The following is a 114,083-nucleotide window of genomic DNA, read 5'->3' on the forward strand; positions in this document are numbered from 1 at the left end:
CGTTGCCGAACCCGCCGTGCCGCAGCGCCTCCGTCACCGACAGGTAGGCGTCGGGCAGGTCGATGTACTTGCCGACCAGCGCGATCGTGACCTCGCGCGCCGGCTTGTGGACGCGGCGGAGCAGCTCGTCCCAGGCGCCCCAGTCGACGTCGCGGAACGGCAGGCCGAGGCGGCGCACGACGTAGGCGTCCAGGCCCTCGGAGTGCAGCACCTTCGGGATGTCGTAGATGCTCGCGGCGTCGACCGCCGAGACGACGGCCTCGCGGTCGACGTCGCACATCAGGCTGATCTTGTGCTTGAGCCCGTCGGTGATCGGCCGGTCGGACCGGCACACGATCGCGTCGGGCTGGATGCCGATGGAGCGCAGCGCGGCGACCGAGTGCTGCGTCGGCTTCGTCTTCAGCTCCCCGGACGGGACGATGTACGGCAGCAGCGACACGTGCAGGAAGAAGCAGTTGTCGCGGCCGATCTCGTGCCGGATCTGGCGGACCGACTCCAGGAACGGGAGCGACTCGATGTCGCCGACCGTCCCGCCGACCTCGGTGATGACGACGTCGACCTCGGTGTCGTCCGCCATGCCGCGGATGCGGTCCTTGATCTCGTTGGTGATGTGCGGGATGACCTGCACGGTGTCGCCGAGGTACTCGCCGCGCCGCTCCTTGGCGATCACGTTGGAGTACACCTGGCCGGTCGTGACGTTCGCCGACCCGTGCAGCTCGGTGTCGAGGAAACGCTCGTAGTGCCCGATGTCCAGGTCGGTCTCGGCGCCGTCGTCGGTGACGAACACCTCGCCGTGCTGGAACGGGTTCATCGTCCCGGGGTCGACGTTCAGGTAGGGGTCGAGCTTCTGCATGGTGACCCGGAGGCCGCGGAGGGTGAGAAGCCGTCCCAGGCTCGACGCCGTCAGCCCCTTGCCGAGGCTGGACGCGACACCGCCGGTGACGAACAGATGCTTGGTAGGACGTGGTCTACCAGTGGCTGCCGAAGGCAAGAAGGCACTCCCGTGGTCGTTGCGAGGCGGACGAGGCTCACTGTCCACGGGCCACCAGGATAACAGCCGTGACCACCGGTTCGTTTACCGAGCGTCCCCCACCAGGGCCCCTACCGCCGGAGACGCGCGCCGCCCGGCGGTAGAGGGCCCTTTACGGCCCGAAGGAGGAGGGCAGCGCGTTCGACCCCGCGGGCATGATCGTGCGGAGTTGGCGCGTCAGCTCGTCGATCAGCGAGCGGGCCTGGTCGGCCGCGTTGCGGGCGGCGTCGCGCTCCTGGGACAGCTCGGCTATCTGCGCGCGCTGCTCGGTGACGGCCTGCGCCAGCTGGTCGACCCACTGGTCGCGCTCGGCGAGCTTCTCGGCGACGGCGTCGCGCTCGGCGGCCATCTGCCGCATCGCGGCGACGGTCTTGTCGCGTTCGCGGCCCGCCTGGTCGGCGCGGCCGCGGGCCAGGGTCAGCTCCGACTCGGCGCGCGCCTGGGCCTGGACGGCCGCCTCCCGCGCCCGCTCGGCCGCCTCCCGGGCCTTGGCGTTGCCGTCGCGCTCGCGCTCGGCCTTCTTCGCCGCCTCCAGCGCCTGCGACGCGGTGCCGAGGGACTGGTCGCGCTCCGCCTCGGCGGTCTCGGTGCGCTTGGCGGCGTCCTGGGCGCGGCGCTCGGCGTCCTGCGCGCGCCTGTCGGCGTCCTGGGCACGCCGGTCGGCGTCCTGGGCGCGGCGCTCGTTCTCCTGCGCGCGGCGCTCGGAGACCTCGGCGCGGCGGCGGGACTCGTCGGCCTCCTTGCCCGCCGCGACCACGGCGTGCTGGAGGTTCTGCGCGGTCATCTCGGCGTCGGTGACCTTGGCGCGCAGCGCGGACAGCTCGGCGTGCGCGGCCTCCAGGCCCCGGGACAGCTCCGCGGCCTGCTCGGCGACCCGGTCGCGCTCGGCCTCGGCGGACCGGCGGCCGGCGACGGCGTCCTCGACGGCGCGCAGGGCGTCGTCGCGGGCCTCGCTCATCGCGTCCCGCTGCTGGATCGCCTGCCGGACGGTCGCCTCCGCCTCGGCGACGCGCCGCTCGGCCGCCTCGACCTGGGCCTGGATCTGCTCGACCTGCGCGCGCGCCTGGTCGGCCTGGGCCCGCGCCTGGTCGGCCTGGACGCGGCCCTGCTGGGCCTGGTTCCACGCGGCGGCGGCGTCGCGCTGCGCGTTCTCCTTCTCGGTCTGGAGGGCGGCGATCTGGGCGACCGCCTCCTTCTGGACCTCGGCGGCGCGGCGGTCGGCGTCGGCGAACTGCCGCTCGGCCTCGACCGCGCGGCGCTCGGCCTGCTCGGCCTGGCCGCGGGCGCGCTGCACCTCGGCCCACGCGGCGGCGGCGTCGCGCTGCGCCGACTCCTTCTCCTGCTGGACGGCCGCGACCTGCGAGGCGGCCTCGTTCTGCGCCTCGCCGACGCGCCGCTCGGCCTCGACGACCCGGCGCTCGGCCTGCTCGGCCTGGCCGCGGGCGCGCTGCACCTCGCCCCAGGCGGCGGCGGCGTCGCGCTGCGCCGACTCCTTCTCCTGCTGGACGGCCGCGACCTGCGCCGCGACCTCGCTCTGCGCCTCGTTGACCTTGCGCTCGCCGGCGGCGAGGGCGTCGCCGATGAGGTCGGCCATCTGGCGGAGGCGCTCGACGATGTCCCACGGCTGGGCCTCGCCCTGCTCCAGCTCCGGCCGGGTGGACTGGGCCGGCTGACCGGGTTGACCCGGTTGCCCGTGCTGGCCCGGCTTGGCCATCTGGATCGGCAGCTGCGCCGCGGGCACCGGGGACTCGGGGGCGCGGCCCGGGTCGCGTCCCATGGCGGGCCAGGGCGCCGCGCCGTCGGGGACGCCGCGGGCGCCCGATCCGTTCAGCTCGCTCACTGCTCTGCCCGCCTCACGGCCCGGCGCCGCGCGGGCGGCACGGCTCCGCTCATCGCGGTCGCCCCGTCCATCGTCCGACGCGTCGCCCGACGGCTCGTCATCTCGCTCACGTGTCTCCTCGCCCGGCGGCGCCCGGCCGCCTCCGCGGGGGTCGGTGTGCTCGTCCCGTTCGCTCCGCCACCGGCCCGGGGCCTCGTCGCTTCGCTCACGAAGGCACTCTAGCCCCGACCAGCGGAGCGTTTGCCCAGTTTGGGGTTTGCCCTCTCTCCCCCGGCGCGGTATCGCCGCACGCAGACCGCCTGTTCAGGACACGGACCGCGGTCGGGACGGTGCCGCGGGTCACATCCCGCGCGCGCCCCGGACGGGTGCGACAATCGCGCCCCATGGAGCTTCGCACCCTGTATCCGCCGATCGAGCCGTACGACTCCGGGCTGCTCGACGTCGGCGACGGCGACCGGATCTACTGGGAGGTCTGCGGAAACCCCGACGGGAAGCCCGCGGTGATGCTGCACGGCGGGCCCGGCGCCGGATGCGCCCCGGCGCACCGGCGGCAGTTCGACCCCGAGGCGTACCGGATCGTCCTGTTCGACCAGCGCAACTGCGGGCGGAGCCTGCCGCACGCGAAGGACCCGGAGGTGTCGCTCGAGGCGAACACCACCTGGAACCTGGTCGGCGACATCGAGCGCCTGCGCGAGCACCTCGGCATCGAGCGGTGGCTGGTGTTCGGCGGGAGCTGGGGCAGCGCGCTGTCGCTGGCCTACGCGCAGACCCATCCGGAGCGGGTGACCGAGCTGGTGCTGCGGGGCATCTTCACGCTGCGCCCGTTCGAGCTGTACTGGTTCTACCAGGAGGGCGCGTCGCTACTGTTCCCTGACCTCTGGGAGAAGTACATCGAGCCGATCCCGGAGGACGAGCGCGAGGACCTCATCTCCGCGTTCCACGAGCGGCTGGAGTCGCCCGACCGGGACGTGCGGGTCGCCGCGGCCAAGGCGTGGGCGACGTGGGAGGGGTCGACGATCACGCTGCGGCCCGACCAGGAGCTCGCGGACGACTTCGGCGAGCCCGACTACGCGGTGGCGTTCGCCCGCATCGAGAACCACTACTTCGTCAACGAGGGGTTCTTCGAGGAGGAGCAGCTGATCCGGGACGTGGACCGGATCCGGCACATCCCGGCGGTGATCATCCAGGGCCGCTACGACGTCTGCACCCCGGTCGCGACGGCCTGGGACCTGCACCGCGCGTGGCCGGAGGCCGACTTCCACATCGTGGACGACGCGGGCCACGCCTACAGCGAGCCGGGCATCCTGCACCGGCTGATCGAGGCGACCGACCGGTTCGCCGGAAAGCCCTGACCCGTAATCCGACCGCGGTCGGACGCCGCGCCCGCACGGCTTTGGAGCGGTGTTGAATCGGATGCGTCGCAAGGCGGGCAACGGTCGCGCCGGAATCGGCCCGGGGTGCGGCTCGGCGCCGCGCCCCGGCCGGCCGGGGCGCCGGCCGAAACGCCGCGGTTCTTACCTCTCGGCAAGGCAAACCTTGCCTTGCCGTTACCGGTCCTGCCCCTTGACCGACAGTGGTTCCACCCCCTCAGGACCCACGTCGACGCCTTGCCCCACACGCGCCCCAGCACGCCCGCGAACGGACGACCTCGCGCGACGCGACGTGACGCCCGCCGCACCCGTGCAGTTGTCACGAATTCTTAGTGACTTACCTCACACAACCGATACACGAATCCCGTCCCCATGCCCTGACACGACATTAAGGTTGCGTTCAGGAAACTTCCCGACTGCACGCTCGGAGCATGCGGCAGTACCTCCTGCGTAGCATGGGGAAAGGCGCACGGCGGGCCGCTCGCCAAATCGCAGAATTGCACGGAATTCGGCGAAGCATTTAACCCTACCCAGCGGGTACCAGGCTAAACATCCCGCCCATAACATTCCGCTGCGATCACGTCGCGCGATTCGCTAAGTTGCCTGGACATGGCAGCGCAACCCCTGGAAACACCGACCCGACGCCACGATTCGAACGAGACGAACGCGGACGTGCGACTCCAGGAGCCGAGCCTCGCCGACGGCCCGGAGCTTTGGCGGCTCGCCCGGGACTCTTCCGTCCTGGACGTCAACTCGCCTTACAGCTACGCCCTTTGGTGCCGCGATTTCGCGGACACTTCCGTCGTGGCACGCGAAGGCGGCGTCCCGTGCGGATTCATCACCGGTTACGTCCGCCCGGCGCGGCCCGACACGTTCTTCGTATGGCAGGTCGCGGTCGACCGCGACCATCGCGGCCGCGGCCTCGCCCGCCGCATGCTCGACCGCCTCGCCGACCGGCTCGTCCCCCGCGGGCACCGGTTCATGGAGGCGACGGTCACGCCGGACAACACCGCCTCCACCGCGATGTTCGAATCGTTCGCCCGGGACCGCGGATGCGAGGTCGTCCGCAGCGCGCTGTTCGGCGCGGAGCACTTCCCCGACGGGGGACACGAGCCCGAGGTGCTCTTCAGGATCGGCCCGATCGCGACGCGAACCGACGGCGCGAACTGACAGGTCCACCCCCCCACCAAGCTCCCACTCCTACTGCCAGGAGGCAGCACATGGACGTTTTCGACCGCATGGAATCGGAAGTCCGCGGCTACTGCCGCGGCTGGCCCACGGTGTTCGCGACGGCGCACGGCAGCCACATGACCGACGAGCACGGGAAAACGTATCTGGACTTCTTCGCCGGCGCCGGGACGCTGAACTACGGGCACAACAACCCGCAACTGAAACGCCGGCTGCTGGACTATCTCGCCGCTGACTCGGTCGTGCACAGCCTCGACATGTACACGACCGCGAAACGCGACTTCCTGGAACGATTCAACGAGTACGTGCTGCGCCCCCGCGGGCTCGACTACAAGGTCCAGTTCCCAGGACCCGCGGGCAACCACTCGGTCGAGGCGGCGCTGAAACTCGCGCGCAAGTACACCGGCCGCGAGACGGTCGTCAGCTTCACCAACGCCTTTCACGGGATGACGCTCGGCGCGCTCGCGGTGACCGGCAACTCGATGAAGCGCACCGGCGCGGGCGTCCCGCTCGGGCACGGCGTCGCGATGCCCTACGACAACTACCTCGACGGCCGCACGCCCGACTTCCTGCTCTTCGAGACCATGCTGGACGACAGCGGCAGCGGCCTGGACAAGCCCGCCGCCGTGATCGTCGAGACCGTCCAGGGCGAGGGCGGCATCAACGTCGCCACCGCGGAGTGGCTGCGCGGCCTGCAGGACCTGTGCCGCCGCCACGAGATCCTGCTCATCGTCGACGACGTGCAGATGGGCTGCGGACGCACCGGGCCGTTCTTCAGCTTCGAGGAGGCCGGGATCGTCCCGGACATCGTCTGCCTGTCCAAGTCGCTCAGCGGCTACGGGCTGCCGTTCGCGGTCACGCTGATGAAGCGCGACCTGGACGTGTGGGAACCGGGCGAGCACAACGGCACCTTCCGCGGCTTCAACCCCGCGTTCGTCACCGCCGTCGCCGCCCTGGAGGACTACTGGTCCGGCGAGGGCCTGGAGAAGCAGACGATCGCCAAGGGCCAGCAGGTCGAGGCGGCGCTCGGCGAGATCGCGCTCGCACATGCGGGCGCCGTCGACTCCGTCCGCGGCCGGGGCCTCGCGTGGGGCCTCGTGATGAACGACGCCGAGATGGCGCCGAAGGTGTGCGCCGAGGCGTTCTCGCGCGGGCTGCTGATGGAGACGTCCGGTCCCGAGGGCGAGGTCGTCAAGCTGCTGCCGCCGCTCACCACGACCGAGTCGGAGCTGGCGCACGGCCTGGAGATCATCGCGGACTCGCTGGAGGCCGTCCGGCAGACCGTCGCGGTCTGACCCGGCCCCCGCCCGGCATCGGTCCGAGCGACCCCGACCACCGTCCGAGCCGCTCCCGGGCCCCGCGCGGGCCCGGCCTCGGGCATATCCGGAAAGAGGAGATTCATGATCGTTCGTTCCCTTGACGAGATCATCGGCACCGAGCGCGACGTGCAGGCGCCGACCTGGTGCAGCCGCCGGTTCGTGCTCGCCAAGGAGGGCGTCGGCTTCTCGCTGCACGAGACGATCCTGTACGCGGGGACCGAGACCAAGATGTGGTACGCGAACCACGTCGAGGCCGTCTACTGCATCGAGGGCAACGGAGAGTTGACCAACGACGAGACCGGCGAGAAGCACAAGATCGAGCCGGGCGTCATGTACCTGCTGGACGGCCACGAGCACCACACCCTGCGCGCTCACACGGACGTCCGGACCGTCTGCGTGTTCAACCCGCCCTGCACCGGCCGGGAGGTCCATGACGAGAACGGCGTTTACCCCCTGCTGACCGAGGAGGACGCATGAGCATCATCGAGTCGCATCCGACGATCGACGACGCCTACCCCACCCGGAAGGCTTCCGAGGCGGCGCTTTTGTACCGGCAGGACCCGGTGGTGTACGGCGGGCCGGGGGACGGCCCGATCGACGCCGCGACCCTCGACTCGTTCGACGCCAACGGATTCCTCACGGTCGACCGGTTGCTCGCCCCGGACGAGGTCGAGGACTACCGCGCCGAGCTGCGCAGGCTGTCCGCCGACCCGCGGGTGCTCGCGGACGAGCGGACGGTCACCGAGCGCGGCTCGGACGAGGTCCGGTCGATCTTCGAGATCCACAAGATCAGTGAGTTGTTCGCCGGACTCGTCCGCGATCCCCGAGTCGTCGGGCGTGCCCGGCAGATCCTGGGTTCTGAGGTTTACGTCCACCAGAGCCGGGTGAACTACAAGCCAGGCTTCAGTGGCAAGGACTTCTACTGGCACTCGGATTTCGAGACCTGGCACGCGGAGGACGGCATGCCTCGGATGCGCGCGGTGAGCATATCCATCGCGCTCACCGAGAATTTCGTGCACAATGGCGGGCTAATGATCATGCCTGGCTCGCACAAGACCTTCGTCGCCTGCGTCGGAGAGACCCCGGACGACCACTACAAGGAGTCCCTGCGCGGCCAGGAGATCGGCACGCCGGATCCGAACAGCCTGTCGATTCTGGCTGAGAAACACGGTATCGAGCTGTTCACAGGGGCGGCGGGCTCTGCCACCATGTTCGACTGCAACTGCATGCACGGCTCGAATGGGAACATCACCCCGTTCCCCCGCTCGAACGTGTTCATCGTGTTCAACAGCGTCGAGAACACATGCGTCGAGCCGTTCTCGGCGCCCGCGCCGCGTCCGGAGTTCATCGGCGCCCGCGACTTCACCCCCGTCGGCGCCGGAGCCGCTACGGGAGACGAGAGGGCCCGTCCCTCCTCGAATGGCGTCGCGGGCGGCTGAATGAACACAACGATTCGATAAACCCGACACCTCGACCCCGCGCCCGTGAAGGACCCGCAGCGGTCCTTCGCGGGCGCGCGGTCACACCATCCAGGAGTTCGATGATGACCTCTTCGAGACGCGACTTCCTCCGCACCGCCGTTCTGCTGTCCGCCGCGGTGCCGCTGGCCGCGGCGGGCTGCTCCACGACGGACCCGGAGGAGGAGAAGAAGGGCGGGGGCACGCTGCAGAAGGCCAAGGACGCCGGGTCGATCACGGTCGGCTTCGCCAACGAGGCGCCCTACGGCTACACCGACAAGTCCGGGAAGCTCACCGGCGAGGCCCCCGAGCTGGCCAGGGTCATCTTCAAACAGCTCGGAATCGACGACGTGAAGGGCGTCCAGGTCGACTTCGGCGGGCTGATCGCCGGGCTCAACGCCCGCCGCTTCGACACGATCGCCGCCGGGATGTTCATCACGCCGGAACGCTGCGCGTCGGCGGCGTTCGCCAATCCCGAATACGTCGCCAAGAGCGCCTTCATGGTGAAGCAGGGAAACCCGAAGGGCCTGAAGAACGCCGCGGACCCGGCGAAGACCGGAGCGCGGGTCGGCGTCATGACCGGCGCCGTCGAGGCCGGCTACGCCGAGAAGTCCGGGGTGAAGAAGGGCAACATCAAGACGTTCGCCGACCAGCCGAGCGCGTTCGAGGGGCTCAAGGCCGGGCGCATCGACTGCATCTGGCTGACCCGCATCTCGCTCGCCGACCTGCTGTCCAAACACGAGGGGCAGGGATTCGAGGTCACCGAGCCCTTCGTCCCGGTCGTCGACGGCAAGGAGCAGTTCGGCGCGGGCGCGTTCGCCTTCCGCAAGGCCGACGCCGACCTGCTGAACGCCTGGAACGGCGAACTCGACAAGCTCAAGCAGCAGAACAAACTGCTGCCGATCCTGCAGCCGTTCGGCTTCACCCAGGCGGAGATGCCCGCCGCCGGCGACACGGCCGCCAAGTTCTGCCAGGGCTGACCCGTGGGTGACGTCCTCGACAGCTACCACCAGTGGCTGGACGGCGCGTGGCTCACCTTCCGGCTCACCCTGCTCGGAGGCGCGCTGGCCCTGGCCCTCGCCCTGGTCTTCGGCCTGGCGGGCACCTCGCGCCGCGCCTGGGTGCGCGGACTGAACCGGGTGTACGTGGAGTTCTTCCGCGGCAACGCCACGCTCGTGCTGCTGTTCTGGTTCTTCTACGCGCTGCCCCTGATCGGGCTCCGGTTCAGCACCATGTTCGCGGCGGTCCTCGCGCTCGGCCTGAACATCGGCGCCTACGGCGCGGAGGTCGTCCGCGGGTCGATCAAGGCGGTCCCGAGAGCGCAGTACGAGGCGACCGTCGCGCTGAACTTCACGCCGTACCAGCGGATGCGCCGGGTCCTGCTGCCGCAGGGCTTCGCGCTGATGCTCCCCCCGTTCGGGAACCTGATCATCGAGCTGATGAAGGGCACGGCCATCGTGTCCCTGGTCGGCCTGGTCGACCTGACCCGCGTCTCGAAGAACATCCAGGGCAGCACGGGCCAGACCATCGCGGCGTTCACGATGGTGCTCGTCCTGTACTTCGTCATCGCGCAGGTGCTGCAGCTCGCCGTCCGGTACGCGGAGCGGCGGGTGGACCGGATGCTCGGCCGCCGGCTGCCGAGTGAGCCGTCGCTCGGCACGATCGCCGCGGGCGCGCCCGGCACGGGGGTGAGCGGCTGATGGACTGGGACTGGCAGTACTCCGGGGACATCCTCCCCGACCTGCTGGACGGCCTGCGCTACACCATCATCGCGACTCTGGCCGGGTATGTGATCGCCCTGGTGCTCGGACTGGTGTGGACGCTGCTGCGCCGCTCCCCGAGCCGGGTGTTCAACCAGGTGATCCGCTGGATCACCGAGTTCATCCGGTCGACGCCGCTGATCCCGCAGCTGTACTTCGTCTTCTTCGTCCTGCCCGCGTGGGGCATCACGATCGGGTCGCTGACGGCCGGGATCGTCACGCTCGGCGTCCACTACTCGACCTATACCGCCGAGGTATACCGGGCCGGGATCGCCGACGTCCCGAAGGGGCAGTGGGAGGCGTGCACCGCGCTGAACCTGCCGCGGTCGCGGGTGTGGCTGGACGTGGTCCTGCCGCAGGCGATCCGCCGGGTGATCCCGACGCTCGGCAACTACCTGATCGCGATGTTCAAGGACTCGCCGATGCTGCTGGCGATCAACGTCGCGGAGCTGCTGTTCTCCGCCTACCAGGTGGGATCGAAGTCCCTGCAGTTCCTGGAGCCGATCACCATGGTCGGGCTGTTGTTCGTCGTGGTCAGCGTCATATCCTCGATACTCGTCCGCCGCCTGGAGAGGCGTTATGCCACCAACTGATCCCGCCGAAGACGCATCGAAGCCCTCCGCGGACGCGGGAGGCGTCCCCACGGAGAAGGGGAAGGCGCCGGAGGCCCCGCTGCCGCGCGGCGAGGCGCCGGGGATCCGCTTCGAGAAGGTGGTCAAGCGGTTCGGCCACAACGTGGTGCTCCGCGAGCTCGACTTCTCCGTGGCGCCGGGCGAGCGCGTGACGCTCATCGGGCCGAGCGGGTCCGGCAAGACCACGATCCTGCGGCTGCTGATGACGCTGGAGAAGCTCGACGACGGCCTGATCTGGATCGGCGACGAGACTCTCTGGCACATGGAGCGGGGCGGCAAGCGCGTCCCGGCCGGGCAGAAGCACCTGCACGAGATGCGCAAGCAGGTCGGCATGGTGTTCCAGCAGTTCAACCTGTTCCCGAACATGAACGTGCTGCGCAACCTGACCGAGGGGCCGGTCCGCGTCCTCGGCCTGTCCAAGGACGAGGCCGTCGAGCGCGCCCGCGGCCTGCTGGACCTGGTCGGCCTCGCCGACAAGGAGAACGCCCACCCGACCCAGCTGTCGGGCGGCCAGCAGCAGCGGGTGGCGATCGCGCGGGCGCTCGCCATGCAGCCGAGGGTGCTCCTGCTGGACGAGGTCACCTCCGCGCTCGACCCGGAGCTCGTCGTCGGCGTCCAGGACCTGCTGCGCGACATCGCCCGGCAGAGCGACCTCACGCTGCTGTGCGTCACCCACGAGATGACCTTCGCCAAGGACATCTCGGACCGGGTCCTCATGTTCGACCAGGGGCAGATCGTCGAGGAGGGTCCCCCGGACCGGATCTTCGGCGAGCCGTCCGAGCAGCGCACCCGGGACTTCCTGCAGGCGGTCCTCGCGACCTGACCCGCCGCGCGTCCCTGTCGCGTCCCTGTCGCGTCCCTGTCGCGTCCCTGTCGCGTCCCTGTCGCGTCCCTGTCCGGCGCGTCCGCACCCGTCGCCCGCGTTCCCGTCGCCCCGGGGACGCGGGCGGCCTCGTCCCGGGACCCCTGGAACGTACCGAACCTCGTTCGGTACGGTGAGGGACGGGCGTGAGGAGAGCGAAGCGATGGACGGCGCTGCGATCGCCGGGCTCGGGATGACCGAGCTCGGCCGGGTGTACGGGCGGAGCCCGCGGCGGCTCGCCGCGGACGCGGTGCGGCTCGCCGCCGCCGACGCGGGCCTGTCCCCCGGCGACCTGGACGGCCTGCTCGTCAGCCACGGCACGGGCGGCTCCCCGGGCATCGAGCTGGCCGAGACGCTGGGCCTGCGCGACCTGCGGCTGCTGGCGCAGGTCAACGCGTTCGGCGCGACCGCCGGGGCGATGGTGTCCTACGCGGCGACGGCGGTGCTGAGCGGGTCCGCGACGGCGGTGGCGTGCGTGTTCGCGGACGCGCCGCTGAGCCCGGAGCGGTCCGCCGGGTCGGCCTACAACCGCGACGCCCGCGAGTGGTACGGGTTCGGCGGCATGACGGCGGCGCTCGGGCTGCGCAGCGTCAACTCGTTCTACGCGCTCGCGGCGCAGCGGCACATGTCCCGGTACGGCACCACCAGCGAGCAGCTCGGCGCGATCGCCGTGTCGACCCGCGCGTGGGCGGCCGGGAACCCGCGCGCGCAGATGCGGGACCCGATCACGGTCGAGGACCACCAGAACTCGCGCTGGGTGTCCGAGCCGCTTCACCTGCTGGACTGCTGCCTCGTGTCCAACGGCGCGATCGCCGTACTCGTGACGAGCGCGGACCGGGCCCGTGACCTGGCCCGCCCGCCCGTCCACGTGTGGGGCTGGGGGCAGGGCCATCCGGGGCACCGCAGGGAGCGCGGCAGCGGGTTCGGCCTGACGACGGGCGCGGCGGCGTCCGGCGCGGCGGCGCTGAAGATGGCCGGGATCACCGTCTCCGACGTGGACGTGTGCGAGCTGTACGACTGCTACACCTACACCGTCCTCGTGTCGCTGGAGGACTACGGGTTCTGCGGCAAGGGCGAGGGCGGCGCGTTCGCCGCGTCCGGCGCGCTCGGCCCCGGCGGGTCGCTTCCCACGAACACCGGCGGAGGCCAGCTCTCCGCGTACTACATGTGGGGGATGACGCCGCTGTCGGAAGCGGTGATCCAGGCGCGCGGGGACGGCGGCGACCGGCAGGCCCCGTCCAACGACGTGATCCTGGTCAGCGGGAACGGCGGGATCCTCGACCACCACTCGACACTGATCGTCAGCCCGCACCCGAAGGGGGCCTAGCCGTGGAGATCGGCATCCTGCGGCGCGACGGCCGCACCGACCCGTTCTTCGACGGCGCCGCCGCCGGGCGGCTCGTCGTCCGGCGGTGCGCGGCCTGCGACCGCTGGTTCGCGCCGGACGCGCCCGCCTGCCCCGGCTGCGGCGACGAGGACCTCGCCTGGGCCGAGGCGAGCGGCGACGCGACCCTCGTGACCTGGACGATCCTCCCCAGGGACCCGCCCGCCGTGCTGGCGCTGGTCGAGCTGGCGGAGGGACCGTGGCTGCACGCCCGCCTGTACGGCGTCGACCGCGCCGACCTGCGCGAGGGGCTCCCGCTGCGCGCGGCGTTCGTCCACCCGGACGAGGGCGAGTCGTACGTCCTGTTCCGCGCGGTGTGACGACTCCTGGCCCGAATGCCGTTCGGGCCGTTAGCGTCGGCGCATGGACACCGAGGTCTGCCGCCGGTTCGGCATCGAGTTCCCGCTGTTCGCCTTCAGCCACTGCCGGGACGTCGTCGCGGCCGTGACCAACGCGGGCGGGTTCGGCGTCCTCGGCGCCGTCGCCCACACCCCCGACCGGCTCGACGAGGAGCTGCGCTGGATCGACGACCACGTCGGCGGACGCCCCTACGGCGTGGACGTCCTCGTCCCCGGCAGGATCGACAAGTCGGCGGAGGGCGGCGGCGGGCTGGACGCGATGCTCGCCGCGATCCCCGACGAGCACTGGACGTTCCTCGCCGAGCTGTTCGCCCGGTACGGCGTCCCGCTCCCCGACTTCGAGCGGGCCCGGCGGGCCGAGGCGCGCGGCGGCGCGCGGGTCACCGCGGCGGGCGCGACCGAGCTGATCGAGGTGTCGCTCGCCCACCCGATCGGCCTCATCGCGAGCGCGCTCGGCACCCCTCCCCCGCTCATGGCCGAGATGGCGCGCGAGCGCGGCGTCCCCGTCGCGGCGCTGGTCGGGACGCCGGAGCACGCCCGCCGCCAGGTCGACGCGGGCGTGGACCTGATCGTCGCGCAGGGCGGCGAGGCGGGCGGCCACACCGGCGATATCTCCACGATGGTGCTCGCCCCCGAGGTCGTCGACACGGTCGCCCCGCTCCCCGTGCTGGCGGCGGGCGGGATCGCCACCGGGCGGCAGATGGCCGCCGCGCTGGCGCTCGGCGCGTCCGGCGTGTGGTGCGGGTCGGTGTGGCTCACCACCGAGGAGGCCGAGACGTCCCCGGCGGTGAAGGCGAAGATGCTGGCCGCGACGTCCCGGGACACGGTCAGGTCGCGGTCCCGCACCGGCAAGCCCGCCCGCCAGCTCCGCTCCGCCTGGACGGACGAGTGGGACGGCCCCGCGAGCCCCGGCCCGCTCGGCATGCCGCTCCAGATGATCGTCGCCGAGGGCGCGATGCGGCAGATCACGAAGGTCGCCGAGTCCGGGAACCTGGGCGCGCGGGAGCTCGCGAACTACTTCGTCGGGCAGTGCGTCGGCCTCATGAACACCGTCCGGCCCGCCCGCCAGGTCGTCTACGACATGGTGGACGACTTCGCCACCGCCGTCGAACGCCTCAACGCCATCACCAAGACCGGCTGACTCCTCGGCGGGCTCCTCTGCGGCCCGGCGGGTGTGATTTAATAAATGACCGTACATTTATTAATGGGAGGGATGCGATGGCGGGACGGCCGCGACTGGTCGGCGACACGGCGATCCTGCGGGCGGCGGTCGAGGTGATCGGACGTGTCGGACCCGCGAGGCTCACGCTCGCCGCGGTGGCGGAGGAGGCGGGGGTCGTGCCGGGGACGCTCGTCCAGCGGTTCGGGTCCAAGCGGGGGCTGCTGCTCGCGCTGGCGGATCGGTCCGTCCGGGAGACGCAGACGTCGCGGCAGGACCGGGAGGGCACGGCGCTGGCGGCGCTGCGCGCGTTCGCGGTCGAGTCGATGTCGGAGATGGCGACGCCGGAGCGGTACGCGAACCACCTGGCCTTCCTGTGCCTGGACCTCACCGACCCGGAGTTCCACGAGCGCGCGCTGGCCGTCCACCGGGCGAACGGGCGGCTGATCGAGGGGCTCCTCGGCGAGGCGGCCGACGCGGGCGAGCTCCGTCCGGGGACGGACGCGAAGGCACTCGCCGGGACCGTCCAGGCCGTTCTCGCCGGGGCCGGGCTGACCTGGGCCCTCGACCGGGAGGGCACGCTCGCCGAACGCCTCGGCCGCGAACTGGACGCCGCCCTGTCGCCGCACGTCCCGTGAAGGAGGAACCATGCCGGACCTGACCGGACACGTCGCCCTCGTCGCCGGGGGCGCCCGGGGCGGCGGGCGGGGCATCGCCGTCCAGCTCGGCGCCGCCGGGGCGACCGTCTACGTGACGGGTCGCAGCAGCGGCTCCGCGCGCTCCGGGCTCGACCGTCCGGAGACCATCGAGGAGACCGCGAGCAAGGCCACCGAGGCGGGCGGCGTCGGGATCGCCGTCCAGGTCGATCACAGCAGGCCGGAGGAGGTCCGTGCGCTCGCCGAGCGAATCGCCGCCGAGCAGGACGGGCGGCTCGACGCCCTGGTCGATTCGGTGTGGGGCGGCGACCCGCTGACCGACTGGGAGCACCCGCTGTGGGAGCAGGACCTCGACACCGGCCTGCGGCTACTGCGCCAGGCGGTGGAGACCCACGTGATCACCAGCAGGTTCGTCCTGCCGCTGCTGGTCGCCCGCGGGCGCGGCCTGGTCGTGGAGGTGACCGACGGCAACACGGCCCGCTACCGCGGCTCGTTCTTCTACGACCTGGCGAAGTCGACGGTGATCAGGCTGGCCTTCGCGCAGGCGGCGGAGCTGCGGCCGCACGGGGTCGCGGCCGTCGCGATCACGCCCGGGTTCCTGCGCTCGGAGGCCGTCCTGGACCATTTCGGGGTCACCGAGGCCACCTGGCGCGACGCCATCGCCCAGGACCCGCACTTCGCGTACTCCGAGACCCCCGCCTATCTCGGACGCGCCGTCGCGCACCTCGCCGCCGACCCGGACGTCATACGTAAAACAGGACGGGCCCTCGCCACCTGGAGCCTCTACAAGGAGTACGGGTTCACCGACGTCGACGGTACCCAGCCCGACTTCGCCGCCCACTGGGCGGACGCCCTGGTCGACGAGTACGGCCCCCTCGGCGACCCGCTCTGAGTCAGGCCGCGACGTCGATGACCAGCCGGTCGTCGCGGGTCTCGACGTCCGTGCCGAGCGCGGCGCAGGCGCGGGTGAACCGCTCGCCGATCCAGCGGCGCTCGGCGCCGCCGGCGAGGCGCGTGCTCGCGAAGTCGAGGCGCAGCGGCACCGCCTCGATCCGGGACGGCCGCGCGCCGTCCAGCGTGACGACGAACAGCAGGCCGAGGTCGTTGCGAAGCGTCTCGTCCACGGCGTAGTCGTCGATGAAGTCGCCCATGTCGAACAGGACGGGCACGTCCACGCCGTGGAAGACGTGCGCGGAACTGCCCGCGACGAGCGTCGCGCCCGCGTCCACGAACTTCTCGGCGGCCCGCCGGACGTAGCGCAGCGGCTCCCCCGTCATGTTCGGCCCCCAGTGCGGGAGCACGACCACGGCGTCGTTCTCCGCCCGCAGCCGCCGGATCCGCTCCAGCAGATCCCCTGGCACACCCTTCATCAGGTCGGCGTAGGCGACGCCCGGCCGCCCCTCACCGGCCGCGAAGTCGGACGGGTGGTCGGTGACGCCCAGCACCGCGATCTTCACTCCCCCGGCTTCGAGGACGGCGCGCTCCCTCGCCTCCGCGACGCTCCGACCAGCGCCGACCACCGAGACACCGGCCCGCCGGAGATGGTCGAGCGTGTCGGTGAGGGCGTCCGTCCCGTAGTCGAGGGCGTGGTTGTTGGCGAGGTTCACGCAGTCGACGCCGAGGTCCGCGAGCGCGTCGGCGGCGGCCGGAGGCGCGCGGAAATGGAACGGCTTGCCGGGCGCGTCCCAGCGCCGCCCGCGGTCGGACACGCAGCATTCCAGGTTCACGAGCGCGAGGTCAGCGCCCGCGAACGCCTCGCGCACGCCGTCGGAGAACAGCCCGTGCGGGCCGGACACGGCGATCCGATCCGCCACGCCGCGGCCGAGCATGGTGTCCCCGGCGAGCGCCATGGTGACGGTCATCGGGTCCCCCATCGGCGGGTGTACGTCCTCCAGCCTACGAAGCGCGCGTGAACCAGGTCACCTGGGCGCCGTTCCCGAACGATTCGCGCGCGGTCGGCGTGAACGGCGTCGGGTCGAACCCGCCCGCGAACGCGGGGATCCCGTCCCCGGCCACCACCGGATAGCTCTTGACGATCAGCTCGTCGATCTCGGGGAGGACGGCCCCCGCGAGCCTGCCGCCGCCGCAGAGCCAGACGTCCTTGCCGCCCTCCTCGGCCTTCAACTGCCGGACGGCGGCGAGCCCGTCCCTGACCAGCTCCACGGACGGGTCGGCGATCTCGTCCAGGGACGTGGACACGACGTACTGCCGGACGTGCGCGTAAGGGCTGTTCACGCCGATGTCGAGCGCGGGCCGGTAGGTGCCGAGCCCCATCACCAGGGTGTCGAACCGCTTGTTCGGGGCGTCCTCCAGGCCGACCTGCGCGCGGATGTGCGTGGGGAGGGTCTCCGGGTACCGCTCGTTGATCCAGGTGGCCATGTCCTCCCCGAGCGGATAGAAGTCGATCTCCCCGCCGGGACCGGCGATGTAGCCGTCGATGCTGACGCCGACGTAGTAGACGAGCTTTCGCATCTATGGATACTCCGTTCATAGTACTCTGCCTGAAGTGGTTTGAACTTAGTACTACGGATGGAGTGGTGTCAACATGCGCCGTAACACCGAGCGGCGGACCGCCCTCGTCGACGCCGCGATCGAGGTCCTCGCCCGGGAGGGCGCGCGCGGGCTGACGTTCCGCGCGGTCGACGCCGAGGCGGGTGTCCCGGTCGGCACCGCGTCCAACTACTTCGCCAACCGGGACGACCTGCTCACCCAGGCGGGCGGCCGGATCTACGAGCGCCTCCAGCCGGACGCCGGCACCCTCGCCGGGATGTCCGCCGGGCCCCGCGACCTCGCCAAGGTCATCGAGGTGCTGCGCGAGACGGTCGGCCGGATCTCCGAGTTCCGCACCGGCTACCTCGCGCTGCTCGAACTGCGCCTGGAGGCGACCCGGCGCCCCGGCCTGCGCGCCGTCCTGACCGAACGCGTCCGCGCGGACGTCGAGACGAACATCGCCCAGCACCTCGCCTCCGGCCTCCCCGGCGACGCCACCACGGTGCGCCTGCTCTACCTGGCGCTGAACTGGCTCATCGTCGAACACCTCACCCTGCCGGGCGTGTTCTCCGACGAGGACGTCCACGACCTGGTGGCGCTCGCCGTGGAACGCGCCCTCCCCCGCTGACCCGCGCCGCCCCGATCAGCGCGGCGGGCCGACGACGACCTGCCCGTAGGCGTCGGCCGCGGCGGCGACCGCCTCCGGCGCGATCTCGAAGTCGTCCGGACGCGGCGCCGACCGGTCGCGCCCGGCCTGCCGGAACATGCCCTCGATCCCGCCCGGCGTGGCGATCATGAGCAGGTCGGCGCGGTCGGACGTGATCCGGTAGCCGTGCGGGATGTTCCGGGGCAGGTACACGATGCCGCCCTCGGACAGCTCCCTTTCCTCGTCCCCCACCCACAGCAGGGCGCTCCCCTCGATCAAGAGGAAGATCTCGTCCTCCCGGGTGTGCATGTGGAACGGCGGGGCCTCACCCTTGGAGACGTCGAACCGGCCGACGGTCACCTGGCCGTCGGTCGCCGCCGCGTCCAGCAGGACCGCGAACGTGCCGCCGTCCAGCCATTCGAGCCTCTGCTGCTCATCGGCCTGGGCCAGGTACGGAATGCTCATGACGACTTCCCTTCGTTCAGGCGATGCTCTTCGGGGCATCCGAGCGCCGCGGGCACCTGCCGTTTATCCGGACGCGCCGCCCCCGGCGGGACGCCGAGGCCAATCGCGAACGGCTCCTCGCCGCCGCCGTCACCGCGATGCTCCGGGACGGCCGCAACGTCCCGCTCGCCGCCATCGCCGCCGAGGCGGGCGTCGGCGTCGGCACCCTCTACCGCAGGTACCCGGACCGCCAGGCCCTCCTGCACGACCTCGAACACCGCGCCTACGACCTGCTCGTCGGCATCCTGGAGGAGATCGACGCCGAGGACCGGACGGGACGCGACGCCGTCGCCGACTACCTCGCGCGCTGCCTCGCCGTCGCCGACCAGCTCGTCCTGCCGCTGCGCGGGGCGCCGCCGCTGACGAGCGCCGAGGCCGTCCGCGCCCGCCGGACGATCTACCGGTTCCTGGACGCCTTCCTCGCGCGCGGCCGGGCGGACGGAACCGTCCGCGCGGACGTCAACGCCACCGACGTCATCGTGTTCTCCGCCCTCGTCACCCAGGCCCTGGCGCACGGCCCGAACTGGCCGTGGACGGCCGAGCGGCAGATCGCGATCTTCGTGACGGCGCTCGCCGCGGGCGGCCCGCCCGGCGTCCCGCGCCCCGAGATCACGCTGGACGACGTCGAGGCGGCCTTCGCCGCGCACGCGGCCCCTAGTTCAGGGGACGGCCGGGGCCCTTCTTGATCTGCTCGATGAACAGTCCGGCGAGCGCGTGCTGCCCGGCGGCGGTCGGGTGGTAGCTGCGCGGCTCCGCTTCGAGGGCCGACAGGTTCAGCAGCAGGCCGTTCATGTACGGGGCGCCGCTGCCCACCTCGTGCCCGGCGAACGCGCTGTAGGCGTCGACGTACTCGACGCTGCCCTGGCCGTGGCGGGCGGCGATCCGCGCGTCCGCCTCCGCCGCCGACTGCTGGACGAGCCGTCCGAGGTCGTAGGCCCGCGCGTTCAGCCAGCGCTGGTCGGACACGCTGATGTTGTCCCCGCCCACCCCGTCGACCTCGGAGAACGCCTTCGGGTAGCCCATCACGATCACCCGCGCGCGGGGCGCCCTGGCACGGATGTCGTCCAGCAGGCCGGGCAGGGACTGGCGGAGCGCGGCCAGGCGGCCGGCGACGTCCTCGCCCTGCCCGGTGCAGCTCTCGCTCCACGGCAGCTTGATCACGCACCCGGCGAGGACCTTGGCGAACCCGACGTCGTTGCCGCCGATGCTCAGCGTGACCAGGCTCGTGTCGGCGCTGAGGCGGCCGAGCTGGGACGGCTCGCCTCCCCGCCCGTCGCGGAGGTCCTGGATCGTCGCGCCGGAGCAGGCCCAGAACCCGCTGCCCCGCGCGAACCGGAACGCCTGGGAGACCTCGTGGTAGTACGCCTTGGACGTCCGGTGGCACCGGTTGAGCGGGTTGCGGTCGGACAGGGTCGCCTCCGCGCCGATGCCCGCCGAGTACGAGTCGCCGAGGGCCGCGTACGCGCCGCTCGTGGCCGCCTCCAGCGGCGTCGGCGCCTGCTTCGCGGCGACCGGGTCGGCGATCACCTCGGGCTCCGGACGGGGACAGCCCGCGCCGAAGACCTTGCACCGCGTCGCGGGCAGCGCGACCAGCGGCACGACCGCCAGCGCGAGCAGGCCGACCAGCAGGAGGAGCGCGAGCCCCCGCTCGCCGAGGCGGTCCCGCGCCCATGCCCCCGGGTTGATCATCATCCTCCTCGTGGTGTCCATGGGCGAGACGTTCCGGGCGGCGTCCGGGTTCCCGCCTTTACATTGTAGATCACGAGCGGGCGGGGGTCGGCGCCCACATGACGAGCCTGGGTCCGAGCGCGTGGAGGCCCTCTTCGATCTCCGCCTCCCAGTACGCGCGGATGCCCGGGCCCCAGCGCTCCTCGGGCAGTTCCTCGAACCCGTGCGCGGCGTACCAGGGGGCGTTCCACGGGACGTCCCGGAACGTCAGGAGGCTCACGCCCGGTGATCCGCGTCCGGCGGCGCGGGCCTTGACCGCGTCCAGCAGCCGGACGCCGATGCCGCGCCCGGTCAGGTCGCCGCGCACCGAGATCTGCTCCAGGTGGACGGCGCCGTCCACCTCGCCGAGCGCCGCGAACCCGACCGGCGGGTCGCCCGTCACCAGGATCTCCCCGCCCTTGTCGATCACCAGCTCGGCCACGGTCGGACCGGGCGGGAACACGATGCCGATCTCGGCGAACATCGCGTCCCCGGAGTTCTCGATCGCCGCCAGGAGCGGCAGTTCGCCCGACCGGGCGTCCCGCACCTCATCGTCCACCCCATGATCGTAGGCCGCGTCCCGGAAGGCGTCCTCCCGATAAAGCCGCGGCTGGAAATCCGGGTGCGGGCGCGGGTGGGGCGGGGTCATGCTGGGGCATGGCTTGGACGATCACCCACGATGTGGACATCTTCCACGCGGCGGTGGACGGGTTCCTGCGCGGCGACCCGGTCCGCAACACCGTGACGCTCACCGTGGTCGAGGCACTGCGCGTGCAGGGACCCGGCGACGTGCTCTTCGGCTGGTGGACGGACGGCGGCCGGCCCGCGGGCACCGTCCTCGGGACCGCCGGGTTCCCGCCGATGCTGAGCCCCATGCCGGAGCGGGCGGCCCGCGACCTCGCGGACGCCCTGGCCGGACGCGACATGGAGCTTCCCGGCATCAACGGATCACCGGCCACCGCGGAGGCGTTCGCGAAGGCGTGGACGGACGCGACGGGAGCCGCGAGCAACGCCTCGATGGAGCAGCGGCTCTACCGGCTGGACCGGCTGATCGTCCCCGACCCGCCGCCCGACGGCGCGCCGCGCGTCGCCGTCGCGGCCGACCGCGAGGTGGCCCTGGACTGGTACGAGGCGTTCGCCCGCTCCGGCCCCGGCCACGGACCGGTCGACGCGGCGGCCCTGGACCGGCGGATCGCCGAGGGACGGCTCATCCTCTGGGAGGTCGGCGGGCGGCCGGTGGCGATGGCGGGCCGGACGCCGATCATCGCGGGAATGGCGCGGATCGCCCCGGTCTACACCCCGCCCGAGAACCGCCGCCGCGGCTACGCCGCCGCCGTCACCGCCGCCGTCACCCGATCGGCACAGGACGCGGGCGCCGCGCACGTAGTATTGTTCACCGATCTGGCCAACCCCACCAGCAACGGCGTCTACCACCGCCTCGGCTACCGCCAGGTCGAAGACCGCATCGTCCTGACCTTCACCTGAGGCCCCCGCCTTTCCCGATGCCTACCTGACGGCCGGGGAGCCCGGCGGCTATCGGCGCAGTGTTTCGCGGTCGGAAATCGGAGTGCGTGGGGCGCGGGCCGGGTCATGCTGGGGCATGGCTTGGACGCTGACTGACGACCTGGACGCGTTCCTCACCCGCACCGACGAATTCCTCCGAAGCGATCCCGTGGCGCACACCGTGCCGCTCACCGTGATCGACACCCTGCTCGGGAAGGGGCCCGACCTCCGGGGTGACGTGCTGTTCGGCTGGTGGACCCACGCCGGGACGGTCGCCGCCACGTTCCTGCGCACCGGCTCGTACCCGGCCATGCTGAGCGCGATGCCGGAACAGGCGGCATGGGAGCTGGCCGACGCCCTCGCCGGACACGCGGCCGCCGTCTCCGAGATCAACTGCCCGCAAGCCGTCGCGGGGCGGTTCGCCGAGGCGTGGACGAGCAGGTCCGGAGCCGCGAGCGAGGTGGCGATGCGGCAACGGCTCTACCGGCTGGACGAGTTGAACGCCCCGGACCCGGCGCCCTCGGGAGCCCCGCGCGTCGCGGGCATGGGCGACCGGGACCTGGTGCTGGCGTGGTTCGGCGCGTTCAGCTGGGACGGCGGCCACGCCACGATCGACCCGGCCGTGGTCGAGGGACGCGTCGCCAAGGGCTGCGTCACCCTGTGGGAGGAGGACGGACGTCCCGTCGCGATGGCCGGGCGCTCGCCGACCGTCGCGGGGATGACGCGGGTCGCGCACGTGTACACGCCGTCCGAGCACCGCCGCCGCGGCTACGGCGCCGCCGTCACCGCGGCCGTCACGCGCTCGGCCCGGGACGCGGGCGCCGTGCACGTCGTGCTGTTCACCGACCTCGCGAACCCGACCAGCAACGCCATCTACCAACGCCTCGGCTTCCGCCCGGTGGAGGATAGGGTCGTCCTGACCTTCACCTGGCCCCGCGCAGACGCGGCTACTTGACGCCTGCCTCCTTCATTTCTCTGAGTTCGCGTTTCAGTTCCTTCGTCTCGTCGCGGAGGCGGGCGGCCAGCTCGAACTGGAGGTCGGCGGCGGCCTGGTGCATCTGCGCGGTCATCTCCTCGATGAGGGCCTCCAGTTCCTCGCGCGGGCGCTCCCCGACCAGGTCGGCGGCGTGCCGTCCGACCTCCCTGGTGCGGGAAGCGAGCCCCGGGACGGGCGCCTTGCCGCGGCTCTGTTGGCGGCCCGCGCCGCCGATCAGCGTCTCGGTGTCGGCGTCCTCGCGGGCGAGCGAGTCGAGGATGTCGGCGATGCGCTTGCGCAGGGCCGTCGGCTTGATGCCGTGCTCCTCGTTGTAGGCGACCTGCTTGGCGCGGCGCCGGTTCGTCTCGTCGATCGCGCGCTCCATCGACGGGGTGACCGTGTCGGCGTACATGTGCACCTGGCCGGACACGTTGCGCGCCGCGCGGCCGATCGTCTGGATGAGGGACGTCTCGGAGCGCAGGAAGCCCTCCTTGTCGGCGTCCAGGATCGCGACGAGCGACACCTCGGGCAGGTCGAGGCCCTCGCGGAGCAGGTTGATGCCGACCAGCACGTCGTACTCGCCGGCCCGCAGCTCGCGCAGCAGCTCGACGCGGCGCAGCGTGTCGACCTCGCTGTGAAGGTAGCGGACCTGGATGCCGAGTTCGAGGAGGTAGTCGGTGAGGTCCTCGGCCATCTTCTTGGTGAGGGTGGTGACGAGGACGCGCTCGTCCCGCTCGGTGCGCTCGCGGATCTCGTGGATGAGGTCGTCGATCTGGCCCTTGGTCGGCTTGACGACGACCTCCGGGTCGACCAGGCCGGTGGGCCGGATGACCTGCTCGACGACGTCGCCCTTGACGCGGTTCATCTCGTACGTGCCGGGCGTCGCCGACAGGTACACGGTCTGGCCGATGCGGTCGAGGAACTCCTCCCACTTGAGGGGGCGGTTGTCCATCGCGGAGGGCAGCCGGAAGCCGTGCTCGACCAGCATCCGCTTGCGGGACGCGTCTCCCTCGTACATCGCGCCGATCTGCGGGACGGTCTGGTGCGACTCGTCGATAACGAGGAGGAAGTCCTCCGGGAAGTAGTCGAGGAGGGTGTTCGGGGCGGTGCCGGGGCCGCGGCCGTCGATGTGGCGGGAGTAGTTCTCGATGCCGGAGCAGGTGCCGACCTGCCGCATCATCTCGATGTCGTAGCTGGTGCGCATCCGCAGCCGCTGCGCCTCCAGCATCTTGCCCTGCCGCTCCATCACGGCGAGGACGTCCTCCAGCTCGGCCTCGATGTCGCGGATGGCCCGCTCCATGCGCTCCGGCCCGGCGACGTAGTGGGACGCGGGGAAGACGTAGAGCTCCTCGTCCTCGGTGATGAGCTCGCCGGTGAGCGGGTGCAGGGTGGCGAGCTTCTCGATCTCGTCGCCGAACATCTCGATGCGGACGGCGAGCTCCTCGTACTGCGGGATGATCTCGATCGTGTCGCCGCGGACGCGGAACGTGCCGCGGGTGAAGGCGAGGTCGTTCCGCGTGTACTGCATGCCGACGAGCTGGCGGAGCAGGGCGTCGCGCTCGATCTCCTGGCCGACGTTGAGCCGGACCATGCGGTCGACGTACTCCTGCGGGGTGCCGAGGCCGTAGATGCACGACACCGACGCGACGACCACGGTGTCGCGGCGGGTGAGCAGCGAGTTGGTCGCCGAGTGCCGCAGCCGGTCGACCTCGTCGTTGATCGAGGAGTCCTTCTCGATGTAGGTGTCGGTCTGCGGGATGTACGCCTCGGGCTGGTAGTAGTCGTAGTACGAGACGAAGTACTCGACGGCGTTGTTCGGCAGCATCTCGCGCAGCTCGTTGGCGAACTGCGCGGCGAGGGTCTTGTTCGGCTGCATGACCAGCAGGGGCCGCTGCACCTTCTCGACCAGCCACGCGATCGTGGCGGTCTTGCCGGTGCCGGTGGCGCCGAGGAGCACCGAGTCCTTCTCGCCGCCGCCGACGCGGGCGGCGAGCTCGGCGATCGCCTGCGGCTGGTCGCCCGACGGCGTCATCTCGGTGACGACCTCGAACGGCGCCACGCGGCGCCGAAGATCAGTGACCGGCCGCATCGTCGCCTCCCCTGGGTACGGCTCTCTCCCCTGACGTCACAACAGTACGCAAGGCCACCGACATTCCGCGTCCCCGCAGGTCGGAACCCGGTTTCCGGCCCGCCGTCAGGACGCGGGCAGCGGGATCCGGGCCCGCACGGCGTAGCCGCCCGCCCGGGGGCCCGCCTCGAAGCTGCCGCCGAGGGCCGTGACCCGCTCGCGCAGCCCGACCAGGCCGTTCCCGCCGCTCGGCAGCCGGTGCTCGGGCGGGGCGGTCGGCGGCTCGTTCGCCACCTCCACCTCGACGGCCTCGGGCAGCAGGGCCAGGCCGACGCGGGTGTCGGCGGCCCCGGCGTGCTTGTGCACGTTGGTGAGCGCCTCCTGGACGAGGCGGTAGACCGTCCGTCCGACGGCGGCGGGCATGGGCTGCTCCTCGCCGCGGATCGCCAGCTCGACCTTCAGCCCGGCCGCGCCGGACTGCCCGACCAGCTCGCGGACGTGCGCGAGCGTCACCGCCTCCTGCGGCAGTGCCTCCTCGCCCTGGCGCAGGACCCCGATGACGTGGCGCAGCTCCTCCAGCGCCTGCCGACCCATGTCGCCTATGACGGTGGCGGTCTCCGCCGCCCTGACCGGGTCGCGGACGGCGATGGCCTTGAGCGCCCCCGCGTGCACGACCATGACGCTGATCCTGTTGGCGACCACGTCGTGCATCTCCCGCGCGATGCGGGTGCGTTCCTCTCCCCGCGCGCGCTCTGCGAGGAGGTGCTGTTCACGTTCCAAACGCGCGGCGCGCTCTTGGAGCGAGATCACCAGCTGCTTGCGCGCCCTCATGTAGAGGCCGAGCAGGACGGGCACGGTCACGAACACGATGCCGAACATGGCCTGCGCGAGGAACGAGCCGTTCTCGGCCGTGGGCCCGGGGAACGCGAGCGAGGCGACGTAACCGGCCACCGCGATGGTCACCACCGTCGGGCGGGACGCGGTGTAGGCGGCGAGCGAGTACATGATGACCAGCACGGCGAAGACGCCCGCGCCGGTGACCGTCCCGAAGACGAGCATGAACAAGGCGAGGGCGACCGGGTGGACGCGCCGCACCACCACGGCGAGCCCGAGGAAGGCGCTGCACGCCGCCACGACGGGCGGCGGAAGCCAGAACTTCTGCTCGGTGAACCACATGAACGTGCCGTCGCCCGCGGCCAGCGACACGGCGATGACCACGTCGAGCGCACGCGAACGGCGCGTCGGCCATGCCGTCGCCCACCAGCCCCGCACGCGCATGCGGACGAGCCTATAGCGGGCCGCCGACACCCATGGTCGTCCGATTCGGGAAGACCGCGGGGCCCGGTCCGGGAAGGTCATGGGCCGCCCCCTCCGGGGGCACCCGAATCGCCCTGCCCATGGGGCTTCCCCGCTATCCAGGCACTGTGGTTACGATGACGGCGCCGATCGTGTGCTCCAAGGGGGACGACACCCCGCGCGCCCCTGGAACGCCCTCGGCGACGCCGACACAGGACGGGGTAGCCGCCGACCATGACCCGTTTCGCCAACTGGCTCGGGAAGAACGCCGACGCCGTGATCGCGTTGGTGCTGGCCGTCACCGTGGCGGTGATCGGCCTCGGGGTGAAACTGCCGAACGAGACCGAGATCACCAACAGCGCGATCCTCACGGTGATCGGCCTGCTCGCGACGGCCGTACTGCGCGACCGGGGGCGCCGCATCCCCGTCGAGGCCGAGGTGCGCGACACGCTCCGCGCGTCCTCGTCCACGCTGGACGACCTGAGCGGCAAGCTCACCCACATCGAGACCTTCGAGAGCGTGCTGGCCGAGACCAAGCGCGCGCTGGACGAGACCACGGTGGTCCGGGTCATCGGCGGCGCGCAGGTGGCGCACGTGCTCGAAGAGGCCCGCCGCGACACCGACCGGTGGTTCTTCAAGGGCGGCACCGGGACCTACATCCGCGCGCGCACGCTGCCCGAGTGCGTCGGGACGGCGCGCAGGGAGCGGCGCACGCTGCTGTTCCGCCTGGAGATCCTCGACCCCACCAACGTGGAGGTCTGCGAGGCGTACGCGCGTCACCGCCGCTCCGTGGCGGACGGCCCGGACGCCACCGGCGAGCCCTGGACGCTGGAGCGCACCCGCAAGGAGGCGTACGCCACGATCCTCGCGGCGTGCTGGCACAAGCAGCGGTTCGCCATGCTCGACATCGACATCGGCCTGTCCCGCACGATGACGACGCTGCGGTACGACCTGGCGTCGTCGCGGGTCGTGGTCACCCGGGACGACCCGCGCGGTGAGGCGCTGGTCATCGACAACAACAAGTTCTACTACAGCTGGGTCAGCGCGGAACTGCAGACCAGCCTCGACCAGGCCCGCCGCGTCCCCATGGAGCAGGCGCGCCTTGCCCCGCTGGACGACGAGCCCACGGTCGAGGAGGTCCGCAAGCTGTTCGAGGTGATCGGGATCGACCTCGCGCACGGCTACACCGACCGCGACGTCATCGAGATCATCCGCAAGGCGCTGCGCCCCAAAGACCCCTACGAGTGAGCGACCAGGCCGAGACCCGCTACCGAGACCATTCACGAAACCGCTCCCGCGAACTGGTGACCGAGTGAGGTACGAGGAGATCCGCCAGGAGATCACAGCCGGAACGGCGGCGCGGACGCTGCCCGCCTGGGCAGGAGGCGTCCTGGACGACGTCGCCGCGGGGCGCTCCCCCGTCCCGGTCATGCATCATCCGCTGGGTTTCGTGTGCCTTCCCGTGGAGCGAAGCGGTGATTTCGGGGTGTGCCTGCACATCTGGACGCCCGAGGTCGGCCCCGCCCCGTTCACCACGTCCGCCGTGCACTGCCATAGCTGGGATCTGCTCAGCTTCGTCCTGTACGGGACGGTCCGGAACGTGCGGATGGACGTCCAGGAGGGCTCCGACCCAGCGGGCGAGGACGTACAGCAGGTCTTCGAGGTGGTCAGCCAAGGCGAAGTGGACGAGTTAAGGGCCACCGGACGCGCCGTCCAGTACTCTCCCGGCCCATCCAGCACGCACCGGACCGGCGACTCCTACACGCTCCCCGCGGGCGTCTTCCACACCACGCTCATCGAGGACGGCCCGGACGCGGCGACCGTCGCACTGGGACGGCAGACCCCCGGCGGCGGCGACCTCTCCCTCGGTCCCCTGGACATACCCACGCACCACGTGCGACGTTCACGTTCCGACGACGCCGCCATGGTGGCGGCGCTGCGGCGCTCCGCCCGCCGCATCGCCGACGCGGCTCCCGCCCACGCGCGGGTCGCGACGACCGGAGAGGCCCGATGACCGCAGCGAAGCGAGGATCTTCGGGCCTCCCCCTCGGGGGTCTGGGGGTCGCCCCCCGGAGAGGCAGAGCGTGATGAGACCCATACCCCCGTCACCGGCTCCCACGGTCGATCTCGCCGCCGCCCGCAGGGTCGCGGTGGACGCCGCTGAGGCGGCGGGCGCGCTGCTCAGCGCCGGTATGGGCGGGCCCCTGGAAATACGTCCCAAAGGCACCGGCGGCGACGTCGTGACAGAGCTGGACACCGCCGCGGAGGAGCTGATCCTGGGGCGCATCCGCGCGGCGTATCCGGGTCACCGCATCATCGCGGAGGAGTCGGGGATCCTGGACGGCGCGCCCGGCGAGGAGATGGTCTGGCTCGTCGACCCGCTGGACGGCACGAACAACGTGGCGATCGGCATGCCCGTCTACGCGGTGGGCCTGGCGCTTTGCGCGCGCGCAGAGCCCGTCTTGGGCGTCGTCCACGACCCCGTGTCAGGACGGACGTGGTCCGCCGTTCGCGGCGAGGGCGCCCTGGGGCCGGAGGGAAACCCGGTGACCCTGGCCGAACGTCCACGACCAGGGCGCGAGAACAACCCGGTCCTGGCGTGGACCCAAGGGCACCAGGTCTCCGCGACCGACCAGGTGGCATGCGGCCTGCGCACCGCGCTGGAAAGCCGCTCCGCGCGGATGCTCCAGCTCTGGGCGCCGCTCGTGGCGTGGACGATGCTGGCCCGAGGCGACATCGACGGGATCGTCGGCTACCTGCCCGAGATCGTCGACCTGCCCGCGGGCGCGCTGCTGGCCGCCGAGGCGGGCGCGGAGCTGCGCCGCCTGGACGGGCGCCCCTACGAGCTCGGCATCGACCGGACGCCGTCCGAGCTGGGCTTCGTGGCCGCGCGCCCGGAACTGCTCGACCGCCTGCTGGAGACCACGGCGGAGTTCGCGGCCGCCGACCCGCGCCCCGCCGGGTCAGCCGGTCAGCAGGAGCGCCGGGACGGTGGCAGCGCAGCCCGCGACGGCCAGTACCGTCCCCGTGAGCACGAACTTGCGGATGGGGACGCGGACGTCCCACCGGCGGCACCATTCGAACCACAGCAGCGTGGCGAGGGACCCCCACGGCGTGATGACCGGGCCCACATTCGTCCCGACGAGCAGTGACAGGAGCTGCTCCTTGTTCGACACGGGCACGGCCGACTCCCCCGCCACGTAGGCGGGAAGGTTGTTGAGCACGTTCGACAGCCCGGCACCGGAGAACGCGGCCCGGTACGCCCCTGCAACACTGTCGTCTCCGCCCACCAGCGCGTGCATGGCGTCGTCCAGCCCGAACCGCTCCAGTGTGGGGACGACCAGGAACAGGCCCGTGACGAACACCATGAGCTGCCACGGGATCAGCGCAGGCCGCAGGGCCGCCCTGTCGCGGACGGCGAACACGCCCACCGCCACGACGGCCGGGATGGTCGCGGCGATGCCGAGCTGAATCCCGGTGTGCACGCCCGCCAGGATCGCCCCGATGAAGATCAGGCAGGCGAGCCCGGTGGCGGAGAACAGGACCCGGTCCCGGATGGGCGCGGGCTCCGGCGGGTCGTAGGCGTCCGCTCCGCGCATCCGCCGCCGCCAGTAGAACGCCCACAGCAACGCCATGGTGACGGCGAGGACGGCCAGTTGCGGCACCCACATACGGGCCGCGAACTCGCGTGTCTCCAGCGCCACCCGGTCGGCGGCCAGCAGGTTGGTCAGGTTCGACACCGGGAGAAGGAGGCTGGCGGTGTTGGCGAGCCAGACGGTCGTCATGGCCAGCGGAAGGGTCGCGATCCGCGCGCGCGCCGCCAGCGCGAGCATGACCGGAGTGAGCAGTACCGCGGTCGTGTCCAGGTTGAGGAAGACGGTGGTGACCGACGCGAACGCGACGCAGAGCAGGAACAGCGCGGCGTAGTTCCCCCGTCCGGCCCGCGCCATCCGCTGCGCGATCGCGTCGAAGACCCCCGCCTCCTTGGTCAGCTCGGCGAGGACGATGACGCTGAAAAGGAAGAGCAGCAGGGGCGCGATCCGTCCCACGCTGGACCGCGCCGTGTCGGCGGGCAGCAGGCCGGTGGCGACGAACACGAGGCCGAGGACGAGGACGCCGACGCGGATCCAGTCGAGGACGCCCAGGGAGCGTGCCGCTCGGCGCAGCGTCTCGGTCCGGGGTGGCACGCGCGACATGATCCCATAGGCGGCACGGCGTGCGGCCCTCCCGGCCGCGCCGCGCGATACTGGCGGCATGACACCCCCCGGCGGCCAGACCAGGCAGGAGCGTCCGACCGACTTCTTCATCAGCTATTCGCCCGCGGACGAGCGGTGGGCGTCGTGGATCGCCTGGCAGCTGGAGGCCGCGGGGCACCGCACCATGATGCAGGCGTGGGACTTCGTCCCCGGCACCAACTTCATCGACTTCATGGACCGCGGCCTGTCGGAGGCCAAGGCGGTGGTCGCGGTGCTGTCCCGCAACTACCTGCGCTCACGGTACGGGCGGCTGGAGTGGATGGCGGCGCTGCGCGCCGACCCGGACGACCCGTCCCGCAAGCTCGTCACGGTCCGCATCGAGGACTGCCCGATCGACGGCCTGCTGTCCACGATCACCTACGTCGACCTGGTGGGGATCGACGACCCGGACGAGGCGCGCGGCCTGCTGATGCGGCGGATCGGCGAGGCGCTCGCCGGGCACGCGCGCCCGCAGAACGGCCCTGGCTTCCCCGGAGCGGGCCGCGCCCTCCCAGGGTCCCGCGAGCCGCTGCGCGGCCGCCTGGAGGACGCTGAGGGGCCCGGAGAGGGCTCGCCGGGACGGCCGGAGCCGACCGGGGAGCGGCCCGCCCGCCGGGCGCCCGTGGCCGCGCCCGCCTACCCGGCCGCGGACGGCGCCGACGCGCCGCGCGGGCAGCTCAGCGTCCTGCACGTGTCCGGGCCCCGGTTCGGCCGGACGCTCGCCGAGCCGGGCGAGCCCACCACGGCCACCGAACTGCAGGACCGCATCTGGAGCGACGTCACGCGGCTCGCCGACTCCGGGGTGCCGCGTCCCGATCTGCTGGTCGTGTCGGGGAACCTCACCCATTCGGGCAGCCGCAAGGAGTTCGCCGAGGCGCTGTCGTTCCTCACGAGCCTGCGCGCCCTGCTCGGCCTGGAGGCGCAGCGGGTCGTCGTCGTCCCGGGCACGCACGACGTCACGCGCGCGGCATGCCAGGCGTACTTCTCTAGCTGCGAGGCAGACGACATCGAACCGCAGCCCCCGTACTGGCCGAAATGGCGCCACTACGCGGGGTTGTTCAAGGAGTTCTATCAGGGCATCGACGCCCTCATCTTCGACAGCGCCCAACCGTGGACGCTCTTTCCCATCCCAGACCTGCGCGTCGTCGTAGCCGGGCTGAACTCGACCCTCCCGCAGACCCACCGCGAGGCCGACCGGTACGGACGGGTCGGCAGCGCGCAGGCCGCATGGTTCAACGAACGGCTGCGCCATTTCGAGGAGGAGGGATGGCTGCGCCTGGCGGCGGTCGAACACGCCCCCATTCCCGGTGAGCCGAGGGCCCTGCGCGACCCGGAGACCGTGGAGATGCTGCTCGGCGGCCACGTCAACCTGTTCTTCCAGGGGACGGAGTCGGAATACGGCACGATCCCGCTCCTCGGCAACGGCGTCCCGTCGATTCCGACGCTCGGCCCCGGCCGCCACCAGACCGTCGTACTGCGGCGGGACGGTCTGGAGCGATGGATCCCCGAGGACGCCGAACGGCGCGGACCGGAGCGCCTCGAACGCGAATGGCCGAAGGCCCGGGGAACGTTCCCCGCGCTCCGCGCGGAGACCCCGCCCGCCGCGCCCTCGCCGGAGCTGGGCCCGCGGGCGGACGCCTCCGTCGACCCCGTCCCCGACCCGACCGGGCAACTGCTCGACCGCCTGACCGAGGCGTGCGAGACGCGGTTCGAGCGCGCGACCATCCGGCGGATCGTCCCGGCGCCGGGCGAGGACGGCCGGTCGGACCCGCCGCACCTGCTCCTCACCCACATGGAGGACGGTTTCGTCCGCCAGTACCGCATCGGCGCCCACGTGGGACGGGTGACCGAAGCCGACGTGGACGCGTTCGTCCGCCATGTCCACGCCGACGGGACCGACCACGGCTCCGAGCTGGTGTACCTGGGTCCCGCCCCAGCGCGGTCCGTCCGCGACGACGCCCTACGGCGCGGCATCCGGGTACGCAGCCTCACCGAGTTCCAGGGGCTGGTCGACCTGTCGGAGTACGTCACGTCCCAGACGGGGCGTCTCTCCGCCGGCGGCCTTTACCCGACGTCCCTGTACGTCCCGCAGCGATACCGGGAACTCGACCGTTTCCGTGCGGAGACCCCGTCCGGTGAGGAGAGCCGTTCGGCCACCGACGTCCACGAGGACGTCGTCGGCGAGATGCTGCGCCTGCTCGCCGCCGACCACGGACGGTTCCTGCTGCTGCTGGGCGACTTCGGACGCGGCAAGACGTTCGCCCTGCGCGAGCTGGCCCGCCGCATCCCCGAGGAGCTGCCGCACGTCATCCCGATCCTCATCGAGCTGCGCGCACTGGACAAGGCCCACTCGGTGGACGGCCTCGTCGCCGCGCACCTCGCCAACCACGGCGAGGAGCTGATCGACCTCAAGGCGTTCCACTACATGCTGCGGCAGGGGCGCATCGTCCTCCTGTTCGACGGCTTCGACGAGCTGGTCACGCGCGTCACCTACGACCAGGCCGCCGACCATCTCGACACGCTGCTCCAGGCCGCCCAGGACAAGGCGAAGATCGTGGTGGCGAGCCGGACGCAGCACTTCAAGTCGCAGGCGCAGGTGCTGACCGCGCTGGGCGAGAAGGTCGGCGTCCTGCCGCACAGGCGCGTCCTCGGGTTGGAGGAGTTCTCGCCCCTCCAGGTCCGCTCGTACCTGGTGAACCGGTACGGCGACGAGGAGCGGGCCGACGCGCGCCTCAGCCTCCTGACGGGGATCGAGGAGCTGCTGGCCCTGACGTCCAACCCGCGGATGCTGTCGTTCATCGCGGACCTGCCCGAGGACAGGCTCCGCGCGGTCGCGCAGGCCCGCCGCGCGGTCAGCCCCGCCGACCTCTACCACGAGATCCTGTGGTCCTGGCTGGCGTACGAGGCCGACCGGGTCGCCGGGGCGGGCGGGCCGTCCGGGCTTCGGGCGGACGACATGTGGCGCGCCGTGGGCACGCTCGCGCTGCGACTGTGGGAGAGCAACGAGCAGTTCCTGCGCCTCGCCGAACTGGCGGACGTCGCCGACACCCTCACCGGCCTCGCCGGAGGGCGCATGTCACCGCACCAGGTGACGCACGCGGTCGGCGCCGGAAGCCTGCTCGTCCGCACCGACGAGGGCCTCTTCGGGTTCATCCACACATCGGTGATGGAGTGGCTCGTCGCGCGCCACATCGCGGACGAGTTCGCCGACGGCGGGGCCCCGCCCGCGCTGGGCAGGCGCGCGCTCACCCAGCTCACCGTCGACTTCCTCTGCGACCTCGCCGACACCCGTACCTGCCAGGACTGGGCGGCACGGGTCCTCGCCGACCCCGACGCGGACGACATCGAGCGCGCGAACGCGATCCGCATCACGACACGGCTGCGCACCCCGGCGCACACCGACCTGCGCGGCGCGCGGCTCCAGGGCGAGGACCTCTCCTACCGCGACCTCCAGGAAGTGGACCTGACGGGAGCCGACCTCACCGACGCGCAACTCGTCGGCGCGAACCTGTCGCGGGCCGTGCTGCGCGACGCGTCCCTCGCCGGGGCCCGCCTGGACGAGGCCAGACTGACCGGCGCCGACCTCCGCGGCGCGGACCTGTCGCGGGCCCGGCTCGCCCGCGCCGACCTGCGCGACGTCACCGTCGACGGCAGCCACTGGACCCGCGCCGCCCTCGTCGACGCCGCCCTGCCCGCGCGCGTCGCCGAAGCGCCCGAACTGCGCGAGGCGGCGATCGTGCCGGGACGCCCCATCGACATCCAGGTCGCCCCCGCCGCGGTCGGCGTGCCCTACGGGTTCCACTTCCAGACCAGCCGCCTGCCCCAGCCGCTCGCCTACAGCCCGGGCGGATCCGTCCTCGCCGTGGGGAGCGAGGACGGCGGCGTCCTCATGTGCGACGCCATCACGGGCACTCCCCTGCGCACCCTCCAAGGCCACACCGACCGCGCCTACGCGGTCGCGTTCGACGCCCCCGGCAACATCCTGGCGAGCGGCTCGGCGGACGGGACCGTCCGGCTGTGGGACCTGGCCACGGGCCACACCTCGCATACGTTCACCGTCCACCCGGAAGGGGTCTGGCCAGTAGTCGTGGGCGGACGTTCCCCGTCCGGCGCGAACCTCGTCGCCGCGGGCGCGGCCGACGGCACCATCCGCGTCTGGGACATCGTGTCCGGCGAGCTGCTGCACGAACTCTCCGGGCACACCGCGCCCGTATTCACGGCGGTGTTCGACCCAGCGGGCTCGCTCATGGTGACGGGCGACGCGGGCGGCACCCTCCGCGTCTGGGACCTCGCCACCGGTTCCCTCATACGCGAACTCACCGGACACCGCGGCTCGGTGTTCCGCGCGGTGTTCCACCCGGACGGCTCGCTCCTCGCCGCGGGCGACCAAGCGGGCGTCGTCCGTCTCTGGGACATCCGCACAGGCGAGATCAGGCAGGAGCTCCTCGGGCACACCGGGCGCGTCTACGCCATCGCCTACCACAAAGACGGCGACGTCCTCGTGACAGGCGACACCGACGGTTCCATCCGCATCTGGGAGGACGGCCTCCACCGCCGCACCCTGTCCGGCCACGGAGGCGGCATCTACCAGGCCGCGTTCAGCCCGGACGGAAGCAGGCTCGCCACCGCCGACAGCGCCGGATCCGTCCGCCTGTGGGACCCGGAGACCGGGCGGCAGCGCCTCGAACTGTCCGGGCACCGCGGCGCGGTGTGGCCGTTCGCGTTCCGCCCGGACGGCGCCCAGCTCGCCACCAGCAGCAACGACGGGACGGCCCGGCTGTGGGACGCCGAGACCGGGCAGTGCCGCGTCGTCCTGCGCGGGCACGGCCGCCGCGTCACCGGCGTCACGTTCAGCCCGGACGGCGGCACCCTCGCCAGCAGCGGCAACGACGGCCTCGTCCGGCTGTGGGACCCGCGGACCGGCCGGATGGTCCGCGAACTGCGCGGCGTCGCCGACAACCTGACGTCCGCCGCGTTCAACACCCGCCACTCCCAGCTCGCCACCGCCACCAACGACGGCGGCGTCCACCTCTGGCAGGCCGGGACGGGCGAGTTCCAACGCGAGCTCAACGCCGAGACCGACCACGTGTGGGCGCAGGCGTTCGCGCCCGCCGGGGACGTCCTCGCCACCGCGAACGACGACGACTCCGTCCGGCTCTGGTACTGGACGACCGGACGCGAGATCGTCAACCTGGCCGACCACAAGGGCAGGGTCCGCTCCATCGACTTCCAGCCGGGCGGCGCCCTGGTCGCCACCGGGTGCGACGACGGCCTCGTCCGGCTGTGGCATCCGCGCACAGGGGAACTGGTGTCGGTCCTGCGCGGCCACAGCGACCGCGTGTACCGGGTGGCGTTCTCACCGTCCGGGGAGACACTCGCCAGTGCGAGCAACGACGGCACCGTCCGGCTCTGGAACCCGACGACCGGAGAGGCACTCCACACCCTCACCGGCCACACCGGACGCCTCTGGACCACCGCGTTCCACCCGTCCGGGGAGCTGCTCGCCAGCGCCGGCGACGACACGGTCGTCCGGCTCTGGGACCCGTCCAGCGGACGCCTCCTGCACACCCTCACCGGCGGCCACACGCGCCGCGTCTGGTCGGCCGCGTTCAGTCCTGACGGCGCCCTCCTCGCCACCGCCGGCGACGACGGCGCCATCATCCTCTGGGACGTCACCGACCGCGCCGCCCCCGTCCGCCGCGCGACCCTGCTGGGCCTCGCCGAGGGCTGGGCGGCGTTCGCGCCCGACGGCCGCTACAAGTGGGAGGGCAACGCGACCGCCGAGTTCTGGTACGCCGTCGCCATGTGCCGCTTCGAGCCGGGTGAACTCGACGTCTATCTGCGCGAGGTCCACCAGTTGCCCATGGACGCGCCCTTCTAGGGCCACCGCTCCCCGTCCGGAGGCGGTCAGGCGGAGCGGGTCAGGTACTCCCAGAGGGCGTCGACCTGCTTCTTCAGGTCGTCGAGGGTGCCGGAGTTGTCGATGACGCGGGTCGCGACGGCGCGCCGCTCCTCCGGGGACGCCTGGTTCGCCATCCGGGCGCGGGCGTCCTCCTCGGTCATGCCGCGCCGGGCCACCAGCCGGTCGAGCCGCGCCTCCTCGGGCGCGTCCACGACCACGACCTCGTCGTACATGGACGCCAGCCCGTTCTCCGCGAGCAGCGGCACGTCGTAGACCACGACGGCGTCGGCGGGAGCGGCGGCCATCAGCTCCTCCGTCCGCTCCCCCACCAGCGGATGGACGATCGCGTTCAGCGCCGCGAGCCGCTCCGGGTCGGCGAACACGATCCGGCCGACCTTCTCCCGGTCGAGCCCACCGGACGGCAGCAGCACGTCCTCGCCGAACTCCGCGACGACGGCGGCGAGGCCCGGCGTGCCCGGCTCCACCACCTCGCGGGCGATCCGGTCGGCGTCGACGACCACCGCCCCCCGCGCGCGCAGCAGGGCCGACACCTCGCTCTTGCCCGAGCCGATCCCGCCGGTCAGTCCCACTTTCAGCACGGGCTCACCCTAGCCGTCAGGCCGTCTCCGCCGGGACGAGGGGTTTGCGCATGTGGACGAGCGTCAGATGCGCCGCGACCCGCTCCCGGTGCGTCTCGGCGTAGCCGAGCTTGCGGTACAGGCCCAGGTTCGAGTCGCTCAGGTGGCCGGTGAACAGCACGCAGGCGTCGGCGCGGCCGGCGACCTCGTCCTCCAGCGCGACGAGGAGCCGCCTGCCGATCCCCCGGCGCTGCATGTCGGGGACGACGACCAGCCGCCCCACCAGGCACGTGTGGTCGCTGAACTGCGCGCGGACGGCCCCGACCATCCGCGTGCCCTGGACCGCCTTCAGCACCACCGCGTCCCCGGCGAGCACCTTCTGGAGCTGCTCGATCGACTCGACCAGCGGGGGGATGAACGGGTCGCCGTACAGTTGCGCCTCCGTGACGTAGGCGGCGCGCTGGACGGTCAGCAGCTCACCGGCGTCGTCCGGTCCGGCGCGCTCTATCGCGACCGTCGCTTCGCTCATGGCTCGACCCTAGCGGCGGAATCGGGGCGGGTCCGGTCAGCGGCCGATCCGGACCGTCACGGCCACCGGAAAGTGGTTGGACGCGTCCGAGCGCGGCACGTCGTAGTCGGTGACGAGCACGCCGTCCGAGCCGAAGATCCAGTCGACCCGCGCGCCGTCCGGCGTGGTGGGGGACGAGTCGTCGCCGATCGCGACGCTGCGCAGGTCGGTGCCGTCGGTCAGCGCGGCGATCTCCCGGCTGCCGGGCCCGGCGTTGAAGTCGCCGCCGATCAGCGTGCGCGGCGCGCCGCCCCAGGCGCGCAGCAGCGCCGCCACCTCGCGGCGGCGCTCGTCCGCCCGGTCGTCGCCGCCCTCAAGGTGCGTGGACCACACGTCCATCGTGGTCGCGCCGACCGCGAGCCGCGCCCACACGTAGCCGCGGATCTGCGACCAGTCGCCGCGCGGCATCCGGCCCGTCCCGGAGCTGCGCACCGGCAGCGACGTCAGGATCGCGTTGCCGAACTGGCCGTCGGCGGCCGGGCCCCAGATGAGCTTCATGCCGAGGCGCCGCGACAGCCACACGCCGACGTCGGTGGTGCCGGACAGCAGCGACCCGCGCCCGGCCTCCTGCAGCAGGACGACCTGCGCCCGCTGCCCCTCGATGACCCGCGCTATGCCCTCCGGGTCGAGCCGCCCGGACTGGTCGACCGCGTCGTGGATGTTGTAGCTGAGCACCCGCACCTGGCCCGGGACGGGCCCGGCCTGCGCCTTGCCGTCCGGCGCGGCCACGGTGAACACGACCGTCCCGCACAGCAGCAGGAGCGACGCGGCGCCTGCGCCGGCGGCGCGGACCGGCGCGCGGGCGGGCAGCGGACCGCCGCGGGCGGCCGCGATCGCGGCGAGCCCGCCGAGCAGGATCCCGGCGAGGCCGGGCAGCAGGTTGTTCGGGAACGGCAGCGGCGACACGGCGCTGACCTGGTACGGGACGAGCACCACGACGATCAGCAGGCCGCCGAGCGCGGCGCCCGCGTCGACCCGCCGGACGGGCCCGCCGGTCCCGGCGCGGCGCAGCGGCGCGCGGCACGCCACCGCGAGCAGCCACGCGGCCAGCACCTGCCCGACGATCACGATCGGGACGATCTCGATGCCGGAGACCGCGTACGTCCCGGCGACGGCGCCCGCGCCGACCCCGAGGAGCGTCCCGCCGAGCACGCACACCCCGCCCGGGACGGCCCGGACGGCGAGCCCGGACGCGAGGAACGCCAGCGCGAGCCCCTGCCCGACGACGATCGCGACGTGCGCCCCGGTCAGCGACTGCCAGCCGGACGACGCCACGAACGCCGGGCTCGACAGCACCAGCACCTGGAGGGCGAGGAACGGTCCGAACGCGGCGGCACCGAGCGCGTCCCGCCAGGAGATCCCGGGCGCGGCGACCGGCCCGGACGCGAGCTCGCGGTACAGCGCGGCGGCGCCGAGGCCGACGAACGCCAGGCACGCGAGCCACGCGCCGAGGCCGTCCCGCCAGACCGGGTCCCAGGTGGCGAAGCACATCCGCACCGCGGTGTCGATCGACAGCCCGGCGACGGTGGCCGTGGCGAACCCGACGCCGGACAGGCCGCGGGCGCCCTCGTACAGCGCCGCGATGGCGATCATGCCGACCGCGGTGCCCGCGAACGCCAGCCAGGTGCGCGGGTCGATCGCCTGCGCCAGCAGCCGGACGGCGAGCAGCCCGCCGATCCCGGCGGCGAGCAGCCCGCGCGGGCCCGCGGCGCGGCGGATCAGCGGCGCGGCGAACCCCACCAGGTACACGGCGAGGATGGCGGCGCCGGCGGCGCCGACCCCGGCGTCGTCGGCGAAGTGGTCGAACTGGGGCAGGGAGAACCGCAGGGTCTGCGCGAGGACCGCGACGGTGACCGCGATCAGCGCGAGCCGCGCCGGCCCCTGCGGGACGATGGACGGCCCGGCCGCGGCGGGGCCGCCGGTCCTCGTGCCGACGTCGGCGTCTGTGCTGGCCAATTGAACGAGAGCTCCGGGGGACGGGCGGACCTTCGGGGACGACGGCAAAGCTATCGGACCCGGCGCAGCCGAGCACGGCCGGAGCGCGATCCGGTCGGATCGTCCTCCGGCCGCGGCCGCTGGATCACCGGTGGAACGCCACCACCGCCGCGCGATGGAGCTGCGCGGCGGTGGTCGACGGTTCCGTCACTGGCCGCCGGAGAGCTTCTCCCGCAGCGCGGCGAGCGCCTCGTCGGTGGCGAGGGCGCCGCCCGACTCGCTCTCCCCGCCGCCGGAGTAGGAGGTCTCGCCCCCGCCGCCGCCGCCGGACGCGGGCTCGGCGCCCGCCTCGGCCTCGGCCTTGCGGGCCTCCTCGATCTGCCGCCGGTGGGCGTCGAAGCGGGACCGGGCCTCGGCGTACTGCCGCTCCCAGGTCTCGCGCTGCTCGTCGAAGCCGTCCAGCCATTCGCCGGTCTCGGCGTCGAAGCCCTCGGGGTACTTGTAGTTGCCCTGCTCGTCGTACTCGGCGGGCATGCCGTACAGGGTCGGGTCGAAGTCCTCTTCCTCGATCCCGGCGGCGCCCTCGTTGGCCTGCTTGAGCGACAGGCTGATCCGGCGCCGGTCGAGGTCGATGTCGATGATCTTCACGAAGATCTCGTCGCCGACCTGGACGACCTGCTCGGGGATCTCCACGTGGCGCTCGGCCAGCTCGGAGATGTGCACCAGGCCCTCGATGCCCTCCTCGACGCGGACGAACGCGCCGAACGGCACCAGCTTGGTGACGCGCCCCGGCACGACCTGCCCGATCTGGTGGGTGCGGGCGAACTGCTGCCACGGGTCTTCCTGCGTCGCCTTGAGCGACAGCGAGACCCGCTCGCGCTCCATGTCGACGTCCAGGACCTCGACCGTGACCTCCTGGCCGACCTCGACCACCTCGGACGGGTGGTCGATGTGCTTCCAGGACAGTTCGGAGACGTGCACGAGCCCGTCCACGCCGCCGAGGTCGACGAAGGCGCCGAAGTTGACGATCGAGGACACGACGCCCTTGCGGACCTGGCCCTTCTGCAGGGTGTTGAGGAAGGTCTGGCGGACCTCGCTCTGCGTCTGCTCCAGCCAGGCGCGGCGGGACAGGACCACGTTGTTGCGGTTCTTGTCCAGCTCGATGATCTTGGCTTCGAGCTCGCGGCCCACGTAGGGCTGCAGGTCGCGGACGCGGCGCATCTCGACCAGGGACGCCGGCAGGAAGCCGCGCAGCCCGATGTCGAGGATGAGGCCGCCCTTGACGACCTCGATGACCGTGCCCGTGACGATGCCGTCCTCGTCCTTGATCTTCTCGATCGTGCCCCAGGCGCGCTCGTACTGAGCGCGCTTCTTGGACAGGATCAGCCGCCCCTCCTTGTCCTCCTTCTGGAGGACGAGCGCCTCGACGTGGTCTCCCACGGAGACGACCTCGTTGGGGTCGACATCGTGCTTGATGGACAGCTCGCGCGAGGGGATGACGCCCTCGGTCTTGTAGCCGATGTCGAGGAGGACCTCGTCACGATCGACCTTGACGACAGTGCCTTCGACAATGTCGCCGTCGTTGAAGTACTTGATGGTCTCGTCGATCGCGGCGAGGAAGGCTTCCTCGGACCCGATGTCGTTGACCGCTACCTGCGGGGTGGTCGAGGTGGCCTCGGTGCTGCTCGTCATGTGTCGGCTGGCTCCGGTACGGACATGGAAGTCGTATGGGTTATGCGCGGAGGGCCGGTATCCGCCCTGCCGAAGACCGGAATGGGACGCGGTCGCTGCCGCGTCAGTGAACCGAACCGAGGTCGCCGACCTGACCGAGCGCGAGCCTGCTCCGTCCGAGGCGCGCAGGCCCACAGCGCAGCGATCAGGATATGGGACCAGCCGCGCGCGGTCAATCCGGTTCGGCGCGCGCCGGTTCAGTAGGCGCGCGCCCGGCCGCGGAATCCCTTGGCCAGCCGGTCCTCGGCGGTCCTCGGAAACGTCACGGTGTTCGGATCGCCGTCAGATGTGTACCGCTCATCCGGGTTCTTGTCCAGATATTCCAACCACGCGGTGGAGCAGTACCGGGTGCAGTCGTTCTCCTTGATCTTGCCCTCGGAGCGGACCCGGTCGATGTTCCACCGGTCGAAGTCCTCGTCGAACGGCGAGATGGACGGCCGCCACCCGGCGAGGAAGATCCCCTGGAAGGCGTACCGGCCGTTCTCCTTCTCCGCCCACGCCTTCTTCTTCGGGACGGCTCCGAACGGGTAGGCGAACGTCGTCATGTGCGCCCCCGTCAGCCGGACGATCCGGTCCTCCATGCCGCCGATCTCGTCCTGCACCCGCTTCTCGGGCATCCCGGCGAGGCTCGGGTGGGACACCGTGTGGTTGCCCAGCTCGAACCCATGCCGGCGCAGCCAGTTCAGCCCGGCCGGGGCTTGCGCGTCGTCCATCCCGAACAGCTCCTTGTTCAGGTAGAACGTCGCCGTCGGACGGAACCCGGGGTTCTCCTGCGCGACCCGCAGGATGACCGCGACCGCCGTGTCCGGCTTCGGGTTGCCGGCCGGGTCGAGCGCGAAGTGCCCGGGCGTGCTGTCGTCGAAGGTCAGCACCACAGGGTGCTTGCCCGCCGGGACGTTGAACACCCCGTTGACGAACTCCGCCGCCGTGACCGGCGCGTACCCGCCCTTGGCGAGCCGCGTCAGCTCGTCGTACAGCTCCTTCGTCGACCGGTCGAGCGACATCTCCGGCTTCGGGACGATCCGGTGGTACATCAGCACCGGGATCTGCCCCAGCTCGTTCGCCTTGACCGCCGCCGCCCCGGGGGCCGCCGCCGGAATCGGCGCGGTCGGCGTCACGGACGGCGAAGGACTCCCAGCCGCCCCTGAGGCACCCGGTACCGGTCTCCCCGTCGCCTTCGCCGCGTAGGCATCGGCAGGCGCCTTCACGGCCGCACCGGCCCGCTGAGCGCTCTGCTCCCTGTCCCGCCGGTGCCCGGGGAGAGTGAGCCCCAGGATCACCGCGCAGACGACCACGACTCCAGCGATCTTGTGAAGCAGAGGCACGCTACCCCCCGCCGAGCGACCTGACAGGACCCGGTGGACAGCGTACGACCCTCCGGACATCCACGGACACCCGCTCGCCTACCCCCAAGATGGTTGTTTATCCAGGGAGGTGAATACATCCGGGCGGGCACCCCGTTGCGCACGATGGGCCGTTCCCGGTCCGCGTTCGCGGCTCGGGAACGGCCCGTCTTTCGGCGGTCGTCTTGGGTTAGTGGGCTGCTTCCTGCCAGGTGCGGCCTGTGCCCATGGAGACGTTCAGGGGGGCCCGGAGTTCGTAGGCGCCTGCCATCTCCTTGCTCACCAAGGCTTTCAGGTCGTCCAGTTCGCCGGGGGCCACCTCGAAGACCAACTCGTCGTGGACCTGGAGGAGCATCCGGGACGTGAGGCCCGCCGCGGTCAGGGCGCGGTCGACGTTCAGGCTGGCGACCTTGATGATGTCGGCGGCCGAGCCCTGGATCGGCGCGTTGAGGGCCATCCGCTCGGCCATCTCGCGGCGCTGCCGGTTGTCGGAGTTCAGGTCGGGCAGGTAGCGGCGGCGGCCGAGGATGGTCTCGGTGTAGCCGTCGTGGCGGGCCTTGCCGACGACGTCGCGCAGGTAGTCGCGGACGCCGCCGAACTGCTCGAAGTACTCGGTCATCAGCTCGCGGGCCTCGGCGGGCGGGATGCGGAGCTGCTGCGACAGGCCGTACTCCGACAGGCCGTAGGCGAGGCCGTAGTTCATCGCCTTGATCCGGGCGCGCAGCTCGGAGTCGATCTGGTCGGGCGGCAGCCCGAACACCCGGGACGCGGTGATCGTGTGGAAGTCGGCGCCGGAGCCGAACGCCTCCAGGAGCGCGGCGTCCTCGGAGAGGTGCGCCATGATGCGCAGCTCGATCTGCGAGTAGTCGGCGGTGAGGAGCGACTCGTAGCCCTCGCCCACGACGAAGCCCTCGCGGATCTGGCGTCCTTCCGCCGTCCGGATCGGGATGTTCTGCAGATTCGGGTCGGTGGACGACAGCCGCCCCGTGGCGGCGATCATCTGGTTGAACGTGGTGTGGATGCGCCCGGCGTCGTCGGCCATCGGGATGAGCGAGTCGACGATGCTCTTGAGCTTGGCGACCTCGCGCCACCGCAGGATGCGCTCCAGGACGGGGTGCGGCTCCTTCTCCAGGAGGTTCGTCAGGGCCTCGGAGTCGGTGGTGTAGCCGGTCTTGGTCCGCTTGGTCTTCGGCAGGTTCAGCTCGTCGAACAGGACCTGCTGCACCTGCTTCGGCGACCCGAGGTTGAACTCGTGGCCGACCGCGGCGTGGGCTGCCTGCTCCTGCTCCTTGACCTCGCCGCCGAACGACGCGGACATGCCCGCGAGGTGGTCGTTGTCGACGGCGATCCCGGCGCGCTCCATGCCCGCGAGGACGCCGACGAGCGGCAGCTCCACCTCGTGCAGCAGCCGGGTCGCGCCGCGCTTGTCGAGGTCGCGGTCGAGGACGTCGGCCAGCTCGGCGACGGCGCGGGCGCGCACGGCGAGCGCCTCGGCGGCCTCCTCCTCGCCGGAGCCGTCGAGGGTGAGCTGCCCGTTGTCCTCGGTCTCGGTGCGCAGCTCGCGGTGCAGGTAGCGGAGGGCGAGGTCGGCGAGGTCGAACGTCCGCTGGCCGGGCAGGGCGAGGTAGGCGGCGAGCGCGGTGTCGCTGGTGAGGCCCGCGAGGGTGAGGCCGCGGGCGGCGAGCGCCAGCATCGGCCCCTTCGCCTCGTGGATCGCCTTCGGGCGCTTCGGGTCGGCGAGGTAGGCGGCGAGCGCGCGCTCGTCGTCCTCGATCAGCTCGGCCGGGTCGAGGTGGACGGCCGGGCCGTCCTTGGACGCGAGCGCCAGCGCGGTGATCTCGCCCGTGCCGCGCCCCCACGTGCCGGTGACGGCGACGCCGAGCCGGTCGCCGGAGTTGGCCTCCAGCCAGGCGCCGAGCGCGCCGGGCTCCAGCGCGTCGACCTGGACGTCGAAGCCCTCGTCGGCCTCCGGCTCCGCGGTGGACAGCGTCGCGTACAGCCGCTCGCGCAGGACGCGGAACTGCAGCGAGTCGAACAGGGTGTGGATCTCCTCGCGGTCCCACTGGCCCATGGCGAGCTGCGGCGGCGTCAATTCGAGGCCGACCTCGGTGTCGAGCTTGTTGATCTGGTGGTTGCGCAGCACGCCGGCGAGGTGCTCGCGCAGGCTGTCGCCCGCCTTGCCCTTGATCTCCTCGACGCGGGCGACGAGCGTGTCGAGGTCGCCGTACTTGGCGAGCCACTTCGCGGCGGTCTTCGGGCCGACGCCGGGGACGCCGGGCAGGTTGTCGCTGCTCTCCCCGACCAGCGCGGCCAGCTCGCGGTACCGCTCGGGCGGGACGCCGTAGCGGCCCTCGACGGCGGCCGGGTCCATCCGGGAGAGCTCGGAGACGCCGCGGACCGGGTACAGGACCGTGACGTCGTCGTTGACGAGCTGGAACGCGTCGCGGTCGCCGGTGACGATGAGCGTCCGCATGCCCGCGGCGACGGCCTGCACGGACAGCGTGGCGATGATGTCGTCGGCCTCGAACCCGGCGACCGACAGGCGCGGGACGCGCAGCGCGTCCAGCACCTCGAAGATCAGGCTGACCTGGCTGCGGAACTCGTCGGGCGCCTTCTGGCGGCCCGCCTTGTACTCGACGTACTGCTCGTGCCGGAACGTCGGCTCGGAGCGGTCGAAGGCCACCGCGATGTGCGTGGGCTGCTCGTCGCGCAGGACGTTGATGAGCATCGAGGTGAAGCCGTACACGGCGTTGGTCGGCTGCCCGTCGGTCGTGGAGAAGTTCTCCACGGGCAGCGCGAAGAACGCCCGGTAGGCCAGGGAGTGCCCGTCGAGCAGAAGGAGCCGGTCACGCTTGTCAGGGGTCGTCGCTGTCGTCGCCACACCAGGACTCTAGTCTGCGACCACGACAGTTTCGCTGAGGCCGGTGTCTCCCGGCCGCCGGGGCCGCCCCCCGGGAAAGGCAGGGCGCAAGTGACTGAGACGGACGGCGCGGACCCCCGGGACGGCGCCGCGACGAACGCCGGGGCCGACCGGTACGGCGACCTGGCGAAGAGCATGGGGGTCGAGGTCCTGGAGGCGTCTCCGGAGCGGGTCGTCGGGCGGATGCCGGTGAAGGGCAACACCCAGCCGTACGGGCTCCTGCACGGGGGCGCCTCGTGCGTCCTCGCGGAGTCGCTCGGGTCCCTCGGCGCGGCGCTGCACGCGGGTCCGGGGCGGATCGCGGTCGGCGTCGAGATCAACGCCACCCACCACCGGTCGGCGACCGAGGGGCACGTGACGGGCGTCGCGACGCGCACCCACGGCGGCCGGACGCTCGCCACCTACGAGATCGTCCTCACCGACGACCGGGACCGGCGGATCTGCACCGCCCGCCTGACCTGCATGCTCCGGGACGCCCCCGGCGGCTGACCGGACCGGTCCGGAGGACCGATCGGGTTGAAACGGCACTATCCGGACTTTCTTTGCGATGCGCCGCCCGAGGTCTGTAGCGTGGCACGGAACGGCCCGGGATCACCGAGTAGACAACGTACGCGCCCGGGGAAGGTTCGTACGGCCCCAAAGGTGATCCCGGGTCAACGCATGTCCGGGCCCGGCCGGGCCGCCGCCGGACGCACCGACACCAGTGTAAGGCCGACAGTGGTTGCGGTTGCGTTGCGAAACGCCCCGGCGCGTTCACCCGTGCCGCGTTCCGCCGTACGTTCCGGACATGCCCTCCCGTAGCACGCACGTCCTCGGGACACGGCCACGCGCCGGCCGCGCACCCGCCGCGCCCGCACTCCCGCTCGCACTGGCGCTCGGCCTCGCCGCGGTCCTGGCGGGCTGCTCGGGGTCCGGGCACGCCAAGGCGCCGCCCGCCTACAGGATCCCGGCCGAGACGGCCCGCGAGGGCGAGGCCGTCCCCCAGGGCAGGACGGGACGCAGCGCCGACATGAGCTTCACCGTCATCGGCTTCCGGCAGGGCATGACGGATGTGATGGGCACCCACGCCGCGATGGGCGCCAAGGGCGCCTTCACCCGCGTCCGCCTCCTCGCCGTCAACACCGGGCGCGACATCCAGGTCTTCGACACCTGGAAGCAGCGGCTCGTCGCCGCCGACGGCAGGGCCTACTCCCCGGACGTCAACGCGACGATGATCAAACGGCAGCCGGAGCGGCTGTCGGTCGGCGCGTCCATGCGCGTCGAGTTCGACCTGTGGTTCGACGTCCCGCGCGGCGTGAAGGCGACGGCCGTCCGGCTCTACGGGTCGCCGCCGGTCGGCGCGGTCAGCCAGCCCGCGCCCGCCGAGATCAAGCTGCCCTGACCCACCGCGCGAGGAAAAGGCGCGCGCCCGCCGGATCGACGTGATCCGGCGGGCGCGCGTCGAACGGCCGGCTACCCGGCGTCCTCCGGCGGAGCGTCCTTGGCGGGCGCACCTCCGCCCGCGCCGCCGCCCGTACCGCCGCCTGCGTCGTCACCCAGGTCGCCGCCCAGGTAGGCGGCGCGGACCTGCGGGTCGTCGAGCAGTTCGGCGGCGGGCGCCGACTTCACCACCCGGCCGGTCTCCAGCACGTACGCGCGGTGCGCGATCTGGAGCGCCTGCTGGGCGTTCTGCTCCACCAGCAGCACCGTCGTGCCGCGCCGGTTGATCTCCTGGATGATCGTGAAGATCTGCTGGACGAGCATGGGCGCGAGCCCCATGGACGGCTCGTCCAGCAGGAGCACCTTGGGCTTGGCCATCAGCGCCCGGCCGATGGCGAGCATCTGCTGCTCGCCCCCGGACATGGTGCCGCCCGCCTGCCTGCGGCGCTCCGCGAGCCGCGGGAACAGCTCGTACGCCTCCTCCAGTTCCTTGGACGGGTCGTCCTTGCGGGCGTAGGCGCCCATGAGGAGGTTCTCCTCGACGGTCATGCCGGGGAAGACGCCGCGCCCCTCGGGCGCCTGCCCGATGCCGACGCGCACGCGCTTGTGCCCCTGCATGCCGCTGATGTCGCGCCCGTCGAAGTGGATCGACCCGCGCGACAGCGAGCGCAGCCCGGAGATCGTCTTCAGCGTCGTCGTCTTCCCGGCGCCGTTGGCGCCGATCAGCGTGACGATCTCGCCCTCGTCGACCGCCGCGGTGATGCCCTTGATCGCCGCGATCTTTCCGTAGTGGACGTGGATGTCCTTGATCTCAAGAAGCATCGGCGGGAGCCCCCAGGTACGCCTCGATGACGCGCGGGTCGTTCTGCACCTCGGCGGGCAGCCCGTCCGCGATCTTCTGGCCGAAGTCCAGGACCGCGACCCGGTCGCTGATCCCCATCACGAGGCTCATGTCGTGCTCGATCAGCAGGACCGTCACGCCCGTGTCGCGGATCTCGCGGATGAGCTGCTGCAGGGCGACCTTCTCCGCCGGGTTCATGCCGGCGGCGGGCTCGTCCAGCAGCAGCAGCTTCGGATCGGTGGCGAGCGCCCGCGCGATCTCCAGCCGCCGCTGGTCGCCGTACGGGAGGTTCTTCGCCGCCTCCTCGCCGCGGTGCGGGATGCCCACGAGCTCCAGCAGCTCGCGGGCCTTCTCCCGGCCCTGGCGCTCCTCGCGGCGGTGCCAGGGCAGGCCGAGGGACGCGCCGACGAAACCCGTCCGGTGGTGGGCGTCCGCGCCCACGAGGACGTTCTCGACCGCCGTCATGTTGTGGAACAGCCGGACGTTCTGGAACGTCCGCGCCACGCCGAGCTTCGTGACGACGTACCGCTTCTTGCCGTCGATGCGCTTCCCGCGGAAGACGACCTCGCCCTCGGTGGGCTTGTACACGCCGGTGGTGACGTTGAACACCGTCGTCTTCCCGGCCCCGTTCGGGCCGATCAGCGCGAAGATGTCGCCCTCGCCGATCGTGAGGTTCACCTTGTTGAGCGCGACGACGCCGCCGAACCGCATGACGACGTCCCGCAGTTCCAGCACGGGCGCGGCGGCCTTCCCGGCGCCCTGCCCGGCGCCCGTCGCGGCGCCCTTGTCCAGGCTCACTTGCCCTCCTCCGCCGTGACGGGACCGGCCGACTGCCCGGGCCCGGCCACCTCGGCTCCCATACTGCCCATGCCGCCGGTGCCCTCGGCCAGTTCGGCCTTGCGCTGCCGGGACGGCCACAGGCCCTCCGGACGGAAGATCATCATGACCACCAGCGCGGCGCCGAAGATCAGCATCCGGTAGTCGGACAGGAACCGGAACCGCTCGGGGAGCCAGGCGAGCACCGCGGCGCCGAGCATGACGCCGGGGATGTTGCCCGAGCCGCCGAGGACCACGCCGGCGAGGATCAGCGCCGACACGAGGAACTCGAAGTTCTGCGGGTTGATCGACGTCTGCTGCGAGGCGAACACGACGCCGCCGCTGCCGCCGATCGCCGCGCCGATCGCGAACGCGGCCAGCTTGAACTTGAACGTCGGGACGCCCATCAGCTCGGCCGCGTCCTCGTCCTCGCGGATGGAGGCCCACGCGCGGCCCACCCTGGACCGGTCGAGCCGCTTCACGAAGATGATCGCGATGATGATGAACAGCAGGAGCAGGTAGTAGTACGGCCGCGAGTCCAGCAGCCCGTACTTGAGCGGCTGGACGCCGAAGATCTCGAACTCCGACAGGGTCGGCGGGTGCGGGATGCCCTGCACGCCGCGCGGGCCGTTCACGTAGGAGCTGTTGTTCGCCGTCCGCTTGACGATCTCACCGAAGCCGAGCGTGACGATCGCCAGGTAGTCGCCGCGCAGCCGCAGCGTCGGAGCGCCGAGGATCAGCCCGGACAGCCCCGCGAACGCGATCGCGAGGAAGAGCGACTCCCAGAACGACCAGCCGTACTTCGTGGCGAAGATCGCCATCGTGTAGCCGCCGACCGCGTAGAACGCCACGTACCCGAGGTCGAGGAGGCCGGCCATGCCGACCACCACGTTCAGGCCGAGGGCGAGGAGCACGTAGATCGCGATCTGGTTGCTGAGCATGGACGGCCAGTCGCTGCCGCTCGGCGCCATGAACTCGCCGATCGACTGGCTCGGCAGGAGCAGCCCGCCGATGACGAGCAGGAGGTACACGGCCCAGCGGACCGGGCCGGGAGCGGTCGCCCAGGCGTTGCGGAGCGGGTCGAGGGACAGCCTGTCGCGGTACGCCTGGAGGCCGCCCGGGCCGTCGTTTCCGTTTCCGTTCTTCGTGAGGTTCATGCGCGCGCCTGCTGGAGGGACTCACCGAGGATGCCGGTGGGACGGAACATCAGGACGAGGATCAGCAAGGAGAAGGCCACGACGTCGCGCCACTGCGACCCGAACAGGCTGGACCCGTACATCTCCAGGAGCCCGAGCGTGAAGCCGCCTGCCAGGGCGCCGCGGATGTTGCCGATGCCGCCGAGCACTGCGGCCGTGAACGCCTTGATGCCGAGCAGGAACCCGACGAAGTAGTTGGTGCTCTCGAAGCGCAGGAAGTACAGCGCCGCGGCGACGCCCGCCATGACGCCGCCGACGAGGAACGTCGTGGACACGACGCGGTCGATGTTGACGCCCATGAGGACCGCGGTCTCCGGGTCCTGGGCGGTGGAGCGGATGCCGCGGCCGAGCTTCGTCCGGTTCACGAACTGGTCCAGCGCGACCATCATCAGCACCGCGCCGACGAAGACGATGAGCTGGTCGTTGCGGATGAGGATCGGGCCGACGTCCACCACGTCGGAGAGCTTCTTGAAATGCTCGTTGACGTCGAGCTTCCCGCCCTCCTTCGAGGTGCCGAACACCCGATGGATCACGACCGCGCCCATCAGCTGCTGGATGAAGATGGACGCGCCGATGGCGGAGATCAGCGCCGCCAGTCGCGACGCCCCCCGTTTGCGGAGCGGCCGGTAGGCCGTCACCTCCAGGAGCATCGCGCCGCCGCCGGCGACGCCGCCGGCCACGACCGCCATGAGCACCACCACGCCGATCAGGGTGATGCCGCCCACGTCGGAGACGCCGAGGGTCCGGACGGACCAGAGCGCCGCGAACGTCCCGACCATGAAGACGTCGGCATGTGCGAAGTTGATCAGCCGGAGGACGCCGTAGACCATCGTGTAGCCCAGGGCAAGCAGGGCGTAGATCGCGCCCAGCGCAAGCCCGTCGATGGTCGACGGCCAGAATTGATTGATGAAGTCGTCGAGCACCTTCGGTCGCCTTTGTGAAAAGGAGCGGGAGCGCTGTAGCGCTCCCGCTCCCGCGCCATCAGGGGCCCCCGGAACGGGGACGGTTCGTCGTGGGCGTCGTGACGCCTACGCGGTCGGCTTGGCCTCGTTGCTGTTGCCGAGCAGCGGCAGGAGGTTGCCCTTCACCTCGTAGATGAAGATGTCCTGCGCGGCGAGCTCGCCGTTGGCGTCGAACTTGATCTGCTTCCCGACGCCCTGGAAGTCCACGGTCTTCAGGAAGGCGTTGATGTCCTCGGGCTCGGTCTTGCCGGCCTTCAGCGCCTCGATGAACGTGGTGGCCGCGTCGAAGCCCTCGGTCGAGTAGATCGCGACGTCGGAGCCGAACTTCGCCTTGTAGTCGGTGGCGAACTTCTTGGCCTTCTCGTTGGTCTTGCCCTCGGCGTCGATGAGGCAGCCGCAGCTCAGCAGCGCGCCCTGCGCGTTCTTCTCGCCCGCGCCCTCGATCAGGCCGGTGGCGAGCGAGCCGTCGCCGGACATCATCTTGCCCTTGTAGCCCGCCTCGCGGAGCTGCTTGAACAGGCGTCCCGCGACCGCGTAGTAGCCGCCGAAGTAGACCGCGTCCGGCTTGAACTGGTTGATCTTGTTGACGGTGGAGGAGTAGTCCGTCGCCTTGTCGTCGACCGCGTCGGACTGGGTCTGCGCGCCCGCGCCGCCGGCCGCCTTCGCGATGGCGTCGGCGAGGCCCTTGCCGTAGTCCTGGTTGTCGGAGACGGTGAAGATCTTCTTCGCCGCGGCCGCCTTGGTCAGGAAGTTCGCGGCGCCGGCGCTCTGCACGGCGTCGTCGGCGACCACGCGGTGCCAGTACTTCCAGCCCTTCTCCGCCAGCGTCACGTTCGTCGCGGACGGGGTGACGCTCGGGATCTTCGCCTCTTCGAGGATCGGCGCGACGCTCTGCGACTCGCCCGAGAACGCCGGTCCGATCAGGCCCACGATCTTGTCGTTCTTGACCGCGCCCTGCGCCAGCGTCGTCGCCTGCTCCGGCTTGCCCTGGCTGTCGTACTTCTTGAGCTTGATCTTGACCTTGGGGTTCGTCGCGTTGTACTGCTCGACGGCCAGCTGCGCGCCCTGCCAGGGCGGGATCACGAGGCCCGAGTTCTCACCGGTCAGGTCGCCCATGAACCCGATGGTGACCTCGTCGCCACCGCCGCCGCCGGAGTCCTTGTCGTCTCCGCCACAAGCCACGGCGCTCAGCGCGAGAACCGCGCTCACCGCCAGCGCGCCGGTGATCCTCATCTTGTTGCGCCGCAAGGTGCCCAACCTTTCCATCCGGATCCGGGAGAGGATCGGGTACGAGTCATGCCCCGACGCCGACGCCCTCGGATGGAGAAATCGGTCACTCGGGGATCAGCTATGTCGTACACCGTTGACCCGCCTCAGAGCAGGCCCCCCGGATAGAAGGGTTACTCGTTCGTTACTCCCCCGTGCTCATGTCATTCCCGGCGTTGCCAGGCATGATTACCCACAGTGAGCATTCTGGGCCGGTCCGGGATGTCGGGAATGGGCCTTGACAACGGGACGGATAACAGCGATAGGGAGTCAACCCGCGGTCAGCCCGCCGCGGGCTCGTCCCGTCCCGGGGAGGAGCCCCCGGTCGCGCCCGCGACGACCGCCTCCGCGACGGCCCGCATCGTGAGCCGGCGGTCCATGGAGGTCTTCTGGATCCACCGGAACGCCTCCGGCTCGGACCAGCCGTGCGCCTGCTGGAGCAGCCCCTTCGCGCGATCGACGAGCTTGCGCGTCTCCAGCCGCTCCTGGAGGCCCGCGACCTCGGCCTCCAGGGCACGCAGCTCGGTGTACCGGCTGACCGCCATCTCGATGGCGGGCGCGAGGTCGGCCTTGGAGAACGGCTTGACGAGGTAGGCCATCGCGCCCGCGTCCGTCGCCCGCTGGACGAGCTCGCGCTGCGAGAACGCGGTGAGGATCACCACCGGGGCGATCCGGTCGGCGGAGATCCGCTCGGCCGCCGAGATCCCGTCCAGGACGGGCATCTTGACGTCGAGGATCACGAGGTCGGGACGGCGCTCGGCGGCGAGCCGCACGGCCGTCTCGCCGTCCCCCGCCTCGCCGACGACGTCGTAGCCGTCCTCCTGAAGCATCTCCTTCAGGTCGAGCCGGATCAGGGCCTCGTCTTCCGCGATGACAACTCGCCGAGCGCTCTCCACGCGCATGAGCCTATCGAAACCCGCTACCCTGGTCCGGAGCCGCCCCTGCCACGGCACCGCACGGCCGACGCAACCCAGGTGTCCGGTTTATCCGGACCTGAGCCCCGATATCCCAACGGCAGAGGAAATGGTCTCAAACACCATCAAGTGTGGGTTCGAATCCCACTCGGGGCACTTTTCTCCGCGTCCGCCGCTTCGCGGCCCGGCTCATCCGTCCCATGGACGCCTCCATGGTCGTGGACGCCCCGCACCGCGCCCCGTTCGTGAGTTCGCTCGGGCGGGTCGGCGTCGCTCGCTTTTCCGGAGCGAAAGGGAATTGAGACCGGCCGGTGATCCCTGCGCGGTGCGCAATTTTCGCCGGGCGGACCCGGGAAAGCCGGGAGAAAGGGCCGGGCGCCGCGCGGGGTGCGGTCGCGCGGCGCCCGGCCGGGGCGGGCGGCGTCAGCGCCGCCGATGGTCGGAGCCGGTGCCGGCCGTCGGTGTCGGCCGTCGGCGCCGGCCGTCAGTGCTGGATGCCGATCGCGTCGCCGATGGCGTGGACGCGCAGCGCGTTGGTCGAGCCCGGCGTGCCGGGCGGCGAGCCCGCCACGACGACGACCTTGTCGCCCTTCTGGCACCGGCCGAGTTCGAGGAGCGCCTGCTCGACCTGCCCGAACATGGCGTCGGTGTGGTGGGCGTGCGGGACGACGAACGTCTCCACCCCCCACACGTGCGCGAGCCGCCCCCGGACGGCGGGCACCGACGTGAACGCCAGCAGCGGGATCGGCGACCGGTAGCGCGACAGCCGGCGCGCCGTCTCGCCGGACATCGTGAACGCCGCGAGGGCCTCCGCGCCGACGATCGCGCCGACCTCGGCGGCGGCCCGAGCGATGGCGCCGCCGACCGTCTCCGGCATCCGCTGCAGCGTGTGGGTGGCCTGCAGCGAGGCCTGCTCGGCGGTCTGCACGATCCGGCTCATCGTCAGGACGGACTCGATCGGGTACTGCCCGACGCTCGTCTCGCCGGAGAGCATCACGGCGTCGGCGCCCTCGAACACGGCGTTCGCGACGTCGGACGTCTCGGCGCGGGTGGGCCGCGGCGAGGAGATCATCGACTCCAGCATCTGGGTGGCGACGATCACCGGCCGGGCCTTCTCGCGGCACAGCTCGATCGCGCGCTTCTGCACGATCGGGACCTGTTCGAGCGGCAGCTCGACGCCGAGGTCGCCGCGGGCGACCATGATCCCGTCGAAGGCGGCGACGATCTCGGGCAGCCGCTCCACCGCCTGCGGCTTCTCGATCTTGCCGATGAGGGGGACGCGGACGCCCTCCTCCTCCATGATCTGGTAGCAGATGTCGGCGTCGGCCGGGGTGCGGACGAACGACAGCGCGACGAGGTCGACGCCGAGCCGCAGGGCCCAGCGCAGGTCGCGCTCGTCCTTCTCGGTGAGGGCGGGGACGCTGACCGGCACGCCGGGGAGGTTCAGCCCCTTGTTGTCGGACACCATGCCGCCGACGGTCACCGTGGTGTGCACGCGGGTGCCCTCGACGGACGTGACCTTCAGGGCGACCCGGCCGTCGTCGATGAGGATCGTGTCACCGGGCCCGACGTCGCCGGGCAGCCCCTGGTAGGTGGTGGACACCTCGCGGCGGGTGCCGGGGACGTCCTCGGTCGTGACGGTGAACTCGTCGCCGAGCGTGAGCCGTACGGGGCCGTCCGGGAAGCGGCCGATGCGGATCTTGGGGCCCTGCAGGTCGGCGAGGACGCCGACGCCGCGCCCGGTCGCCTCGGCGGCGGCCCGGACCCGGTGGTAGACCTCCTCGTGGACGGCGTAGTCGCCGTGGCTCATGTTGAGCCGGGCGACGTCGATGCCCGCCTCGACGAGAGCGGTGATCTGCTCCGCGCTGGAGCAGGCGGGACCGATGGTGCTGACAATCTTGGCTCGACGCGTCACGGCAACAACGGTACTTAGTTACCCGCCGGTACCGATATTCGTGCAGGATATGGTCGTCCCCGGTTCACCGATTGGTCTAGCTCAGAGGTCTAGACCACATCTGGCCGCCGCGCCGTTGAACCACGTCGAGCCCTGCCGAGCCCCTGTCGCCGGACCGCCGGTCAGGGCTTGAAGGCGTCGACGGCGGCCTGCGAGAACGCCTTGAGGTCGTCCGGCTTGCGGCTGCTGACGAGGATGTTCGGCCCCTCGTCGCAGATGTGTACCTCCTCGTCCACCCATGTCGCACCCGCGTTGCGCAGATCGGTCTGGAGGCTCGGCCAGGACGTGAGGGTGCGGCCGCGGACGACGTCCGCCTCGATCAGCGTCCAGGGGCCGTGGCAGATGACCGCGACCGGCTTGCCCGCGTCGAAGAACGACCTGGCGAACGCGACGGCCTTCGGCTGCGTCCGCAGGAAGTCGGGGTTGGCGACGCCGCCGGGGAGGAGGAGGCCGTCGAACTCGGTGTGGTCCGAGACGTCCACGGTGGTGTCGACGGGGAAGGTGTCGGCCTTGTCGAGGTGGTCGAACGCCTGGAGCCGTCCGGACTCGGTGGACACGAGCCGCGGCGTGCCCCCGGCCTTCTCGACGGCCTTCCAGGGCTCGGTCAGCTCGACCTGCTCGGTGCCCTCCGGGGCGCAGAGGAAGGCGATGGTCCGGCCTTGAAGATCATTGTTCGGCATATTGCCCTCCGTGTGTTGATGGCTTACCGATTGCCCTGCCCGGGAGGACGGGTGGTATGCAGGAAGCGTGAATCCCACCGGATACCGCGAGCTCCCGGCGCCGGGGCTGGCCTGCGCCTGGACGGCGGCCCTCCCGCCGGACGTGGAGCCGTTCACACAGCGCGTCGTCCCGGACGGCTGCGTGGACGTCATGTGGTCCCCGGCCGGGATCCTCGTGGCGGGTCCGGACACGGGGCCCATTCCGGCGGTCATGCCGCCGGGTCACACGGTCGCGGCGGTGCGGTTCGGGCCGGGGACGGCCCCGCCCGCGCTCGGCGTCCCGGCCGACGCGATCCGGGACGCCCGGGTCCCGCTGCGCGACCTGTGGGGCGGCGAGGCCGACCGGCTGGCCGACGCGGTCGCGGCGGCGGACGACCCGCTCGGCACGCTCGTCGCGGCCGTCAGCGCGCGGATCCGGCCGGCGGACCCGATCGTCCCGGGCGTGCTGGCGGGGCTCGCCGGAGGGTCGGTGCGGGACGTGGCCGACGGCCTCGGCCTCAGCGAGCGGCAGCTCCGGCGGCGGTCGCTGGCGGCGTTCGGGTACGGGCCGAAGACGCTGCAGCGGGTGCTGCGCTTCCAGCGGGCGCTGGCGCTGGCCCGCGCGGGCGAGCCGCTCGCGGGCGCGGCGTTCGCGGCGGGCTACGCCGACCAGGCGCATTTCGCGCACGAGGTGCGGGACCTCGCGGGCGAGCCCGTCCGGAACCTGCTCGCCGCCTAGGCGCGACCGCCCGTCAGGGCTTGAGCCTGCCGTAGGCGCGGAGCGTCCGGAGGCACTCGACGGTGACGTGGCCGCGCCATTCGGGACGGGTGATCGGCGTCCAGACGAGGAAGTCGATGTCCCAGCCGCCGTCGTCGTCCTGCGCGTCGATCAGCGCGTCCAGGTGGGCGTCGATGACGTCGTCCGCGAACAGCCGCTGCCCGAACCCGCCGGGGAACGGCGCGAAGTCGAGCGGGAGATGCCGGGCCCCGGCCGCGTGCGGGTCGAGGGAGACGGGCGCGGCGAGCGCGTCGCGGACGCGGGCGAAGACCGCCTCGGCCCGCTCGCGGTCGGGGACGTGGTCGAGGAAGGTCAGGATGGACAGGGCGTCGTAGGGCCCCGGCTCGATGCCGCCGTCCTCCAGGTAGCGCCAGCAGAAGTCCGTCGCGGGGCCGATCCAGGGGTGCGATGAGCCCGCCCGGTGGAGCCTCCCGGCGAGGCTGCCGGTCGGGTTGATGGCGCCGGTCGGCTCGTCCGCCGCCTGCCACCAGGGCGCGTGCGGCGCGTCCCGGACGGACGGCAGCACGAACGGCACTCCCCCGTCCGCGCCGGTGATCGACGCCAGGTAGCCGCCGATCCGGTTCACCGCCGGGTCGTCGTCGGCCCCGGCCTGGTGGAGGACGTCGAGGGCGTGCTGCGCGGGGACGGGCTGGCTCGCCTCGCCGCGCAGGTCGGGTTCGAGGGCGTGGCCGTAGCCGCCGTCCGTGTTCTCGTAGCCGCGCAGGGCCGCGACGACCGGTCCGGGAAGCCCGCCGCGGAAGTGGAGGGCGAACCGGCGGCGGTCGATGAGGCGGCCGTTGAGGCGCATGAACTCGGCGGCGCGGTCGAGGCCGGTGCCGTGCAGGACTCTCATGCCGTCCACGCTAGGACGGCCGCTTCCGGCCGGTCTTGCAGGAAACGGACACGCAGGAAACGGACACGCGGGAACGGGGAACGCGGTGGGCCCGACCACCCCAGCGGTGAGTGGCCGGGCCCTCGGTGTCCCGCGTGCGGGGTGCGGGAGCGGGCGGTCCGCCGCCGCTCGGACGGGCTCGGGCCGTACCGCGGCCGCGTCGCGGACCTTGGCGGGACGGTAGCCGACGGGCCCGAAGTCCACAAGTGGCACGCGGTACGCGAAGCGTGACGACGATCGGTTCGTCCGCCCCCTGCCCGGACGGCCGTTTCCGGACGGACCGCGTTTGTGGTCTGCTGTCCGGCATGAGTGATCCACTGGACGAACGTGACGTCGCGGGCGACCCGCTCGCGGTGGTGGCGGGGGCGGCGGAGCCGTACCTCGGCGGGCTGGGCGGGCGTCCGGTCCACGATCCGTCGCGGGACGCGCTGCTCGACGAGCTGGACGGCCCCCTCCCCGCCGAGGGCGACGGGTCCGTCGCCGCGGTGGAGCGGCTGCTGCGCGTCGGGACGGCCGCGGCGACGCACTCGTCCGGGCCGCGCTGCTTCCACTTCGTGGTGGGCGGGTCGACGCCGGCGGCGATGGCGGGCGACTGGACGACGTCCCTGCTCGACCAGGGCGCGGGCCTGTGGGTGCTCTCACCGTTCGCGGCCCGCGCGGAGACGGTCGCGCTGCGCTGGCTGAAGGAGCTGTTCGGGCTGCCCGCCGAGTTCGGCGGCGTGCTCACGCCGAGCGCGACGCTCGCGCACGTGACGGGCCTCGCGTGCGCCCGGTACCGGTGGGCGGACGGCTACGGCGTGGACGTCACGTCCCGCGGCCTCGCGGGCCTGCCGCAGATGCCGGTGTTCAGCAGCGGGCTGGTGCACGTCAGCACCCGGAAGGCGCTGCAGATCCTCGGCTGCGGACGCGACACGCTCCGCACGTTCGCGCGGGACGACGCGGGCCGCGTCGACCTCGACGCGATGGACGCGGCCCTCTCCCGCGTGAACGGCCACGCGGTGATCGTGGCGAACCTCGGCGACGTGAACACCGGCGACTCCGACCCGATCGGCGACCTCGCCGACCTCGCGGAGCGGCACGGCGCCTGGCTGCACGTGGACGGCGCGTTCGGGATGTTCGCCGCGCTGTCGCCGCGCACCGAGCATCTGGCGCGCGGCGTGGAACGTGCCGATTCGGTGACGGCGGACGGGCACAAGTGGCTGAACGTCCCGTACGAGAGCGGGTTCTCGTTCGTCCGCGACCGGTCGCTGCTGAGCCGCTCGTTCGGCGCGTGGGGCGCGGCGTACCTGCCGGACGAGGACGACGAGCGGATCAACTACAACATGCTGGGCCCGGAGTCGTCCCGGCGGGCGCGGGCGCTGCCGATCTGGGCGACGCTCCGCGCCTACGGGCGGGACGGCTACCGCGAGATGGTCGAGCGGCACCTCGACGTCGCCCGGCACCTCGGCGAGCTGGTCGAGGCGTCCCCGGACCTGGAGCTGCTCGCGCCGGTCCAGCTCTGCATCGTCTGCTTCCGGTACCGGCCGGAGGGCGTGGCGGAGAGCCGCCTCGACGACCTGAACGCGCGCCTCGGCGAGGCGCTGATCGCGGACGGCCGCGTGTTCGCGGGCACCAGCACCTACCGGGGCATGACGGTGTTCCGTCCCGCCCTGGTGAACTGGCGGACGACGAAGGCCGACGTGGAACTCCTCGTGGACGTCCTGCACGAACTGGCCCCCGCCGTCCGGGGCTGACCGGGCGCGCGTCAGGTCGCGCAGGGGCCCCAGCCCGCGCTCTCGTCCAGCTCCTCGAACGGCTGGGTGAGGCTGTACCAGCAGCCCGAGTCGTCACGGAACAGGGCCTCGATGCCGTAGGGCCGCTTCTCCGGCTTCTGGACGAACTCGACGCCCGCGGCGGAGAACCGCTCGTAGTCGCCCTGGCAGTCGTCGGTGTTGAACGCCCCGGCGCCGAGGACGCCCTTCGCGATGAGCGCCCTCATGTGCCCGGCGGACTCGGGGTCCATGGTGGGCGGGCCGGGGACCATGAGCGCGAGGCTCAGCTCGGGCTGGTCCTTCGCGCCGACGGTGACCCAGCGCATGCCGCCCTCGCCGAGCGTCATGTCGTCGCGCAGCTCCAAGCCGAGCTTCCCGGTGAAGAACTCGATGGCGGAGTCCTGGTCGAGGACCCAGGCCGTGGCCAGCCCCAGTCTCGTGATCATTTCCGTGCCTCCTCGGCGGACGTTCCGGACGTGGTGCGTCCACGCTAGAAAGCGTCCGGGCCTGCGGACTTCTCGATAATTGCGAACCCTCGCGCGATCAGTCCCCGCTGAAGCCGCCCGCCCAGAACAGCACGAAGCAGCCGGGGACGGCGGCCGCCCCGCCGCCGGCGCGGGCCCGCCTGCGGAACTCGGTCGGCGTCATGCCCACCTGCCGCTTGAACCGCGTGCAGAACGTGCCGAGGCTCGTGAAGCCGACCAGCATGCAGATCTCGGTGACGGTGAGGTTCGCGGTGCGGAGCAGGTCCTGGGCGCGCTCGATGCGCCGCCGCGCCAGGTACCGCCCGGGGGTCTCCCCGTACACCTCCCCGAACAGCCGGACGAAGTGGTACGGCGAGTAGCCCGCGCGGGCGGCGACGGCGGCCACGTCCAGCGGCTCGCTCCAGTCGCGGTCCATGGCGTCCCGCGCCATCCGCATCCGCCGCAGCACCTCGGTGTCGTGCACCGACACCCCGCTTCCCATCCTCCGATGCTGACACATCGCACCGACAGAGATGGGAAAGGCCCTGGAGACCAACGTCTCCAGGGCCTTTCCCTTGCGATCAGGTAAGCGGGCGAGCTGTAGGCGGAATGGGATAGGGCAGGTTCGTCCGGCCGTTGAGGTAGGCGTCCACGCCGTGGGCGGCGGCGCGGCCCTCGGCGATGGCCCAGACGATCAGGGACTGGCCGCGGCCCATGTCGCCCGCGGCGAAGACGCCGTCCACCGACGTCTTGTAGTCGCGGTCGCGGGACACGTTGCCGCGCTGGTCGAGGTCCACGCCGAGCTGGTCGAGGAGGCCCTCGCGCTGCGGGCCGAGGAAGCCCATCGCGAGGGTGACGAGCTCGGCGGGGATCTCCCGCTCGGTGCCCTCGACCGGCTGGAACCGGGTCTCGGGGCCGCCGACCTCCACGAGCCGCAGGGCCCGGACGTTGCCGTCCGCGTCCCCGGCGAACTCGGTGGTGGACACGGCGTAGACGCGGTCGCCGCCGAGGTCCGCGAGCTCCTCGTGGGCGCTCTCCACCTTGAACAGCATCGGGTAGGTCGGCCACGGCTGGGCGTCCGGACGCGACTCCGGCGGCCGCGGCATGATCTCCAACTGGGTGACGGACGCGGCGCCCTGCCGGATCGCCGTGCCGATGCAGTCGGCGCCGGTGTCGCCGCCGCCGATGACGACGACGTGCTTGCCCTTCGCCGAGATCGGCGACTCCGCGAAGTCGCCCTCCTGCGCCCGGTTGGACGGCGGCAGGTACTCCATCGCCTGGTAGACGCCCTTGAGCTCGCGTCCGGGGACGGGCAGGTCGCGCCACACGGTCGCGCCGCCCGCGAGGATGACGGCGTCATGCCCGGCCCGCAGCTCGTCGGCGGTGACGTCCACGCCCACGTCCACCGAGGTCCTGAAGACGGTGCCCTCGGCGCGCATCTGGTCGAGGCGCCGGTCGAGGTGCCGCTTCTCCATCTTGAACTCGGGGATGCCGTAGCGGAGCAGGCCGCCGATCCGGTCGGCGCGCTCGTAGACGGTGACGTCGTGCCCGGCGCGGGTGAGCTGCTGCGCGGCGGCGAGGCCCGCGGGCCCGGAGCCGACGACCGCGACCTTCCTGCCGGTCTTCACGGCGGGCGGGCGCGGTACCACCCAGCCCTCCGCGAACGCCCGGTCGATGATCTCGACCTCGACCCGCTTGATGGTCACCGGGTCCTGGTTGATGCCGAGGACGCAGGCGCTCTCGCACGGGGCGGGGCACAGCCTCCCGGTAAACTCCGGGAAGTTGTTCGTGGCGTGCAGCCGCTCGATCGCCTCCCGCCAGTCGTGCCGGTAGACGAGGTCGTTCCACTCGGGGATGAGGTTGCCGAGCGGGCAGCCCTGGTGGCAGAACGGGATGCCGCAGTCCATGCAGCGGCTCGCCTGCTTCTCCAGCCGGTCGCCGCCGAAGTCCTCGTAGACCTCGGACCAGCTCCGGATGCGGACGTCGACCGGGCGGCGCTTCGGGAGCTCCCGCCGGACGGTGAGGAAACCCTTCGGGTCGGCCATGTTCGGGAAGCCCCCCTCTCAGCTCTGCGCGGCGGCCATGACGGCCTCGTCGACGTCGCGTCCCTCGGCCTCGGCCCGCGCCATGGCGTCGAGGACGCGCCGGTAGTCCCGCGGCATGATCTTGGTGAAGCGGGCCGCGGCGGCGTCCCAGTCGTCCAGCAGGCGGCGGGCGACCGCCGAGCCGGTCTCGGCGAGGTGCCGGCCGACGAGCGTCCGGACGAACTCCAGGTCGGCGTCGTCGAGCGGCTCCAGGTCCACCATCTCGCCGTTGACCCGCTCGGGCACCAGGTCGAGGACGTAGGCGATGCCGCCGGACATCCCGGCCGCGAGGTTGCGCCCCGTCCGGCCGAGGATGACGGCGCGGCCGCCGGTCATGTACTCGCAGGCGTGGTCGCCGGCGCCCTCCACGACGGCGGTCGCGCCGGAGTTGCGGACGCAGAACCGCTCGCCCACGACGCCCCGCGCGAACAGCTCGCCGGACGTGGCCCCGTACAGGATCACGTTGCCGCCGATGATCTGCTCCTCGGCGGCGAACCCGGCGTCCGCCGGAGGCCGCAGCGTCAGCCGCCCGCCGGACAGGCCCTTGCCGACGTAGTCGTTGGCGTCGCCGACCAGCCGCAGCGTGATGCCGCGCGGGACGAACGCGCCGAACGAGTTCCCCGCCGAGCCGGTGAAGGTCACGTCGATGGTGTCGTCCGGCAGGCCGTTGCCGCCGTGCCGCTTGGTGACCTCGTGGCCGAGCATGGTGCCGACCGTCCGGTTGACGTTGCGGATCGGCAGCTCCAGCGTGACCGCGTCGCCGAAGGAGACCGCGCCCTCGGAGAGCTGGATCAGCGTGTTGTCGAGGGCCTTCTCCAGCCCGTGGTCCTGGACGGTGGTGCGGCGCAGCGCCGCGCCGTCCGGGACGTCCGGCCGGTGCAGGACCGGCGTGAGGTCGAGCCCGGCGGCCTTCCAGTGCTCCACGGCCCGGCGCGCGTCGATCATCTCGACGTGGCCGATCGCCTCGTCCAGCGACCGGAACCCGAGGGCCGCGAGGTGCTCGCGGACCTCCTGCGCGACGAACTCGAAGAAGTTCACGACGAACTCGGGCTTCCCGGCGAACCGCTGCCGCAGCACCGGGTTCTGGGTGGCGACGCCGACCGGGCAGGTGTCGAGGTGGCAGACCCGCATCATCACGCAGCCCGACACGACGAGCGGCGCGGTCGCGAAGCCGTACTCCTCCGCGCCGAGCAGCGCGGCGACGACGACGTCCCGGCCGGTCTTCATCTGCCCGTCGGTCTGCACGACGATCCGGTCGCGGAGCCCGTTGAGCAGCAGCGTCTGCTGCGTCTCGGCGAGCCCGAGCTCCCACGGCGCGCCCGCGTGCTTGAGCGACGTCAGCGGGGACGCGCCGGTGCCGCCGTCGTGGCCGGAGATCAGCACGACGTCGGCGTGCGCCTTGGACACGCCGGCCGCGACCGTCCCGACGCCGACCTCGGCGACGAGCTTGACGTGCACCCGCGCCGCCGGGTTGGCGTTCTTCAGGTCGTGGATGAGCTGCGCGAGGTCCTCGATCGAGTAGATGTCGTGGTGCGGCGGCGGCGAGATGAGGCCGACGCCGGGCGTGGAGTGCCGGGTCTTGGCGATCCACGGGTACACCTTGTGGCCGGGCAGCTGGCCGCCCTCGCCGGGCTTCGCGCCCTGCGCCATCTTGATCTGGATGTCGTCGGAGTTCGTGAGGTACTCCGACGTCACGCCGAACCGCCCGGACGCCACCTGCTTGATCGCGCTGCGCCGCAGGTCGCCGTTCGGGTCCGGGGCGAAGCGGATCGGGTCCTCGCCGCCCTCGCCGGTGTTGGACTTGCCGCCGAGCCGGTTCATCGCGATCGCGAGGGTCTCGTGCGCCTCGGCGGAGATGGAGCCGTAGGACATCGCGCCGGTGGAGAACCGCTTGACGATCTCCGACACCGGCTCGACCTCGTCGATCGGGACGGGCTCCCGCTCCCCGTCGCGGAGCCGGAACAGGCCGCGCAGGGTCATCAGCCGCTCGGCCTGCGAGTCGACCCGCGCCGTGTACTCCTTGAAGATCTCGTAGCGGCGGGTGCGGGTGGCGTGCTGGAGCTTGAACACCGTCTCCGGGTCGAACAGGTGCGGCTCGCCCTCGCGGCGCCACTGGTACTCGCCGCCGACCTGGAGGGTGCGGTGCGCGAGGTCGTTGCCGCCGGGCGGGTAGGCGTGCGCGTGCCGGCCGGCGACCTCGCGGGCCAGCACGTCGAAGCCGACGCCGCCGAGCCGGGACGTGGTGCCGGTGAAGCAGCGGTCCACGACGTCCGCGCCGAGCCCGATCGCCTCGAAGATCTGCGCGCCGGTGTAGGACGCGACCGTCGACACGCCCATCTTCGACATGACCTTCAGGACGCCCTTGCCGTACGCCTTCACGAGGTTCCGCACGGCCGTCGGCGCGTCCACGCCCTCGATCACGCCGCCGCGGACGAGGTCCTCGACGGTCTCGATCGCGAGGTAGGGGTTGATCGCGGACGCGCCGTACCCGATGAGCAGCGCCATGTGGTGGCACTCGCGGGCCTCGCCGGTCTCGATCACGAGCCCGACCCGCGTCCGGGTCTTCTCCCGGATCAGGTGGTGGTGGACGGACCCGGTGAGCAGCAGCGACGGGATCGCGGCCCGCGCCGCGTCCGCGCCCCGGTCCGACAGGACGATGATGCGCGCCCCGCCGTCGATGGCCCGGCTCACCTCGGCGTTGATCTCCGCGAGCCGCGCCTCCAGCGCCGCTCCCCCGCCCGCGACCTCGTACAGGCCGTGGACGACGTGCGCGTGCAGGTGCGGCAGCGACCCCTCGTCGTCGATGTGGATGATCTTGGAGAGCTCGTCGTTGTCCAGGATCGGGGTGGGCAGCACGAGCCGCCGGCACGAGTCGGGACCCGGCTCCAGGAGGTTGCCCTCGGGCCCGAGCGTGGACTGCAGCGAGGTGACGAGCTCCTCGCGGATCGCGTCCAGCGGCGGGTTCGTGACCTGCGCGAACAGTTGCTTGAAGTAGTCGAACAGCAGCCGCGGCCGCTCCGACAGGACGGCGATCGGGGTGTCGGTGCCCATCGACCCGATCGGCTCGGCCCCGGTCCTCGCCATCGGCGACAGGATGATCCGCTGCTCTTCGAGCGTGTACCCGAACGTCTGCTGCCGCCGCACCAGCGTCTCGTGGGTCGGGATCTCCCGCTCGCGGTGCGGCAGCTCCTCGAACCGGACGAGGCCCTCGTGCAGCCACTCCCCGTACGGGTGCTCGGCGGCCAGCTCGGCCTTGACCTCGTCGTCCTCGACGATCCGCCCGGCGGCCGTGTCCACCAGGAAGATCTTGCCGGGCTGCAGCCGCCCCTTCCGGACGACGTCCGCGGCCGGGATGTCGAGCACGCCCGCCTCGCTGGCGAGCACCACCAGGCCGTCGGCGGTCACCCAGTACCGGCCGGGGCGCAGCCCGTTCCGGTCGAGGACGGCGCCGACGACGGTCCCGTCGGTGAAGCTGACGCTGGCGGGGCCGTCCCACGCCTCCATGAGCGTGGAGTGGAACTCGTAGAACGCGCGGCGCTCGGCGTCCATCTCGGCGTGGTTCTCCCACGCCTCCGGGATCATCATCAGCACGGCGTGCGGCAGCGACCGCCCGCCGAGGTGCAGCAGCTCCAGGCACTCGTCGAACGAGGCGGTGTCGCTGGCCTCGATGTCGATCACCGGGTAGATCCGGGACAGGTCGCCCGGGATCAGGTCGGACTTCAGCAGCGCCTCGCGGGCCCGCATCCAGTTCCGGTTGCCCTTCACCGTGTTGATCTCGCCGTTGTGCGCGATGAACCGGTACGGGTGGGCCAGCTCCCAGGCCGGGAACGTGTTGGTCGAGAACCGCGAGTGGACGAGCGCGATCGCGCTGCTGAACCGGCGGTCGGACAGGTCGGGGAAGAACGGCTCAAGCTGCGGGGTGGTCAGCATCCCCTTGTAGACGATCGTCCGGCTGGACAGGCTCGGGAAGTAGACCGCGACGTCCTGCTCGGCGCGCTCGCGCATGCAGAACACGGCACGGTCCAGTTCCAGGCCCGTCTTGCCCTCGTGCGGGCCGCCCGCCGCCGGGGCGACGAACAGCTGCGCGAAGTGGGGCATGACGCGGCGCGCGGCGGGGCCGGTGAAGGCGGGGTCGTGCGGCAGCTCGCGCCACCCGAGGACGGTGAGGCCCTCGTCCGCGCAGAGCGCCTCGACGTGCGCGGTCACGGCGGCGCGCGCGTCGCCGTCGGACGGAAGGAACGCGATGCCCGCGGCGTACGCGCCGGGCTCGGGGAGTGGGAAGTCGCAGACCTCGCGGAAGAAGGCGTCCGGGATCTGGACGAGGATGCCGACGCCGTCGCCGTCGTCGGGCTCGGCGCCGACCGCCCCGCGGTGGTCGAGGTTCTTCAGGACCGTCAGGGCCTTCTGCACGATGTCGTGGCTCTTGCGCCCGCGCATGTCGGCGACCATGCCGACACCGCAGGCGTCGTGCTCGTTGGCGGGGTCGTACAGGCCCTGGGGGCGCGCGCGGCCCACCGCGTCCGGAGTGCGGGCAGCAGGTGTGAGGGCAGCAGCAGCCATCAACCCTCCCGTCGTCGTCGTGTCACTGCTTCTGTGTCAGTGCAGGCTCGGGACGACGTTGGCCCTGCTGCGGTGAGATGACATTACATCACTGTCGGGAACATGCCCGACCCGACCGGATCGCGAAACTTCTCCGCGCAGATCGACCCGGGTCATCTCACAATGGTTTAGACCAGACTAGCCGTCCGATCATGGGAGGAAGTGCCCTGACCTCGGTGAAAATCATCACCCGGGGCCCGAGGTTTATGGCCCTCTTTACGTTACTTGCCGGAAACCTTAAGGATCACCGGGAAGGTCGCTACTGAGCGGTGCGGGCGGCGCGGCCGAGCACCGCCGGGGCCTTGCCCCCCTCGATGAGCAGGGACAGCAGCGTCGCGTCCTTCTCGTCGCCCGTGCCGTCCAGCCGCTGCGCCCACGTGACCACGGCGAAGTGGCCCATGGCGAGGCCGCGGGCCATGCCGAACCCGTGCCCGAAGCCGTCCAGCGGCGCGGGCGCCTCCAGCGGCCGGACGAACCCCGCGCCGATCGTGTGCTCCAGCGTCGCGACGAACCGGTCCGCGTCCGCCGACCCGGCCAGGTTGAACACCGCGACGGCGAGACCGTAGCCGCCCTTCGGGCCCGCGTAGATCCCGCGCGCCGCCTGCGTGCAGCCGCCCTTGCCGAGCGTCTCGACCACGGTCGCGCCCCACGCGGCGGCGGCGCAGTCGGCGTCCAGGCGCTTGGCCCGCAGCTTCACCTCGACGTCGCCGTCCGGGACCGACAGCGCCGCGGCCGAGGCGGGGAACGCCTCCTCGATCGTCAGCGGCTTCGGATCGGCGCTCCGCGACACGATCCCCGCGTACGCCCCGGACGACGGCGAGCTGGAGTAGGAGTCGGGCGACAGGCCGTTCCCGGCGGGCTTCCCGATCTTCGCGGCGGCGGTGTCGCGGGTGTCGGCGCCGCCGCCGTCCAGGACCGTGACGGCGGCCAGGCCGAGCAGCACGAGCACGGCCAGCGCCGCCGCCGCGCCGAAGTACAGCTTCGGGCCGAACCCGCCCTTGCCGCCCTTCGCGGACGGTCGCCGTGCGGCGGCCGGTTTCGCGCCGCGCCGCGCGCGCCCCTTCGGCTTCCGGCCGGGGCCGGGAGGCGGGGCCATGGCGTCGCCGTGCGGCGGTTCCCCGTAGTGCTGCTCGCCGTAGTGCGGCTCGTTGTACTGCTGCTCGTTGTAGTGCTGCTCGTTGTAGTGCGGCTCGGCGTACTGCGGCTCGTGGTGCTGCGGCTCGTCCTCGTACGGCGGGCGCGGCGGCGGGACGGGGCGGCCGGCACGCGGCGCCGGGCGGCGGCCCGCGGCGCTCCGGCGCGGGCCGCCCGCGCTCGTCCGGCGGGCGGCGGGGCGGCCGCGGCCCGCGCGGCTCACCGGCGGCGTCCGCCGGGGGCCGCCGCCGCGGCGGGATTCGTCGGGGTCCACGACCGGGGAGACTACTGCCCGGCGAGAGGTGACACGCCCGCGCGCCCCCTCATCACTGTCTCATCCGTCACTGGCCGGGCCTTCCGGTGGAGGCGAGGTCCATCCGCCCGTACAGGAAGTCGGCCGCGTTCTCGATGACCAGGCTCACGTCGATCATCTCGTTCAGCGAGTCGGGGCGCTTCCCGCCGGTCCGCTCCACCGCCGTGATCACGGCGTAGTGGCCGTAGGTCTTGGCGTAGGCGGCGCTGAACCCGGCCCCGAACGCGGGGACGTCCGGCATCTTCAGCGGCAGCACCCAGCCCGCGTCGGTCTGCGGGTCGAGGTCGCGCAGGACCTGCTCGACGCCCTCCTGGCCCGCCATGTTGATCACGATGAACTGGCCGGTGTACTTCTTGTCGGCGCTCACGTACGCGGCCCGGACGACCTGCGTGCAGCCGAGCTTCGCGAGGTCGCCCTGCAGGCGGGCGCCCCAGGTCGCGGTCTTGCAGTCGGACGCGAGGTCCTTCGCGGCGAGCTTGAAGACGTACGAGCCGGACTTCAGGTCCTTCGCGGCGAACGCCTCGCCCTCGGTGATCGCGCGGGCGTCCGCGGTCCGGTTCGCGATCGCCTTGAACCCCTCGCCGTTGTAGTCCGGCGTGTAGGCGACCGGGGTCACCTTCCGCGGGGCGGCCTCGTCGTCGCCGCCGCCGGTCAGCACGACGGCCGCCGCCACGGCGGCGATCACCACGACCAGCGCGGCGGCCGCGCCGTACAGGAGCTTCGGGGCGGGGCGGCGGCGGCCGGGCTTCTCGTCCGGCCAGAAGTCCTTTCCGCGGCCCTCGGGCCCGGCTTCGGGGGAGCCTGTGTCACGAGCCTCGATCACGTCCCGGAGCTTAGCGGCCCCGGTGCCGCCGCGTGGCCAAAAGGGCGTTTCATCCAGTTTCCACAGGCCCCCGGCCCGAAGGATCAGCCGGTTCCGATGAGGGCGCCCACGCCGTAGGTGATCGCGGCGGCGGCCGCGCCGAACAGGAGCTGCCGCGTCCCGCCGAACCACCAGGCGCGGGTCGTCACCTTCGACACCAGCGCGCCCGCCGCGAACAGGCCGAGCCCGGCGATGCCCGCCGCGGGCCACAGGCTGGACGCGCCGAGCAGGTACGGCAGCACCGGCAGCAGCGCCCCGACCGCGAACGACAGGAACGACGAACCCGCCGCGAGCAGCGGGGACGGCAGGTCGCCCGGCGTCACGCCGAGCTCCTCCCGCGTGTGGACCTGGAGGGCCTCGTCCGGGTCGCGGGAGAGCTGCCGCGCGACCTCCGCCGCCGTCTCCGGGTCGACGCCGCGCGCCTCGAACACCCCGGCCAGCTCCCGCTCCTCGGCCGCCGGATGCCGGGCGAGCTCGCGCCGCTCGACCTCGATCTCCGCCTCCGCCAGCTCCGACTGGGACGCGACCGAGATGTACTCCCCCGCCGCCATCGAGAACGCCCCGGCGGCGAGGCCCGCCAGCCCCGCCAGCAGGACGACCTTCGCCGACGCCTGCCCACCCGCGATGCCCGCGATCAGCGCGAAGTTGGAGACGAGGCCGTCCATCGCGCCGAACACGGCCGGACGCAGCCAGCCGCCGGTGACGTCGCGGTGCTGGTGATGGCGCTCCGGCGGCCCGCCCGTCCTCCCGCTGGTCATCTTCTCCGCACCGGTGCTCCCGGGCCTACTTCCCGTCCTTGACGGGCTCGGCCTTCTCGGCCTTCTCGACCTTTTCGGGCTCCTCGGCCGCCTCGGCCTCCGGGTCCGCCGCCGCGGTCGCGGCGCCGGCCGCGGGCGGCTCGTCCTCGTCCTCGTCGGACGCGGCGGCGGTCTCGTCGCCCGGGTCCTCGGTCTCGGGGGCGGCGTCCTCGGCGGGCCGGTCGTCCCCGCCTTCGGCCTCGCCTTCGTCCCCGCCCCCGTCGTTGGGCTCGGGCTCCTTCGTGAGGTCGACCGCGTCTTCGGACGCGCCCGGCTCGGCGTCGGCGGGAGCGTCCCCGGCCGGGCCGCCGGAGGCGTCCTCCGCCGTCGCGACGACGACGTTCAGCGGCTCGTTCCTGTCGCGCGCCCAGTAGATGTAGCCGATCGCGCCGAGCAGCAGGATGAGCGACGTCCAGTCGTTGAGCCGCAGGCCGAGGACGTGGTGGGCCTCGTCGATGCGGAGGGCCTCGATCCAGCCGCGTCCGACCGTGTAGGCGGCGACGTACAGCGCGAACGCGCGGCCGTGCGTGAGCTTGTAGCGGCGCTCGGCCCAGATCACCAGGGCCGCGACGCCGAGGCACCACAGGAACTCGTACAGGAACGTCGGGTGGTAGGTCGCGACGTCGGCGTACTTCGGGTCGAGCGCGGGCCCGCCGTCCAGCACCGGGCGGTGGTTCTCGTCGATCTTGATGGCCCAGAAGGTGTCGAGCGGGCGGCCGTACAGCTCCTGGTTCCAGTAGTTGCCCCAGCGGCCGATGCCCTGCGCGAGGACGATCCCCGGCGCGACCGCGTCGGCGAGCGCCAGGGTGGAGATCCCGCGCCGCCGGCAGCCGATGATCGCGCCGACCGCGCCGAGCCCGATCGCGCCCCAGACGCCGAGGCCGCCCCGCCAGATCTCCAGCGCCCTGACCGGGTCCCCGTCGGACCCGAAGTAGCGCTGGTAGTCGGTGAGGACGTGGTAGAGGCGCCCGCCGACGAGGCCGAACGGCACCGCCCACACGGCGACGTCGATGACCACGCCCGGCGTGCCGCCCCGCGCGGCCCAGCGCTTTTCGCCCAGCCAGACCGCGACGACGATGCCAAGGATGATCATGACGGCGTAGGCGCGGATCGGGATGGGCCCGAGGTGCCAGACGCCCTGCGAAGGACTCGGGATGTATGCCAGCGGGTGCATGACCGATGAGGGTACCCCCACGCGGCGCGGCGCGCCGCGATCTCTACGGGCGCGCCTGGTGGCGGCCCGCCGCCACGCCCGTGGCGCGGCCGCCGCCGGGTGCTCGGCGCTCCCCGCCCACCGCAGCGACGGCCTTGCGGAGCTCGTCCGGCGAGCCGAGGACGTCGTCGTCGACCCGCTTCCCGTTCAGCGCGAGGAACGGCGTGGCGTCGACGCCCGCCCTCCCGGCCTGGGCGCTCGCCTTCTCCACCTGGTCGATCTGCTGGGAGCGGTTGACGCAGTCGGCGAACTCGGGGCCGGTGGCGCCGAGCCGCCTCCCCCAGTCGATCAGATCCTGGTTGCGGAAGCCGACGTCGCCCTCCGGCGGCTGCTCGCCGTAGAGCTTGTCGTGGTACCGCACCCACGCGCCGGCCGGGAAGCAGGCCGCGGCGTTCGCCGCCCGCCGCGAGTTCGACATCAGCGGCTCCTGCTGGAAGAGCTGGAACGGCCGGTAGACGACCCTGGCCCGGCCCTCGGCGGCGAGCTGCTTGAGCGTCCCGCCGATCCGCCTCTCCAGCGCCCGGCAGGCGGGGCACTGGAAGTCCTCGTACAGGTCGAGGACGGGCGTCGTCACGCCGGGCCGCCCCATCGCGACGGCGCCGTACTGCTCCCGCGCCGTCGGCGCCAGCGGGCCGTCGTAGCCGCTCTCCAGCGTTCCGTCCCCGCCGTGGCGGGCGGCGGCCACGACGACCACCGCGACCGCGACCGCCGCCGCGGCGACCCCGCCGAGGACGACCACCAGCAGGCGCCGCCGCCGCTCCCCCGCCTCGGTGCGCGTCCGCCCGTCCGCGGGAGTCCGCGGCCCCCTGCCCTGCTCGCTCATCGATCCCCCGATCGGCACGGTACGTGATTGCGTGCGTCCACGAGCGTAGCGGGGACGGGTCGCCCCGGCCGGGGAAAAGCGCCGCGCCGCGCCGTCCCGGGCGGGACGGCGCGGCGCGGCGGCGGGCGGGTCGCCCGCGAAGACTCAGCTCGGCGGAGCGGTCACTTCCCGGCGGCCTTGGCGGCGTCGACCGTCGCGCGCAGCGCGCCCGGGTTCATGAACTGCGACTGGTCGAGCTTCTTGCCGTCCAGGAACACGGTGGGCGTGCCGTCGACGCCGCGGTCCTGGAGCGCGTACTTGGTCATCGAGTCGACCGTGGACTTCTTCTGCCCGTCCCGGACGCACTTCTCGAAGTTCGGGTCGGAGATGCCGATGTCCTTGCCCCACTTGACGAGGTCGTCGGGCGAGAAGCCCTTCTCGCCCTCGACCGGCTGGAACTTGAAGAGCGCGTCGTGGTAGGAGATCCACTTGTCGGCGGGCACGCAGAGCGCCGCCTCGGCCGACCGCAGCGAGTTGATCTTGACCGGGTCCTTCTGCTGGCCGAACAGGTGGAACGGCCGGTAGACGACCTTCACCTTGCCCTGCTGGGCCAGTTCGATGACGGTCTTGCCGCTGCTCTGCTCGAACTGCTTGCAGATCGGGCACTGGAAGTCCTCGAAGATCTCCAACTCGGGCTTGGACACCCCGTTCTGCGCCATCACGATGGAGCCGTCGCCCTGGCGGCTGAGCGGGGCGAGCGCGCCCTGGTGGACCTGGGCCTTGCCGTTCTTGCTCTGGTGATCGGCGATCAGGACGGCCCCGACCACGATCACCGCCACCGCCACCACCGATCCGATGACGATGGCGAGCAGCCGCCGCTGCTTCGCACGCGCCGCCTGCTTCTTCCGGTCGGCGGCCAGGCGCTCCCTCGCGGAGCGCTCTCGTGCGGCCTTGCTCATTGGTTCTCCTATTGCGTGGGGGCCGCACCGCCACCGTGCGGCGCGGTCACGGCGAGACTAGTCGACCTGACCGATCCGCCGGAATTCGTCGATCAAGACGAGCAGGAACAGCAGGACGGTGACCACGTGGACCCCGCTGCACCACAGGCAGATCTTGTGCAGGATGGCGAACTCCACGGTCACGAGGTAGACGACGAACAGCACGCCCACCGAGACGCTCGCGATCCGTCCCCAGCGGATGGGCGGCCATGTCGAGCGCAGCGCCCACGGCGTGATCAGCGCGGCGAACGCCACGAAGAACGCCAGCCCCAGCAGGGGCATGGGGATCCCGAGCAGCGTGGAGTACTCGCTCGTCGTGACCGCGTGGCAGTCGACGGTCTTGGACGCCGAGCACACCAGCGCGCCGTCGTCGTAGTGCGTGATCGTCAAATAGACCGATATCCCGAACCCGGCGAGCGTCAGTATCCAGGCCACCGCCTGAAACCAGGCGGGGGGCAGCGGCGAAGCGGCCGTCTTGGCCCGGCCCTTCGCCGTCATCTCTTGCGTCATCGTGATCGTGATCCTTCCAGGACCGCCACACCCGGCGAACACACCTTACGGGAGACCGGCGATACCACAAGCATCAACTCGGAGGCACCGTCCGGGAGTTCCCGGGCGCCTCCCGGCACGTCCGGCGGCGGGTCGGACCCCGCCGCCGGACGGCCGCGGACGTGATCAGCGGCGACGTCCCCGCGGTGGGCGGACGCCCGCGAACGGTCGCCGCCCGTGACGGTCAGCGACCGCCGCGGACTCCCGCCGCGAGCTCCTCGGTGAGCGCGCGGAGCCCGGCCAGCCCGGACGCGAGGTCGGGCGCCTCCAGCAGCCGCCGGACGAACGCCGACCCGACGATCACCCCGTCGGCGAACCCGGCGACCTCGGCGGCCTGCGCGCCGGTCCCGACGCCGAGCCCGAGCCCGACCGGCAGTGGCGCGCCGCCCTTCTCGATGAACGCGCGGGTGCGCTCCACCAGCCGGGGCGCGCCCGTGTCGACGGCGGTGCGGGCGCCGGTCACGCCCATCAGGGACGCCGCGTAGACGAACCCGCGGGACGCCCCGGTGATCTTCTCGAGCCGCTCGTCGGTGGAGCTGAGCGCGACGAGGAACACCCGGTCGAGGCCGTGCTCGTCGGACGCCGCGAGCCACGCGCCGCCCTCCTCCGGCGTGAGGTCGGGCGTGATCAGCCCGGCGCCGCCGGCGGACGCGAGGTCGCGGGCGAACCGGTCGACGCCGTAGTGGTCGACCGGGTTCCAGTACGTCATGACGAGGGTGGGGACGCCGGTGGCGGCGACGGCCTCGACCGTCCGGAACACGTCGGCGACGCGGGCGCCGCCGACCAGCGCCTGGTGGACGGCGTCCTGGATGACGGGGCCGTCCATCATCGGGTCGGTGTAGGGCAGGCCGATCTCGATGACGTCGCAGCCCGCGTCGACCATCGTCTTCAGCGCGTCGATCGAGCCCTCGCGGGTGGGGAACCCGGCGGGCAGGTAGCCGACGAGCGCGGCGCGGCCCTCCGCCTTGGCCTTGTCGTAGGCGGTCTGGGCGGTCATTCGCCGTCTCCCTCGGGCATCAGGCCGAAGAATCCGGCGGCCGTGTGCATGTCCTTGTCGCCGCGGCCGGAGAGGCACACCACGAGCGTGGCGTCCGGGCCGAGCTCGGGGCCGACCTTGAGCGCGCCGGCGAGCGCGTGCGCGGACTCGATGGCCGGGATGATCCCCTCGGTGCGGCAGAGCAGGGAAAAGGCGTCCATCGCCTCGGCGTCGGTGATCGCGCGGTACTCGGCGCGGCCGGAGTCGCGCAGCCAGGAGTGCTCGGGGCCGACGCCGGGGTAGTCGAGGCCCGCGGAGATCGAGTGGGTCTCCAGGGTCTGGCCGTCGTCGTCCTGGAGCAGGTAGGTGCGCATGCCGTGGATGACGCCGAGCGAGCCGCCGACCAGCGTCGCGGCGTGCCGCCCGGAGCCGACGCCGTCGCCGCCCGCCTCGAACCCGTACAGCTTGACGGACTCGTCCGGGACGAAGGCGTGGAACGCGCCGATCGCGTTGGAGCCGCCGCCGACGCAGGCGACGACGGCGTCCGGCAGGGACCCGGTGAGCTCCAGGCACTGCCGCCTGGCCTCGACCCCGATGATCCGCTGGAAGTCGCGGACCATCATCGGGAACGGGTGCGGGCCCATCGTGGACCCGATGCAGTAGTGGGTGTCGTCGACGGTGGCGACCCAGTCGCGGAACGCCTCGTTGCAGGCGTCCTTGAGGGTGCGGCTGCCGTTCTTCACCGGGACGACCTCAGCGCCGAGCATCCGCATCCGCGCGACGTTCAGCGCCTGCCGCTCGGTGTCGACCTCGCCCATGTAGACGACGCAGTCGAGGCCGAGCAGGGCGGCGGCCGTGGCGGTGGCGACGCCGTGCTGGCCCGCGCCCGTCTCGGCGATCACCCGGGACTTGCCCATCCGGCGGGTGAGCAGCGCCTGGCCCAGCACGTTGTTGATCTTGTGGGAGCCGGTGTGGTTGAGGTCCTCGCGCTTCAGCAGCACGCGGGCGCCCGCGCGCTCGGAGAAGCGCCTGGCCTCCGTCAGCAGGCTGGGGCGCCCCGCGTAGCTCGCGAGGAGGTCGTTCAGTTCCCCGGTGAACGCGGGGTCGTTCCTGGCGGTCTCGAACTCGCGGGTCAGCTCGTCGAGCGCCGCCATCAGCGCCTCGGGGGCGAAGCGCCCGCCGAACGATCCGAAGTGGCCCGTGGCGTCGGGCAGCGCACCGCGCGCGGTGTCGATGGTCATGGGTAAACGCGTCCTGTCATGCGAAGAGCGGCTGATCGGTCTCGGGGGTACGGATCAGCCCCGCCATCGCTCCCGGAGCGGCTCGGCCTGCATGTCTGAACCCTATCTAGTCCTCGTGGGGGACGGCCCCCACGGCCCGGAACGGTCAGCCGCCCTGCCGCAGCGCCGGGTGCGCTCCGGCGGCGACGAGGTCGGCGACGGCGGACCGCGGGTCGCGGCCGATCACGAGGCTCTCGCCGACCAGCACGGCGTCGGCGCCGTTGGAGGCGTAGGCGAGCAGGTCGTGCGGGCCGCGCACGCCGGACTCGGCGATCTTCACGACGTTCTTCGGGATGAGCGGCGCGACCCGGGCGAACACCTCGCGGTCGACCTTCAGCGTCCGCAGGTCGCGGGCGTTCACGCCGATGACCTTGGCGCCGGCGTCGACGGCGCGGGCGACCTCGTCCTCGGTGTGGACCTCGACGAGCGGGACGAGCCCGATCGACTCGGCGCGCTCGACCAGCGAGACGAGGGCGTCCTGCTCCAGGGCGGCGACGATCAGCAGGGCCATGTCGGCGCCGTGCGCGCGGGCCTCCCACAGCTGGTAGGAGGTGACGATGAAGTCCTTGCGGAGGACGCAGACGCCGACGTTGGCACGGACGGCGGCGAGGTCGTCCAGGCTGCCGCCGAACCGGCGCCGCTCGGTCAGCACGCTGATCACCTTCGCGCCGCCGGACTCGTAGTCGCGGGCGAGCGCGGCGGGGTCGGCGATGGCGGCGAGCGCGCCCTTGGACGGGCTGCTCCGCTTGACCTCGGCGATCACGGTGACGCCGGGGCCGCGCAGCGCGGCGAGCGCGTCCCGCGGGGCCTCGGCCGCCGCGGCCTTCTCCTTCAGGGCGCCGAGCGGGACGTCCCGCTGCCTTTCGGCGAGATCGGCCCGGACGCCCTCCACGATCTCGTCCAAAACGCTCAAGGTCGCAGGCCCCCTATTTCAGGTCGTTCCGTGCACCGATCGTAGCCGCCCCCTCGGACGGCGCCCGCAACCGGGCGGCCCGTCGCGGGCGCCTCGCGCGCCCTAGGGCGCCAGGGCCTGCCCGAACGGCAGGTTGCGGACGACCCAGTAGACGATGAGAAGGCCGAGGAACGCATACGCGACCGCCGGCCTGAACAGAGCGGACCGCATCGGCAGCCCACGCGCGGCGAGCACCGTCCACCGTACGTACAGGTAGCCGAACACCGGCAGCAGGAGGAACAGCAGCGGATTGAAGCCGAACGCCGTCCCCACGTCCCCGTGAGTAAGAGCGTGAACGAGCCGCATCATCCCGCACCCCGGGCAGTAGTACCCGGTGAGGAGCAGGAACGGGCACGTCGGGTAGTGCCCGGCCTCGTTCGGGTCCCGGAACGCCACGACCAGCGATCCCACGGCGACCCCGCCGAGCACGGCCCCCGGCCCCACCAGACTCCGCCAGGCGAACCCACGCCTCTGCGAGTCGACGGATGCCTCGGTCACACGTCCAACCATAGAACGCCCTCCACGGGGCCGCCTGCCAGACGTGCAGGACTATCCGTCCAGGACGTAGCCCACTCCCCGGACCGTCCTGATGGGGTTGCCCTGGCCGAGTTTGGCCCGGAGCTGGGCCACGTGGACGTCGACGGTGCGGCTCCCCGCGCCCGCGCCGGGCCCCCAGGCGGCGTCGAGGAGCTGCTCGCGGGTGAAGACGCGGCCGGGGTTGCCCATCAGGAATTCGAGGAGGTCGAACTCGGTGACGGTGAGCGTGACGCGGCGGTCCCCGATGACGGCGGTGCGCTCCGCCGGGTCGAGGGCGACGGCCCCGGCCCGCAGCGGGCCCGGGGCCTCGGCGGGCGCGCCCCGGCGGAGCGCGTCCGCGACGGCGCCGACGAGGACGCGGGGGCTGAACGGCCGGTCCACCCGGCGGTCGCCGACCGCGTGGGCGACGAGCGGGTCGAGGGGCCCGGTGACGGCGATGACGGGGGCGGGGCGGGCGGCCTCGGCGACCCGCCGGTACAGGTCGGCTGGCAGCGCGGAGACCGACAGGTCGAGGACGACGGCGGCGGGGCGGCTGCGCCCGGCGGCGGCGGGCCCCTTCGCGGGATCGGCCTCGATCTCGACGTCGAAGCCCTCGCGGGCGAGGTAGCGGCGCTGGAGCTCGGCGACCGCGGGGTCGTGCTCGACCACGAGGACGAGCCCGCCGCCCTCGCCGCTCACGGACGTCCGTTCCGGTGGGCGGTCGGGTCCTCGCCGCGGTCGAGGGACTTCCACATGGACGACGGGTCGGCCGGGTCGGCAGGGGCGGCCGGGCCGGCGGTCGCCTTCGGCGCGGCGGCGGCGCGCTCGTAGCGGGCCGACATCCGGGGCCATCGCGCGCCGCGCAGCACGGTGACGAGCCCGGCCGCGGCGAGCAGGACGCCTCCGGCGAGCGAGACCGTCCACCACAGGTTCACGTCCACGGAGGGGTCGGCGCCGAGTCTCAGCAGCGCGCTCTTGTCCCCGGCGGCGGACAGCACGTTCGAGCGCCGGACGGCGGTCGCGGAGGCGTAGGCGATCCCCACGCCGAACAGGGCGACGAGGACGCCGACGCCCGCGCGCACACGGCCGCTGGTGGCGAAGAGGGCGGCGAGCCCGGCGAGCCCGGCCCACCCGAGCGCGCCCGGCGCGCCGCCGAGGTCGCCGCCGCTGAGGTTCTGCGCGAACGGCGTGATGGCGTGCTCGGCCTCGACGGAGGCCCAGGCGCGTCCGGCGGCGAGGAGGGCGAGCCCGGCCCCGGCGGCGCAGAGCAGCGCCGCCAGCCCGCGCTCACGCCCGGGGGTCACGAGGCGCGGTTCGGTCGGACGGTCGGACGGACATGCCGTCCATTGTGCAGGCTCCCCGCCGGGGCCCCGCACCGCCCCCGCCCGACACCGTTCCGTCGAGGACTACTCCAACGCGGAAAAACGTCGGAAAGAAGGGAGAAACGCGATAAGAAACACGAAAGGACCCGTTCCCCCGAGGCGGAGGGACGGGCCCTGACGTACGACTACTGGCGTTACAGGGGGACGACCTGGTCTGCCTGGGGACCCCGGTTACCCTGCGTCACCTCGAACTGAACGCGCTGGTTCTCGTCCAGGGTGCGGTATCCGGAGGTCTGGATAGCCGAGTAGTGCACGAAGACGTCCGGCCCGCCGCCGTCCACGGCGATGAAGCCGAAGCCCTTCTCGGCGTTGAACCACTTCACGGTGCCCTGCTGGGGCATGTCTTTCTCCTTGCGGCAAAACCTGGGCCCACACCTCGCGGGCCCGTGCGGTCGCTGCGGAACGCTCTCGCCCCCGGTACGGTCCCGGAAAAGCCAAAACGCCCGCTGCCATCAGTCCGCGGGCGTCTTGAACGATCGAGAACCACGACTGCAACCGACCGCCCCACCGTATCACCGCTTCCGCGTAAAGCGGAGGAGCCGCAAGCCTTCCGATTCTTCCCTCCGCGAACCGTGCCGTTACCTGGCCGTTAAAGACTCCAACCGGTCTCGGTCAGGCTCTTGACAGCGTCCGTGGCCCCGGTGAGCCGGACGTTCGCGACGTCGCGGCGGCCGAGGGCCCAGAGCACGAGTTCACCTACGGGGCCGTGCACGCGGACGGCTCCGCGGCCACGTCCCGACACCCGGGCGGCCCGCCCGTCCGGTTGGACGAGCGTTACCTGAACATGAACTTTTCTTAGGACAAAGCGGGCAATTCTTATCCGCCGCCAGAGCAGTTCCTCGAGTTCCGGAGAGATCTCCCGCGGCTCCCAGTCGGCACTCGCGCGGCGGATGTCCTCATGGTGAACAAAGAACTCCACGCCGTTCGCGTTTTTGTCCACGCCGGGAAGCGCGTACGGCGAGAACTTCGGCGGTCCCTCCCGAAACCGTTCCACCAGCCGGTCGAACGGGACGGTCCGGGCCGCGCGGCGCCGCACGCGCTCCGTGTAGAAGGACAAGGGCGGGAGCAGTATTCCCGGCGCCGCGTCCGGACGCCCTTCCCGGACGACAAGATGCGCCGCCAGATCGCGGGCGTTCCACCCGGCGCACCTGGTGCCCGCGTCCGGCCCGGCCGCCCGCAGCGCGTCGGCGAGCAGCAGCCGCTCGGCGCGCACGGGGCCGGCGTCCCGGTCGGAGGTGCTCATCGCCTGATCCTCATCGCCCGATCGTAGGCCCCGGCGGGTCGGCCGGGAATAAGCGAGGGCCGCTCATGGTAGGGAGTATCCGAGCCCGCAAATCCCCCCATACCCCGCTAGCGGGGGGCATTTCCCGGGCACCACGCCGCCGTTCGAGGAGTCGCCATGCCCCCTGCGTCCAAACGGGTCAGCCCGCATGTCCTCCGGGAGGGGCTGGGCGTGCTGAGGGTCGCGGTGCGGGCCGAACCCCGGGTCTTCGCCCTGTCGGTGCTCGCGAGCGCGCTCTACGCGGCGATGACCGTGGCGTCCGCGCGGGTGCTCGGCTGGGCGACGGAGACGGTGGTGCTCCCGGCGTTCGAGTCCGGGCACACCACGGCGGGGGCGCTGTCCGGCGCCGCGCTCGCGGTCGTCGGCGTCGCGCTGCTGAAGGCGATCGGCGTGGCGGGCCGCCGCTACTACGCGGGCGTCATGCAGTACCGCCTGCAGGCCGAGTACCGCCGCGCCGTGACCCGCCAGTACCTGCGGCTGCCGCTCGCGTGGCACCACCGGCACCCGACCGGGCAGCTCCTGTCGAACGCGAACGCGGACGTCGAGGCGGTGTGGGCGCCGATCGCGCCGCTGCCGATGGCGGTCGGCGTGGTGTTCATGCTGCTGATCGCGGCCGTGTCGATCGTGGTCACCGACGTGGTCGTGGCCGGGGTCGGGTTCCTCGTCTTCCCCGCGATCGCGCTGATCAACGTCCTGTACCAGCGGCGGCTGTCGCCCGTCGCGACCCGCGCGCAGCAGTTGCGCGCGGAGGTCAGCGAGGTGGCGCACGAGAGCTTCGAGGGCGGCCTGGTCGTCAAGACCCTCGGCCGCGAGGAGGCGGAGACGGCGCGGTTCGCCGCGCGGACCGAGGAGCTGCGGGACGCGAACGTCGCCGTCGGCCGGATCCGCGGGCTGTTCGACCCGGTGCTGGAGGCGCTGCCGAACCTCGGCGTCCTCGCCGTCCTGCTCATCGGGTCGGTGCGGCTGGACTCCGGCGCCATGTCGCCGGGCGACCTCGTGAACGTCGCGTACCTGTTCACGCTGCTGTCCTGGCCGATCAGGGCGCTCGGCTGGGTGCTCGGCGAGGTGCCGCGCAGCGTCGTCGGCTGGGAGCGGGTCCGGGCCGTCCTGGACGCCACCGGCTCCCTCCCCTACGGCGACGGCGGCCTGGACGGCGGCGGGAGGGCGTCCGCGCTGGAGGTCAGGCACGTCCGGTTCGGGTACGAGACCGCGCCGGACGCGCCCGCCGCGGCGGAGCGGGACGTCCTGCGCGACGTGTCGTTCGAGGCGTCCCCCGGCCGGACGATCGCCGTGGTCGGCCCGACCGGCTCCGGCAAGTCGACGCTCACCTCGCTGCTCGTCAGGCTCGTCGACCCGGCGGACGGGGCGGTGCTCCTCGACGGCGTCGACCTGCGGGACGTGCGGCGCGGTGGCGTCGCGGAGACGGCGGCGCTCGTCCCGCAGCAGACGTTCCTGTTCGACGACACCGTCCGGGGCAACGTGACGCTCGGGCTGGACGTCCCCGACGAGCGGGTCTGGGAGGCGCTGCGCCTCGCCCAAGCGGAGGGGTTCGTCGCGGCGCTCGACGCCGGGCTCGACACGCGGGTCGGCGAGCGCGGGGCGACGCTGTCCGGCGGGCAGCGGCAGCGGCTCGCGCTGGCGCGGGCCCTCGTCCGGCGGCCGCGGCTGCTCGTCCTGGACGACGCGACGTCCAGCGTCGACCCGCAGGTGGAGGCCCGCATCCTGCAAGGACTGCGGGAGGCGCGGTCCGGTGACGCGACCGTGGTGGTCGTCGCCTACCGCAAGGCCACCATCGCGCTCGCGGACGAGGTCGTCTACCTGGAGCACGGCCGGGTCGCCGCGCGCGGCGCGCACACGGAGCTTTTGGAGCGGTCCGAGGGTTACCGCAACCTGGTCAACGCCTACGAGCGGGCGGACGCGGACCGGCAGGCCGTCGAGGGCGGCGAGGAGGCACTGGCATGAGCATGACGATCGAGACGGGGACCTCCGACGGCGCCCTCAGCACGCTGCGGCGCGGGATCCGGATGAGCCCGGAGTTCACCGCCGGGCTGGCCGGGACGCTCGGGCTCGCGCTCGTGTCCACGGCGGGACGGGTGGTCGTGCCGATCGCCGTCCAGCAGACGATCGACAAGGGCCTCGGCGGGGCGGGCGGCCCCGACCTCGCCTTCATCCGGACGGCGGTGCTGCTCTGCGCGGCGGCCGTCGTGGTGACGGCGGTGTGCGCGTACCTGATGAACGTCCGGCTGTACCGGACGTCGGAGGGCGGCCTCGCGGCGCTGCGGACGAAGGCGTTCCGGCACGTCCACGACCTGTCGATGCTCACCCAGAGCGGCGAGAAGCGCGGTTCGCTGGTGTCGCGGGTGACGGGCGACGTCGACCAGATCAGCCAGTTCATGCAGTCGGGCGGGCTGATGTTCATCGTGTCGATCGGGCAGCTGGTCGTCGCGAGCGTGCTGATGCTCGTCTACTCGTGGCAGCTCGCGCTGCTGGTGTGGGTGGCGTTCGTGCCGCTCGGGTGGGCGCTGCGGCGCTTCCAGCGGATCCTGTCCACCGCCTACATGGGGGTGCGGGAGCGGATGGGCGACCTGCTGGCGGCGGTCAGCGAGTCCGTCGTCGGCGCCCCGGTGATCCGCGCGTACGCGTCCGAGGAGCGGACCGGCCGCCGCGTGGACGAGACCGTCGACGCGCACCGCGACGCCCAGTCCCGCGCCCAGGCCATGGTCGCGCTGACGTTCCCGGTCAGCGAGCTGGTCGCCGCCGTCGCGACGGCGGCGGTCGTCATCGCCGGGACGCTGCTCGGCATCGGCGGCCACCTGACGGCGGGCGAGCTCGTCGCGTTCCTGTTCCTCGTGACGCTGTTCGTCAGCCCGATGCAGACCGCGACCGAGGTGTTCAACCAGGCGCAGAACGCGATCGCCGGGTGGCGGCGGGTGCTCGGCGTGCTGGACACCGTCCCCGACGTCGCCGACCCCGGCGCGGACGGCGAGACCCTGCCGCGCGGTCCGATCGAGGTCCGGTTCGAGTCGGTGGGGTTCGCGTATCCGGGCGGGCCGCCCGTCCTGCACGACGTCACGGTCGACATCGCGCCGCGCAGCCGGGTCGCGGTCGTCGGGGAGACGGGCTCCGGCAAGACGACGTTCGCGAAGCTCCTCACCCGCCTCATGGACCCGGTCTCGGGCCGCGTCCTGGTGGACGGGGTGCAGCTCGACCGCGTCCGGTTCTCGTCCCTGCGGGAGCGGATCGTCATGGTCCCGCAGGACGGCTTCCTGTTCGACGCGTCCCTGGGCGACAACATCCGGTACGGGCGCCCGGAGGCGTCCGACGCCGACCTCGTCCTCGCCCTGACGGAGCTGGGCCTCGCCGACTGGCTGGACGGCCTCCCCAGCGGCCTGGACACCCCGGTCGGCCAGCGCGGCGAGTCCCTCTCGGCGGGCGAGCGCCAGCTCGTGGCCCTGGCCCGCGCCTACGTCGCCGACCCGGACCTCCTCGTCCTGGACGAGGCGACCTCGGCCGTGGACCCGGCGACGGAGGTCCGCATCCAGCGCGCCCTGGACGGCGCGACCCGCGGCCGGACCGCCATCTCCATCGCCCACCGCCTCTCCACCGCCGAGTCGGCCGACGAGGTGATCGTCTTCGACGCGGGCCGCGTCGTCCAACGGGGCCCCCACGCGGAGCTGGTCGCCCGGCCCGGCGTCTACGCCGACCTCCACGCCTCCTGGATAGCCCAACGAACCCTCTAGTACCTGCTCTAAAACACTTGCCCGTTATCTGGTCGCGTGCGCATTCTGGCAGCGTGAATAACGAGGTCGTGTTGGAATCGGCGGGGACGCTGCACGGTCAGATGCAGCGGGGGCTCGGGAGGGCCGCGCGGCGCGCGGCGGACCGCCGGGGTGCGGGCGAGTACGTGTACGACTGCGTGCGGCGCGATCCGCGGTGGGATCCGCAGTGCGAGTCGCGGAGGTTGTACTACGCCCGGTTGATGGTCGATCTGGAGTTGCCCGCGGGGCCGGTGGCGGCCCATCTGTTCGATCCGGCGGACCACGCGGACGCGGACGAGTGGCGGGTCGATCTGGCGTTGGGCGTGCTGGCGGACCTCGTGCGGCTGAGCAGGCGGGAGGCGGCGGTGCCGCTGCGCCGGTACGCCGAGGAGGGCGCGCAGTGGTTCGACGCCGTGGAGGAGCTGATCGACCTTGAGGATCCGTCGCTGACGGTCGGGTTGGACGATCTCGTCGCCGCGCGGTGTGACGAAGGCGACCTGGAGATGCTGATCCCGTCCCATCGCAATCCGGTGATCGAGACGTGGGCGGCGCGGCAGCCGCGGATCGCGGAGGCGCTGGCGCGGCACCGGGAGGCGGGCCGGGCGGCGCGCCGGGCGATGGTCGCGGCGCCGGGCCGGGACCGGCAGAGCGAGGACGAGCTGCTCGACCTCGCGCGGCGGCGCGGGGAGGGCGCGATCGCGGCGATCTTCGAGCTGGGCAGGCGGCGGACGATGGCGCTGCTGGACCTCGCGGAGGAGCTGCTGCCGCAGCGGCCGAGCCGGTACGGCGGGGCGGTGTGCCGGGCGCTGCGCGAGTACGGCCCGGAGACGCTGCCGCGGGCGCGGGCGTGGGCGGCGGAACGGGGCGGTTGCGCGGAGATGGGGCTGCGCATCCTGGCGAGACACGGCACCCGGCAGGACGTCCCGCTGCTGATGGACGAGTTGCGGGGCGCGCTCGGCAGGCGCGAGTGGCGCGCCGCCGCGAGTCCGATCGAGGGCCTCGGCAGGCTCCGCGCGGGCGAGGCCGTGCCGCTGTTGAAGTCCGCTTGGACCGAGTCGACCTATGCCTATTTGAGACCCCGGATACTGACCGCGTTGACGAGGACGGCCCCGCACACCGCCGAGTCCTACACCGTCGAGGGGCTGTGGGACTGCGAGGAGGGCGTCCGCGTGGAGGCCGCGCAGTCCGCGCCGCTCACCGACGACACGCGGCTGCGCCTGCAACGGCTGCACCACGACGGGGCCGAGGAGCCCGACGTCCGCGCCGCCGCCGCGGCCCGCCTGATGACCTGACCCCTCCGCCGAACCCCGCCGCCGGTGACTCCGCCGCCGGTGAACCCCGCCGGGCCGGGATGCGTATTCAACCCCCGAATCGCGCGTCTCACCCCGGAGGAAGAGCGATGGGTCCCCGACACCACCCCGGCCTGCTGAGGCCGGTCCTGCTGTGCGCGGCCGCCTTGGCGCTGCCGCTGGCCGCGGGCTGCTCCGCGAAGTCCGGCGCGTCCGGCGCGTCCGGCGAGAAGGACGCGAAGCCCGCGTCGATCCAGCGGCTCGCCGAGCGGACGGGCTGCTCGCTCACCGGCAAGCGCAAGGTGAAGGACCTGGAGCAGGGCAACTGCAAGACCGCCCAGGGACGGTACGTCCTGCTCAGCTTCACCACCGACCAGGGCATGAACGCCTGGCTCGAAGAGGCCAAGCCGTGGGGCGGGGCGTACCTCGTCGGGCCGCGCTGGGTCGCGGTGAGCGAGGACAAGACCCTCACCACGCTCCGCAAGGACCTCGGCGGCAAGATCGTGTACGGGGCCGGGCACGACATGGGCGGCATGAACCACGGCTGACCCGTCCGGCGCGTACCGGGCCGGGCAACGGTCAGGGGGTGCGGGCCTCGGCGCCCTCGGTCGGGTCGGCCTCGCCGCGCACCAGGAGCGCGCCCCAGCGTTCCAGGGCCGGTCCGACGCGCGCCAGAACGCGCCTCGCCACCAGCCCTCGCCCGATCGTGCCCGGACGCAGCAGCGGCCGCCCCGGCCCGTCCACGACGACCCGGACGGCGGCGACCGGACGTCCTCCGGCCTGGGCGGCGACGACGGCGGACTCCATGTCCGCGACCCGCGCGCCCTGCGCCGCCCAGATCGCCCGCTCCCTCCCCCGGACGACGCGGCCGGTGGTCACCAGCGGCCCGACCTGCACGCTCAGCCCGTCCCTGATCAGCTCCTCGGCGAGCAGCCGCGGCGCGCCGCACGGCACCGGGCGGACGCCCGGGTCGGCGGCGCGGATCTCGTCGGCGACGAGGACGTCCCCGGGCCGCAGCCGCTCGTCGAGCGCGCCGCCGAACCCGACGACGACGAGGGCGGCACGGTCGCCGGGCAGCCGGTCGGCGCGGCGGGCGCGGTAGCCGACGACCACGACGGGCATGCCGGTGAGGCCGCGGCGCACCGCGCGGGCCTCCAGCCCGAGCGCCGCGCACACCACCGGGCCCACGGCCCGGCAGGTCTCCTCGGCCGCGTGCTCCGCGCCCTCGTACTCCGCGGCTCCGTGCTCCGCGGCCTCGTCAGCGGTCATCCGTCCAGCGAAACACGCGGGCCGCCGAAGATCCAGTTCCGTCACCGCGCGGGACTACATCCGGCCGCCGGGAATCCGCCTCGCGGAGGGCGCGGTCCGGCGGGTCGCGCGCCTAGACTCCGCGGCATGACCTCCTTTCCCCTTCGGCGGAAGCTGGCCGTGATCCCGTTCCTCCTGCTGCCCCTCGGCGCCCTCGCGGCGTGCGGCGGGGAGAACAGCAAGACCGACTGCAACGTGAACTCGTGCACCGTGACCTTCGACCGCGGCGTCGACGCGAGCGCGTCCATCCTCGGCGTGAAGGCCGAGCTGGTGAAGGTCCAGGGCCAGATGGTGACGCTGAAGGTCGGCGGCCAGACGGTGACGGTGCCGGCCGGCGGCGACGGGGAGCAGGCGGAGGGGTTCGACGTGTCCGTCCAGTCCGTCACGAAGGACCAGGTCGTCGTGCGGATCTCGGCGAACGGCTGACCGGGGCACCCGCCGGGCCGGGCTAGGATTCGCTCATGCGTTCGATGAGCGACGCGGAGCGCCGGGCCAGGCTCGGCGTCCGCCACCGGCTGTCCCCCGCGACCCGGACCGGCGACGTCCTCGACGCCGCGCGGTCGGTGGTCGTGCTGCACGCCACCGACCCGGCCACCGTGTTCCTGTCGGTCGCGGCGCGCACGGCGGGCGTCGGCCCGGCGGCGGTGGAGCGCGCCCTCTACGACGACCGGACGCTGCTGCGGATGCTCGCGATGCGCCGGACGATGTTCGTCGTGCCGACCGAGCTCGTCCCGGTGCTCCAGGCGTCCACGGCGAACGCGCTCGCGGTGAAGCAGCGCACGACCTACGGGCGGATCATCGAGCGCGGCAGCGACGTCGCCGACGTCCCGGCGTTCTTCGCCGAGGCGGAGCGCGCCGCGCACAAGGCGCTGCTGGCGCGCGGGGAGGCGACGGGCGCGCAGCTCAGCGCCGACGCGCCCATCCTGCGGACGCGGGTCGACCCGGCGCCCGGCAAGTCGTACTCGCGGCCGACGAGCGTCACCACGTGGGTCCTCGTCACGCTCGGCTGCGAGGGCCGCATCGTCCGGGGCCGCCCGAACGGGACGTGGGCCAGCAGCCAGTACCGGTGGTCGCCCGTCGAGGCGTGGCTGCCCGGCGGCATCGCGGAGGTCCCGCCCGCCGAGGCCCGCGCCGACCTCGTCCGCCGGTGGCTGCGCGCGTTCGGCCCGGCCCCCGTCACCGACCTCAAGTGGTGGACGGGCTGGAACGCCGGTGACGTCAAGAAGGCCCTCGCGCTCCTCGACGTCACCGAGGTCGACCTCGGCGGCGGCACCGGGATCGTCCTGTCCGACGACCTGGAGCCGACGCCGCCGCCCGAGCCGTGGGCGGCGCTGCTGCCCGCCCTCGACCCGACGCCGATGGGCTGGCAGGAGCGCGGCTGGTTCCTCGGCGGGCACGGCCCGCGGCTGTTCGACCGGAACGGCAACATCGGCCCGTCCGTCTGGTGGGACGGCCGGATCGTCGGCGGCTGGGCGCAGCGCCCGGACGGCGAGATCGCCGTCCGGCTGCTGGACGACGTCGGCGCCGACGCCGAGGCCGCGATCGGCGCGGAGGCCGCGCGGACGGCCGCCTTCTACGGCGACGTCCGCGCGGTCCCGAGGTTCCGCACCCCGCTGGAGCGCGAGCTCACGTCCTGACGCGGGCGATCAGGGACGCGACGACCTGCGCCCGCTCCGGCGGCCCGGCGGCGAGCCCGCGCAGCACGTCCAGGTCGTAGCGGCCGAGCTCGACGCCGTGCTCGGCGCAGGCGCGCAGGAGCAGATCCAGCGTCCGGGCCCGCATGACACCGTGCTTGGCGTGCCCGGCGTAGATGTCGCGGACGTCGGCGTAGGCGTCCGCCTCGGTGTCGTACGGCCCGCTCACGCCGGTGGCCTCCCTCACCGGCGCGGTCACCGGATCCTCCCGAGGCGGTAGGCGGCGCCGTCCCGCCAGAGCAGCCAGCCGCCCGCGGCGAGCACCTGCCCGGCCCAGGTGTGGACCCGCCCGGTCTTGGTGTCGTAGACGGTCGAGCTCCGCCCGGCCGAGTAGGCGATCACGCGGTCCCCCGCGGTCAGTGACGCGGCGGCCTCGTCCTTCTCTCCGTCGCGCGGGCTCCGGGCGATCTCGGCCCGGACCTTCCACCCGTCCCGCTCGGCGATCCGGAGGCGGCCGTCGACGACCCAGGCGAAGTAGCGGCCGTTGGCGGCGGCCTGCCACACCTGCTCCGGCGGGGCCGGCGTCCCGCCCCCCTGGACCGTCGTGTGGTTGCCCTCCGTGACGCTACTGAGCTCCTGCTCGGGCAGTGTGACCGGGCGCACCCCGGTGGGCAGCGGATGCTCTCTCACGACCCGGTCCTTCCTGACGTCGATCTCGCGGAGCACGCGCTTCTGCCACGGCTCCACGACGAACATCGTCGGGTAGGCGAACGCCTTGGCCACACCGAGCGTCGACCCGAGGTGGTTCTCGGTCGACCTGCCGGTGTCGGCGCAGCCCTTGGTCCTGGCCTCCCACGGCTGCTCCATCGGATCGCTGGCGACGACCATGCCGCCGCCCGCGAGGACCGGCTGCTCCGGCGTGGTGCCCTGCGGCCCGATCCGGCGCACGAGCCCGCCGGACGTCCGGCAGGTGAGCACCCAGGACCCGGGGGTGATCCAGGTCGTGAACCCCGGCCCGGTGCTGAGCCCGCCCTCGGCCTTCGCGGCGAGGTACCTCGGCTTCAGAGCGCTCGCCCCGGCCGCCCAGACCCGCAGGTCGGGGGTGCGGCCGATGACCGAGCCGTCCGTCCCGAGGGCGTCCGGGCGGAACGCGGCCCCGCCCGCAACCGTGCCGGGGATCGTGACGATCGTGGACCCGTCCACGAGGGCGCCGGGCGTCCCGGCGGCGCCGAGGGCGTCCGGTCCGTCGTCGTGCAGCGCGGCGGGCAGCGTCGCCGCGACGGCCACCCCCGCGGTCGCGAGCGCCGCCGCCGGCACGGCGACCCTGCGCCTGGCCCGCGCACGGCGCAGCCTGCGGGCGTTCTCGGCGTGCGCCCCGGCCCGCGGTCGGACGGCCTCCGCCCGCGCCCCGAACGCGTCCCGAAGCCTGTCCTCGATCCCGTTCATGCGTCCTCCTCGTCCTTGAGTCGCCGGCCCAGCGCGGCGATGGCGCGGGCGCCGTGCGCCTTGACGGTGCCGACGGCGATGCCCAGCGTCTCGGCGGTCTCCCGTTCGGTCAGGTCGAGCCAGTACCGCAGCACGAGCACCTCGCGCTGCCGGGCGGGCAGCGCCGCGACCGCCGCGAGCAGGGCCCGGACGTCCTCGCCGCGCACGACGTCGTGCTCGGCGGACCCGGCCGTCCCCGGCGGCGCGAGCTGCGCGTGCCTGCGCCGCGCCATCCGCAGGTGCCGGAGCCTGCTGCGGGACGCGTTGCACACGCTCGACCGCAGGTACGCCAGGGCGGCCCCCTGGTCGCGGAGCGTGCGGCGCCTGCGGTGCAGCCGGACGAAGGCGTCCTGGACGACGTCCTCGGCGTCGTCGGCGCCGAGGAGCGCGGCGAGTCTCACCAGCCCCCAGAAGTGGTCGGCGAACAGTTCCTCGTACCCGTCGTCGTCTCCGTGCGCGTGGTCTTCGTGCGCGTGGGGCATGGCGACGGCCTCTGCTGTCCCGTGGTGCGTCACACGCCAGAGACGAACGTCGGCCGGGAAGGTTTACGCGGCGGGGGCGGGTTTCTCGCGGTTGCGGCCCGCGCGGACGGTTATTACCACTTGGTAGCCAATCGCGGACGGAGGCAGCATGGCGCCCTGGGATCGACTGCCCGCCCCGCCGGTCGGGCTCCTCCGTCCCCGCGGGCTGCTCCCCTACACCGTCGAGCGCGACCTGCCGGTGGCCATGCCGGACGGCGTGGTCCTGCGCGCCGACCGGTACGTCCCGCTCGGGGTGCGGCGGCCGCCGACGATCCTCGTCCGGACGCCCTACGGGCGGCGCGGCCCCGCCGCCCTCGCGAACGGGCTGCCGTTCGTCCCGTTCGGGTTCCAGCTCGTGGCGCAGAGCACGCGCGGGACGTCCGGCTCCGGCGGCGAGTTCGACCCGCTCGGCGGCGAGGGCGAGGACGGCCTCGCCACCGTGGCGTGGCTGAAGCGGCAGCCGTGGTTCCACGGGACGTTCGCCGCGTTCGGCCCGAGCTACCTCGGCTACGCGGCGTGGGCGATCGCGGCGGCGGCCGGTCCGGAGCTGAAGGCGATGTCGCTGCAGATCACCGCGTCCACGTTCCGGGACGCCGCCTACGTCGGCGGCTCGTTCGCGCTGGAGTCGACGCTCACCTGGACGGGCCTCACGCACCGGCAGCGGCGGCGGTTCGGGATGGTGACCGGGCCGCTGGTGTCGCACCGCCGCGCCCTGCGGGCCGCCCGGTCCGGCCGCCCGCTCGCCGAGCTGGACGTCCTCGCCGGGGGCGAGCAGATGCGCTTCTACCAGGACCTCCTCGCCAGCCACGCCGGGGAGAACGGCTACTGGGACGGGCGCGACTTCAGCGGCACCGTCGGCGAGGTGGCCGCGCCCGTCACCATGCTCGGCGGCTGGTACGACGTGTTCCTGCCGTGGCAGCTCCGCGACTACCTCGCGCTGCGCGCCGCCGGGCACGTCCCCTACCTGACGATCGGGCCCTGGTGGCACACCGACCCGCGGCACGGCCTCGTCACGATCCGCGAGTCGCTCGCCTGGTTCCGGGCGCACCTGCTCGGCGACCCGTCCGGGCTGCGCCGCGACCCCGTCCGCGTCTACGTCACGGGGGCGCGGGAATGGCGGCACTACCGCGACTGGCCCCCGCCCGGCATGCGGCAGGCGCGCTGGCACCTGCACGCGGGCGGCGGCCTCGGCGAGGACGGCCCCCGGGACGGGCCGCCGACCGCCTACCGCTTCGACCCGGCGCGCCCGACGCCCGCGCTGGGCGGGCCGACCCTGCTCGGCAGCTCCCGGCCGGTCGACAACCGGCCGGTGGAGCGGCGCCCGGACGTCCTCGTGTTCACCTCCGGCGTCCTGCCCGCCGACCTGGACGTCATCGGCCCGGTCGGCGCCGACCTGTTCGTCCGCTCGGACCGGGAGCACACCGACTTCGTCGTCCGGCTCTGCGACGTCGCGCCGGACGGGGCGTCCCGCAACGTCTGCGAGGGCGGGCTGCGCCTGCCCGCCGCCGCGGAGAAGCCCGTCGGGACGGACGGCGTCCGCCGGATCGCCGTCGACCTGTGGCCGACCGGGCACCGGTTCCCGCGCGGGCACCGCGTCCGCGTCCACGTGACGAGCGGCGCCCACCCGAAGGTCGCCGCGAACCCGGGCACCGGCGAGCCGCTCGCCACCGCGACCCGCATGGTCACGGCCCGCCAGGAGGTGTTCCACGACCCCGACCGGCCGTCCGCGATCATCCTGCCGGTCGTCGAGCGCGGCCCGGACGCCGCCGTCCCCGCCGGCGAGGACGCCCTCTAGCGGACCGGCTCGCCCGCCTCGCGCAGGGCCGCCTTGACCTCGGAGATCTTCAGCTCGCCGAAGTGGAAGACGCTGGCGGCGAGGACGGCGTCCGCGCCCGCCGCGACCGCGGGCGCGAAGTGCTCGACCGCGCCGGCCCCGCCGCTGGCGATCACCGGCACCGTCACCGCGTCCCGGACCTTCGCGAGCATCTCCAGGTCGAAGCCCGCCTTGGTGCCGTCCGCGTCCATGGAGTTGAGCAGGATCTCGCCGACGCCGAGGTCCTGGCCCTGTCGGGCCCACTCGACCGCGTCGATGCCGGTGCCGCGGCGTCCGCCGTGCGTGGTGACCTCGAAGCCGGACGGGGTGCCGTCCGCGCGCCGGGCGTCCACCGAGAGGACGACGCACTGCGACCCGAACCGGTGCGCGGCCTCCCGCAGGAACTCCGGACGCGCGATCGCCGCCGTGTTGACCGACACCTTGTCGGCGCCCGCCCGCAGCAGCCGGTCGATGTCGTCCACGGTGCGGACGCCGCCGCCGACCGTCAGCGGGATGAACACCTGCTCGGCCGTCCGCCGGACGACGTCGTACGTCGTGGACCGGTCGGCGCTGGACGCGGTGATGTCGAGGAACGTCAGCTCGTCCGCGCCCTCGGCGTCGTACCGGGCGGCCAGCTCGACGGGGTCGCCCGCGTCCCGCAGGTTCTGGAAGTTGACGCCCTTGACCACCCGGCCCGCGTCGACGTCCAGGCAGGGGATCACCCGCACCGCGACGGTCACTTCACGGCCTCCCCGCTCACTTCACGGCCTCCAGGGCCTCTTCCAGCGTGAACGCCTGCGCGTAGAGGGCCTTGCCGACGATCGCGCCCTCGACGCCGTCCGCGACGAGCCCGGCGAGGGCGCGCAGGTCGTCCAGGGACGAGACGCCGCCCGACGCGATCACCGGCTTGTCGGTCCGCGAGCAGACCTCGCGGAGCAGGTCGGTGTTGGGGCCGCGGAGCGTGCCGTCCTTGGTGACGTCAGTGACGACGTAGCGGGGGCAGCCGTCGTCCTCCAGGCGGGCGAGGACGTCCCACAGGTCGCCGCCCTCGCGCGTCCAGCCGCGGGCGGCGAGGGTGGTGCCGCGCACGTCCAGGCCCACCGCGATCCGGTCGCCGTGCGAGGCGATGATCTTGCGGCACCAGGCCGGGTCCTCCAGCGCGGCGGTGCCGATGTTGACGCGGGCGCAGCCGGTGCCGAGGGCCGCCTCCAGCGACGCGTCGTCGCGGATGCCGCCGGACAGCTCGACCTTCACGTCCAGCCGTCCCGTCACCTCGGCGAGCAGCTCGCGGTTGGAGCCGCGGCCGAACGCGGCGTCGAGGTCGACCAGATGGATCCACTCCGCGCCCGCCCGCTGCCAGGCGAGCGCCGCGTCCAGTGGCGCGCCGTAGGAGGTCTCGGTGCCGGCCTCGCCCTGGACCAGGCGGACGGCCTGGCCCGCGGCAACGTCGACGGCGGGAAGGAGCGTCAGGGACATGCGGAAACCCTATCGAGGCAGATGAGGAAGGAAGGGGACGGGTCAGCCGAGCGTGCCGAGCCAGTTACGGAGGAGGGCCGCGCCGGCGTCGCCCGACTTCTCCGGATGGAACTGGGTGGCGGAGAGGGGGCCGTTCTCGACCGCGGCGACGAAGCGGTCGCCGTGCTCGGACCAGGTGACGAGCGGGGCCGGGATGGTGCCGGTCGGGTCGGCTTCGAGGTCCCAGCTCCGCGCGGCGTAGGAGTGGACGAAGTAGAACCGCGCGTCCGCCAGGCCGTCGAACAGGACGGACCCCTCGGGCGCGTCCACGGTGTTCCAGCCCATGTGCGGGACGACCGGCGCGTCCAGCCGGTCGACCGTGCCCGGCCACTCGGCGCAGCCCACGGTGGTGACGCCGTGCTCGATGCCCTTGGCGAACAGGATCTGCATGCCGACGCAGATGCCGAGGACGGGACGCCCCCCGGCGAGCCGCCGTCCGATGATCTGCTCGCCGCGCACCGAGCGCAGCCCCGCCATGCAGGCGGCGAACGCGCCGACGCCGGGGACGACCAGGCCGTCGGCGTCGAGCGCGGCGTCCCGGTCGGCCGTGACGGTCACGTCCGCGCCCGCGCGGGCCACGGCCCGCTCGGCGGACCGCAGGTTCCCCGACCCGTAGTCGAGGATGACGACCTTCCTCACAGCCACAGCACGCCCCCGAGGAACGCGAGCCCGGCGAAGACCAGCAGGATCAGCGCGCCGAACTTGATGCCCTGCTTGACGAAGCTGTAGACGCCCGCGAGCAGGAACAACGCGACCGCGAACAGGACGACGTTGCCGAAGGTGAGCTCCGCACCGGCGATCTCCACCGCTACAGCGCCCCCTTCGTGGACGGCACGCCGCGCACCTTCGGGTCGAACGCGACCGCATCGCGCAGCGCCCGCGCGAGCGCCTTGAACTGCGCCTCCACGATGTGGTGCGCGTTCCGCCCGTACGGGACGTGGACGTGCAGCGCGACCCGCGCGTTCGACACGAACGACTCGAAGACGTGCCGGGTCATCGTGGTGTCGTACTCGGGGCCGATCATGGGGGCCATGCCGTCCGGCTCGACGTGCACCAGGTACGGGCGGCCGGACACGTCGACGGTGACCTGGGCGAGCGCCTCGTCCAGCGGGATCGACGCGTCGGCGAACCGCCGGATGCCGGACTTGTCGCCGAGCGCCTCGCGGAACGCCTGGCCGAGCGCGATCGCGGTGTCCTCGATGGTGTGGTGGCTGTCGATGTGGAGGTCGCCCGTGGTCTTGACGGTCAGGTCGAACGACCCGTGCTTGCCGAGCTGGGCCAGCATGTGGTCGAAGAACCCCACGCCGGTCGCGACGTCGACCTGCCCGGTGCCGTCCAGGTCGATCTCGACGAGGACCGTGGTCTCCTTGGTCCCGCGCTCGACTCTGCCCTTGCGCGTCACAGACCCTCCTTCAGTGCTTCTGTCAGTGCGGTGCGGAAGGCGTCCATCTCGCCGGGGGTGCCGACGCTGACCCGCAGCCACTCGGGCGGCCCCACCTCCCGGATCAGGACGCCGCGCGCCAGTAGCGCCTCCCACACGGCGTGGCGGTCGGGGAACGTCCCGAACAGGACGAAGTTGGCGTCGGAGTCGGCCACCCGGAACCCCTCGGCGCGCAGCCACGCGACGATGGCGTCGCGGTCTCGGCGCAGCGCCTCGACGCCGCCGAGCAGCTCCGCGCCGTGCGCGAGCGCCGTGCGCGCCACCGCCTGGGTGACCGCCGACAGGTGGTAGGGCAGCCGGACGAGCAGCAGCGCGTCGATCACGGCGGGGTCGGCGGCGAGGTAGCCGAGCCGCGTCCCGGCCATCGCGAACGCCTTGGACATCGTCCGGGTGACGATCAGCCGCGGACGGCCGTCGAGCAGCGTCAGCGCGGACGGCGTGCCCTCCCGGCGGAACTCGGCGTACGCCTCGTCGACGACGACCATGCCGGGCGCCGCGTCGAGGACCGCCTCGATCACCGCCGGCGGCAGCGCCGTCCCGGTCGGGTTGTTCGGCGAGGTCAGGAACACGATGTCAGGCTGGTGCCCCTCGATCGCCGCGACCGCGCGGACCGGGTCGATGCCGAAGTCGTCGTCGCGGAAGGCGTTCAGCCAGCGCGTCCCCGACACCCCGGTGATGATCGGGTGCATCGAGTAGGACGGCTCGAAGCCGAGCGCGGTGCGGCCCGTCCCGCCGAACGCCTGGAGGATCTGCTGGATGATCTCGTTGGAGCCGTTCGCCGCCCACACCCGGCGGCCGTCGAGGCCCGCGCCGGGCGTGTCGGCGTTCAGGAACGCGGCGAGGTCGGCGCGGAGGGCGACGGCGTCGCGGTCCGGGTAGCGGTTCAGGGTTCCGGCGACGTCCATGACGGCCTCGCCGAGCGCCTTCACCAGCCGGTCGGACGGCGGGTACGGGTTCTCGTTGGTGTTCAGCGCGTACGGGACGTCGAGCTGCGGCGCGCCGTAGGGCTCCCGGCCGCGCAGGTCATCGCGCAGCGGGAGGTCGCCGAGCGAGGTCACGACGGGACCTCCCAGTCGAAGCGGGCCTTGAGCGCGGCGCCGTGGGCGGGCAGGTCCTCGGCCTCGGCGAGGGCGACGACCCGGGCGGTGGCGTCGGCGAGCGCGTCGCGGTCGTACTCCACGACGTGCACGCCGCGCAGGAACGACTGCACCGACAGCCCGGACGAGTGGCAGGCGCACCCGCCGGTCGGCAGGACGTGGTTGGACCCGGCGAGGTAGTCGCCGAGCGAGACGGGCGCGTGCCGTCCGACGAAGATCGCCCCGGCGTTGCGGACGCGGGCCGCCACGGCCGCGGCGTCCTCAGTGTGGATCTCCAGGTGCTCGGCGGCGTAGGCGTCCACGACGCGCAGGCCGTCGTCGACCGAGTCGACCAGGACGATGCCGGACTGCCGCCCGGCCAGCGCCTCGGTGATCCGCTCGGTGTGCCGGGTGCGGTCGACCTGGGCCTTGAGCTCGGCCTCGACCTCGTCCGCGAGCCGGACCGAGTCGGTGACGAGGACGGCGGCGGCGAGCACGTCGTGCTCGGCCTGGCTGATCAGGTCGGCGGCGACGTCGACCGGGTCCGCGGTCGCGTCGGCGAGGATCGCGATCTCCGTCGGGCCCGCCTCGGCGTCGATGCCGATCACGCCCTTGAGCAGCCGCTTCGCGGCCGCGACGTACACGTTTCCGGGCCCGGTGACGAGGTCGGCGCGGCGGCACTCCTCGGTGCCGTAGGCGAACATCGCGATCGCCTGCGCGCCGCCCGCCGCGTGGACCTCGTCCACGCCGAGCAGCGCGCACGCCGCCAGGATCGACGGGTGCGGCAGGCCGCCGAACTCCTTCTGCGCGGGCGAGGTGACGGCGAGCGAGGCGACGCCCGCCTCCTGCGCGGGGACGACGTTCATGACCACACTGGACGGGTACACGGCCCGGCCGCCCGGCACGTACAGCCCGACCCGCTCGACCGGGATCCAGCGCTCGGTGACGGTGCCGCCCGGCACCACCTGGGTGGTGACGTCGGCGCGGCGCTGCGCCCGGTGCACGACGCGGGCCCGCCGGACGCTCTCCTCCAGCGCGTCGCGGACGGCCGGGTCGAGTTCGGCGAGCGCCCGCTCGATCTCCGCCGCCGGGACGCGGGTGCGCTCCAGCGCCACCCCGTCGAACGCCCTCGTGTGCTCCCGGACCGCCGCCGACCCGCGATGGCGCACGTCGTCGCAGATGGGCCGCACCTTCGCCAGGGCGGCCTCGACGTCGAGCTCGGCGCGGGGCAGCACGGAGCGCAGGTCGCCTGGTAGCGAGCCGCGCAGGTCGATTCGGGAAATCACCCGTCCAGTCTACGGAGTGGCCTCCGTCCCTCGCGCACCGTCTCACGTGCCGAGACGCACGTGTCGATCAGGCTCTCAGCTCCCCGTCGAGGACGGTCGCGGCCGTCCCGGACAGGACGACGCGGTCACCGCGCAGCGCCACGCCGACCCGCCCGCCGCGCGCCGACGCCTGGTACCCGGTCAGCGCGTCGCGGCCGAGGCGCGCCGCCCAGTGCGGGGCGAGCGCGCAGTGCGCGGAGCCGGTCACCGGGTCCTCGCCGCCGTCCGGCAGGACGCGCGGGGCGAAGAACCGGGACACGAAGTCGTACCCGCGCCCGGCGTCCGCCGCCGCGGTGACGATCACGCCCCGGGCGTCGATGCGGGCGAGCGCGGCGACGTCGGGCGCCAGCTCGCGGACGGCGGTCTCGTCCGCGACCTCGGCGAGCACGTCGTTCTGGACGTTCCGGCCCGCCGCGGCCACCGGGACGCCGAGCGCCTCGGCGAGCCCGTCCGGGACGGCGACCGGCTCCGCCGGGCAGGACGGGAAGTCCATCGACAGCGCGCCGCCCGCGTCCCGCCCGACGGTGAGGACGCCGCTCCTGAGCGTCCGGAACCGGACGGGACGGCCCGGCTCGGCCGTCCCCGTCTCGTACAGCGCGTGGGCGGCGCCCATCGTGGCGTGCCCGCACAGCGCGACCTCCACGAGCGGGGTGAACCAGCGCAGCTCGTAGTCGGCCTCCCGGTCGTCCCGGAGCGGGCGGACGAACGCGGTCTCCGAATGCCTCATCTCGGCCGCGACACGCTGCATCCACGCGGGGTCGGCCTCGTCCCGGAGGAGGCACACCCCCGCCGGGTTCCCGGTGAACGGACGGTCGGCGAAGGCGTCCACGACGAGCATCCTCATGGCGGCGACGGTACCGCCCGCCCCGCGCGGGCGGCACGGCCGGTCGGCGGTAAGCGGCCCGGCACCCGGCGGAGCGATGACTTTCGCTTCACAATCTGAAAATCTCTCTCTTACCAAGATCATCGCCTTCGACGTAGGCTGGCGCCGAACGGCGTTCTCCCGGTGGCGCCCCGGAACGTGGAGAGAGAGTGTGACCGAGCGGCTCCCCCTGTTCCCGCTGGGCACCGTGCTGTTCCCAGGGCTGGTGCTCCCCCTGCATCTGTTCGAGGACCGCTACCTCCGGCTGGTCGCCGACCTGCTCGACCGGCCCGAGCCGCGCGGCTTCGGCGTCGTCGGAATCGAGCTCGGCCACGAGGTCGGCGAGTCCGCCGCGCACCGGCTCGCGGAGGTCGGCTGCGTCGCCGAGCTGCGCGACGCCCGCCGCCACCCGGACGGCCGGTACGACGTCGTCACCGTCGGCGCCCGCCGGTTCCGGCTCAAGGAGCTCGACCGGTCCCGCCCCTACCTGCAGGGCGAGGTCGAGTTCCTGCCCGAGGACGCGGGGACCGACCCGGAGCCCGCGGCGGTGCGCGTCCGGCGGCTGTACCGGCTGTACCGGCACCGGCTGCGCGCGGCGGGCGCCGGTCCGTTCGAGGACGGCGAGCCCCCGCGCGACCCGGTGGCCCTGTCGTACGCGATCGCGGCGGCGCTCGTCCTGGACGGCCACGAGAAGCAGCGCCTGCTGGAGTGCGAGGACGCCGCGCTCCGCCTTGAGGCCGAACGCGACCTGCTGGCCAGGGAGAACCGCATCCTGGACGTGCTGCCGATGCTCCCCGCCGGCCAGTTCCTGGACGGCTCGTTCCACCCGAACTGACCGGCCGCGGGGGGCCACGGCACACTGGCCCCATGAGCACCCCGAAGGCCAAGGGCGGCATGGGCACCCCGGCGACCGTCGCCGCCGCCAAGGCGAAGATCGAGTTCACCCTGCACCCCTACGAGGTGGACCCGGACGCCGAGTCGTACGGGGAGGCCGCCGCCGAGGCCCTCGGCATCTCCCCCGACCGGATCTTCAAGACGCTGCTCGCCGAGGTGGACGGGCGGCTCACGGTCGGGGTCGTCCCGGTGTCGGCCACCCTCGACCTGAAGGCGCTCGCCGCCGCGGCCGGGGGCAAGAAGGCGCGGATGGCGGAGCCGAAGGACGCCGAGCGCGCCACCGGCTACGTCGTCGGCGGGATCAGCCCGCTCGGCCAGCGCAGGCGGCTGCCGACCGTGGTCGACGAGTCGGCGTCAGGGCTCGCGACCGTCTACGTCTCGGCCGGGCGCCGCGGACTGCAGATCGAGCTCGTCCCCGCCGACCTCGTCCGGCTCACCGGCGCCGCCGTCGCCGCCATCGCCCGCGGGTAGCCGCCGGACGACCAGTTCGAGCAGCCCGTACGCGGCGACCGCGACCACCGCCCAGAACACGAGGACGCCCTTCGCGCGCAGGTCGGCGACGCCCGTCACGGTGTCGCCGTCGTGCGCGCGGCGGACCGCGGCGTCGAAGCCGTCCAGCCCGATGAGGTGGCCGGTCCGCCAGACGAGGACGGCCGCGGCGACGCCGCCGACGGCCAGCCCGAGCAGCAGCGCGAGGTCGTTGCCGCGGCCGCCCGCCAGGTAGGCGGCGCACCCGCAGACCAGCCCGGCGAGCACGGTGATCAGCGCGAACCGGGCGTCGATCCCGATCGGACCCTGACCTTCCGGATCGGCCAGCAATGGCTCACCTTGGACTATTACGTATGTCACCTTGGGGACGGTCTTCGCCCACAGCAGACCCAGCGGCGGACCGAGCAGCGTGACGATGGCGGCGGTGACCGCCCACGTCCGAAGGATCCTCGACGTCAAGAGCCGCCCGGCGGGTCCCCGCACCTCGTACGCTCCTCGATGAAGGTCCTCTGACAGCGAAAGCCTAGCCTGTCCGATTACCGCCCACGATGGCCCCGACCACTGGGATAATGTGTGCCCGACATGTCCGGATTCAGTCCCGCGTTCGAACGCCTCGGCGCCGCGCTGGCGGCCGTCGTCCTGCAGCAGCAGGAGACGCTCGCCGAGTTCCTGCCGCGCGAGGACTGGAGCGCGGACCTCACCGCGCGCACCTACTCCAGCGGCGGCGTCACCGTCCGCGTGTCCCTCCTCGGCAGCTACGCCGCCCGCGAGCGCACCTGGCTGTGGGGCTGGGCGAACCCCCAGTTCGGCGACGCGCATCCCGCGGTCGCGCCGACCCTCGTCATCCGGACGATCGGCGAGCGCCTCGGCGTCGCCGAGTTCACCACGCCCGAGGTCGACCTGTCCTGGTACGAGGGTCCCGCCGGGCACGGCGGCGAGCTGATCGCGATGGCCGCGGGCGGCGTCCTCGGCGGCGCCGGCTACATCGGCGCCGGCTACGACGGCGGCTCCGCCTACCTGCACGTCGACGACCCGCAGGCCCCGCCCGCCCAGTGGGACCCGGTGCCCCTCCCCCGGCTCCTCGCCAACGCGGCCAGCCTGTTCCCGCACGAGCCGCGGCTGACGCTCGCCGGGCTGCTGTCCCGGCACCGCGTCCCCTACCGCCAGACCGACCTGGTCACCGAGGCCCACCTCCCCGGCGGCGGCACCGCCCGCGCCCGCTTCGACGGCCTAGGCCGCTTCGTCGACTGGACCTCCGAACTCGAACTCCAGAAGGTCCACGCTCCGTGAGCCCAGGGGGGGGCGACCCCCTGGAACCCCCGTTGGTCGCGAGGGGCCGTTTCCCGAACGCGGTCGCTCTCGGGAAACGGCCCCTCGCTCCGCGGTTCGTGCGGCCTCCGGCGCTGGGGCGCCTCCGGCCGCACGAACCGTGACCCCGGCTCAGGTTTTCCTCGTTCAGCCCGTGGCTAGCCCAGGCAGGATGGGCCTAGGAGTTGTTTCAGGTCGCCCATCAGGGCGGGGGACGGGGCTACGCGGAGGCGGTCGTCCAGGCGGATGACCGTGGTGCGGGGGCCGTTCTGGACGTGCAAGTGCACCTCCGCCGTGCCCGGGTGGGTGACCAGGACCTCCTTCAGCCGCGACACCGTGGGGGGCGTGCAGCGGCCGAGCGGCATCGTGACCGAGAGCGGGCCGGTCGCGTCGGTGATCGTGAGGTCGGGCTGGACGACCTCCATCGCGATGATCTTGGCGACGTCCTCGCGGCGGTCGAGCTTGCCCTTGACGACGAGGATCGCGTCCTCGGCGAGCAGCGTCGAGCAGAGCTGGTAGGCGGACGGGAAGCACAGCACCTCGATGGCCCCGCCGAGGTCCTCCAGCTGGAACATCGCCCACGAGTTGCCCTGCTTGGTGACCTTGCGCTGGAGCCCGGACAGCAGGCCCGCGACGATGACGATCTGCCCGTCCGGCCGCTCGCCCTGGTTGAGGGCGGCGACCGAGCAGTCGGCCTCGCGCTCCAGGATGTGCTCGACGCCGAGCAGCGGGTGGTCGGACACGTACAGGCCGAGCATCTCCCGCTCGAACGCGAGGAGGGTGGTCTTGTCCCACTCCTCGCCCTCGGGGATCGCGACGGCGAACGCGTCCTCGCCGCCGTCCTCCTCCAGCGCGCCGAACAGGGAGTCCTGCCCGACGGCCTCCTTGCGCTTGATGTCGATGACCGAGTCGATCGCCTGCTCGTGCACCATCAGCAGCGCCTTGCGCTGGTGGCCGAGCTCGTCGAACGCGCCCGCCTTGATCAGCGACTCCACGACCCGCTTGTTGCAGACGATCGGCGGGACCTTGTTGAGGAAGTCGTTGAAGTCGGTGTAGGCGCCCTTCTCCTTGCGGGCGGCGACGATGCCGTCCACGACGTTGGTGCCGACGTTGCGGACGGCCGACAGCCCGAACCTGATCTCGGTGTCGCCCAGCGGGGTGAAGTCGGCCTCGGACGTGTTGACGTCCGGCGGCAGGACCTTCAGCCCCATCCGGCGGCACTCCGACAGGTAGAGGGCGCTCTTGTCCTTGTCGTCGCCGACGGACGTGAGCAGCGCCGCCATGTACTCGGCCGGGTAGTTCGCCTTGAGGTAGGCCGTCCAGTAGGAGACGAGGCCGTACGCGGCGGAGTGCGCCTTGTTGAAGGCGTAGTCGGAGAACGGGACGAGGATGTCCCACAGCGTCTTCACGGCCTCCTTGGAGAAGCCGTTGTCGAGCATGCCCTGCTCGAAGCCGACGAACTGGGCGTCCAGCTCCGCCTTCTTCTTCTTGCCCATGACGCGGCGGAGCAGGTCCGCTTTGCCGAGCGTGTAGCCCGCCACCTTCTGCGCGATCGCCATCACCTGCTCCTGATAGACGATCAGGCCGTAGGTGGTGTCGAGGATCTCCCTGAGCGGCTCCTCCAGCTCCGGGTGGATCGGGGTGATCTCCTGCTGGCCGTTCTTGCGGAGCGCGTAGTTGGTGTGGGAGTTCGCGCCCATCGGGCCGGGCCGGTACAGGGCGCCGACGGCGGAGATGTCCTCGAAGTTGTCGGGCTTCATCAGCCGCAGCAGCGACCGCATCGGACCGCCGTCGAACTGGAACACGCCGAGGGTGTCGCCGCGGGCGAGCAGGTCGTAGGTGGGCTTGTCGTCCAGTTCGAGGGCGAGCAGGTCGACCTCGGTCCCCTTGTTGCGGCGGATCCCGGTGAGCGCGTCGTCGATGATCGTCAGGTTGCGCAGCCCGAGGAAGTCCATCTTGAGCAGGCCGAGCGTCTCGCAGGTCGGGTAGTCGAACTGCGTGATGATCGCGCCGTCGGCGTCCCGGCGCATGATCGGGACGTGGTCGGTGATCGTCTCCCCGGACATGATCACCCCGGCGGCGTGCACGCCGGTCTGCCGGATCAGCCCCTCCAGGCCCTGTGCCAGATCCATGATCTGCTTGACGTCGGGCTCTTCCTCGTACAGCTTGCGCAGCTCGCCCGCCTCGCCGTGGCGCGGGTGCTTGTCGTCGAAGATGCCGGAAAGCGGGATGTCCTTGCCCATGACGGCGGGCGGGAACGCCTTGGAGATCCGGTCGCCGAGCGCGTAGGGGAAGCCGAGGACGCGGCCCGCGTCCTTGATGGCGGCCTTCGCCTTGATCGTGCCGAACGTGGCGATGAACGAGACCTTGTCGGCGCCCCACTTCTCCGTCGTGTACCGGATGACCTCGGCCCGCCGGTCTTCAGGGAAGTCGATGTCGATGTCGGGCATGGACGCGCGCTCGGGGTTCAGGAACCGCTCGAAGATCAGCCCGTGCGGGATGGGGTCGAGGTCGGTGATGCCCATCGCGTACGCGACCAGCGACCCGGCGGCGCTGCCTCGGCCGGGGCCGACGAGGATGCCGTTCTCCTTGGCCCACATGATGAAGTCGGCGACGACGAGGAAGTACGACGGGTACCCCTTGCCGAGGATGACGCCCATCTCGTACTCGGCCTGCTCCTTGTAGCCCTCGGGCAGGCCGTCCGGGAAGCGGCGCTCCAGGCCCTTCCAGACCTCCTTGCGGAACCAGCTCTCCTCCGTCTCGCCCTCGGGGACGGGGAAGCGGGGGCTGAGGTCCTGGTACTCGAACATGCCCTCGGGCTCGACGCGCTCCGCGATCAGCAGCGTGTTCCGGCAGCCCTCGGCCCAGATGTCGGACGAGTCGATGGCGCGCATCTCGTCGGCCGTCTTGAGGTAGTAGCCGGACCCGTCGAACCGGAACCGGTCGGGGTCGGCGAGCTGCTTGCCGACCTGGACGCACAGGAGCGCGTCGTGCGCGGTCGCCTCCGACTCGTGCGTGTAGTGCGAGTCGTTCGTGACCACCGGCGGGATGTTCAGCCGCTTGCTGATCTCGATCAGGCCGTCGCGGACGCGGCGCTCGATGTCGAGGCCGTGGTCCATCAGCTCAAGGAAGTAGTTCTCCTTGCCGAGGATGTCCTGGAAGTTCGCGGCCGCCTTGAGCGCCTCGTCGAACTGGCCGAGCCGCAGCCGCGTCTGCACCTTCCCGGACGGGCACCCGGTCGTCGCCATGATCCCGTCGGCGTGCTCGGCGAGGAGCTCCTCGTCCATGCGCGCGTACTTGAAGACGAAGCCCTCGGTGTAGGCGCGGCTGGACAGCTTGAACAGGTTGTGCAGGCCCTTGGCGTTGCGCGCCCACAGCGTCATGTGGTTGATCAGGCCGCCGCCGGAGACGTCGTCGCGCTTCTGGCTCGGCTCGCCCCACTGGACCTTCTTCTTGTGGTACCGGGACTCGGGCGCCATGTACGCCTCGATCCCGATGATCGGGGTCACCCCGGCCGCCGTCGCCTGCTTGTGGAAGTCGTAGGCGCCGTGCATGTTGCCGTGGTCGGTCATGGCGATCGCCGGCATCTTCTGCCGCCCGACCTCCTCGAACATCTGCTTCAGCCGGGCGGCTCCGTCGAGCATGGAGTACTCCGTATGAACATGCAGATGAACGAAAGAGTCGGCCATGCCTGCTGCGCCTCCTGCTGCTCGCATGCGACCGCGCACGTACCTCGCGGCACGCGGCGCGTATCGGACCGGGGGAAGATCGTCAACCCGGCGGCCGGCCGGACTGACGCGGTGCTGAGAGCCTAACTCTCTTCTTCCGTCCCACGCGCCACGACTCGCCCATTCCGGCGGGCGCTACGGTAGGCCCCGGGCGGGACACCGAGCGTGCGCTTGAAGTGCCGCGACAGGTGCGCCTGGTCGGCGAAGCCGGTGCGGGCCGCGACCTCGGCGGGCCGCAGGCCCTCGTCCAGCAGGTCGCGCGCCGCCCGGACGCGCACCTGGTTCAGGTAGGCGTGCGGCGGCAGCCCGACCGTGTCGCGGAACGCCCGGAGCAGCGGGAACGGGCGGGCGCCGACCGCGTCGGCCAGCTCGTCCAGCGACGGCGGGCCGACCAGGTTCGCGTGCAGGATCTCGCGGGCCTCCCGGACGGCGCGCGGCATGCCCGGCGGGCGGCGCGGGTCGTCGCGGCGGACGTCGCGGGAGTGCCCGGTCAGCAGCCGCGCGAGGGTCGTCCGCAGGAAGGTGGACGCGGCGAGCGCGTCGCCCTTCTCGCCCGCCCGGTGCACGGCGCGCAGCAGGGCGGCGGCGGACGGGTCGTCCAGGACGGCGTCCGGGAACGCGGGCGTGCCCGGCCGGGCGCCGAGGTCGGCGGCCACGGCGGCGACGACGTCCACCGGCGGGTAGATCACCCGGTACGCCCAGCCCTCCGGCGCGCCCGCGCGCCCGTCGTGCAGCACGCCGGGGTTGACGACGACCACCGAGCCGGGCCCGGCCCGCACGACCCCGCCCGGGTGCTCGAACTCCTCCACGCCCGCGTCGATCACGCCGAACACGTAGCCGTCGTGGGTGTGCCGGGCGAACCGGTGGGTGACGTAGCGGGCCCGCAGCAGGTCGACGTCCGGGATAGCCGGATGCCGGAAGAAGTGCGCGGCCTCCCCCGCGCCGGACACGGCGCCCATGCCGGTCATGCTAGCCGGGACGTCTCGGTGAGCGAGACGGCGCCGTCCGGGGTTTGACGCGCGCCCGCCGTCCCGGCATACGATCGGGGCATGGAACGCCGCTACTTCAGGTTTACGCGGCCGGCTCCGGGCGAGCCGGTCCGCACCGCGACCTGAGCGACGACCCCGGAGCCGGCCAAAGAGGCAGAGTCCCCCACGGGCTCTGCCTTTCCTGTTGATCGGAGCGGCCCCGGCACGGACCCCTTGCGCGCGCGGCCGCAGCACGAGAGGGGACCACCCATGCACGACCAGGTCATCGACCCCGCCGGGCACGACGCGCCCGGCCCCGCCTGCGGGCGGCCGGACGAGCTGCGCGTCCCGCTGCCGTCGCCCGCGGAGATCACGACGCTCGGCGCGGCCCGCGCCGCGATCGACGGGCTGGACGCGGCGCTCGCCGTCCTACTGGAGCGCCGGGCCGCCGTCGCGGCGGTCGTCCAGCGGCTGAAGCCGGTCGGCGGGTTCGCGGGCCGCGACCCGGGCCGGGAGCGGGAGATCGTCGCGGCGATGGCGGAGCGCGCCCCGTCCCTCGGCCCGGAGCGGCTCGCCCGGATCATGGCGGCGGTGATCGAGGCCGGGCTGGACGCGGCCGAGTCCCCGTGACGTGCGCGGGACGCCGTCCCGCGCAAGAACGTTCAAGAACGCCCGGCGGCCGTCCGGCTAGCGTCGCGGGCATGGAGGTCACCGAAGCCGAGAAGGCGGCGGCGCCCGCGGAGACCGCGCGGTCGGCCGCCGTCCGGGACGGGCTGGGCGTGGGCATCGCCGTGGGGGTGTCCGGCGTGGCGTTCGGCGCGGCGGCGGTCACGGCCGGGCTCAGCGTCGCGCAGGCGTGCGTGCTGAGCCTGCTCGCGTTCACCGGGGCGTCGCAGTTCGCGCTGGCCGGGGTGATCGGCGGGGGCGGCGGGCTGGTCGCCGGGTCGCTCGGCGCGATGCTGCTCGGCGGCCGCAACGCGCTGTACGGGCTGCGGCTCGCGCGGACGCTCGACGTGCGCGGCTGGCGGCGGCTGCTGACCGCGCAGGTGGTGATCGACGAGACCACCGCCGTCGCGACCGCGCAGCGCGGCCGCGCCGCGGCCCGTGCCGGTTTCTACACCACCGCGATCAGCCTCTACCTGACTTGGAACGTGACGACGCTGGCGGGCGCGGCGGGCGCCGCCCGGCTGGGCGACCCCGACGCGATCGGCCTGGACGTCCTCGGCCCCGCCGTGTTCCTCGCCCTGCTGTGGCCCCGGCTCACCGCCGGGCGGACCGAGGTCCGGGTCGCGGCCGCCGCGGCGGTCATCGCGATCGCCGCGACACCGCTGCTGCCGCCCGGCGTCCCCGTCATGCTCGCCGCCCTCGCCGCGCTCCCCGCTTTGCTGCGCGGGACGGAGAAGTCGTGACCGCGGCGAAGCGAGGATCGCGGCTTCTCCCCCTCGGGTTTCTGGGGGCCGCCCCCCAAAAAGGAATGTCATGAGCGTATGGATCGCGGTCGTCGCTACCGGGCTCGGGTGCTACGCGTTGAAGCTCGCCGGGCTCGTCACGCCGCAGCGCGTCCTGGACGACGCCAGGATGCGCCGGTTCACCGAGCTGGTGCCGGTGGCGCTGCTGACCGCGCTGATCGCCGTCCAGGCGCTCGCGGACGGCCGGACGCTGGAGTTCGACGGGGCGCGCATGGCGGGCCTCGGCGCGGCCGTGGTCGCGCTCCTGCTGCGGGCGCCGTTCCTGCTCGTGCTGGTCATCGCCGCCGGGGTCGCGGCGGGGCTGCGCCTGCTCGGCCTCTGACGCTCAGGACTCGTCCTGGACGATCTCCAGCGCGCGGGCCAGGTCGTCCGGGTACAGGCTCTGGAACTCCACCCACTCGCCCGTGGACGGGTGCTCGAACCCCAGCCGGACGGCGTGCAGCCACTGCCGCCGCAGCCCGAGACGCGCCGCCAGCGTCGGATCGGCCCCGTACGCCAGGTCGCCCACGCACGGATGCCGGATCGCGGACATGTGCACCCGGATCTGGTGCGTGCGCCCCGTCTCCAGGTCGATGTCGAGCAGGGTGGCCGCCCGGAACGCCTCGACCGTGTCGTAGTGCGTGACGGACGGCTTGCCGCCCGCCACCACCGCGAACCGCCCGTCGCCGGACGGGTGCCGGTCGATGGGCGCGTCGACCGTCCCGCGGAACGGGTCGGGATGCCCCTGGACGAGCGCCTGGTAGCGCTTGTCGATGCGCCGCTCCTTGAACGCGCGCTTCAGCCGCGAGTAGGCGACCTCGCTCTTGGCGACGACCATCGCGCCGGTGGTGTTGGCGTCCAGCCGGTGCACGATGCCCTGCCGCTCGGACGCCCCGCTCGTCGCGATCGTGTGCCCGGCGCCGAGCAGCCCGCCGAGGACGGTCGGGCCCGTCCAGCCGGTGGTGGGGTGGGCCGCGACGCCGATCGGCTTGTTCACGACGACGATGTCGTCGTCCTCGTAGAGGATGCCCATGCCGGGGACGGGCTCGGCGACCGGCGCGGGGGGCGCGGGCGGCGGCGGCAGCGTCACCTCGAGCCAGGCGCCCGCGTGCAGCCGCTCGGACTTCGTGACCACGGCGGCGCCGTCCAGCAGGACGTCGCCCGCCGCGATGATGTCGGCGGCGCCGCCGCGCGACAGGCCGAACAGCCGCGCGAGGGCGGCGTCGATCCGCTCGCCCTCCAGGCCGTCCGGGACGGGGAGGCCGCGCACGTCGCCCATCAGGACTTCTCCTCCGACGCCGGCGCGCCGCCGCGCTCGGGCTCGTCCTCGTCTTCCCGCCCCGGCTCCGGGGGGTCGTCGTCGCCGCCGGTGACGCGCGTCCCGTCGACCTGGAGGCCGCGCGCCGCCAGCAGGACGGCCAGCGCGCCGCCGCACACGATCGCCGAGTCGGCCAGGTTGAACACCGGGAAGTCGGGGACCTGGATCCAGTCGACGACGTGCCCTTTCAGCGGGGCGGGGGCGCGCAGCATCCGGTCGATCAGGTTGCCGACCGCGCCGCCGAGCAGCAGGCCGAGGCAGACCGCCCAGGGCAGGCTGCGCAGGTTCCGCGCGGTCCGCAGGATCGCCACGACCACGCCGAACGCGATCAGGGTGAAGACGATCGTGTAGCCGGTGCCGATCGAGAACGCGGCGCCGCTGTTGCGGGTCTCGCGGAGCGTGAGCAGCCCGCCGAGCAGCCGGACCGGCTCCTCGTTCTGCAGCGTCGCCACCACGATCGTCTTGGACGCGATGTCGGCGGCGAGCGCGGCCAGGGCCACGGCGACCAGCACGCCGACGCGGCGCGGCCGAGGAGATCCCGTGGATTCCTCGGCCCCGCCCTCTGGGTTCGTTGAGTCGCTCAGCGGCGTTCCTCGCGTTGTTTGCATGTCACACACAGGGTCGCACGCGGGAAGACCTGGAGGCGCGCCTTGCCGATCGGCTTGGCGCAGGACTCGCAGGTTCCGTACGTGCCGGCGTCCATCCGCTGGACGGCCCGCTCGATCTGGGCGAGCAGGTCCTGGGAATTGTATGACAGTGCCAGCTCGTGCTCGCGCTCGTAGGTCTTGGCGCCCGCGTCGGCCTGGTCGTCCCCGGCCCCGTCGCTCGTGTCGCCCTCGGCGATCTGGTTCGCGGACGCGGCGATCTCGGCGCGCAGGCCCTCGATCTGCTCGCGCAGCGCGGCCCGCACCTCGGCCAGCTCGGCGGGCGTCCACTGGTGCTCGCCCTCGCGGACCGGCAGTTCGGCCGCCGTCACGCGCGGCTCGGCGTCGTTCGCGCGCCGCCCGGCGTCCGGCCTGGCCGCCTTCCCCTCGGCCACGGGCTCGACGTCCACGGGCTCGACGGGCTCCGCGGGCGGCGCGGGCTTGCCAGGGGCGGGCTTCGCGCCCGGTTTGCGCGCTCTCGCGGCCGGTCCCTTCGCGGCCGGTCCCTTCGCGGCGGGCGGCTTGGCCGCCTGTGGCCGCGTCCCCCGGGCGGTCCCGGCTGGTGCCTTCTCGGCGGGCTGTGCGCCCCTCCTCGCGCCGGCCATGTCGGCCTCCCTCGCGCTGGTCGCCTCGACGGGCAGTGCGGGCAGCATAGGTCCCCTTTCTCGGACGCGGCAAACGACCTGGGCCGCGTTACCGCCCGCTTATGCCCGGTCGCCGATCGCCTGGAAACCCAGCGCCGTCGCAGGAGATCGCAAAGGAACGCCACCCGGCCCGCCGCCGCCCCGGGCCGGGGAGGAATCGGGAAGAGAGCGCGTCCCGCGTGCGTTAGAGTCTGGACGAGCAGTCGTATCGGCAGGCCGTGATGGGGACACCTGCCGCCGCACAGCAGCCATGAGCGACCCGGGGACGGTGCGAGCCCGGGGGCGAGCCCGGCGGCCTGATCACCCCGGAGCCGCCGGAGGAACCGCCCCGCAGCGGGCGCAGTAGAACCGGCAGCCGAGGCTGGAACGAAGCGGGCCGTGCCGTGCGGGCGCGGCCAAGGAGGGTGGTACCGCGGGGCCGCTCGGACGCATCCGGGCACGCGCCTCGTCCCTCCGGTCAACGTGTTCGCGTCGATCCGGAGGTCCGCCATCGTGAGCCGAGCGTTTCGGCCCCTGCCCGCGCAGGTCGATCTGCCCGCCCTGGAGCGGGACATGCTGCGCCGCTGGCAGGACAGCAAGATCTTCGAGCGGTCGCTGGAGCGCACCGCGTCCGGCCCCCGGTGGGTGTTCTACGAGGGGCCGCCGACCGCGAACGGCATGCCGGGCGTCCACCACGTCGAGGCCCGCGTGTTCAAGGACGTCTTCCCGCGCTTCAAGACGATGAAGGGGTTCCACGTCCCGCGCAAGGCGGGCTGGGACTGCCACGGCCTGCCCGTCGAGGTCGCCGTGGAGAAGGAGCTCGGGCTCACCGGCAAGAAGGACATCGAGGAGTACGGCGTAGCGGAGTTCAACGCCCGCTGCCGCGAATCCGTCCTGCGCCACGTGGACGCGTTCGAGGAAATGACCGAGCGCATGGGGTACTGGGTCAACACCGAGCAGGCGTACCGGACGATGGACTCCGACTACGTCGAAGCGGTGTGGTGGTCCCTGAAGCAGGTGTTCGACAAGGGCCTGCTGTTCCGCGACTTCCGCATCACGCCCTACTGCCCGCGCTGCGGGACGGGCCTGTCCGACCACGAGCTGGGCCAACCGGGCGGGTACGAGGACGTCACCAGCCCCTCGGTGTACGTGCGCATGCCCGTGACGTCCGGCCCGCTGGCCGAGATGGGCGCGGCGCTGCTCATCTGGACGACGACGCCATGGACGCTGGTGTCCAACACCGCCGTGGCCGTCCACCCCGACGTGACGTACGTGGCCGCCCGTCCGAAGGGGTCGGACGAGGTGCTCGTCGTCGCCGAGCCCCTCCTGGAGCAGGTGCTCGGCGAGGACGCCGAACGCCTCGCCTCCTACCAGGGCGCCGAGCTTGAGCGGACGACCTACCGGCGTCCCTTCGACCTGGTCGACATCCCGGACGCGCACTACGTCGTCCTCGGCGACTACGTCACCGTCGAGGACGGGACGGGCCTCGTCCACCAGGCGCCCGCGTTCGGCGCGGACGACATGACCGTCTGCAAGAACTACGGCATGCCCATCGTCAACCCGATCGGCCCGGACGGACGCTTCCTGCGAGAGGTCCCCCTGGTCGGGAACAAGTTCTTCAAGGACGCCGACGAGCCCCTCACCGACGACCTGCGCGCGCGCGGGCTGCTGTTCCGCGGCGGGCACTTCGAGCACGCCTACCCGCACTGCTGGCGCTGCCACACCCCGCTGCTCTACTACGCGCTCCCCGCCTGGTACATCCGCACCACGCAGATCAAAGAGCGGCTGCTGGAGGAGAACGAGAAGACGAACTGGTTCCCGGAGACGGTCAAGCACGGCCGGTACGGGGAGTGGCTGCGCAACAACGTCGACTGGTCGCTGTCCCGGAGCCGCTACTGGGGCACCCCCCTCCCCCTCTGGGTCTGCGCCGAGGACGAGGAGCACGTCACCTGCGTCGGGTCCCTGAAGGAGCTGGGGGAACTGGCGGGGAGCGACATGTCCTCGCTCGACCCCCACCGCCCCTACGTGGACGACGTGGCGTTCCCCTGCCCGCAGTGCGGCGGGGAGGCGCGGCGCGTGCCCGACGTCATCGACGCCTGGTACGACTCCGGGTCGATGCCGTTCGCGCAGTGGGGCGCCCCCCACCGCAACAACGAGATGTTCGAGGACTCCTACCCCGCCCAGTACATCTGCGAGGCCCAGGACCAGACGCGCGGCTGGTTCTACTCCCTCATGGCGGTCGGGACGCTCGTGTTCGACCGGTCGTCCTACGAGAACGTCGTCTGCCTCGGGCTGATCCTCGCCGAGGACGGCCGCAAGATGAGCAAGCACCTCGGGAACGTCCTGCGGCCCATCCCGCTGATGGACGAGCACGGCGCCGACGCGGTGCGCTGGTTCATGGCCGCGAACGGGCTGCCCTGGGCGTCCCGCCGGGTCGGGCACAACGCGCTGGAGGAGATCGTCCGGAAGGTGCTCCTCACCTACTGGCACACCGCGTCCTTCTTCGTCCTGTACGCCAACGCGGCGCAGGCGCAGGGCCGCGCGTGGACGCCGGACCGGCTCGCCGAGGCGCCCGCCCCCGCCGACCGGCCGCTGCTCGACCGGTGGGCCCTCGCCGAGCTGCACCGGACCGTCCGGGAGGTCGACGCCGCCCTGGAGACCTTCGACACCGCCCGCGCCGGGCGGTTCCTCACCCAGTTCGTCGACGACCTGTCCAACTGGTACGTGCGGCGGTCGCGGCGGCGGTTCTGGGAGGGGCCGGAGAGCCCGGACGGCGCGTCCGCCTTCGCGACCCTCTACACGTGCCTGGAGACGCTGACGCGGCTGATGGCGCCGATCGTGCCGTTCGTCACCGACCACGTGTGGGACGTCATCCGTCCCGAGGACGCCCCAGAGTCGGTGCACCTGACCGAGTGGCCGACCGTCGACGAGAGCCTCCTCGACGACGCGCTGACCGCCCAGATGGCGCTCGTCCGGCGGCTGGTCGAGCTCGGCCGCTCCGCCCGCGCCGCGAGCGGCGTCCGGACGCGCCAGCCCCTCGGCCGCGCCCTCGTCGGCGCCGCCGGCTGGTCCGCGCTGCCCGAGCAGCTGCGCGCGCAGATCTCCGAGGAGCTGAACGTCCTCGGGTTCGAGGAGCTGTCCTCGATCGGCGGCGACCTGGTCGAGTACGAGGTCAAGCCGAACTTCCGGGAGCTCGGCAAGCGCTACGCCAAGGACACCCCGAAGGTCGCCAAGGCGATCTCCGCGGCCGACCCGGCGGAGCTCGTGCACGCGATCCGCGCGGGCTCGGCCGAGGTCGAGGCCGACGGCGTCGGCACGGTCGCCCTGTCGGCGGACGACGTGATCGTCACCGAGCGTCCGCGCAGCGGCTGGGCGGTGGAGAGCGCCGCGGGCGAGACCGTCGCGCTCGACCTCACCGTCACGCCGGAACTCCGCCGGGCGGGGCTGGTGCGGGAGGCGGTCCGGCTCGTCCAGGAGGGCCGCAAGTCCGCCGGGCTGGACGTCACCGACCGCATCGAGCTGTGGTGGGAGGCCACCGGCACCGACCTCGCCGAAGCCCTTCGCGCGCACGGCGGCGAGCTCGCCGCCGAGGTGCTCGCCGCCGGGGTCACCGAGGGACGTCCGGACGGCCTCACCGCCAACCGCGACGAGGAACTGGGCCTCACCTACTACCTCCGGAAGGCCTGACGGCGCGCCGCGCCCTTCCCACCATGCTCCCCCGCCGTACCGGTCCACTCGACCGGTACGGCGGGGGAGATTGTCGCGACACATCGCGTTTGCCATCATTGAGGGGTGAACCTTCCCGAGCAGCCCTCTGACCCCGGAGTCCCCGCGCGGCCGCCGGCCGCCGGCATGCGCGCGTCGGACGCCGACCGGGACCGGGTCGCCGACCGCCTGCGCGAAGCCCTCGCGGAGGGACGCATCACCCCCGAGGAGCACGCCGAGCGCATCGACGCGGTCTACAACGCGAAGACGTACGCCGACCTGGAACCCGTCCTCAGCGACCTCCCGCCGGAGCACGAGGCGCGGCCCCGCGTGGACCTCCGCAAGGCGGAGGAGCCCCTCGCGCCGCCCGCGCCGCAGTCGCCGAACCTCGTGGCGATCTTCAGCGGGGTCGAGCGCAAGGGCCGCTGGCTCGTCGAGCCCACCACCAACATCTCCTGCGTGTTCGGCGGCGCCGACCTCGACTTCCGGCAGGCGGTCCTCAGCCGGAGCGAGGTGTCCGTCAACATCACCTGCGTGTTCGGCGGCGTGAACATGGTGGTGCCGCCCGGCGTCCGCGTCGTCGGGGCGAACACGGTGATCTTCGGCGGCAACGACCTGCCCGAGGACGACATCGCCGACCCGGACGCCCCCGTCATCCGCATCACCGGGACGGTCCTGTTCGGCGGCGTCAGCGTCACCCGCCGCGCGATCGGCGACAAGAAGCGCCGCCGCGACCGGCACCACGAGATCCACCAACTCCACCGCGAACACCACCAGGAGCTGCGGGAACGGCGGCGCGAGCTGCGCGAGGACATCCGCGAACGCCGCGACGAGCGCCGAGACCGCCTCCGCGAACTACGCCGCGAGCGCAGAGGCTGAGGTGTGTTTGCCCAGGGGGGCGACCCCTGGAACTCCCGTCACGAGCGAGGGCCACCCGCAGGAACCCAAGCCCCCCCGGCAGGAACCCAAGCCGGGGCCACGGGTCGGGCGACCGGAGGCCGCCAAGGCCGGAGGTCGCCCGACCCGCCGAGCGAGGGGCCGTTTCCCGAGAGCGAACGCGTTCGGGAAACGGCCCCTCGCGAGCAACGGGGGTTCCAGGGGGTCGCCCCCCTGGGCAAACACAGCTCAGTCGCGGGCGCGTTCGCGGTCGGGCTGGCAGACCAGGCAGGGCGTGCAACCGCGGGACTTGGCCTCCGCGCGGGACAGCGACTCCAGGTCGTCTGCCTCGTCGCCGATGTCCTCGATGAGGGCGCAGTCGGTGCGGTGGTAGCGCTTGGTGCCGCTCAGGATGCGGACCTGGAGGTCGTCGCCCTCGGACTCGGCCGGGGCGGCGTCGGCGTCGGCATCGGTCTGGGCGCCCTCGTGCGGGACGTCCGCGTCGCCGGAGTCACGCGGCTGCGGGGCCGCGGGCTCGACCGGCGCTTCGGCGGCCGTCTCGGGCTCCGGCTCGGCGGGCGTGGAGGTCTCCGCGGCGGGCTCGGCCGGCGGCGCCGGTTCGGCCTCGGCGGCCGGTTCCGGGGCGGAGTCTTCCTCCGGCTCGGGCGCGGCGGGTTCGGGCCGCTCCGCGGGCCTCGGGGCCTCCTCGGCGGGGGCGAGGCTCGCGACCGGAAGGTCGGTGAGGGTCGGGTTCGCCGGAGCGCGCGGCGGCTCCGGCTCGGCGGGGCGCTCCGCGCGCGGGAGTTCGGCCGTCGTGTCGAACGCGGTCGGCGCGGCGTGCGGAGAGGGCGGGGAGGGCGGCTGCTTCGCCAGGCCCACGAGGCCGCCGTCGGAGCGTGCCGTGCCGGGCTTCGGAGAAGGGGTCCTGTCCCCCGCCGCCCCGCTCG

Annotated in this window: 103 protein-coding genes, 1 tRNA gene and 1 pseudogene (2 of these 105 running past the window's edge); 42 read left to right on the top strand and 63 right to left on the bottom strand. The window is 72.7% G+C overall.

Annotated elements, in window-relative coordinates; all coding sequences use genetic code 11:
* Positions 1-991 carry the 5' portion of a CTP synthase gene (locus FXF68_RS18730; protein WP_148353302.1) on the bottom strand. It extends 704 nt beyond the left edge of the window, so only the first 991 of its 1,695 coding nucleotides appear in the window; its start codon is at positions 989-991; its stop codon lies off the left edge, out of view.
* 151 nt (positions 992-1,142) lie between these two features.
* On the bottom strand, positions 1,143-2,870 hold the full coding sequence (locus tag FXF68_RS18735) for a coiled-coil domain-containing protein (RefSeq protein WP_148760995.1): 1,728 nt from the start codon (positions 2,868-2,870) through the stop codon (positions 1,143-1,145).
* A gap of 383 nt (positions 2,871-3,253) precedes the next feature.
* Here FXF68_RS18735 and pip point away from each other — a divergent pair, with 383 nt between their 5' ends.
* The 14 genes from pip (at position 3,254) to FXF68_RS18805 (ending at position 15,908) form a co-directional block, all read left to right on the top strand.
* Entirely contained in the window at positions 3,254-4,222 is a 969-nt protein-coding gene (gene pip / locus FXF68_RS18740; RefSeq protein ID WP_148760997.1) for a prolyl aminopeptidase, read from the top strand.
* A gap of 627 nt (positions 4,223-4,849) precedes the next feature.
* The gene (gene ectA, locus FXF68_RS18745) at positions 4,850-5,410 is read left to right on the top strand and encodes a diaminobutyrate acetyltransferase (RefSeq protein ID WP_148760999.1); all 561 of its coding nucleotides are present in this window, start codon (positions 4,850-4,852) and stop codon (positions 5,408-5,410) included.
* 50 nt (positions 5,411-5,460) lie between these two features.
* Entirely contained in the window at positions 5,461-6,723 is a 1,263-nt protein-coding gene (gene ectB, locus FXF68_RS18750) for a diaminobutyrate--2-oxoglutarate transaminase (protein ID WP_148761001.1), read from the top strand.
* A gap of 105 nt (positions 6,724-6,828) precedes the next feature.
* A complete protein-coding gene (locus tag FXF68_RS18755) occupies positions 6,829-7,224 on the top strand; it encodes an ectoine synthase (RefSeq protein WP_067885475.1) in 396 nt (131 codons plus the stop codon).
* On the top strand, positions 7,221-8,186 hold the full coding sequence (gene thpD, locus FXF68_RS18760) for an ectoine hydroxylase (protein WP_148761003.1): 966 nt from the start codon (positions 7,221-7,223) through the stop codon (positions 8,184-8,186). The genes FXF68_RS18755 and thpD overlap by 4 nt, the downstream gene beginning before the upstream one ends.
* Positions 8,187-8,290: 104 nt before the next feature.
* On the top strand, positions 8,291-9,184 hold the full coding sequence (gene ehuB, locus FXF68_RS18765; protein WP_148761005.1) for an ectoine/hydroxyectoine ABC transporter substrate-binding protein EhuB: 894 nt from the start codon (positions 8,291-8,293) through the stop codon (positions 9,182-9,184).
* A gap of 3 nt (positions 9,185-9,187) precedes the next feature.
* Entirely contained in the window at positions 9,188-9,904 is a 717-nt protein-coding gene (ehuC, locus tag FXF68_RS18770; RefSeq protein WP_148761007.1) for an ectoine/hydroxyectoine ABC transporter permease subunit EhuC, read from the top strand.
* Complete coding sequence (gene ehuD, locus FXF68_RS18775; RefSeq protein ID WP_187438012.1) at positions 9,904-10,557, top strand: ectoine/hydroxyectoine ABC transporter permease subunit EhuD; 654 nt, start codon at positions 9,904-9,906, stop codon at positions 10,555-10,557. Before ehuC ends, ehuD begins: the two co-directional genes overlap by 1 nt.
* Positions 10,544-11,419 (top strand): ectoine/hydroxyectoine ABC transporter ATP-binding protein EhuA, encoded by an 876-nt coding sequence (gene ehuA / locus FXF68_RS18780; protein WP_148761011.1) that lies wholly within the window; start codon positions 10,544-10,546, stop codon positions 11,417-11,419. Before ehuD ends, ehuA begins: the two co-directional genes overlap by 14 nt.
* 202 nt (positions 11,420-11,621) lie before the next feature.
* Entirely contained in the window at positions 11,622-12,785 is a 1,164-nt protein-coding gene (locus FXF68_RS18785; RefSeq protein ID WP_148761013.1) for a thiolase family protein, read from the top strand.
* 2 nt (positions 12,786-12,787) lie between these two features.
* On the top strand, positions 12,788-13,162 hold the full coding sequence (locus tag FXF68_RS18790) for a Zn-ribbon domain-containing OB-fold protein (protein WP_148761015.1): 375 nt from the start codon (positions 12,788-12,790) through the stop codon (positions 13,160-13,162).
* 43 nt (positions 13,163-13,205) lie between these two features.
* Complete coding sequence (locus tag FXF68_RS18795; protein ID WP_148761017.1) at positions 13,206-14,342, top strand: NAD(P)H-dependent flavin oxidoreductase; 1,137 nt, start codon at positions 13,206-13,208, stop codon at positions 14,340-14,342.
* Positions 14,343-14,419: 77 nt separating this feature from the next.
* Positions 14,420-14,998: a TetR/AcrR family transcriptional regulator gene (locus FXF68_RS18800; protein WP_148761019.1), complete on the top strand. Its 579-nt coding sequence runs from the start codon at positions 14,420-14,422 to the stop codon at positions 14,996-14,998.
* A gap of 10 nt (positions 14,999-15,008) precedes the next feature.
* A complete protein-coding gene (locus FXF68_RS18805) occupies positions 15,009-15,908 on the top strand; it encodes an SDR family oxidoreductase (protein ID WP_148761021.1) in 900 nt (299 codons plus the stop codon).
* Position 15,909: 1 nt separating this feature from the next.
* On the opposite strand, the gene FXF68_RS18810 is transcribed toward FXF68_RS18805, so the two are convergent.
* Complete coding sequence (locus tag FXF68_RS18810; RefSeq protein ID WP_148761023.1) at positions 15,910-16,878, bottom strand: CapA family protein; 969 nt, start codon at positions 16,876-16,878, stop codon at positions 15,910-15,912.
* 34 nt (positions 16,879-16,912) lie between these two features.
* Complete coding sequence (locus FXF68_RS18815) at positions 16,913-17,488, bottom strand: dihydrofolate reductase family protein (RefSeq protein ID WP_148761024.1); 576 nt, start codon at positions 17,486-17,488, stop codon at positions 16,913-16,915.
* Between the two features lie 73 nt (positions 17,489-17,561).
* On the opposite strand from FXF68_RS18815, the gene FXF68_RS18820 reads away from it, so the two are divergent.
* Positions 17,562-18,134, top strand: a complete 573-nt coding sequence (locus FXF68_RS18820; RefSeq protein ID WP_148761026.1) for a TetR/AcrR family transcriptional regulator — start codon at positions 17,562-17,564, stop codon at positions 18,132-18,134.
* A 15-nt stretch (positions 18,135-18,149) separates the two neighbouring features.
* On the opposite strand, the gene FXF68_RS18825 is transcribed toward FXF68_RS18820, so the two are convergent.
* Entirely contained in the window at positions 18,150-18,617 is a 468-nt protein-coding gene (locus FXF68_RS18825; protein WP_148761028.1) for a cupin domain-containing protein, read from the bottom strand.
* Positions 18,618-18,640: 23 nt separating this feature from the next.
* Between FXF68_RS18825 and FXF68_RS18830 the strand changes: the two genes are divergently transcribed.
* Positions 18,641-19,342, top strand: coding sequence for a TetR/AcrR family transcriptional regulator (locus FXF68_RS18830; RefSeq protein ID WP_148761030.1), 702 nt, complete (start codon positions 18,641-18,643; stop codon positions 19,340-19,342).
* On the opposite strand, the gene FXF68_RS18835 is transcribed toward FXF68_RS18830, so the two are convergent.
* Both FXF68_RS18835 and FXF68_RS18840 read right to left on the bottom strand, forming a co-directional pair.
* Positions 19,311-20,366, bottom strand: coding sequence for an SGNH/GDSL hydrolase family protein (locus FXF68_RS18835; protein WP_246178797.1), 1,056 nt, complete (start codon positions 20,364-20,366; stop codon positions 19,311-19,313). The genes FXF68_RS18830 and FXF68_RS18835 overlap by 32 nt on opposite strands.
* A 49-nt stretch (positions 20,367-20,415) precedes the next feature.
* Entirely contained in the window at positions 20,416-20,922 is a 507-nt protein-coding gene (locus tag FXF68_RS18840) for a GNAT family N-acetyltransferase (RefSeq protein WP_246178798.1), read from the bottom strand.
* A 98-nt stretch (positions 20,923-21,020) separates the two neighbouring features.
* Here FXF68_RS18840 and FXF68_RS43935 point away from each other — a divergent pair, with 98 nt between their 5' ends.
* Both FXF68_RS43935 and FXF68_RS43940 read left to right on the top strand, forming a co-directional pair.
* Positions 21,021-21,848, top strand: a complete 828-nt coding sequence (locus tag FXF68_RS43935) for a GNAT family N-acetyltransferase (RefSeq protein ID WP_148761034.1) — start codon at positions 21,021-21,023, stop codon at positions 21,846-21,848.
* A gap of 115 nt (positions 21,849-21,963) precedes the next feature.
* On the top strand, positions 21,964-22,821 hold the full coding sequence (locus FXF68_RS43940) for a GNAT family N-acetyltransferase (protein ID WP_148761036.1): 858 nt from the start codon (positions 21,964-21,966) through the stop codon (positions 22,819-22,821).
* Here the strand turns inward: FXF68_RS43940 and uvrB are convergent.
* Both uvrB and FXF68_RS18860 read right to left on the bottom strand, forming a co-directional pair.
* Positions 22,814-24,931, bottom strand: coding sequence for an excinuclease ABC subunit UvrB (gene uvrB / locus FXF68_RS18855; RefSeq protein ID WP_148761038.1), 2,118 nt, complete (start codon positions 24,929-24,931; stop codon positions 22,814-22,816). The genes FXF68_RS43940 and uvrB overlap by 8 nt on opposite strands.
* Positions 24,932-25,036: 105 nt before the next feature.
* Positions 25,037-26,188: a sensor histidine kinase gene (locus tag FXF68_RS18860; protein WP_148761040.1), complete on the bottom strand. Its 1,152-nt coding sequence runs from the start codon at positions 26,186-26,188 to the stop codon at positions 25,037-25,039.
* Positions 26,189-26,440: 252 nt separating this feature from the next.
* Here FXF68_RS18860 and FXF68_RS18865 point away from each other — a divergent pair, with 252 nt between their 5' ends.
* The 3 genes and pseudogenes from FXF68_RS18865 to FXF68_RS18875 form a co-directional block, all read left to right on the top strand.
* A complete protein-coding gene (locus FXF68_RS18865) occupies positions 26,441-27,454 on the top strand; it encodes a hypothetical protein (RefSeq protein ID WP_148761041.1) in 1,014 nt (337 codons plus the stop codon).
* Positions 27,455-27,518: 64 nt separating this feature from the next.
* Positions 27,519-28,220, top strand: a complete 702-nt coding sequence (locus FXF68_RS18870; RefSeq protein WP_148761043.1) for a hypothetical protein — start codon at positions 27,519-27,521, stop codon at positions 28,218-28,220.
* Positions 28,221-28,293: 73 nt separating this feature from the next.
* Positions 28,294-29,118 (top strand): annotated as a pseudogene (locus tag FXF68_RS18875) (inositol monophosphatase family protein); the annotation flags it as partial.
* A gap of 51 nt (positions 29,119-29,169) precedes the next feature.
* On the opposite strand, the gene FXF68_RS18880 reads toward FXF68_RS18875, so the two are convergent.
* Positions 29,170-30,393, bottom strand: coding sequence for an ArsB/NhaD family transporter (locus tag FXF68_RS18880; RefSeq protein WP_246178799.1), 1,224 nt, complete (start codon positions 30,391-30,393; stop codon positions 29,170-29,172).
* Between the two features lie 67 nt (positions 30,394-30,460).
* On the opposite strand from FXF68_RS18880, the gene FXF68_RS18885 reads away from it, so the two are divergent.
* Complete coding sequence (locus tag FXF68_RS18885; RefSeq protein ID WP_148761047.1) at positions 30,461-36,322, top strand: WD40 domain-containing protein; 5,862 nt, start codon at positions 30,461-30,463, stop codon at positions 36,320-36,322.
* 26 nt (positions 36,323-36,348) lie between these two features.
* On the opposite strand, the gene coaE is transcribed toward FXF68_RS18885, so the two are convergent.
* From coaE to polA, 6 genes are all read right to left on the bottom strand, one after another.
* On the bottom strand, positions 36,349-36,942 hold the full coding sequence (gene coaE, locus FXF68_RS18890) for a dephospho-CoA kinase (RefSeq protein WP_148761049.1): 594 nt from the start codon (positions 36,940-36,942) through the stop codon (positions 36,349-36,351).
* 16 nt (positions 36,943-36,958) lie between these two features.
* Positions 36,959-37,450 carry a GNAT family N-acetyltransferase gene (locus FXF68_RS18895; protein ID WP_148761051.1) on the bottom strand — a complete coding sequence of 164 codons (492 nt, stop codon included), beginning with the start codon at positions 37,448-37,450 and terminating at the stop codon, positions 36,959-36,961.
* Between the two features lie 36 nt (positions 37,451-37,486).
* Entirely contained in the window at positions 37,487-39,445 is a 1,959-nt protein-coding gene (locus FXF68_RS18900; protein WP_148761053.1) for an endonuclease/exonuclease/phosphatase family protein, read from the bottom strand.
* Between the two features lie 186 nt (positions 39,446-39,631).
* Positions 39,632-41,116: a 30S ribosomal protein S1 gene (gene rpsA, locus FXF68_RS18905; RefSeq protein WP_148353271.1), complete on the bottom strand. Its 1,485-nt coding sequence runs from the start codon at positions 41,114-41,116 to the stop codon at positions 39,632-39,634.
* 236 nt (positions 41,117-41,352) lie between these two features.
* Positions 41,353-42,273, bottom strand: coding sequence for a polysaccharide deacetylase family protein (locus FXF68_RS18910; RefSeq protein ID WP_246178800.1), 921 nt, complete (start codon positions 42,271-42,273; stop codon positions 41,353-41,355).
* Between the two features lie 415 nt (positions 42,274-42,688).
* Positions 42,689-45,379: a DNA polymerase I gene (gene polA, locus FXF68_RS18915; protein WP_148761057.1), complete on the bottom strand. Its 2,691-nt coding sequence runs from the start codon at positions 45,377-45,379 to the stop codon at positions 42,689-42,691.
* A gap of 174 nt (positions 45,380-45,553) precedes the next feature.
* On the opposite strand from polA, the gene FXF68_RS18920 reads away from it, so the two are divergent.
* On the top strand, positions 45,554-45,907 hold the full coding sequence (locus tag FXF68_RS18920; RefSeq protein WP_148762313.1) for a PaaI family thioesterase: 354 nt from the start codon (positions 45,554-45,556) through the stop codon (positions 45,905-45,907).
* 298 nt (positions 45,908-46,205) lie between these two features.
* A complete protein-coding gene (locus tag FXF68_RS18925; RefSeq protein ID WP_148761059.1) occupies positions 46,206-46,799 on the top strand; it encodes a DUF4352 domain-containing protein in 594 nt (197 codons plus the stop codon).
* A 71-nt stretch (positions 46,800-46,870) separates the two neighbouring features.
* Here the strand turns inward: FXF68_RS18925 and FXF68_RS18930 are convergent, their stop codons facing one another.
* From FXF68_RS18930 to FXF68_RS18955, 6 genes are all read right to left on the bottom strand, one after another.
* The gene (locus FXF68_RS18930; protein WP_148761061.1) at positions 46,871-47,659 is read right to left on the bottom strand and encodes an ABC transporter ATP-binding protein; all 789 of its coding nucleotides are present in this window, start codon (positions 47,657-47,659) and stop codon (positions 46,871-46,873) included.
* Positions 47,649-48,476, bottom strand: a complete 828-nt coding sequence (locus FXF68_RS18935) for an ABC transporter ATP-binding protein (protein WP_342787144.1) — start codon at positions 48,474-48,476, stop codon at positions 47,649-47,651. Before FXF68_RS18935 ends, FXF68_RS18930 begins: the two co-directional genes overlap by 11 nt.
* Entirely contained in the window at positions 48,473-49,651 is a 1,179-nt protein-coding gene (locus tag FXF68_RS18940; RefSeq protein ID WP_148761063.1) for a branched-chain amino acid ABC transporter permease, read from the bottom strand. The genes FXF68_RS18935 and FXF68_RS18940 overlap by 4 nt, the downstream gene beginning before the upstream one ends.
* Positions 49,648-50,613 carry a branched-chain amino acid ABC transporter permease gene (locus tag FXF68_RS18945; RefSeq protein WP_148761065.1) on the bottom strand — a complete coding sequence of 322 codons (966 nt, stop codon included), beginning with the start codon at positions 50,611-50,613 and terminating at the stop codon, positions 49,648-49,650. Before FXF68_RS18945 ends, FXF68_RS18940 begins: the two co-directional genes overlap by 4 nt.
* A 105-nt stretch (positions 50,614-50,718) precedes the next feature.
* The gene (locus FXF68_RS18950; RefSeq protein WP_148761067.1) at positions 50,719-51,885 is read right to left on the bottom strand and encodes a branched-chain amino acid ABC transporter substrate-binding protein; all 1,167 of its coding nucleotides are present in this window, start codon (positions 51,883-51,885) and stop codon (positions 50,719-50,721) included.
* A gap of 314 nt (positions 51,886-52,199) precedes the next feature.
* On the bottom strand, positions 52,200-52,820 hold the full coding sequence (locus tag FXF68_RS18955) for an ANTAR domain-containing response regulator (protein ID WP_148761068.1): 621 nt from the start codon (positions 52,818-52,820) through the stop codon (positions 52,200-52,202).
* Between the two features lie 95 nt (positions 52,821-52,915).
* On the opposite strand from FXF68_RS18955, the gene FXF68_RS18960 reads away from it, so the two are divergent.
* Positions 52,916-52,988 (top strand) — tRNA-Leu (locus FXF68_RS18960).
* Between the two features lie 328 nt (positions 52,989-53,316).
* On the opposite strand, the gene pyk is transcribed toward FXF68_RS18960, so the two are convergent.
* Both pyk and FXF68_RS18970 read right to left on the bottom strand, forming a co-directional pair.
* Positions 53,317-54,747 carry a pyruvate kinase gene (gene pyk / locus FXF68_RS18965; RefSeq protein WP_148761071.1) on the bottom strand — a complete coding sequence of 477 codons (1,431 nt, stop codon included), beginning with the start codon at positions 54,745-54,747 and terminating at the stop codon, positions 53,317-53,319.
* 161 nt (positions 54,748-54,908) lie between these two features.
* Positions 54,909-55,466: a type 1 glutamine amidotransferase domain-containing protein gene (locus FXF68_RS18970; protein WP_148761073.1), complete on the bottom strand. Its 558-nt coding sequence runs from the start codon at positions 55,464-55,466 to the stop codon at positions 54,909-54,911.
* A gap of 67 nt (positions 55,467-55,533) precedes the next feature.
* Here FXF68_RS18970 and FXF68_RS18975 point away from each other — a divergent pair, with 67 nt between their 5' ends.
* The gene (locus FXF68_RS18975; RefSeq protein ID WP_148761075.1) at positions 55,534-56,223 is read left to right on the top strand and encodes a helix-turn-helix domain-containing protein; all 690 of its coding nucleotides are present in this window, start codon (positions 55,534-55,536) and stop codon (positions 56,221-56,223) included.
* Positions 56,224-56,236: 13 nt separating this feature from the next.
* Here the strand turns inward: FXF68_RS18975 and FXF68_RS18980 are convergent, their stop codons facing one another.
* Entirely contained in the window at positions 56,237-57,115 is an 879-nt protein-coding gene (locus FXF68_RS18980) for a hypothetical protein (protein ID WP_148761077.1), read from the bottom strand.
* A 344-nt stretch (positions 57,116-57,459) separates the two neighbouring features.
* Here FXF68_RS18980 and FXF68_RS18985 point away from each other — a divergent pair, with 344 nt between their 5' ends.
* The gene (locus FXF68_RS18985) at positions 57,460-58,887 is read left to right on the top strand and encodes a pyridoxal phosphate-dependent decarboxylase family protein (RefSeq protein ID WP_148761079.1); all 1,428 of its coding nucleotides are present in this window, start codon (positions 57,460-57,462) and stop codon (positions 58,885-58,887) included.
* 11 nt (positions 58,888-58,898) lie between these two features.
* On the opposite strand, the gene FXF68_RS18990 is transcribed toward FXF68_RS18985, so the two are convergent.
* From FXF68_RS18990 to FXF68_RS19080, 19 genes are all read right to left on the bottom strand, one after another.
* Positions 58,899-59,351 carry a VOC family protein gene (locus FXF68_RS18990; protein ID WP_148761081.1) on the bottom strand — a complete coding sequence of 151 codons (453 nt, stop codon included), beginning with the start codon at positions 59,349-59,351 and terminating at the stop codon, positions 58,899-58,901.
* A gap of 97 nt (positions 59,352-59,448) precedes the next feature.
* Positions 59,449-59,871: a helix-turn-helix transcriptional regulator gene (locus tag FXF68_RS18995; RefSeq protein ID WP_246178801.1), complete on the bottom strand. Its 423-nt coding sequence runs from the start codon at positions 59,869-59,871 to the stop codon at positions 59,449-59,451.
* 79 nt (positions 59,872-59,950) lie between these two features.
* Positions 59,951-61,414 (bottom strand): glutamate synthase subunit beta, encoded by a 1,464-nt coding sequence (locus FXF68_RS19000; protein ID WP_148761083.1) that lies wholly within the window; start codon positions 61,412-61,414, stop codon positions 59,951-59,953.
* 18 nt (positions 61,415-61,432) lie between these two features.
* Positions 61,433-66,013: a glutamate synthase large subunit gene (gene gltB, locus FXF68_RS19005; RefSeq protein ID WP_148761085.1), complete on the bottom strand. Its 4,581-nt coding sequence runs from the start codon at positions 66,011-66,013 to the stop codon at positions 61,433-61,435.
* Positions 66,014-66,311: 298 nt separating this feature from the next.
* Positions 66,312-67,460 carry a hypothetical protein gene (locus tag FXF68_RS19010; protein ID WP_148761087.1) on the bottom strand — a complete coding sequence of 383 codons (1,149 nt, stop codon included), beginning with the start codon at positions 67,458-67,460 and terminating at the stop codon, positions 66,312-66,314.
* A 67-nt stretch (positions 67,461-67,527) separates the two neighbouring features.
* A complete protein-coding gene (locus FXF68_RS42445) occupies positions 67,528-68,322 on the bottom strand; it encodes a hypothetical protein (RefSeq protein WP_187438013.1) in 795 nt (264 codons plus the stop codon).
* Between the two features lie 83 nt (positions 68,323-68,405).
* The gene (locus FXF68_RS19020) at positions 68,406-69,119 is read right to left on the bottom strand and encodes a VIT1/CCC1 transporter family protein (RefSeq protein WP_148761089.1); all 714 of its coding nucleotides are present in this window, start codon (positions 69,117-69,119) and stop codon (positions 68,406-68,408) included.
* 25 nt (positions 69,120-69,144) lie between these two features.
* The gene (gene lgt, locus FXF68_RS19025) at positions 69,145-70,332 is read right to left on the bottom strand and encodes a prolipoprotein diacylglyceryl transferase (RefSeq protein WP_148761091.1); all 1,188 of its coding nucleotides are present in this window, start codon (positions 70,330-70,332) and stop codon (positions 69,145-69,147) included.
* A 43-nt stretch (positions 70,333-70,375) separates the two neighbouring features.
* A complete protein-coding gene (locus FXF68_RS19030) occupies positions 70,376-71,194 on the bottom strand; it encodes a DsbA family protein (protein ID WP_148761093.1) in 819 nt (272 codons plus the stop codon).
* 161 nt (positions 71,195-71,355) lie between these two features.
* Positions 71,356-72,132 carry a DsbA family protein gene (locus tag FXF68_RS19035; RefSeq protein ID WP_148761095.1) on the bottom strand — a complete coding sequence of 259 codons (777 nt, stop codon included), beginning with the start codon at positions 72,130-72,132 and terminating at the stop codon, positions 71,356-71,358.
* A gap of 57 nt (positions 72,133-72,189) precedes the next feature.
* The gene (locus FXF68_RS19040) at positions 72,190-72,681 is read right to left on the bottom strand and encodes a vitamin K epoxide reductase family protein (protein WP_148761097.1); all 492 of its coding nucleotides are present in this window, start codon (positions 72,679-72,681) and stop codon (positions 72,190-72,192) included.
* Positions 72,682-72,904: 223 nt separating this feature from the next.
* The gene (gene trpA / locus FXF68_RS19045) at positions 72,905-73,717 is read right to left on the bottom strand and encodes a tryptophan synthase subunit alpha (RefSeq protein WP_148761099.1); all 813 of its coding nucleotides are present in this window, start codon (positions 73,715-73,717) and stop codon (positions 72,905-72,907) included.
* Positions 73,714-74,937 carry a tryptophan synthase subunit beta gene (trpB, locus tag FXF68_RS19050; RefSeq protein WP_148761101.1) on the bottom strand — a complete coding sequence of 408 codons (1,224 nt, stop codon included), beginning with the start codon at positions 74,935-74,937 and terminating at the stop codon, positions 73,714-73,716. The genes trpA and trpB overlap by 4 nt, the downstream gene beginning before the upstream one ends.
* Positions 74,938-75,082: 145 nt before the next feature.
* Entirely contained in the window at positions 75,083-75,889 is an 807-nt protein-coding gene (trpC, locus tag FXF68_RS19055) for an indole-3-glycerol phosphate synthase TrpC (protein ID WP_148761103.1), read from the bottom strand.
* A 102-nt stretch (positions 75,890-75,991) separates the two neighbouring features.
* Positions 75,992-76,426: a DUF2752 domain-containing protein gene (locus FXF68_RS19060; protein ID WP_246178802.1), complete on the bottom strand. Its 435-nt coding sequence runs from the start codon at positions 76,424-76,426 to the stop codon at positions 75,992-75,994.
* A 51-nt stretch (positions 76,427-76,477) separates the two neighbouring features.
* Positions 76,478-77,143 (bottom strand): response regulator transcription factor, encoded by a 666-nt coding sequence (locus tag FXF68_RS19065; RefSeq protein WP_148761107.1) that lies wholly within the window; start codon positions 77,141-77,143, stop codon positions 76,478-76,480.
* Positions 77,140-77,748 carry a Trp biosynthesis-associated membrane protein gene (locus tag FXF68_RS19070; RefSeq protein ID WP_148761109.1) on the bottom strand — a complete coding sequence of 203 codons (609 nt, stop codon included), beginning with the start codon at positions 77,746-77,748 and terminating at the stop codon, positions 77,140-77,142. Before FXF68_RS19070 ends, FXF68_RS19065 begins: the two co-directional genes overlap by 4 nt.
* Before the next feature lie 212 nt (positions 77,749-77,960).
* Complete coding sequence (locus tag FXF68_RS19075) at positions 77,961-78,167, bottom strand: cold-shock protein (protein WP_026405868.1); 207 nt, start codon at positions 78,165-78,167, stop codon at positions 77,961-77,963.
* A gap of 248 nt (positions 78,168-78,415) precedes the next feature.
* Complete coding sequence (locus tag FXF68_RS19080; RefSeq protein ID WP_148761111.1) at positions 78,416-79,069, bottom strand: TIGR03085 family metal-binding protein; 654 nt, start codon at positions 79,067-79,069, stop codon at positions 78,416-78,418.
* Positions 79,070-79,225: 156 nt separating this feature from the next.
* On the opposite strand from FXF68_RS19080, the gene FXF68_RS19085 reads away from it, so the two are divergent.
* The 4 genes from FXF68_RS19085 to FXF68_RS19100 all read left to right on the top strand — a co-directional run bounded on the left by FXF68_RS19085 (position 79,226) and on the right by FXF68_RS19100 (position 84,703).
* Entirely contained in the window at positions 79,226-81,070 is a 1,845-nt protein-coding gene (locus tag FXF68_RS19085) for an ABC transporter ATP-binding protein (RefSeq protein WP_148761112.1), read from the top strand.
* On the top strand, positions 81,067-82,848 hold the full coding sequence (locus tag FXF68_RS19090; protein WP_425458604.1) for an ABC transporter ATP-binding protein: 1,782 nt from the start codon (positions 81,067-81,069) through the stop codon (positions 82,846-82,848). Before FXF68_RS19085 ends, FXF68_RS19090 begins: the two co-directional genes overlap by 4 nt.
* 53 nt (positions 82,849-82,901) lie before the next feature.
* On the top strand, positions 82,902-84,158 hold the full coding sequence (locus FXF68_RS19095; protein WP_246178803.1) for a hypothetical protein: 1,257 nt from the start codon (positions 82,902-82,904) through the stop codon (positions 84,156-84,158).
* Positions 84,159-84,265: 107 nt separating this feature from the next.
* The gene (locus FXF68_RS19100) at positions 84,266-84,703 is read left to right on the top strand and encodes a hypothetical protein (RefSeq protein WP_148761114.1); all 438 of its coding nucleotides are present in this window, start codon (positions 84,266-84,268) and stop codon (positions 84,701-84,703) included.
* Between the two features lie 31 nt (positions 84,704-84,734).
* Here the strand turns inward: FXF68_RS19100 and FXF68_RS19105 are convergent, their stop codons facing one another.
* Positions 84,735-85,424: a phosphorylase family protein gene (locus FXF68_RS19105; RefSeq protein WP_148761116.1), complete on the bottom strand. Its 690-nt coding sequence runs from the start codon at positions 85,422-85,424 to the stop codon at positions 84,735-84,737.
* 126 nt (positions 85,425-85,550) lie between these two features.
* On the opposite strand from FXF68_RS19105, the gene FXF68_RS19110 reads away from it, so the two are divergent.
* Both FXF68_RS19110 and FXF68_RS19115 read left to right on the top strand, forming a co-directional pair.
* A complete protein-coding gene (locus FXF68_RS19110; RefSeq protein WP_148761118.1) occupies positions 85,551-85,889 on the top strand; it encodes a hypothetical protein in 339 nt (112 codons plus the stop codon).
* 35 nt (positions 85,890-85,924) lie between these two features.
* Positions 85,925-87,100 (top strand): winged helix DNA-binding domain-containing protein, encoded by a 1,176-nt coding sequence (locus FXF68_RS19115; RefSeq protein WP_148761119.1) that lies wholly within the window; start codon positions 85,925-85,927, stop codon positions 87,098-87,100.
* Here the strand turns inward: FXF68_RS19115 and FXF68_RS19120 are convergent.
* Genes FXF68_RS19120 through FXF68_RS19130 form a run of 3 tightly spaced genes read right to left on the bottom strand, consistent with a single transcriptional unit; the run spans position 87,090 to position 89,064 of the window.
* Entirely contained in the window at positions 87,090-87,356 is a 267-nt protein-coding gene (locus FXF68_RS19120; RefSeq protein ID WP_148761121.1) for a hypothetical protein, read from the bottom strand. The genes FXF68_RS19115 and FXF68_RS19120 overlap by 11 nt on opposite strands.
* On the bottom strand, positions 87,353-88,543 hold the full coding sequence (locus tag FXF68_RS19125) for a hypothetical protein (RefSeq protein ID WP_148761123.1): 1,191 nt from the start codon (positions 88,541-88,543) through the stop codon (positions 87,353-87,355). The genes FXF68_RS19120 and FXF68_RS19125 overlap by 4 nt, the downstream gene beginning before the upstream one ends.
* On the bottom strand, positions 88,540-89,064 hold the full coding sequence (locus FXF68_RS19130) for a sigma-70 family RNA polymerase sigma factor (RefSeq protein ID WP_148761125.1): 525 nt from the start codon (positions 89,062-89,064) through the stop codon (positions 88,540-88,542). Before FXF68_RS19130 ends, FXF68_RS19125 begins: the two co-directional genes overlap by 4 nt.
* Before the next feature lie 148 nt (positions 89,065-89,212).
* Between FXF68_RS19130 and FXF68_RS19135 the strand changes: the two genes are divergently transcribed.
* Positions 89,213-90,898: a CocE/NonD family hydrolase gene (locus FXF68_RS19135; protein WP_148761127.1), complete on the top strand. Its 1,686-nt coding sequence runs from the start codon at positions 89,213-89,215 to the stop codon at positions 90,896-90,898.
* Here the strand turns inward: FXF68_RS19135 and hisF are convergent.
* From hisF to FXF68_RS19170, 8 genes are all read right to left on the bottom strand, one after another.
* A complete protein-coding gene (gene hisF / locus FXF68_RS19140) occupies positions 90,895-91,656 on the bottom strand; it encodes an imidazole glycerol phosphate synthase subunit HisF (RefSeq protein ID WP_148761129.1) in 762 nt (253 codons plus the stop codon). The genes FXF68_RS19135 and hisF overlap by 4 nt on opposite strands.
* Before the next feature lie 16 nt (positions 91,657-91,672).
* Positions 91,673-92,392: a bifunctional 1-(5-phosphoribosyl)-5-((5-phosphoribosylamino)methylideneamino)imidazole-4-carboxamide isomerase/phosphoribosylanthranilate isomerase PriA gene (gene priA, locus FXF68_RS19145; protein ID WP_148761139.1), complete on the bottom strand. Its 720-nt coding sequence runs from the start codon at positions 92,390-92,392 to the stop codon at positions 91,673-91,675.
* A gap of 42 nt (positions 92,393-92,434) precedes the next feature.
* Positions 92,435-93,070, bottom strand: a complete 636-nt coding sequence (gene hisH, locus FXF68_RS19150) for an imidazole glycerol phosphate synthase subunit HisH (protein ID WP_148761141.1) — start codon at positions 93,068-93,070, stop codon at positions 92,435-92,437.
* Positions 93,067-93,237 (bottom strand): hypothetical protein, encoded by a 171-nt coding sequence (locus FXF68_RS42450; protein WP_187438014.1) that lies wholly within the window; start codon positions 93,235-93,237, stop codon positions 93,067-93,069. Before FXF68_RS42450 ends, hisH begins: the two co-directional genes overlap by 4 nt.
* Positions 93,238-93,239: 2 nt before the next feature.
* Positions 93,240-93,833, bottom strand: a complete 594-nt coding sequence (hisB, locus tag FXF68_RS19155) for an imidazoleglycerol-phosphate dehydratase HisB (RefSeq protein ID WP_148761143.1) — start codon at positions 93,831-93,833, stop codon at positions 93,240-93,242.
* A complete protein-coding gene (locus FXF68_RS19160) occupies positions 93,830-94,930 on the bottom strand; it encodes a histidinol-phosphate transaminase (protein ID WP_148761145.1) in 1,101 nt (366 codons plus the stop codon). Before FXF68_RS19160 ends, hisB begins: the two co-directional genes overlap by 4 nt.
* On the bottom strand, positions 94,927-96,234 hold the full coding sequence (hisD, locus tag FXF68_RS19165; protein ID WP_148761147.1) for a histidinol dehydrogenase: 1,308 nt from the start codon (positions 96,232-96,234) through the stop codon (positions 94,927-94,929). Before hisD ends, FXF68_RS19160 begins: the two co-directional genes overlap by 4 nt.
* A 67-nt stretch (positions 96,235-96,301) precedes the next feature.
* Positions 96,302-97,117: a PhzF family phenazine biosynthesis protein gene (locus FXF68_RS19170; protein WP_148761149.1), complete on the bottom strand. Its 816-nt coding sequence runs from the start codon at positions 97,115-97,117 to the stop codon at positions 96,302-96,304.
* Between the two features lie 190 nt (positions 97,118-97,307).
* Between FXF68_RS19170 and FXF68_RS19175 the strand changes: the two genes are divergently transcribed.
* Together FXF68_RS19175 and ybaK are read left to right on the top strand one after the other, a co-directional pair.
* On the top strand, positions 97,308-97,970 hold the full coding sequence (locus tag FXF68_RS19175; RefSeq protein ID WP_148761151.1) for an LON peptidase substrate-binding domain-containing protein: 663 nt from the start codon (positions 97,308-97,310) through the stop codon (positions 97,968-97,970).
* Between the two features lie 32 nt (positions 97,971-98,002).
* A complete protein-coding gene (gene ybaK / locus FXF68_RS19180) occupies positions 98,003-98,500 on the top strand; it encodes a Cys-tRNA(Pro) deacylase (protein ID WP_148761153.1) in 498 nt (165 codons plus the stop codon).
* Here the strand turns inward: ybaK and FXF68_RS19185 are convergent.
* Positions 98,384-99,001 carry a hypothetical protein gene (locus FXF68_RS19185; protein WP_246178804.1) on the bottom strand — a complete coding sequence of 206 codons (618 nt, stop codon included), beginning with the start codon at positions 98,999-99,001 and terminating at the stop codon, positions 98,384-98,386. The two genes, ybaK and FXF68_RS19185, sit on opposite strands and share 117 nt — an antisense overlap.
* 99 nt (positions 99,002-99,100) lie before the next feature.
* Here FXF68_RS19185 and FXF68_RS19190 point away from each other — a divergent pair, with 99 nt between their 5' ends.
* Positions 99,101-99,808 carry a DUF6882 domain-containing protein gene (locus FXF68_RS19190; RefSeq protein ID WP_148761155.1) on the top strand — a complete coding sequence of 236 codons (708 nt, stop codon included), beginning with the start codon at positions 99,101-99,103 and terminating at the stop codon, positions 99,806-99,808.
* Between the two features lie 176 nt (positions 99,809-99,984).
* Here the strand turns inward: FXF68_RS19190 and dnaE are convergent, their stop codons facing one another.
* Complete coding sequence (gene dnaE / locus FXF68_RS19195) at positions 99,985-103,515, bottom strand: DNA polymerase III subunit alpha (RefSeq protein WP_148761157.1); 3,531 nt, start codon at positions 103,513-103,515, stop codon at positions 99,985-99,987.
* Positions 103,516-103,637: 122 nt separating this feature from the next.
* Complete coding sequence (locus tag FXF68_RS19200) at positions 103,638-104,513, bottom strand: AraC family transcriptional regulator (protein WP_148761159.1); 876 nt, start codon at positions 104,511-104,513, stop codon at positions 103,638-103,640.
* 279 nt (positions 104,514-104,792) lie between these two features.
* On the opposite strand from FXF68_RS19200, the gene FXF68_RS19205 reads away from it, so the two are divergent.
* From FXF68_RS19205 to FXF68_RS19215, 3 genes are all read left to right on the top strand, one after another.
* Positions 104,793-105,152 carry a chorismate mutase gene (locus FXF68_RS19205; protein ID WP_148761161.1) on the top strand — a complete coding sequence of 120 codons (360 nt, stop codon included), beginning with the start codon at positions 104,793-104,795 and terminating at the stop codon, positions 105,150-105,152.
* A gap of 71 nt (positions 105,153-105,223) precedes the next feature.
* On the top strand, positions 105,224-105,931 hold the full coding sequence (locus tag FXF68_RS19210; protein WP_148761163.1) for an AzlC family ABC transporter permease: 708 nt from the start codon (positions 105,224-105,226) through the stop codon (positions 105,929-105,931).
* A gap of 70 nt (positions 105,932-106,001) precedes the next feature.
* Complete coding sequence (locus tag FXF68_RS19215; RefSeq protein ID WP_148353216.1) at positions 106,002-106,313, top strand: AzlD domain-containing protein; 312 nt, start codon at positions 106,002-106,004, stop codon at positions 106,311-106,313.
* 3 nt (positions 106,314-106,316) lie between these two features.
* On the opposite strand, the gene FXF68_RS19220 is transcribed toward FXF68_RS19215, so the two are convergent.
* The 3 genes from FXF68_RS19220 to FXF68_RS43945 all read right to left on the bottom strand — a co-directional run bounded on the left by FXF68_RS19220 (position 106,317) and on the right by FXF68_RS43945 (position 108,264).
* Positions 106,317-107,249 (bottom strand): RluA family pseudouridine synthase, encoded by a 933-nt coding sequence (locus FXF68_RS19220; RefSeq protein WP_148761165.1) that lies wholly within the window; start codon positions 107,247-107,249, stop codon positions 106,317-106,319.
* Entirely contained in the window at positions 107,249-107,800 is a 552-nt protein-coding gene (gene lspA / locus FXF68_RS19225; RefSeq protein ID WP_246178805.1) for a signal peptidase II, read from the bottom strand. The genes FXF68_RS19220 and lspA overlap by 1 nt, the downstream gene beginning before the upstream one ends.
* A gap of 68 nt (positions 107,801-107,868) precedes the next feature.
* Positions 107,869-108,264, bottom strand: a complete 396-nt coding sequence (locus tag FXF68_RS43945; RefSeq protein WP_246178869.1) for a TraR/DksA family transcriptional regulator — start codon at positions 108,262-108,264, stop codon at positions 107,869-107,871.
* Positions 108,265-109,068: 804 nt separating this feature from the next.
* Here FXF68_RS43945 and ileS point away from each other — a divergent pair.
* Together ileS and FXF68_RS19240 are read left to right on the top strand one after the other, a co-directional pair.
* Positions 109,069-112,242, top strand: a complete 3,174-nt coding sequence (gene ileS / locus FXF68_RS19235) for an isoleucine--tRNA ligase (protein WP_148761171.1) — start codon at positions 109,069-109,071, stop codon at positions 112,240-112,242.
* 105 nt (positions 112,243-112,347) lie between these two features.
* On the top strand, positions 112,348-113,139 hold the full coding sequence (locus FXF68_RS19240; RefSeq protein WP_342787145.1) for a DUF1707 SHOCT-like domain-containing protein: 792 nt from the start codon (positions 112,348-112,350) through the stop codon (positions 113,137-113,139).
* A 246-nt stretch (positions 113,140-113,385) separates the two neighbouring features.
* Here FXF68_RS19240 and FXF68_RS19245 read toward each other — a convergent pair whose 3' ends face one another.
* Positions 113,386-114,083, bottom strand: the 3' portion of a protein-coding gene (locus tag FXF68_RS19245; protein WP_148761173.1) for a hypothetical protein. The gene runs 577 nt beyond the window's last position; only the last 698 of its 1,275 coding nucleotides appear in the window; its start codon lies beyond the right edge, outside the window; the stop codon is at positions 113,386-113,388.

This window comes from Actinomadura decatromicini (assembly GCF_008121305.1).
GTDB classification, from domain to species: Bacteria; Actinomycetota; Actinomycetes; order Streptosporangiales; family Streptosporangiaceae; genus Spirillospora; species Spirillospora syzygii.

Bases quoted from the DNA above. Each gene is read 5' to 3' on its own strand.
- pip (WP_148760997.1), top strand. From the start codon at position 3,254: ATGGAGCTTCGCACCCTGTATCCGCCGATCGAGCCGTACGACTCCGGG.
- ectA (WP_148760999.1), top strand. From the start codon at position 4,850: ATGGCAGCGCAACCCCTGGAAACACCGACCCGACGCCACGATTCGAAC.
- ectB (WP_148761001.1), top strand. From the start codon at position 5,461: ATGGACGTTTTCGACCGCATGGAATCGGAAGTCCGCGGCTACTGCCGC.
- FXF68_RS18755 (WP_067885475.1), top strand. From the start codon at position 6,829: ATGATCGTTCGTTCCCTTGACGAGATCATCGGCACCGAGCGCGACGTG.
- thpD (WP_148761003.1), top strand. From the start codon at position 7,221: ATGAGCATCATCGAGTCGCATCCGACGATCGACGACGCCTACCCCACC.
- ehuB (WP_148761005.1), top strand. From the start codon at position 8,291: ATGACCTCTTCGAGACGCGACTTCCTCCGCACCGCCGTTCTGCTGTCC.
- ehuD (WP_187438012.1), top strand. From the start codon at position 9,904: ATGGACTGGGACTGGCAGTACTCCGGGGACATCCTCCCCGACCTGCTG.
- ehuA (WP_148761011.1), top strand. From the start codon at position 10,544: ATGCCACCAACTGATCCCGCCGAAGACGCATCGAAGCCCTCCGCGGAC.
- FXF68_RS18785 (WP_148761013.1), top strand. From the start codon at position 11,622: ATGGACGGCGCTGCGATCGCCGGGCTCGGGATGACCGAGCTCGGCCGG.
- FXF68_RS18795 (WP_148761017.1), top strand. From the start codon at position 13,206: ATGGACACCGAGGTCTGCCGCCGGTTCGGCATCGAGTTCCCGCTGTTC.
- FXF68_RS18800 (WP_148761019.1), top strand. From the start codon at position 14,420: ATGGCGGGACGGCCGCGACTGGTCGGCGACACGGCGATCCTGCGGGCG.
- FXF68_RS18805 (WP_148761021.1), top strand. From the start codon at position 15,009: ATGCCGGACCTGACCGGACACGTCGCCCTCGTCGCCGGGGGCGCCCGG.
- FXF68_RS18810 (WP_148761023.1), bottom strand. From the start codon at position 16,878: ATGACCGTCACCATGGCGCTCGCCGGGGACACCATGCTCGGCCGCGGC.
- FXF68_RS18815 (WP_148761024.1), bottom strand. From the start codon at position 17,488: ATGCGAAAGCTCGTCTACTACGTCGGCGTCAGCATCGACGGCTACATC.
- FXF68_RS18820 (WP_148761026.1), top strand. From the start codon at position 17,562: ATGCGCCGTAACACCGAGCGGCGGACCGCCCTCGTCGACGCCGCGATC.
- FXF68_RS18825 (WP_148761028.1), bottom strand. From the start codon at position 18,617: ATGAGCATTCCGTACCTGGCCCAGGCCGATGAGCAGCAGAGGCTCGAA.
- FXF68_RS18830 (WP_148761030.1), top strand. From the start codon at position 18,641: ATGCTCTTCGGGGCATCCGAGCGCCGCGGGCACCTGCCGTTTATCCGG.
- FXF68_RS18835 (WP_246178797.1), bottom strand. From the start codon at position 20,366: ATGGACACCACGAGGAGGATGATGATCAACCCGGGGGCATGGGCGCGG.
- FXF68_RS43935 (WP_148761034.1), top strand. From the start codon at position 21,021: ATGGCTTGGACGATCACCCACGATGTGGACATCTTCCACGCGGCGGTG.
- FXF68_RS43940 (WP_148761036.1), top strand. From the start codon at position 21,964: ATGGCTTGGACGCTGACTGACGACCTGGACGCGTTCCTCACCCGCACC.
- uvrB (WP_148761038.1), bottom strand. From the start codon at position 24,931: ATGCGGCCGGTCACTGATCTTCGGCGCCGCGTGGCGCCGTTCGAGGTC.
- FXF68_RS18860 (WP_148761040.1), bottom strand. From the start codon at position 26,188: ATGCGCGTGCGGGGCTGGTGGGCGACGGCATGGCCGACGCGCCGTTCG.
- FXF68_RS18865 (WP_148761041.1), top strand. From the start codon at position 26,441: ATGACCCGTTTCGCCAACTGGCTCGGGAAGAACGCCGACGCCGTGATC.
- FXF68_RS18885 (WP_148761047.1), top strand. From the start codon at position 30,461: ATGACACCCCCCGGCGGCCAGACCAGGCAGGAGCGTCCGACCGACTTC.
- FXF68_RS18895 (WP_148761051.1), bottom strand. From the start codon at position 37,450: ATGAGCGAAGCGACGGTCGCGATAGAGCGCGCCGGACCGGACGACGCC.
- rpsA (WP_148353271.1), bottom strand. From the start codon at position 41,116: ATGACGAGCAGCACCGAGGCCACCTCGACCACCCCGCAGGTAGCGGTC.
- FXF68_RS18920 (WP_148762313.1), top strand. From the start codon at position 45,554: ATGGGGGTCGAGGTCCTGGAGGCGTCTCCGGAGCGGGTCGTCGGGCGG.
- FXF68_RS18925 (WP_148761059.1), top strand. From the start codon at position 46,206: ATGCCCTCCCGTAGCACGCACGTCCTCGGGACACGGCCACGCGCCGGC.
- FXF68_RS18930 (WP_148761061.1), bottom strand. From the start codon at position 47,659: ATGCTTCTTGAGATCAAGGACATCCACGTCCACTACGGAAAGATCGCG.
- FXF68_RS18940 (WP_148761063.1), bottom strand. From the start codon at position 49,651: ATGAACCTCACGAAGAACGGAAACGGAAACGACGGCCCGGGCGGCCTC.
- FXF68_RS18950 (WP_148761067.1), bottom strand. From the start codon at position 51,885: ATGAGGATCACCGGCGCGCTGGCGGTGAGCGCGGTTCTCGCGCTGAGC.
- FXF68_RS18955 (WP_148761068.1), bottom strand. From the start codon at position 52,820: ATGCGCGTGGAGAGCGCTCGGCGAGTTGTCATCGCGGAAGACGAGGCC.
- FXF68_RS18970 (WP_148761073.1), bottom strand. From the start codon at position 55,466: ATGCCGAACAATGATCTTCAAGGCCGGACCATCGCCTTCCTCTGCGCC.
- FXF68_RS18980 (WP_148761077.1), bottom strand. From the start codon at position 57,115: ATGAGAGTCCTGCACGGCACCGGCCTCGACCGCGCCGCCGAGTTCATG.
- FXF68_RS18985 (WP_148761079.1), top strand. From the start codon at position 57,460: ATGAGTGATCCACTGGACGAACGTGACGTCGCGGGCGACCCGCTCGCG.
- FXF68_RS18990 (WP_148761081.1), bottom strand. From the start codon at position 59,351: ATGATCACGAGACTGGGGCTGGCCACGGCCTGGGTCCTCGACCAGGAC.
- FXF68_RS18995 (WP_246178801.1), bottom strand. From the start codon at position 59,871: ATGGGAAGCGGGGTGTCGGTGCACGACACCGAGGTGCTGCGGCGGATG.
- FXF68_RS19000 (WP_148761083.1), bottom strand. From the start codon at position 61,414: ATGGCCGACCCGAAGGGTTTCCTCACCGTCCGGCGGGAGCTCCCGAAG.
- gltB (WP_148761085.1), bottom strand. From the start codon at position 66,013: ATGGCTGCTGCTGCCCTCACACCTGCTGCCCGCACTCCGGACGCGGTG.
- FXF68_RS19020 (WP_148761089.1), bottom strand. From the start codon at position 69,119: ATGACCAGCGGGAGGACGGGCGGGCCGCCGGAGCGCCATCACCAGCAC.
- lgt (WP_148761091.1), bottom strand. From the start codon at position 70,332: ATGCACCCGCTGGCATACATCCCGAGTCCTTCGCAGGGCGTCTGGCAC.
- FXF68_RS19030 (WP_148761093.1), bottom strand. From the start codon at position 71,194: ATGAGCGAGCAGGGCAGGGGGCCGCGGACTCCCGCGGACGGGCGGACG.
- FXF68_RS19035 (WP_148761095.1), bottom strand. From the start codon at position 72,132: ATGAGCAAGGCCGCACGAGAGCGCTCCGCGAGGGAGCGCCTGGCCGCC.
- FXF68_RS19040 (WP_148761097.1), bottom strand. From the start codon at position 72,681: ATGACGCAAGAGATGACGGCGAAGGGCCGGGCCAAGACGGCCGCTTCG.
- trpA (WP_148761099.1), bottom strand. From the start codon at position 73,717: ATGACCGCCCAGACCGCCTACGACAAGGCCAAGGCGGAGGGCCGCGCC.
- trpB (WP_148761101.1), bottom strand. From the start codon at position 74,937: ATGACCATCGACACCGCGCGCGGTGCGCTGCCCGACGCCACGGGCCAC.
- FXF68_RS19075 (WP_026405868.1), bottom strand. From the start codon at position 78,167: ATGCCCCAGCAGGGCACCGTGAAGTGGTTCAACGCCGAGAAGGGCTTC.
- FXF68_RS19080 (WP_148761111.1), bottom strand. From the start codon at position 79,069: ATGAGCACCTCCGACCGGGACGCCGGCCCCGTGCGCGCCGAGCGGCTG.
- FXF68_RS19085 (WP_148761112.1), top strand. From the start codon at position 79,226: ATGCCCCCTGCGTCCAAACGGGTCAGCCCGCATGTCCTCCGGGAGGGG.
- FXF68_RS19090 (WP_425458604.1), top strand. From the start codon at position 81,067: ATGAGCATGACGATCGAGACGGGGACCTCCGACGGCGCCCTCAGCACG.
- FXF68_RS19100 (WP_148761114.1), top strand. From the start codon at position 84,266: ATGGGTCCCCGACACCACCCCGGCCTGCTGAGGCCGGTCCTGCTGTGC.
- FXF68_RS19105 (WP_148761116.1), bottom strand. From the start codon at position 85,424: ATGACCGCTGACGAGGCCGCGGAGCACGGAGCCGCGGAGTACGAGGGC.
- FXF68_RS19110 (WP_148761118.1), top strand. From the start codon at position 85,551: ATGACCTCCTTTCCCCTTCGGCGGAAGCTGGCCGTGATCCCGTTCCTC.
- FXF68_RS19115 (WP_148761119.1), top strand. From the start codon at position 85,925: ATGCGTTCGATGAGCGACGCGGAGCGCCGGGCCAGGCTCGGCGTCCGC.
- FXF68_RS19125 (WP_148761123.1), bottom strand. From the start codon at position 88,543: ATGAACGGGATCGAGGACAGGCTTCGGGACGCGTTCGGGGCGCGGGCG.
- FXF68_RS19130 (WP_148761125.1), bottom strand. From the start codon at position 89,064: ATGCCCCACGCGCACGAAGACCACGCGCACGGAGACGACGACGGGTAC.
- FXF68_RS19135 (WP_148761127.1), top strand. From the start codon at position 89,213: ATGGCGCCCTGGGATCGACTGCCCGCCCCGCCGGTCGGGCTCCTCCGT.
- priA (WP_148761139.1), bottom strand. From the start codon at position 92,392: ATGTCCCTGACGCTCCTTCCCGCCGTCGACGTTGCCGCGGGCCAGGCC.
- FXF68_RS19170 (WP_148761149.1), bottom strand. From the start codon at position 97,117: ATGAGGATGCTCGTCGTGGACGCCTTCGCCGACCGTCCGTTCACCGGG.
- ybaK (WP_148761153.1), top strand. From the start codon at position 98,003: ATGAGCACCCCGAAGGCCAAGGGCGGCATGGGCACCCCGGCGACCGTC.
- FXF68_RS19190 (WP_148761155.1), top strand. From the start codon at position 99,101: ATGTCCGGATTCAGTCCCGCGTTCGAACGCCTCGGCGCCGCGCTGGCG.
- dnaE (WP_148761157.1), bottom strand. From the start codon at position 103,515: ATGGCCGACTCTTTCGTTCATCTGCATGTTCATACGGAGTACTCCATG.
- FXF68_RS19200 (WP_148761159.1), bottom strand. From the start codon at position 104,513: ATGGGCGCCGTGTCCGGCGCGGGGGAGGCCGCGCACTTCTTCCGGCAT.
- FXF68_RS19205 (WP_148761161.1), top strand. From the start codon at position 104,793: ATGCACGACCAGGTCATCGACCCCGCCGGGCACGACGCGCCCGGCCCC.
- FXF68_RS19210 (WP_148761163.1), top strand. From the start codon at position 105,224: ATGGAGGTCACCGAAGCCGAGAAGGCGGCGGCGCCCGCGGAGACCGCG.
- FXF68_RS19215 (WP_148353216.1), top strand. From the start codon at position 106,002: ATGAGCGTATGGATCGCGGTCGTCGCTACCGGGCTCGGGTGCTACGCG.
- FXF68_RS19220 (WP_148761165.1), bottom strand. From the start codon at position 107,249: ATGGGCGACGTGCGCGGCCTCCCCGTCCCGGACGGCCTGGAGGGCGAG.